Source organism: Cerasicoccus sp. TK19100 (assembly GCF_027257155.1).
GTDB lineage: Bacteria > Verrucomicrobiota > Verrucomicrobiia > Opitutales > Cerasicoccaceae > Cerasicoccus > Cerasicoccus fimbriatus.
This window is the reverse complement of sequence record NZ_JAPWDU010000011.1, coordinates 1-81854: the sequence shown is the minus strand read 5'-3', so window position 1 is coordinate 81854 and position 81854 is coordinate 1. Positions and strand designations below refer to the sequence as shown.

Annotated in this window: 64 protein-coding genes and 2 tRNA genes; 24 read left to right on the top strand and 42 right to left on the bottom strand. The window is 57.3% G+C overall.

Translation table 11 applies throughout. From position 1 onward, the window contains the following. The first annotated feature begins 877 nt into the window (after positions 1-877). Together O3S85_RS20960 and O3S85_RS20955 are read left to right on the top strand one after the other, a co-directional pair. Entirely contained in the window at positions 878-1891 is a 1014-nt protein-coding gene (locus tag O3S85_RS20960; RefSeq protein WP_269543169.1) for a hypothetical protein, read from the top strand. A 493-nt stretch (positions 1892-2384) separates the two neighbouring features. After that, a complete protein-coding gene (locus O3S85_RS20955; protein WP_269543166.1) occupies positions 2385-2693 on the top strand; it encodes a hypothetical protein in 309 nt (102 codons plus the stop codon). A 1026-nt stretch (positions 2694-3719) separates the two neighbouring features. Here O3S85_RS20955 and O3S85_RS20950 read toward each other — a convergent pair. From O3S85_RS20950 to O3S85_RS20940, 3 genes are all read right to left on the bottom strand, one after another. Beyond that, positions 3720-4526: a hypothetical protein gene (locus O3S85_RS20950; protein WP_269543165.1), complete on the bottom strand. Its 807-nt coding sequence runs from the start codon at positions 4524-4526 to the stop codon at positions 3720-3722. Between the two features lie 22 nt (positions 4527-4548). Next, positions 4549-5238 carry an FkbM family methyltransferase gene (locus O3S85_RS20945; protein ID WP_269543164.1) on the bottom strand — a complete coding sequence of 230 codons (690 nt, stop codon included), beginning with the start codon at positions 5236-5238 and terminating at the stop codon, positions 4549-4551. Positions 5239-6034: 796 nt separating this feature from the next. Beyond that, complete coding sequence (locus O3S85_RS20940; RefSeq protein WP_269543163.1) at positions 6035-6364, bottom strand: hypothetical protein; 330 nt, start codon at positions 6362-6364, stop codon at positions 6035-6037. Between the two features lie 303 nt (positions 6365-6667). Here O3S85_RS20940 and ppnP point away from each other — a divergent pair, with 303 nt between their 5' ends. Continuing rightward, entirely contained in the window at positions 6668-6988 is a 321-nt protein-coding gene (gene ppnP, locus O3S85_RS20935) for a pyrimidine/purine nucleoside phosphorylase (RefSeq protein ID WP_269543162.1), read from the top strand. 51 nt (positions 6989-7039) lie between these two features. Next, entirely contained in the window at positions 7040-7744 is a 705-nt protein-coding gene (locus tag O3S85_RS20930; protein ID WP_269543161.1) for a glycine-rich domain-containing protein, read from the top strand. Here O3S85_RS20930 and O3S85_RS20925 read toward each other — a convergent pair. The 5 genes from O3S85_RS20925 to O3S85_RS20905 form a co-directional block, all read right to left on the bottom strand. Next, entirely contained in the window at positions 7741-9915 is a 2175-nt protein-coding gene (locus O3S85_RS20925) for a hypothetical protein (RefSeq protein ID WP_269543159.1), read from the bottom strand. The two genes, O3S85_RS20930 and O3S85_RS20925, sit on opposite strands and share 4 nt — an antisense overlap. Positions 9916-10030: 115 nt before the next feature. Beyond that, positions 10031-10591, bottom strand: a complete 561-nt coding sequence (locus tag O3S85_RS20920) for a transglycosylase SLT domain-containing protein (RefSeq protein ID WP_269543158.1) — start codon at positions 10589-10591, stop codon at positions 10031-10033. A 360-nt stretch (positions 10592-10951) separates the two neighbouring features. Then, entirely contained in the window at positions 10952-12001 is a 1050-nt protein-coding gene (locus O3S85_RS20915; protein ID WP_269543157.1) for a hypothetical protein, read from the bottom strand. A gap of 127 nt (positions 12002-12128) precedes the next feature. Next, positions 12129-13526, bottom strand: coding sequence for a PDZ domain-containing protein (locus O3S85_RS20910; protein WP_269543156.1), 1398 nt, complete (start codon positions 13524-13526; stop codon positions 12129-12131). Between the two features lie 618 nt (positions 13527-14144). Further along, positions 14145-14999, bottom strand: coding sequence for a GNAT family N-acetyltransferase (locus O3S85_RS20905; RefSeq protein ID WP_343218967.1), 855 nt, complete (start codon positions 14997-14999; stop codon positions 14145-14147). 149 nt (positions 15000-15148) lie between these two features. On the opposite strand from O3S85_RS20905, the gene O3S85_RS20900 reads away from it, so the two are divergent. Further along, positions 15149-16762 carry a Na/Pi cotransporter family protein gene (locus O3S85_RS20900; RefSeq protein ID WP_269543154.1) on the top strand — a complete coding sequence of 538 codons (1614 nt, stop codon included), beginning with the start codon at positions 15149-15151 and terminating at the stop codon, positions 16760-16762. 268 nt (positions 16763-17030) lie between these two features. Here the strand turns inward: O3S85_RS20900 and O3S85_RS20895 are convergent, their stop codons facing one another. The 5 genes from O3S85_RS20895 to O3S85_RS20875 all read right to left on the bottom strand — a co-directional run bounded on the left by O3S85_RS20895 (position 17031) and on the right by O3S85_RS20875 (position 22165). Next, entirely contained in the window at positions 17031-18566 is a 1536-nt protein-coding gene (locus tag O3S85_RS20895) for a pyridoxal-phosphate dependent enzyme (protein WP_269543153.1), read from the bottom strand. A 52-nt stretch (positions 18567-18618) separates the two neighbouring features. After that, positions 18619-19566 (bottom strand): hypothetical protein, encoded by a 948-nt coding sequence (locus O3S85_RS20890; RefSeq protein ID WP_269543152.1) that lies wholly within the window; start codon positions 19564-19566, stop codon positions 18619-18621. Positions 19567-19575: 9 nt separating this feature from the next. Continuing rightward, positions 19576-21072, bottom strand: coding sequence for an MBOAT family O-acyltransferase (locus O3S85_RS20885; protein WP_269543151.1), 1497 nt, complete (start codon positions 21070-21072; stop codon positions 19576-19578). A gap of 73 nt (positions 21073-21145) precedes the next feature. Further along, a complete protein-coding gene (locus O3S85_RS20880; RefSeq protein ID WP_269543150.1) occupies positions 21146-21625 on the bottom strand; it encodes a hypothetical protein in 480 nt (159 codons plus the stop codon). A gap of 93 nt (positions 21626-21718) precedes the next feature. Continuing rightward, positions 21719-22165, bottom strand: coding sequence for a hypothetical protein (locus O3S85_RS20875; RefSeq protein ID WP_269543149.1), 447 nt, complete (start codon positions 22163-22165; stop codon positions 21719-21721). Between the two features lie 108 nt (positions 22166-22273). Between O3S85_RS20875 and O3S85_RS20870 the strand changes: the two genes are divergently transcribed. Further along, the gene (locus tag O3S85_RS20870) at positions 22274-22906 is read left to right on the top strand and encodes an MBL fold metallo-hydrolase (protein ID WP_269543148.1); all 633 of its coding nucleotides are present in this window, start codon (positions 22274-22276) and stop codon (positions 22904-22906) included. A gap of 244 nt (positions 22907-23150) precedes the next feature. Here O3S85_RS20870 and O3S85_RS20865 read toward each other — a convergent pair whose 3' ends face one another. Together O3S85_RS20865 and O3S85_RS20860 are read right to left on the bottom strand one after the other, a co-directional pair. Further along, positions 23151-25862 (bottom strand): heparinase II/III domain-containing protein, encoded by a 2712-nt coding sequence (locus tag O3S85_RS20865; protein ID WP_269543147.1) that lies wholly within the window; start codon positions 25860-25862, stop codon positions 23151-23153. A gap of 90 nt (positions 25863-25952) precedes the next feature. Beyond that, positions 25953-26483, bottom strand: coding sequence for a hypothetical protein (locus O3S85_RS20860; protein WP_269543146.1), 531 nt, complete (start codon positions 26481-26483; stop codon positions 25953-25955). 120 nt (positions 26484-26603) lie between these two features. Here O3S85_RS20860 and O3S85_RS20855 point away from each other — a divergent pair, with 120 nt between their 5' ends. Beyond that, positions 26604-27764, top strand: a complete 1161-nt coding sequence (locus tag O3S85_RS20855; RefSeq protein WP_269543145.1) for a serine hydrolase domain-containing protein — start codon at positions 26604-26606, stop codon at positions 27762-27764. 72 nt (positions 27765-27836) lie between these two features. Here O3S85_RS20855 and scpB read toward each other — a convergent pair whose 3' ends face one another. The 3 genes from scpB to O3S85_RS20840 all read right to left on the bottom strand — a co-directional run bounded on the left by scpB (position 27837) and on the right by O3S85_RS20840 (position 30198). After that, positions 27837-28706, bottom strand: a complete 870-nt coding sequence (gene scpB / locus O3S85_RS20850) for an SMC-Scp complex subunit ScpB (RefSeq protein WP_269543144.1) — start codon at positions 28704-28706, stop codon at positions 27837-27839. A 66-nt stretch (positions 28707-28772) separates the two neighbouring features. Next, positions 28773-28848 (bottom strand) — tRNA-Lys (locus O3S85_RS20845). Positions 28849-29067: 219 nt separating this feature from the next. Then, a complete protein-coding gene (locus O3S85_RS20840; protein ID WP_269543143.1) occupies positions 29068-30198 on the bottom strand; it encodes a zinc-dependent alcohol dehydrogenase family protein in 1131 nt (376 codons plus the stop codon). Between the two features lie 224 nt (positions 30199-30422). Between O3S85_RS20840 and O3S85_RS20835 the strand changes: the two genes are divergently transcribed. Beyond that, on the top strand, positions 30423-33335 hold the full coding sequence (locus O3S85_RS20835; RefSeq protein WP_269543142.1) for a right-handed parallel beta-helix repeat-containing protein: 2913 nt from the start codon (positions 30423-30425) through the stop codon (positions 33333-33335). On the opposite strand, the gene O3S85_RS20830 is transcribed toward O3S85_RS20835, so the two are convergent. The 11 genes from O3S85_RS20830 to O3S85_RS20780 form a co-directional block, all read right to left on the bottom strand. Then, the gene (locus O3S85_RS20830) at positions 33332-33943 is read right to left on the bottom strand and encodes a rhomboid family protein (RefSeq protein ID WP_269543141.1); all 612 of its coding nucleotides are present in this window, start codon (positions 33941-33943) and stop codon (positions 33332-33334) included. The genes O3S85_RS20835 and O3S85_RS20830 overlap by 4 nt on opposite strands. A gap of 82 nt (positions 33944-34025) precedes the next feature. Next, on the bottom strand, positions 34026-35969 hold the full coding sequence (locus tag O3S85_RS20825) for a VIT and vWA domain-containing protein (RefSeq protein ID WP_269543140.1): 1944 nt from the start codon (positions 35967-35969) through the stop codon (positions 34026-34028). Positions 35970-36232: 263 nt separating this feature from the next. Next, positions 36233-36307: transfer RNA gene (locus tag O3S85_RS20820), tRNA-Arg, on the bottom strand. Between the two features lie 388 nt (positions 36308-36695). Beyond that, positions 36696-40091 carry a LamG-like jellyroll fold domain-containing protein gene (locus O3S85_RS20815; protein WP_269543139.1) on the bottom strand — a complete coding sequence of 1132 codons (3396 nt, stop codon included), beginning with the start codon at positions 40089-40091 and terminating at the stop codon, positions 36696-36698. 118 nt (positions 40092-40209) lie between these two features. Further along, on the bottom strand, positions 40210-41070 hold the full coding sequence (locus O3S85_RS20810; RefSeq protein WP_269543138.1) for a helix-turn-helix domain-containing protein: 861 nt from the start codon (positions 41068-41070) through the stop codon (positions 40210-40212). A gap of 84 nt (positions 41071-41154) precedes the next feature. Continuing rightward, positions 41155-41838, bottom strand: coding sequence for a hypothetical protein (locus tag O3S85_RS20805; protein WP_269543137.1), 684 nt, complete (start codon positions 41836-41838; stop codon positions 41155-41157). 234 nt (positions 41839-42072) lie between these two features. Beyond that, on the bottom strand, positions 42073-42474 hold the full coding sequence (locus tag O3S85_RS20800) for a hypothetical protein (protein WP_269543136.1): 402 nt from the start codon (positions 42472-42474) through the stop codon (positions 42073-42075). 82 nt (positions 42475-42556) lie between these two features. Beyond that, positions 42557-42892: a divalent-cation tolerance protein CutA gene (gene cutA / locus O3S85_RS20795; protein ID WP_269543135.1), complete on the bottom strand. Its 336-nt coding sequence runs from the start codon at positions 42890-42892 to the stop codon at positions 42557-42559. Positions 42893-42987: 95 nt separating this feature from the next. Next, complete coding sequence (locus O3S85_RS20790; protein WP_269543134.1) at positions 42988-43770, bottom strand: hypothetical protein; 783 nt, start codon at positions 43768-43770, stop codon at positions 42988-42990. 117 nt (positions 43771-43887) lie between these two features. Continuing rightward, a complete protein-coding gene (gene trxB / locus O3S85_RS20785; RefSeq protein WP_269543133.1) occupies positions 43888-44835 on the bottom strand; it encodes a thioredoxin-disulfide reductase in 948 nt (315 codons plus the stop codon). A gap of 120 nt (positions 44836-44955) precedes the next feature. After that, entirely contained in the window at positions 44956-45582 is a 627-nt protein-coding gene (locus tag O3S85_RS20780; RefSeq protein WP_269543132.1) for a peroxiredoxin, read from the bottom strand. A 171-nt stretch (positions 45583-45753) separates the two neighbouring features. On the opposite strand from O3S85_RS20780, the gene O3S85_RS20775 reads away from it, so the two are divergent. The 3 genes from O3S85_RS20775 (at position 45754) to O3S85_RS20765 (ending at position 48375) form a co-directional block, all read left to right on the top strand. Next, positions 45754-46764: a LysR family transcriptional regulator gene (locus O3S85_RS20775; protein ID WP_269543131.1), complete on the top strand. Its 1011-nt coding sequence runs from the start codon at positions 45754-45756 to the stop codon at positions 46762-46764. Positions 46765-47215: 451 nt separating this feature from the next. Beyond that, positions 47216-48088 carry a TatD family hydrolase gene (locus tag O3S85_RS20770; RefSeq protein WP_269543130.1) on the top strand — a complete coding sequence of 291 codons (873 nt, stop codon included), beginning with the start codon at positions 47216-47218 and terminating at the stop codon, positions 48086-48088. Positions 48089-48135: 47 nt separating this feature from the next. Next, positions 48136-48375: a (2Fe-2S) ferredoxin domain-containing protein gene (locus O3S85_RS20765; RefSeq protein ID WP_269543129.1), complete on the top strand. Its 240-nt coding sequence runs from the start codon at positions 48136-48138 to the stop codon at positions 48373-48375. 3 nt (positions 48376-48378) lie between these two features. Here the strand turns inward: O3S85_RS20765 and O3S85_RS20760 are convergent, their stop codons facing one another. Together O3S85_RS20760 and O3S85_RS20755 are read right to left on the bottom strand one after the other, a co-directional pair. Then, positions 48379-49458 carry a nitrilase-related carbon-nitrogen hydrolase gene (locus O3S85_RS20760; protein WP_269543128.1) on the bottom strand — a complete coding sequence of 360 codons (1080 nt, stop codon included), beginning with the start codon at positions 49456-49458 and terminating at the stop codon, positions 48379-48381. 366 nt (positions 49459-49824) lie between these two features. Continuing rightward, a complete protein-coding gene (locus O3S85_RS20755) occupies positions 49825-51381 on the bottom strand; it encodes a glycine--tRNA ligase (RefSeq protein ID WP_269543127.1) in 1557 nt (518 codons plus the stop codon). Positions 51382-51686: 305 nt separating this feature from the next. Between O3S85_RS20755 and O3S85_RS20750 the strand changes: the two genes are divergently transcribed. Together O3S85_RS20750 and O3S85_RS20745 are read left to right on the top strand one after the other, a co-directional pair. After that, positions 51687-51968: a hypothetical protein gene (locus tag O3S85_RS20750; protein ID WP_269543125.1), complete on the top strand. Its 282-nt coding sequence runs from the start codon at positions 51687-51689 to the stop codon at positions 51966-51968. Positions 51969-51995: 27 nt separating this feature from the next. Further along, positions 51996-53738 carry a fatty acid CoA ligase family protein gene (locus O3S85_RS20745; RefSeq protein WP_269543123.1) on the top strand — a complete coding sequence of 581 codons (1743 nt, stop codon included), beginning with the start codon at positions 51996-51998 and terminating at the stop codon, positions 53736-53738. Between the two features lie 38 nt (positions 53739-53776). Here the strand turns inward: O3S85_RS20745 and O3S85_RS20740 are convergent, their stop codons facing one another. Next, on the bottom strand, positions 53777-54607 hold the full coding sequence (locus O3S85_RS20740; protein ID WP_269543122.1) for a TatD family hydrolase: 831 nt from the start codon (positions 54605-54607) through the stop codon (positions 53777-53779). Then, positions 54604-55044: a VanZ family protein gene (locus tag O3S85_RS20735; RefSeq protein WP_269543121.1), complete on the bottom strand. Its 441-nt coding sequence runs from the start codon at positions 55042-55044 to the stop codon at positions 54604-54606. The genes O3S85_RS20740 and O3S85_RS20735 overlap by 4 nt, the downstream gene beginning before the upstream one ends. 103 nt (positions 55045-55147) lie before the next feature. On the opposite strand from O3S85_RS20735, the gene O3S85_RS20730 reads away from it, so the two are divergent. The 3 genes from O3S85_RS20730 (at position 55148) to O3S85_RS20720 (ending at position 59426) form a co-directional block, all read left to right on the top strand. Continuing rightward, complete coding sequence (locus tag O3S85_RS20730) at positions 55148-56830, top strand: hypothetical protein (RefSeq protein ID WP_269543120.1); 1683 nt, start codon at positions 55148-55150, stop codon at positions 56828-56830. Positions 56831-56895: 65 nt separating this feature from the next. Then, complete coding sequence (locus O3S85_RS20725; protein WP_269543119.1) at positions 56896-57633, top strand: esterase/lipase family protein; 738 nt, start codon at positions 56896-56898, stop codon at positions 57631-57633. A 158-nt stretch (positions 57634-57791) separates the two neighbouring features. Then, complete coding sequence (locus O3S85_RS20720) at positions 57792-59426, top strand: ABC1 kinase family protein (RefSeq protein ID WP_269543118.1); 1635 nt, start codon at positions 57792-57794, stop codon at positions 59424-59426. A 98-nt stretch (positions 59427-59524) separates the two neighbouring features. Here O3S85_RS20720 and O3S85_RS20715 read toward each other — a convergent pair whose 3' ends face one another. The 5 genes from O3S85_RS20715 to O3S85_RS20695 all read right to left on the bottom strand — a co-directional run bounded on the left by O3S85_RS20715 (position 59525) and on the right by O3S85_RS20695 (position 63796). Next, positions 59525-60124, bottom strand: coding sequence for an REP-associated tyrosine transposase (locus tag O3S85_RS20715; protein WP_269543117.1), 600 nt, complete (start codon positions 60122-60124; stop codon positions 59525-59527). 134 nt (positions 60125-60258) lie between these two features. Then, entirely contained in the window at positions 60259-61632 is a 1374-nt protein-coding gene (locus O3S85_RS20710) for a M20/M25/M40 family metallo-hydrolase (protein WP_269543116.1), read from the bottom strand. 36 nt (positions 61633-61668) lie between these two features. Next, the gene (locus O3S85_RS20705; RefSeq protein WP_269543115.1) at positions 61669-62361 is read right to left on the bottom strand and encodes a YoaK family protein; all 693 of its coding nucleotides are present in this window, start codon (positions 62359-62361) and stop codon (positions 61669-61671) included. A 55-nt stretch (positions 62362-62416) separates the two neighbouring features. Next, complete coding sequence (locus O3S85_RS20700) at positions 62417-63196, bottom strand: M48 family metallopeptidase (protein ID WP_269543114.1); 780 nt, start codon at positions 63194-63196, stop codon at positions 62417-62419. 258 nt (positions 63197-63454) lie between these two features. After that, positions 63455-63796, bottom strand: coding sequence for a response regulator (locus O3S85_RS20695; protein WP_269543112.1), 342 nt, complete (start codon positions 63794-63796; stop codon positions 63455-63457). 151 nt (positions 63797-63947) lie between these two features. Here O3S85_RS20695 and O3S85_RS20690 point away from each other — a divergent pair, with 151 nt between their 5' ends. After that, on the top strand, positions 63948-64247 hold the full coding sequence (locus O3S85_RS20690) for a hypothetical protein (protein ID WP_269543110.1): 300 nt from the start codon (positions 63948-63950) through the stop codon (positions 64245-64247). 27 nt (positions 64248-64274) lie between these two features. Here O3S85_RS20690 and argH read toward each other — a convergent pair whose 3' ends face one another. Then, complete coding sequence (gene argH, locus O3S85_RS20685; protein WP_269543108.1) at positions 64275-65678, bottom strand: argininosuccinate lyase; 1404 nt, start codon at positions 65676-65678, stop codon at positions 64275-64277. A gap of 135 nt (positions 65679-65813) precedes the next feature. On the opposite strand from argH, the gene O3S85_RS20680 reads away from it, so the two are divergent. From O3S85_RS20680 to ligA, 6 genes are all read left to right on the top strand, one after another. Further along, entirely contained in the window at positions 65814-66725 is a 912-nt protein-coding gene (locus tag O3S85_RS20680) for a TraB/GumN family protein (RefSeq protein WP_269543107.1), read from the top strand. Between the two features lie 149 nt (positions 66726-66874). After that, on the top strand, positions 66875-68224 hold the full coding sequence (trkA, locus tag O3S85_RS20675) for a Trk system potassium transporter TrkA (protein WP_269543105.1): 1350 nt from the start codon (positions 66875-66877) through the stop codon (positions 68222-68224). After that, the gene (locus tag O3S85_RS20670; protein ID WP_269543103.1) at positions 68221-69696 is read left to right on the top strand and encodes a TrkH family potassium uptake protein; all 1476 of its coding nucleotides are present in this window, start codon (positions 68221-68223) and stop codon (positions 69694-69696) included. Before trkA ends, O3S85_RS20670 begins: the two co-directional genes overlap by 4 nt. A gap of 76 nt (positions 69697-69772) precedes the next feature. Further along, positions 69773-70027 (top strand): hypothetical protein, encoded by a 255-nt coding sequence (locus O3S85_RS20665; RefSeq protein WP_269543101.1) that lies wholly within the window; start codon positions 69773-69775, stop codon positions 70025-70027. A gap of 10 nt (positions 70028-70037) precedes the next feature. After that, the gene (locus tag O3S85_RS20660; RefSeq protein ID WP_269543099.1) at positions 70038-70685 is read left to right on the top strand and encodes a hypothetical protein; all 648 of its coding nucleotides are present in this window, start codon (positions 70038-70040) and stop codon (positions 70683-70685) included. Between the two features lie 67 nt (positions 70686-70752). Then, on the top strand, positions 70753-72762 hold the full coding sequence (gene ligA, locus O3S85_RS20655; RefSeq protein WP_269543098.1) for an NAD-dependent DNA ligase LigA: 2010 nt from the start codon (positions 70753-70755) through the stop codon (positions 72760-72762). Between the two features lies 1 nt (position 72763). On the opposite strand, the gene O3S85_RS20650 is transcribed toward ligA, so the two are convergent. After that, on the bottom strand, positions 72764-78628 hold the full coding sequence (locus O3S85_RS20650; protein ID WP_269543096.1) for an alpha-2-macroglobulin family protein: 5865 nt from the start codon (positions 78626-78628) through the stop codon (positions 72764-72766). An 84-nt stretch (positions 78629-78712) separates the two neighbouring features. Here O3S85_RS20650 and O3S85_RS20645 point away from each other — a divergent pair, with 84 nt between their 5' ends. Next, entirely contained in the window at positions 78713-79036 is a 324-nt protein-coding gene (locus O3S85_RS20645; protein WP_269543094.1) for a DUF971 domain-containing protein, read from the top strand. A 95-nt stretch (positions 79037-79131) separates the two neighbouring features. On the opposite strand, the gene O3S85_RS20640 is transcribed toward O3S85_RS20645, so the two are convergent. Further along, positions 79132-79782 (bottom strand): response regulator, encoded by a 651-nt coding sequence (locus tag O3S85_RS20640; protein WP_269543092.1) that lies wholly within the window; start codon positions 79780-79782, stop codon positions 79132-79134. A 66-nt stretch (positions 79783-79848) separates the two neighbouring features. Continuing rightward, entirely contained in the window at positions 79849-81198 is a 1350-nt protein-coding gene (locus O3S85_RS20635; RefSeq protein ID WP_269543091.1) for an MFS transporter, read from the bottom strand. Between the last annotated feature and the right edge of the window lie 656 nt (positions 81199-81854).

Below are 81854 nucleotides of genomic sequence, written 5' to 3'. Positions count from 1 at the left end.
AACGACGCAAACTACTTGGCCTTCATCTACCTCGCATGCTCTATCCTGTGGTTAAGCTGAATGTCCGTTGGCCCTAGGATTCGTATCGAGTGGGGGATCGGCTTTTTCTTCGTTTCTGTAATTTTAAGTGTTGTTGCAGCGATTAGGCTAAAGGCATTGGTGCCGCATGTTATGAATCGCTAGAATACGCTTATAGACCTTTTTGCATCTTACTGATTACCAATGCCTCATTGCAGCCCCTGGATGACTTCTATTTGGGCGAGGGCTCAACGTCTTCTGTTGCGGTCGATACATCGAGGACAATCGAACTCTGGAAGCATGAAATCAACAGGGCAATAATCGCCTGAGGCATGAGTATCCTTGGGCGGGTTGATGAACTGAATGTAGCACAGGCAAGCTGGGAGGCATTTTACGTCACCCAATTAAAAGCAATGAGGGTAGTGAACGACAAGGAGGGGAGTATTTACAGCCTGGCATACGCTGAAGAACACCTGAAGCTGGTGAGTGACTACGCGAAGGGACTGGTTAGGAGGGGGCGGTATTGATTCTGTGGGTGAAGGTGTCTCCACTGGGGACATTTTATGTGATGGGTAGTTGGTTGGCTTTGTGAGTTGTTGATTGCGGACTCCCAATCGCTACGCTTTGATTCACTTCCCACTTCTTTTTCATCTCCAGAAAAGTGAATAAACTTTGAGGGCTTTTTAGTCGGTATTTGTTGCGTAAGTGGCTGAAGAGTAGTTATATGTATAATTTTGTTTAAATTAGCAAAGTGTAAATTGTGTGGATATCGCTACTGTTTCTGTTAGTTTTGGGCCTAAATACACCCTTTAATTTACACTTTGCCACTGCCTGTCAGGGCAGTTTTTAGCCCTAGCCTATGCCCGCATCCGGAACCTCAAAACGCTTAGCCAAGCTTCCAGCTCTTTCTGTTCGTTACAGAGGGAAGCTAGGCTGGGCGGTTGCCGATGGAGATCGTGATCGCTTGTTGGAGCTCTGCAAATTGTTGCCGGGGCGAAGCAGTTCGCTCATTTCTGTCCTCTGGCCTTTATATGTGCTTGGACGTGAGAAGAATCGGGAGTTGCGTGGTTCCCATGATGAACTGCAGGCCAAGTTGGGCTCTAAGCTGAGCCGCAAGACATTTATTACCACCCTTGCGACGCTCAAGGAGCACGGGTTGATTCACGTCGATGTCCAGTGTGAGAAAGGGCAGCCTAAAAAGTTCACTCGCATTGGTGTGCGTGAGTCGCTATATATTATGATGTTCAACACTAGGACGCATGCTAAGTATTTATTTAAGTATCCAATCGAGGATTTGTATGCTGCTGTGCGGGTTGTAAATGCGGGTGAGGAAGAGTTGTCCCTTGGATCGTTGGGGCGACATACGGACGCGCAGCATCGTGCGATTCGAGAAATCCTAGAACTGGTCAGTAAGCATGGGCTGAGCTATGGACACTTCGCTGTCCTACGCATCATGTGTGAGAAGTTTCTTGAGTTGCGGGAGGCGACGGGTTGGAACCCCAAGTTTCCCTTTTATCATGCCTTGGTGGAGGGGGAGAGGCGGTATTGGCCGAATGTTTTAAAGGTGTTTAAGGATCATGGCGGCGTTCAATTTTTAACGACTTGGGCCTATTGCGCTTATGTTGGGCAGGCCGAATTGTTCGGAAACAGCTATAATGTGAATATCAATGATCCGGATGGCTGGTCAACTATTACAGGCTTTGTTGAAGTGGAGTGTGGCCACAAAAGAGGTGATGTGCTGCTTGACCTAAGTGAGATTGGCACTGGAAACGGCGGCAGGGGTGCGTTGCGCGATTTGTTCCTGACTGGCTACGATGCGGTTCAGTCTCGTGGTGACTTTAAAAAGTATTTGCACGATTTATTCAGTTGGTAGGGGCTCTGCTGCAACTATCTGCAGGTGTGGTTGCTGCAGCTTGAGTGCGGAGGGCTGTTTAGGTGCAGTCTGTACTTTAACTTTTTCGTTTACTTGGCATTGTAAGAACAGGTGGTGCACCTGTGCCTTTTGGGGTAGCGTTCTTTGACAGTTGATTGCGGTATTTGTAAGCATTGAAGCAGTAACAGGTTGGTGTTAAAGCAGAGGACACCATATTCGGGCTGACTGTAGAGATGAAAAAGGCTTAGGCCAATGACTCTGTTAAGTTCTAAAAGAAAGAACACACCGTGCTAAAAACACAAAATAACGCAGAAGTGCGGGGTACAAATACTCAAAAGCTGATTGATTCAGCTATTAACGAAATGAACCGTCTCAAAGGATTGGGGTTCGAAGACTGTGACGGACGTCATGTGAATCTAAACTCCGACGGAAGTCTCTTCGACTTCTATCTTACTGATGGCGATTATACAAAATTGGTGGCACTTCGTGAGAAATGGCTACCAACAACCAATACCGATACACTAAAAAACTCTTGCTGGCTTTATTATCCAAAGAGTTCGCCTGTCTCACACCTGATAACAAGCAGTTCAAGCTATCAGTTGCTGTGCAGGATGGTGTAGATGATGAAGCCTGTTTTGAGCTATCGCTGTGCTATAAAAGTCCCTTGCAGGGCTGGACAGATGATCAACTAAGGGGGCTGAGTGAAAGGGAAGGAGGAATGTTATTTCTAGATAGGATGGCAGACGGTGCTTTAACGCGGATGCTAGTCGACTTGAATGTAGCGGGAATCCTTCTCTGCTAAAGGCACTTCAAAAATCATAAAGGAAGAAAACTAAATCTTACTTCGTAATCAACTGATGAGTATCGCAGCAGGTGCAACGCCCCATTTCTCTGAGCCCACGGCGTCACCATGCGCCGTTGGCTTTTTAATTTCCCCGCGCCCATCAGATATTGTGTTCACCGCTCTCCAATAATTCCAGCGTAGCTAGATTGGCCAGCACGCCCAACATCCAGCATTGCCATTCTGATGATTCGTCAAAGTGCTTGGTGTAGGCGAGTCAATGCACTCGGTGATTGTGGTTTTGTGCCTTATGCATTCCATGAAAGCGCACGGCCACAGTCTTGGCCGTGGAGCCAGTGTATTAGCTGGAATCGCTCAGATTTTCTAGTAACATTCTAGTAGCATGGGCTCCGAATCCTTATGAATAAAAGAGTGAGATGAGCTTCCCAAGCTTGAGATGAGGGTTCGATTCCCTCCGCCCGCACCATGTGTAATTGTTCATTGTGGAGACCGGCGCATCAAGTTCCGTGGAAAGGTCGCCAAGAGGAAGTTTGATGGCGAGTCCCTTGTCCATTGCTAGAATGTCTGCCTGATACGCTTTCAAACCTTGAAGAATATATGGGTAATACGTCGCCGGTCTTCTTCTTCTTTTCCCATCTGCCGCCTTATCATCCCCAACTATAATTAGACTCTCATTGAAAGTCCCAATCCTTTTTAGGAATGGGATAAGACTAGAACTGCGTCAAGAACACGTCATAGGTACTTGGTGTGACACTTGCGGTGCTCCAGTCCCTGCTGAAAAAGTTGCGGTTCTTCATTAACCCGCTTTTTGGGCTTCATCGTTTGACCATGTTATTGGGATTTGCAGTTCTTTACTGCTCGATGGCGTGGCCGACCTTGAAGAGCATGTCACTGATAAGCAAACCGATGAGGTGTTTTTCAGGGGCGACTAATAGCTTGGTATTCATTAACCTCGCTTGCTCTATTGCGCGGCTAAGTGACTGTCCGTTGGCCCTAGTGATAGTGGCTAAAATAGCTCTCTAAATGTCAGCAAGCATCTGGCTTTGGTTGGCCCAAAAAAAACTTCTTGGTGGATCGGTGCAACTTGCCTACATAATGGCGAAGAATCGGAATATATTTATATGTCAGTAAAAACAACAGATAACGATCATAGTGATACATCTGCTTTTTGTTTTCCATAAAATGCAATATGCTATGCCTGTATTGCGGTACTGCGGCGGCGACTCCACCCAACCGCTTGGTAATAAAACTGGACACGCCAACATCTTCCCCGATGCAGCCCTCTTGACGAGAGAGTCCACGGTCCCTCAGGCAGGCATTTATTGTATTCAGCAAGTCGTCGCAATAAGAGTCGTCAATTTCAGCTAATTGCCGCGCAAAACTGGCTGTTATGAAGTATGCCCCGCCCTGCATGAACTCAAAGGGTAAAAACTGTGTAACGGGTTCGCCGTATATCGCTGCTTCGTGGTCCTGAATGAAGTTTATAAACTTATTGGAAATGAAAATAACGTCAGAATCCACTTTGGCGACAATGTCTTCATCCGCGCACTCTCCGGCAACCTCATGTAGGCAGCGGATTTCAGAATTGATTGTTTGTTTTCCGTAGCCGGATGTGTGGTATGGAGCCACCCGCATTTCTATGCCCAGGTAGTTGCTGACTAAATAGTCTTTTTGAGCTTTCTTAAGCACATTATCAGGATCCTGATATATATAAACCCGACCAGACGCAATAGCGCGCGTTCGACTTAGGCTGATCAGTGAACGTTTGAGAATTTCGAAATGTGGCTCGCAGGTAAAATATACAAATGAAATCGATTTACGTTTAGATGGCATGTCCGAACCTTTGACTTTACTGCTAGCTCTTGGATGACTTGAGGATTGCTATTTTCTTTTCGCCCGAATGAAGGATGTTGTAAGTCGATTCTGAAAATAGCGAATCGAAGGCCTCCGTGGCGGACCCGAGCTCGGTGTCGTCATGCAGTTCAACGGATACGCAACGCACGCGAGATATCCAAGGCGTTGCGTTTTGAAAGACGCTTACTTCGGCCCCCTCGATATCGAGTTTGAGGATGTCAATGGCGTCTGCGTCTGTCTCTTTGAGTAAACTTTCCAGGGTGATGCATTGGATCGAACCTTCTGCTGAATCGCTGGCGACGGCTCGCTTGGCCCACATGTCGCCCCCTCTGTAATTGCTCTGGGTAAATTTCATCCGGCTCGGCTCGCCCCAAACGCCAGCCTGTATTGCGCGCACTCGATCCCCGTAAGGCTCAGTGTTTTTTTTCAAGATGGCGAAATTACCGGGGTCCGGCTCCACTGCGATAATAGCGGCGTTCGGAAACATGTGGCAGAAGAGTATCGCAGTATAGCCAACGTTGGCACCAACGTCCACGATTAGCTTGACGTCCTGCATCTGACGCAGTGGATGGAATTCGCGCGAGAGAAAAACCGTTTGGAACACGCGAAAGTCTGATGTGCCATATCGCGCATAAACTGGAGTCTTGATGTCCTGGCCTGGATAAACGCGGAAGGTTTTCCCTTCCGCCATGGGCTTCAATCGAAGCAGTGATCGGACATAATTCATCAACGCAAAGCTAATGCCGAACACCCTTCTCTCAGCCCTAAGCGTATGCAGCGACCCGTAATCTCCGGCTGGAACCCCTTCGCTACCCCTATTCATTGCATGTAATACATTTTGTGTGAATCTTCCGTAGATGCGGATTTTCCTTTGATGACGCCCGTAGCATGCAGCATTGGCTGGAGATGTAAACGTCAAAGGTCGGGCACATTCTTTCACGTGGAGGCTAACGCGATTCCGAACTGATGCGCCGCTTAGCGTCCCAACAAAAACAACAGGCCCGGGACTATTTCAGTGGACATTCGAAGAGATGACCGCTGTTGATCGCTTGCCGGGTAAGTCACTGATCGGGCTGGCCGTTGTACTCATGTCACGACCCTTTTCGCGTGGAGGCTATTTCAATGATTAAGCATACCATCATCAACGGCAATTTCACGTTTACGCCCCCCCCCCGAAAAAGTCACCGGAGAGAGGTTGGAAATTGCCTATGCCGATCAGGGCTATTGTGCGAAGGCGGCGCTGGCCGCTCAACGACAGGGTATCGAACTCATCGTGGTCAAATATGCCTAGGCAAAACAAGGCTTTGTGTAGTTGCCTAGAAAATGGGTAGGGGAGCGTTCCTTGGTTTAGGCTAGTCCTTTCCGTCGGCTCGGTAGGGATTGTGAGCGCTTAGCGTTTATACCCCCAAGCTGGCACGCATGCAAATGGTTGACTTGTATGATTGTTACATAGACCGAAAACCAAGAATAACGAAAAGAAGAATGATCTAGTTAGAATACGAAATCATTGGTATATCGCCCTGTGGAGAGATAAGTAGTGCTCCATTGGTAATTTTTATATCACCGTCCACATGTAAGGTCGCTTCAGGAGAATCTGTGCCAAGCCCAACGTTTCCGGAGTCGTAATAAACATTGGCACCGGATTGAGAAAAATAACCGTCACCGGATGCCCCCTTCAAATTGCCCTCAGACTGCCATGATCCGCTTACCTTTGTGAAGAAATCTCCATCGGATGAGTCGAGGTAGAAATCACCGTCGTTGCCAAGACCGCCTGTAGGATCGCCAGAGGCAGTATGCCCAACATCCAGTATTGCCATTCTGATGATTCGTCAAAGTGCTTTGTGTAGGTTAGTCGATACGTTCGGTGATTGTGGTTTTGTGCCTTATACATTTCATGAAAGTGCACAGCCACAGTCTTGGTGGTTGAGCCAGTGTATCAGGCTGGAATCGCTCAGATTTTCTAGTAACATTCTAGTAGTATGGGCCCGGAAGCCTTATAAATAAAAGGGAGAGATGAGCTTCCCAAGCTTGAGATGAGGGTTCGATTCCTTCCGCCCGCACCAGATTTATGGCTGAAAATTGGCATTGCCAACCGCGTCGGGTTCGTCGAATTTGCGGGCATGTTTGAAACTTTCGACAATGTCCAGATCGTCAAAAAAGCCAATGTTTACTTCGATGGTAAGGTCACCAGCCGCACCGTCGTGTTTGCCGATGGCACGAAGAAGACGCTCGGCTTTATGCAGGCCGGTGACTACGAGTTTGGCACCGAGGCACCCGAGCTGATGGAAGTGCTTGGCGGCGAAATGGAAGTCAAGCTGGCTGGCTCCGACGAGTGGAAGACCTACGCCGCAGGTGAGTCCTACGAAGTGCCGGGTAATTCCAAGTTTGCGCTCAAGATCAAGGACGGCGGCGCGGACTACTGCTGCTCTTACCTCAGCTAGTCGCCCGAATAGGATCGCCAGGCCGCATGTTTGGATTTAGCAAACACCGGCATGGATCCGCTTTGGGAGCAGCTGCAGAAATTCAGGGTCTCCGCACCCAGTGACGAGCTGGGTTTCGTTGACCGGTTGGCGCAGGATAATGCCTGGCGTTCACGCTATGCACGGCGAGTGTATGGCGAGTATTTGAAATTCGTCTATCTCATGGCCACTAGTGAGGCTTCGCTGACGCCGTCGGATGCGATTGATCAGGCGTGGCATTTGCACCTTTGCTACTCGGAGTCTTATTGGAACGATCTCTGTGGCGGCCTGATCAAGCAAGCGTTGCATCATGGGCCGACGAAAGGTGGCAGCGCGGAGGCGACTCGCTACAGCGAGCAGTATCAAGCGACCTTGGATGCGTATCGGCAGAGATTTGGGGAGCCGCCGGAAGATATCTGGCCGCCAGTCGAAGAGCGTTTTAATTTAAATAACCAGTTTCGCCGTATCAACCTGCGCGGCAAGGTGGTGATCCGGATGTGGCAGTTGGTGATAGTTTTCTGCCTGACTATCGGTGTGGTGGCGATGGACTTCGCCGCGTTTATTGACGGGCTGTTCGACCAGTCGGCGGCCCATTTTTTTGTGGTCGTTTTTCTGTTGATGCTCTTCTTGGCGATCCTGCTCCTGACGGACCGCCATCCGAGTGGGCGCAGTTGTTCCGGTGACGGTGGCTGTGGGACGGATGGCGGCTGCGGGGGCTGTGGTGGCTGTGGCGATTAATGCTTTGTAATGCAAAGTTCGGCTTGTCCCGGGGTGAGCAAAACTTCTTTGGCGACGCCGAACGTGTGTAGCTTAATGGTCGCCGGCTCATCTCCAAAGTTTGCGGCAAAGACATAACGTTTCCCATCTTGGCCCACGATTGCGACGGCGCGTATGTCGGCCAGGTCGGTGTCGATTGTGGTCGCGGTGACGGCTTGTGTTGTCCGGGTATCAACGGATGACAACACGGCCCAACCGGCGTCGAGTATCATCTCGCCGGCCTCGAATTTTTGCGGGCCGATGATGAGCGGCCAGCAAAGTTGCTCGACGTGCAATGACTGCAAGGGACCTGCGCGGCGCTCGGAGGAGCGATGGACTTGTAGGCTATCAGCACCGTAGATGCCGACCACGCCAACGCGGTTTTCGATGTTTGCCCAGCGGCTTTGCAGGTCGAGTGTCGTGTCGCCGGCCGGAGGTGCGGACAGGGTGTGCTCGCCATTGGTGCAGTTTACTTTGCGTTGCAAAGTATTGTAGAGATCGTTGGGCAGATTGAGGTGCAGGCCTTTGATGCTGGCCACGTATCCCCGCCGCGGGCCCATGCGACAGTGGTGCAGGCCAACCATGGTGTGGCCGTCGGGCAGCGCGGCGTAGGCACCCTGGTGGATGGCGGAGTCGGTGGCGTGGAAGCTCTCGGCCATCGTGATGTCCACGCCTTCCATGACGGCACCCGTGGTGACAAAGCCGCCCTCAATTTTCTGGACTGAATGCCGGAGGATGCGGCGGTGCATTTTTGTTTTCTCCGCGCCGCCGGGCTTGGGGTGGTGGCAGAACTCGACACGCCCGCCGAGGTTAAACTCCCACTCGGCAAGGTGGCCGTCGCCGGGTGGTTGGCACAGGCCTTGAGCCAGGTGAAATGCGCGCCAGGAAAACGACGCAAGCCGCTTCGGGCTGCGGTGAAAAACGGCCCCGTATTCGGGCTCGATCCAGCCACCGGCTACGGACTCTTCAAAGCTTTGCTCTGGCGCGGTTGGCTGGCTGATCGCTTCGCGATAGGTAATTAGCTGGGCGATAGCGCAGGCGCGGTCGGACTCCAGGCGCGTGTAGTAGAGTGGGCTTTCGTGGCGCAAGCTCGTGAGGCGCTTGCTGTAGAAGGAGCCGTCGGCGTTGTGGCTGGCCTCGGTTTGGATGAGCTCCAGCTGTCGCTCAATCAGGTCCTCGGCGTGGGCGTCATTTAAATAATCCGCGGCAAAGGCGAGGGCGGGCAGGAGGTATTCCTGGCAGTAGGCGTAGCGCACGCGGGTGTCGCCGCCGATGCGCGCCAACCGTCCATCGGCGAAAATAAAACGGCGCAGCACGCGCCAAAGGTCGTGAATATGCAGGTCGAGACTTTCGGGGCGCGGGAGGCCGCTTTGCTTTAAGTCGAAGTGGAGCATCGCGACATTGCTCACGCAGATGACCATGTAGCCGACGTTGAAATAGCCATGGTGGTCGAGTGAGTAGTTTGGGAAAAAACTGGGGCCAATGTGGCGCTCGCTCAGTGGTTTGCCCGCGATGATGGTGTCGTCATTGGCGTCGGTTTCGATGCTGACGCCGTTGAGCAAAAAGCAGTGCGCGCGTTCGCGCCAGTCGTCGGCATGGGGGTGGTCGGGATACATCTCTGCCGTGCGCCAGAGCAGGGCACCATTCCAGATGTTGGACTCCGGGTCGTTGCCGCCTTCGTGGTTCCACTTGGTCGCGCTGATGCCGCGGTGCAGGCCGCGTTGGTAATCCGTTAGCAGCCAGTCGGCCTCGCTGGTGAGCACGCGTCCCAGGGCAGCGTGGTCGGCATCGGTGAAGTGGGGCGACAGCAGGCGCATGGCGAACATCATGCGCTCAATGCCGAGCGCGCTAATCCACGTATGGCCCCAAGGCGCGCCACAGAGGCAGACGGTATCGCCGGAAATATGGCTCGCCAAATTGAAGCGAAGCGCCGACAACGCGCGGGCCAGTGCCCACTCGCGGTCAAGGCCGGGTAGGACAGCTTGGGTCGTCGCCAGCACGGCGAGCGCGGCGAGGTATTTCTGCTGGGTTTGCACGCCCCAGCCGTTGTAGCCCGTGCCGTATACGCCGTAGTTGGGGTGGTTTGGAATCGTGGACCAGTCGGCCTCGGCGGCCTTGGCCCAGTGGTGGAGGAGTGTTAACGCGTCTGCCATTGCTCAAGTAAACGGCAATCATCCGCCGCCCGATGCATTGCGTAAATGGCGAAGATGCATGACTAGTAATGTAGGCCGCAATTTCCCCTTTCCAACCTGAGGGGAAGGCGGCGGATTAGCCTTCGCTCGTGGGCTCTGGCGGCGGTGTTACGGGGGACTCGTTGCCGGCAAAAAGCTGCTGGTAAATTTTATTATGCGGCTTCTGCATGCGGCTGACGCGGAAGTCTTTTCCCTTTAAGGCATACGGTCCGTAGCGGTAGCTGGCCGCGAGCTTTGGGTAGCTGAAGCTGTCGTTTTGCTCCAGGAATTCCTTGAGGTGGTTCAGGTAAGCGACGCCGACTTCGACGTTGACCTTCGGGTTGTAGGCCTGCGAGTAGGGGCGGTCGCTGACCTCTTTCCATGCGACCTGACTGAGCTGCATTACCCCCTTCGCATAGCCGCTGTCGGCGCGTGGGTTGAGCGTGCTTTCGGCGACGCAGATCGCGTAAACAAACTCCGGTTTGAGTCCGCCTTCGTTGGCCGCCTGCTCGATATCAAGCCAGAGTTGGTATTTGCCCTCGGGCCCGAGGATTTGCTGATGGTTCGTCCGCGCGAGCCAGAAGAACACAGCAAAAGTGACGATGGCAAAAATCGACAGGACAAGCTCGGAGCGCTGGAGGTCGCGGATATTGGGCATGGTGGCAGGCTAGCTTGCTATTTGCATGTGAACGAGCAAAAAGCAATTTAGCGGTCAGTTTAACCGCAGAGAACGCCGAGGTCGCGGAGAACGCCGAGGTCGCGGAGCTTCATTGAGCTGCGAGCGGTTTTTATCAGATCTAGTAAGGCGTTGGATGAGTTTGGAGTGCGGCAGCCCTCTGCCGCTTTAGGATGTAACTATGCGCGCAATCATTGAAGCTGAGCGCAGGTGATGTTGCGGATCGTTTGGCCTATCGTGATCGCAAAATGCTAAAGCGCCAGAGGGCTGGCGCACTCCAAACTTCGGACTCAGATACCGACTCCATATGCGTTTACTCCGATGCTGACTCCGAAGGATTTTTTACCCAGCGTGCTCGTCGTATTTGCGGCGGAGCTGCCAGATCTTGGCGGCGTCTTCGAAGAGGATTTTGCAGACGTCGGGTGTGATGGACTGCTTGGGGTCGTCGCCGATGCCGTGGCTTGGATCAATGTGCGCTTCGACGACGACGCCGTCCGCGCCGTATGCCATCGCGGCGAGTGCGGCACCGGGCACGTAGCGGGCGCGGCCCACGGAGTGCGACGGGTCCACGACGACCGCTGCCCACGTCTTCTCCTTGAGCAACTGTGTGATGGATTCGTCCGGGTGGTTGCGGTAGCCGTTCATGGAGGGCAGCGTGCCGCGCGGGCAAAGGAGGATGTTGGGGTTGCCAGCGGCGGCGATGTATTCCGCGGCGGCGAGAAACTCGTCCACCGGTGCCATGGGGCGGCCGCGCTTAAGCAGCACGGCTGTCCTCGTACCGGCAGTGGCAGCGCCGATCTTGCGCAGCAGCGGGTAGTTGAGCGCGTTGCGCGCACCGATCTGAATCATGTCCACCTGGGCTTCGACAACCAACTGTAGCTGGTCGTTGTCCATGACCTCGGTGTTGACGGGCAGGCCGGTGCGGGCGCGTGCTTCGAGCAAAATCTCCAGTGCCTTCTGGTCGCCCTGGTAGGAGTAGGGCATGGTGCGGGGCTTCCACACGCCGCCACGCAGCATGTGGGCACCGGCTTCTTTAAGGGCGGCGGCGGTTTCGTAAAAGAGGTTGGGCTGCTTGGGGTCGATCGTGCAGTGGCCGGCTATGAAGAGCGGTTGGCGGCCGACGCTGACACCGTTGATGAGCAACTCGCCATGGGCCAGCTCGGAGTGGATGTCCATCAGGCGGTAAGGTGAGTCGATCATGTCGACGCGGTCGACGTAATCCAGGCCGAGGAGGCGGTTGATCATCGTCTCGTGCCGCTCGTCGCCCAGGATGGCGTAGATGCTTCTCTCTGCGCCGACGATGGGCTGGATCGTGCAGCCGAACTCAGTGACAATGGACGTTACCTCGGCCAGTTGAGCCGCGGTCAGCTTCGGTTCGTTGGGGATGATCATGGTGGGAAATGCAAAATTATGAATTCAAAATGCAAAAAAGCTCAGGTGCATGCAGGGGTTACGATACCAAGAGAGTTAGTGCATCATCCAATTTTTTGAATTTTGCATTTATCATTATGCCTTTACCTCACTTCAGCTTGGCGCGGAGCACTTTGGTTTCGTTGTTGCGCTCGACGAGGAGGAGGAGCTCCTCGCGGGTGGCGTCGCCGTTGGCGGATTCGAGGGCGGCGATCGCGGCGGCGTAGGTGTCCACTGGTTGGCCGTCGACTTCCTTAATCCAGTCGCCGGGCTGAATCTCGGCGGATTGGACCGGGCTGTTCGGCTTAACGAAGTCTACGATGGCGGCGTCGATATCGGCGCGCAGCTCGCGCTTGGAAAGGGCGTCGGCCAGCGTGAACTGACGCGCGGAGAGGCCGAGGTTATCAAAGTATTCGCGCTCGGCTTCCTTGAGGTTCATCGGCTGGGTGGCGATGACCACGGCGATCTCCTTACCGTCGTTACCACTGATGACGTCGAGCTTCACGGTTTCGCCGATCTTGGTTTCGAGGATTTCCTTTTCGAACCACTGGGCGGTAATGAAGTCCGGGGAGAACTTGGGCAGCTTCTCGCCGTTGATGCCAATCACGATGTCGCGGGACTGGAGGCCGGCCTTGGCGGCGGGGCTGTCCTGAATGACATCACTGACGCTGAGCGCACCTTGATCGGTGAGGCCCATGATCTCGGCCACCTCGCGGTCGAGCGCTTGCATGCCCGTTACGCCGAGCCAGGGGCGCTGCTCGCCGGTGGGGGCGTCGGGGATCATCGGACCGTATTTGTTGACGACACCCGCGGTCATAAAGGCGTTGGATTCGCGGATCATTTGCACGGCGGCGTTAAACTTACGGCCGTTCATGTAGATGATTTTTTCGTCGGTGGTGGGCGGCCCCATCCAGCCAACGAACTCACCCGCGGCGTTGAAGGCAGCGGAGCCGGGGGAGCCGATCGGGCGGTCACTGAAGCCGAGTAGCCAGGGCAGCTCTTTGGTCGCGCTGGTGCGGGCGCTGAGAAAATACGGGGTGTAGTTCCAGCTGTCGCCCATCACGGCGATGCCCCAAACGAAGTTACCGGTCTTGACCTCGGCCGAGCCAAATTTGCTAACGGGGGTAATCTCGCTACGGGCGGCTTCCTCGACCTGCAGGTAGTGCCAGGTGCTGATGTAATTTTGCCCAAGGTAAGTTGCGCTCCAGCCGTCGCCGTCTTCACCGAGCAGCTTGATCTTGAAATCCTTAAAGCGCTCCGGCGGGACCCAACCGGGGATGGAGCCATCGAGCATCAGGATGGTGCCGTTGTCATCGAAGACGAGGCCCATTGCGGTCATCGGCGTGCGGTCGATATCGTTCTGGATGAAATACTCGACTGCCACGACGCTGTTGCGGCGTTCTTCGAACATTTGCTCGAAATCGTTGGGAATGCTTTCGGCGCTGGCAACGAGGCCTGCCAAGGCGGTAAGGGCGAGCAAGAGACTGGTGCGTAATGGAAAACTCATGGCCGCGCAGTCAAGCGATTCGCTCGCCCCAGCGCAACCCGTAAAACAAAGCCGGCCGGTCCACTATTGCGAACCGGCCGGTCATCAGGGGTGATGAGGAGAACAAGCTATCGGGTAAAAACGTAACCTCACCGAGACACCCTTGGCAAGAAAAAGTTTAGCTAATTTTTGAAATTAATAATTTTAATGCTAGGTCGGCGGTGGTTAAGTTTTGGGTGCTAGTTGCGCATCAGTGAAGTTTTTTGCGGTTCCGCCCTAGGGCCAACGGACAATCGTTCTGAGCGCCAAGGGCGCGGACCCATACTAGCCTAGGGTCAGCAAGGAGCGTAGCGACGAAGCGCAGCCCTGGGAATAATGATCCACTCATTATTGGAGTGCTGAAAGCACGGCTTCATCTTGCAGCCGCCCCTTCAGGGCTCAGGTGACTGATTTGCGCACAACACCTAGGGCTGCGCTCCAGTCGCCCTGCGACTTACGCTGACCCTAGGCTAGTATGGGGCCGCACCTTTGGTGCTCATCTTATTGGCTCATCGCAATTCGGCTTGAGAGCGATTCACTCTTTTGAATGTCGGTTGGCCCTGGGGGCACATTTACTGAAAGTTGAATGGCCGTTCCTGCCTACCCCAGCTCAAACGTCGTGACGCCGTAAATGTTGTCCCAGGGGAGCGCGGGCACCGAGCCATAATACATACGGGCGCAGCCGAAGACTTCCTGCATGCCGTTGGCCTTGGCAAGGGCGAGGGCGGCGGGGTTGTTCTCGGGGGTGTCGAGGAAGAGAGGCTCGCCGCAGGCGCGGTCGCTCAGGGCGGCAAACAGGTCGGCGGCGGTGGCTGCGTCGTCCGCAAAGAGCGGGCCGATTTTGTAGCCGGTCTGGCAGGCGCGGACGACGCCATAACCGGTCAGCGCGCCATCCTTCACCGCGCCAAGGGCGAGGCCTTCGGCGGGCTCGATCCAGCGGCGAAGAAACTTTTCCCGGGCAAAGCCGAAGTGCTTCTGGTCGTAGGCGGCCACTTCGCTAAACGGCGCGGCGGAGAGCTCCACGAGGTTGCTGGCCGGTTGCGCGGATTTGCCTACGCCTTGCATGCGCAGGTTACGGTGGGTGAATTGAAAACCGCCCTTGGCATACCATGCCTGCATGTCGAAGACGCCGTCCATGCCGATGGCGGCACCGGGCTTGAGGCGGGCCTTGAGCGTGTCGCGTCGCCAGAACCAGAACTTGGTGCCGAGGCCCTGGTTGCGCAGGTCGGGGCGCATAATGAAGAAACCCATGAAGCCAAAATCGCTGTAGCTGACGATGGATCCCGTGCCGACGATTTCCCCGTCGAGACAGGCGGCGACGTAGCCCTCGGGGTCGGTTTCCCAGAAAATATCGGCATCGTGCTTACCGGGGTTCCAGCCTTCGCGGGCGGCCCAGTCCACGGCGAGCGCGAACTCATCGCGGGTCATGGTGCGGAATTCCAATCGATCAGCCAAGGCGTGCTCGTGCATGGCAGCCAGATTGAGCGCTAATGGTGGGCAAGCAACATTTTTCACGTTGCTGTCACATTCGAGAGTCACATTCCATTGACGCCGCGCGGCTGACTTGGACCCTAGTGGACCAGTGGCTGCAACCAACTGACTACATGACGGCGCAATTTCTAAACATCCTGGCGGGCCTGGGCCTGTTCTTTGTCGGCATCAAAATGCTGGGCAAGAATCTGCGGGCAATGGCCAGTGGTCCATTTCGCAAGCTCGCGCGCAAGATGAGCGCCAATGCCTGCGTGGCCGCTTTTTGGGGTGGGGTCTCGGGCTTTGCAACGCAAAGTGGGCGCACGACATCGCTCATCCTTGCGAGTCTGGTGCAGGGGCGCATCGTGGATGTTCGCTCAGCAATGCCGCTGGTGCTCTGGGCAAACTTCGGCTGCACGCTCATCGTATTTGCCGCAGTGTTTCCCATCGATTATCTAGTGCTGTTCGCGCTGGGCATTACGGGGATTTGCACGGCCTTTGAAAAACCGGTTAAGTGGAAGAACGTGATGGCGGCCATCTTCGGGCTCTCGCTGATGCTGTTTGGCCTGCATGAGATTTCGCAGGCCGCCAAGGAGTTTACCCACTACAGTTGGTTTGAGCATTCGATGGAGTTGATGAACAAATCGTTCATCATGGCGTTCCTGATTGGCCTCGTGCTCACGGTGATCTGCCAGTCGCACATGGCGATCATCCTGATTACGCTCGCGATGACGGCCAGTGGCTTTTTCGACTTCGAGCACGCGATCATGGTGGTCTACGGCACGCATGTCGGCTCCAGTGTGATCACGTATCTTACGGGGGCGCACTTTAAGGGGAGGGCCGCGCAGGTTGTCTGGGGACAGGTGTTGTATAACCTCGTGGCGGTGGCGATTTTTCTGTCGCTGTTTATCTTTGAAATGGTTGGCAAGACGGAGCTGCTGCACTCCTGGGTGCGCGAATGGTCGGACAAGCCGGACATGCAGGTGGCCCTGGTGACGCTGCTGATGAACGTAGTGACGCCGGTTGCGCTGACACTCGTGGCGGGTCGCTTTACCGCGCTTTGTGAGAAGTCTTCGCCGCCAACTCAGACGGAACATCTTTCGCAGCCGGAGTATCTGCAGGAGGACAGTAAAGACAGCCCAATGGCGGGCCTGATGCTTTGCGAGAAAGAGCAGCTGCGCCTGTTGCAGCGTTTGCCAAACTACCTGGCGACCTTGCGCGAGGGAGAGGCCTCGCTCGGGGTAAGCCCCGCGGCTTATCATCAGGCCTACAGTGAAATCTCGCGGCAGATCCTGCACTTTCAAAGCGCGATGATCACGCATTCGCTCTCGGCTGAGCACACGGAGTGGTTGATCAATTTGCAGAATCGCCAAGACCTGCTAAACACGATTGAGGGCGCTTGCTACAGCCTTTGCAAAGAGCTGGGCGAGCAGCAAGCTTCGCCGGAGATTCATCAGCTCAGCCAACAAATCATCGAGGCGCTCGACACCATGATCCTCACGGCGATCGCTGCGCTGGAAGAATACGATGCGAGCGAGTGCGTGCTGCTGGAAACGATGACGGCCGAGCGTGGCGAATCGATGGAGCAAATCCGCCGTCGCTACCTGGCCTCGGCAGATCAGGTGTCCGCCGGGATGCGCAACCAAGTGATGCACATCACGAACGTGTTCGAGCGCGCGAGTTGGGCCCTCGGCCGCTTTGGCAAATTGATCGCCAATAGCGACCGCATGGAAGCAAAAGAGTCCTGAGCAATGTCGCCCCTTTCGTTTTGCTGGTTGCGGGACTGAAGTGGTTTTCTGTGCCAGCGCGTTGGGTTTATTGGAAAAGCCCCATGGGGAGATTCAAAAAAGCCACTACTGTTGTTGGTACGACACAGCAGGCTATGTTGCCTCAACAACAGTAGTGTTGTTTCCACAACACAGCATGCTTCTTTTTAGAAACACAGCATAGGGCTTTTTGAAAAAGAAGCAGTAGTCTTTTCCAAAACACATGGTTGGGACGGTTGCTGACACCAAACTAGATCATGCGGGAGACGACTTGGTCGGGCACGGGGCGGCACTGGCGGTAGCCCTTGCCGCTGGCGGGCAGCCAGGCAAGGAAGTCTGCGCGCTGGGCCTCGTCGGTAAACTCGAGGCCGATCAGGGCGCGGCCAATGCGCTCACCCGTGTAGCGGTAGTTGAAGTAGCAGAAGTTGGCGCGTCCGCGAATGGTGTCTGACAAAAAATCGTGGAGCGCGCCGGGGCGCTCGTAGAACTCCAGCTTGAGAAAGAGCGGGTGCGAGAGCAATGCCTTGTGGCAGGGAATGGCGCGAAACTCGATGTCTTCACCGGCGGCGGTTTCCCACTGGTAGCCGCCATTGCCGAGGCGCTGCTTGATCGCGTCGAATTGGGTGGCGTCGCAGTTGATGCCGAAGATGGGCCACGCCTCACGGGAGTCGGTCTTGCCGTAGAGGAAGTCGTGGATGCTGACGCCGGCCAGGACTTCGTCGAGCAGCTTGAGCATCGTGCCGGGCACCTCGGGGATGTTGATGCGCAGGAAGTGGCGCGGCGCGGTGGCCGAGCCGGTGTTGTCCGCGATCAGCGCGAGCTTGCTGAAGTCGAGATTTGCCCCGCAAAGGACAGTCAGCACGCGTTTGCCGGCGAGTGAAGCTTTGCATTGCAAAGCTCCCGCCAGGCCCAGGGCTCCGGCAGGTTCGGGGATGGCGCGCAGGCCGTCCCACATGACGCGAATGGCCTCCGATACTTCCTGGTTGGTCACGGTGACGATGTCGTCCAGGAGTTCGCGGCAAACTTCAAAGGGCAGATCACCCGCTTGGCGCACGGCGGAGCCGTCGCAGAAGATGTCGATATTGTCCAGGCGCACGGGCTTGTCCGCAGCAATGGCTGCCTTCATCGAAGCCTGGTCAACGCCCTCGACGCCGATCAGTTTGATATCCGGCCAAAACATGCGCAGCCAGCAGCCGACACCTGCGGCCATGCCGCCGCCGCCGATTTGCAAAAAGGCGACATCGAACGGACCCTGGCCGGACATGACCACCTCGTCCGCCAGCGAGCCTTGGCCCGCCATGACGTGCAGGTCATCATAGGCGTGGATGATGGTTGCCTTACTTTGTGATGCAAAGTCTTGGGCGGCCTGAACGGCCTCATCGTAGGCGTCGCCGACGAGATGAATCTTTACCATGTCGCCGCCGAGTCGCTTGACGGCGTTTTGCTTAACTGCAGGCGTGGTGCCGGGCATGAAAATATCGGCGCGCACGCCAAGCTTACCCGCGGCCAGCGCGACGCCTTGGGCGTGGTTGCCCGCGGATGCGGTGACGACGCCAGCGGCGGATTCCTCCGGCGTCATGATGGCCATGCGGTTAAAGGCCCCGCGCCACTTGTAGGCCTTAATCGGGGAGACGTCCTCGCGCTTGACCCAGATCTCGCCATCGAAGCCGGGCAGGGGCAGTTGCTCCAGGGGCGTGGGCGAGCCGGCCCGGTAAACACGCTGCCGGGCAAAGAGAATTTCCTGCCGCAAACGGCGCAGCAGAGGCAAGGATTCGTCGTTATCCATAGCGCCACATTGCGCGGGCTTCGGCGGCAGCGCAAGCGCGCGATGCTCTAGGTTAATCAATCTTACGCGGCGCGGTGCGAAGCGGGAGGACGGATTCGTTGATCATGCGCACGCCGACTTCCGGCTTATAATGCGTCGGGTCGGTCGCGAGGAAATTTTCGGACGCGGAATATTCGCTGTCCATCAGGTCGATCGTGTTGGGGAAAATATCGCGCACCTGCTGTTTCCACTCCGCCAGTTGCTCGGCGGCCGGGGTGCCTTCCATGAGTTCCAGGCTGTGCTCGTGGACGGGGGCAATGACGGCCACGACCCATGCGCCGCGTCCGCGCAGGTCTTCCACGAGGCGTCGCAGGTAGGTCATGCGTTCGGGCATGAGCTCGAAGTTTTCATAGCTTTCGCGATGGGTATCAAACTCGCGTTGCAGGAGGGCTTCGTTGGGGATGCTGCGCGCGGTAATCCAGCGATGCATGATGAAGGAGCCGTCATCGGCGAAGGTCGGTGCCTCACCTTTGGCGCTGCGGCGAATGGTTTTGATGGACTCGTCCAGTGCCTGCATGCCGAAGAGCTTGGCGAGCTTCTCCGTGACGCTAGGCGGCGTAAAGGGATCGTCAACCAGCGGACTCTTGTCGGAGAAGCTTGTTTGGTCCAGAAGGATCACGGCGACATCCACATCCTTCACGAAGCGGTCGGTGAAGAAAAAGAGTTCTTCCGGCAGTGCTCCGCCGAAAGTCGCGCTAAAAAAGTTGTGCCCTTGCAGTTGGTCGGCGGGGATCATGGCCGCGCGGCTATTGCCCATGATGATCGCGTCGTAGTCACCGCGGTCATAGTAGAAGGACTTCGATTCGCGGTCGGCACTGGAGAAGTTTCCCAGTTGGTTATTGCCGAAGATCATGTAGGGATCGACGAAGTAATTGATGCCGCCGACGGTCAACGCACCACCGAGCACCAGGATGGCGAGGATGGTCAGGTATTTGCCAAAGTTGTCCGGCTTATCGCTCATGGTGGTCGGCTAAAATTGATAGTAGAGGAACTCGCTCTTGTTCGAAAGCGACAGGAACGCGATGAGGAACACCACGCCGGTGATGACTGCCCAGAGGACGTTGGGCTTCCACGCGATGCGGCTGGGTTTGACCTCCACGGCACCGTCGCCCTCGGGTGGTTGGAAGTAGTTGGCCATAAGCTGTGGCAGGTTGGGGCTAAACCAGCAGAAGGCCAGCAGGGCCGCCATGAAGATGAAAATCTGCGGCTTGAACAGGCGCATGTGAAGCTCACCCGAGGCCAGGCCAAACATCGCCTCATACATCGTCATGGCCGTGGAGAAATTTTCCGCGCGGAAGAGCACCCAGGCCATCATGACGCAGAAGAAGGTGAAGCCGATGGCCGCAATTTTTCCCGGCTGGAACTTTGCATTAGAAAGTTGCTTTGCGGGAGAAAGCTTTTTGCGCAGTTCCTTGAAGTGGTGGTTAATCAACAAATACGCGCCGTGCAACACGCCCCAGATCACGAAGGTCCAGCCCGCGCCATGCCAGAGGCCACCGAGGAACATCGTGATCATGATGTTGGTATCGCGCATGGCCAAGCCCTTGCGATTGCCACCGAGCGTGATGTAAATATAATCGCGTAAAAAGCGGGACAGCGTCATGTGCCAGCGGCGCCAGAAATCGATGATATTCTTGGCCTTGTAAGGGGAGAAGAAGTTGAGCGGCAGGCGAATACCAAACAGCAGGGCCAGGCCGATGGCCATATCCGTATAGCCGGAGAAGTCGAAGTAGATTTGCAACGTGTAGGCGAGGGCACCCGCCCAGGCCTCCCAAGAGTAGAGCGGCAAGCCGTTGGCGGCGGCGGAAAAAACCTCGGTTGCTTGCCCGCCAATCTCGTCGGCGATGACCACTTTTTTAAATAGGCCGAAGGCAAAGAAGGTTAGCCCGACGGCGATATTTTCCCAACGAAGCCGGTAGGTGCGCTCTTCTTCGAACTGAGGCATCATCTCTTTGTGGTGGACGATAGGGCCGGCAATTAATTGCGGAAAGAACACCACGAAGAGCAGGTATTCGCGAAAGTCGTAAAGGTGGGAATTTTCTTCGTAAAGATCGACGAGATAGGCAATCTGCTGGAACGTGAAGAAGGAGATCGCCAGCGGCAGGATGACCTTATCAAGCGTCCAACCGACCTCCAGCAGACTGTTGATATTGTCGACGAAGAAATTGGCGTATTTGAAGTAGCCGAGGAGCGCCAAATTGGCAAACACTCCGACGAGGAGCAGGGGCAGATTGGGATTCCGGGAGCGGGTGAAGTTCCAGATCGCGGCCCCAATGGCGTAGTTAAACAGCGCGGAGCCAAGGATCAGCCCGAGGTAGATCGGATTCCACCAGCCGTAGTAAAATAGCGACGCCGCAATCAGCCAACTTTGCGCGATTTCGCGACTCAGCCAGCGTGCCAGTAAGTAATAGCCGATTACCGTTAACGGTAAAAAAACGGCGATGAATTCGTAGGAGTTAAATAGCATGAATAGCCGAAGCCATTAATGGAAAAAGAATGGTCTATGGCTTTATCGTAACATGCCAATAATAATTAACCCTTTAACTCCGCGCTGGCTCATCGACCCAGACGACCGACCAGCCGGATTGCTGATCAACAAAGATAATCGGTGTCGCGCCCTCGATGTCGGTCTCGACGGATTCAACGATATTGGGCGTCACTCCGGTGGTGGGGAGCTCGTGGCGAGGCAGCAAAACCGTAATTGACGCCAATAAAAATACGACCGCCGCCGCGCCCGCTGTCCAGTAGCTGCTCCAAGCGAGCTCGCGCTTGGCCCGTCCTTTAAATTGCGCGCCCTCATTGGCTAGCTTGAGGCGGAGCGCCTGCCAATCGGCCTCAATGGCGACCTCGTTCAGCACGGGGGGCAGGGTTTCCCAGCGCTCCTGCTGCGCCGCGAGCTCCGCCAGCCAGTCCGCCGCGGTAGGATTACTGCGGATCAGCTCGCCGGCTGCGTCTTCTTCGGCGGGCGTGCATTCCGCATCGTAGAAGCGCATCAGCAGTTGCGCGTCGGCGTCGTTCATGAGTGTTACGTTAGTTGGCTGCAGGGAAAAAAGGCGAGGCGAAAGGATATTTCCCTTCGCCCGCCTTGGGGTATTGTCAGTTGGGTGCTTAAACTATCCGCGACACTTGCCGCAATTTTTGCCGATCCAGATGCGCTCGCAGACTGTTTTGAAATATCCTCCCGTGCGGGTGCGGATCTTGGCCCCGCAGGAGTCATACGTCCACGTGTAGGAGACGGGCACATACACGCGGCGCTTCACGGTTTTCCAGTGGCCGCAGTTGCCGCGACAGCGGTTGTGACCCTTGTCACGCCAGCCGCTGTTTTGGTAATGGCCCTCTCGCCAACCGGTGTCGCACTGTTTGCGGTTTTCGTAGCGCACGTGGACCGTTTCGCGGTGATGATCGTGCAAGGATTCACTGAGGATGACGCCGCCAATGAATCCGCCGAGTGCGGCGAGGGCTTCGTCGTTGTGCTGATGGCCGCCACGGGCTTGGGCGGAGATAGCGCCAACGCTCAGGATCAGCGCGCAGAGGATGCTGGTTTTCAGGATGCTTTTCATAATGGTTTGGGTTTGTGTTGCGCTGGTTAAACGATCGTTTGGCGGCGGATATTCGATTTTTTGGCGAAAAAAATTTCCCGTTGCCGAAATCTGCGGTAGGGGTCGGGCATGCAAATCGATGTTTTCGAACTTCCGCCCATCGGCACCAACGCCTACCTGCTCACCGACCACGACCGCGGTGAAGCCGTCCTGATCGACGCTCCGCTGACCGCCTGGGAGACGATCGCGCCGCGGCTTGATGGAGACGGGCTGACGCTGACCGCCGTCCTCCTGACGCATGGCCACTTCGACCACGTGCTCGGTGCGGCGGAGTTTAACCGCCAGGGCGTGCCGGTTTATGCCCATGCGGACGATCGCGAGATGCTGGCCCATCTACCCCAGCAGATGCAGATGTTTGGCCTACCGGGCCAAGTTGAGGCACCCGGGGTGGATCACTGGATCGATGTCAGCCAGCCCCTTGAGCTTCTTGGCCGCCGGATTGAGGTGCGCCACACGCCCGGCCACTGCCCGGGCAATGTGACCTTCTATTTCGCCGATGAGGGCGCAGCCTTCGTGGGCGATGTAATTTTTGCCGGAGGTTTCGGGCGGACGGATTTACCTGGCGGCAGCGCTGATCTGCTTCGGCAAACTTTTGTTGATCAGATATATACGCTACCGGACGAGACCGTGATTTACCCCGGCCATGGTCCGCTAACGACCGTTGGCACCGAGAAAAAGACGAATCCATTAGTCAGGATTTGATTAGAGCCAGTCGGGGTAGATGATATTCGGATATACCCTAGAGTGACTATCGTGTCTTGCGTAGATAAAGATTTTTTTTATGTATAGAGGCTTACGTCTATAATAGACGCTACTAATACTAATACGCGTTACTGCATGAATGTCAGGGGGAGTGAAAGCTCCCCCTGGCAGTTACCCCGGCCTGATTCCAGCGATCTTCGTAAGAATTAGGCGGGGAGAGCCATCAAGTCAGCTTCGGGAACGCTCAGATCCGTGTTACCTTCAAGCGGATAAACTGGCCAGGAGTCAGATCCACGGAGACGGGGACGCGGCCGTCAGTAGGCGGGCCTTCTGCGTAATTCGCATCACCGGTCCACTCGCCACCTGCAGATTTTGCCAGCACGGTGGACCAGTCGCCGGTCAGGCTGGTGGATACCTGGATTTCGTAAAGAACGTCCATGAGCGGGGATGCGGGCACCTCAAAATCGAGCGTAATCATGTTGCTGCTCGTGCTGATCGACGGGCGTCGGTTTTCCGATTGTGCCGGGCTCATGCCCAGGGCGTATTCTAATAAATTGGCCAGGCCGTCATGGTCGGCATCGCCTCCTTCGCTGGTGGGGCCACTGGCGATCTCGTTTTCCACCCACAGAAGGAAGCCGCTGGTTAAATCCACCTGAAATGCCGCACTGTCCGCCGTGCCATAGGCTGTAGTGATGCGGACCCAGTAAGTCGTTGGCGCAGAGAGCGGGCCGGTGGTCAGCGTGGGCGAATCGCCGCCAACGGGTGTGCTGGTGTCGCCGACGTTGCCTTGATACCATTGGTAGATCGCCGGGCCGAGGCCACCGCGACCAACGGTCAGTATGGCCGACTCGTTGACGCCCACCGGGTCGCCTGCCGGCTCTTCGTGGACGGTGGGTGCCTGTTCCAAGGCAATGGTGGACGGGGTTTCGTTGTCGGGCGCAAAAGTCCAAGCCCACGTATCATTGACGCCGTTGCCGGTTACGGAAATCGTGGCCCCGGTTGCGGTTTGGTTGCTGATGTTGACGGTGAGGCTGCCGTGGTCCCACAGATCGTAAACGCTCGCAATTTGCAGGTTTTGCGTGGCGGCGGCGGTTAGCTGGAGCTGCTGAAAGCCGAGGACGGTGTTGCGGTTGTCGGCGGTGGAAGTCACCTTTGCGACGGAAAGGGACTCGGTGGCGTCGACGTCGAACTGGCAACTGACATTGCCCTTGACGAGCGTGAACTCGAGGTTCGGCTCACTGCGGGTCGTGACGCTGCCCGACTGGATGAGCCAGTCGATTTCGCGGTCTTGGTTGGCACGAATGTCATCGAGCACGAGCACATAGTCGCCCGTCTTCCAAATGAATGAGCGGCGGTAGCGCGAGAGCGCGCCGCGATACCAGCCCTGGGCCTCGCCTTCGGTAATGACGACGTCGCCATTATCCTCCTCCCACGTGATGTGAGCCAGGGTAGTCATGTCCTGGCCGCCGGTGCCGGGTTGGCTGTATTGCAGGCCCTCGTTGCGGCCCTGTGGGCGTTGGCCGACACCGTCGACGAGGATCGTGTTGTGGTTGGAGGAGCGTTTATTGTAGGAGTAGCGGTCGGTCTCGGCGACCCATTCATCGTCTTTAAACAGGACAAAACTGTTCGCATTGGGATCGTCGTGGGCGACGTTTATATAGCCGCCATTAATGACGTCGTTGCGGTAGTCGTTGAGGCGATAGCCGCCGAGCACGGCGCACATAAACATCGCTGCCGCATCGCCCTTGTCCCAGCCCTCGCGCATGTAGGTGAGGCCGAGATCTTCAAAATGCTGCACCAAAGGCAGGTCATGATAATCGCCGCCGGGCTGGCTGGTGCCCCGCCAAATGATACCCATCCAGCCGAATTCATAAGAGCCGTAGTTGACGCTATTTAGGTGGTCGATCGCGGCCAGTAGGTCGTCCTCGCCGTGGCGCGCGGCGGAGATCATATTGTATTGGCCGTATCCGCCGAGGCTGTCCCCGCCGTCGCCATACATGAAGAAATGCCTAAAGCCCGGCGCGAAATTATTCACGTGAAAGCGCGCCGCGTTTTGGTAAAACGGAATATCGAGGTAGCTTGTGCCGAAGCAGTTATCAGCGGCTTCGAGCGCGAGGGTTAGGTGTGCGCCACCAAAGACCATGTAGCTCGGTGATTCGTGGGAGGTGCCGTCGTCGGGTAGGTATTCGGCGACGAAAGCCAGCTCGTTAAACACTTCGCGCAGCATCCATTCCTCCTCGGGGTTGCCTTCGTAGGCGGCCAGCATGCACAGGGCGAGCCCGGCGTTGCGGTGCCAGCGGTGGTTATTCTGCGGGTCTACCTGCCAGTAGCCACCCTGTCCGCCCAGGTGGCCGAGGTGGTACATCGCGCGGGCGTGGTAAAAAATCTTCTGGCGAAATTCTTCGAGAAAGCTCGGGTCCGCCACGCTCAGGTAGTCATGCATGATGTCGTAGCAGATGGCGGCACCGACCATCATGTTGGCCGCGGCCATGCCGGAGTTTTTTTCGCCGCCGTTTTCCCAGTCGGTGTAGCCGTTGAGCCACTCCATGTAGGCCACGGTGCGATCTCGGGAGGTCGTATTGCCGGTCAGCGCGTAGTGCATGGCCACGGTGGGCATCCGCCAAAGCCCCTGCCGCTGCGCCTCGGTCGCGTCGTATCGGAAGTTCGAACTGCTGGGCACTTGTGATGCACCCAGATAGCCCAGCAACTTGTTGTAGTGGGTGAACAGCGGCTCGGCGGTGACATCGATCTGCAACTGCGCTAGCTCGGCCTCGGTGAAAAGCAGGCGCGGATGCTCGCCCAACAATGCGTCGTTGAAGGGCGCGTAGTTGGCTGGGTCGATTGTAGGATCAGTGGTCGGCACGGATTGCGCGGACAGGCTGGCGACAAGTGCGCTAAGCGTCGCGACGCCCAACACGCACCGCAAAGTCGTCTTTAGCAGCAGAGGGAAGCTCATGGGGGTAATGGTGAATTTTCCTTAATATATCACATTAGATTCCGGGAGTTAACCCCTGTAAAGCGCAATGTAGGGCTTTGGCCTATTGAGTTAGGGCATTTGCTTTTCGTTCACCGTTTCGGCGCTGGCGGACGTCTCGTAGTAGGCATTGATCTCGGCCAACTGCGGGTAGCGTGCGAGGTCGAACTTGCCGCGGTGCAGATCGGTGGCCTCCGCTGGTAGCAGAAACGCGCCTGGGGCCGGAGTCAGCACGCCGCCCGGCTCGACAAGGATGATCTCCCCACGCTGCTTGATTGGGACGTAGTGCTTTTGCAGGGTGTCCATGTCTTGAAAGCGGACGTAGCCGCTAAAGGTCGGGTTGCCATTTTCGTCCTGCCCCCACTTCTCAAAAAAGTCGGTGAGGTGGTAGTTGTCGGCGGTGACGAGGACCGCGAAGGTCAGTTGCCCATCGGCCATGGCCATGAGGTAGGCCAGGCCGCCGTTGTCTTTGTCATAACGGGTTTGCTGGCCGATGCTTTCCTCGGTGAAGACGCTCCTCCGAAACTTCGTGATGCCCATGAAGGCCACGAAGATAACGATGCTCAGCACGATGACGGCGTCGGTGGAAAGGCGTTTGCGCATGTTCGTGACTCTTGGAATGACAGCCTCTCGCGGCAAATGTTTTTAGCGGTGCCGGATCGGGTTTAGCGCTTGACGATCCTTCTCTGCGCGGGGGAATGTGTTGGGCAACACCCCCACGACATGTCTGAACCGAAAAGCGCTATCCCTGAAACTCTGGGTCTTTGCTCCCAGCGTCTGCAACGCGCGGACGCCCACATCGCCCGCCATATCGCCGATGGCAAACTGGTGGGCGCGGTCACGCTGGTGACTCGTCGCGACCAGCTTTGCCACTTCAATATTCAGGGCTATGCCGACCGCGAGCAGCAAATCCCCATGCGCGACGACACGCTGTTTCGCATTTATTCGATGACGAAGATCATCACCTCGGTTGCCGCGCTGATTGTGTATGAGGAGGGCCTGATCGACCTCAACGATCCCGTTAGTAAATACATTCCAGCCTTCGCCGACCAGAAAGTGAAGCTGAAAAATGGCGACCTCGTCGATGCTGATCGCCCGACTACGATCTACGATCTGCTACGCCACACCGGTGGCCTGCCAAACGATTACAATCTTGAGGAGTTGATTGGCTCTGACCGCACACTGGCCAGCTTTGCGGAAGAGATCGGTGCCCGTCCGCTGATCGCACACCCGGGTGAAAAGTGGATCTACGGTTACCAGACCGACGTCTTGGCGCGCATTGTGGAGATTGTCAGCGAGCAGACCTTTGACCGCTTCCTGCACGATCGCATTTTCGAACCCCTCGAAATGACCGACACTGCTTTCGACGTGCCCGAGGAAAAGCGCGAGCGCCTAGCCACCTGTTACCGCTACGCCAAGGACGGCTCGTTGACGCCGATCAATGGCAACGAGCCGGATAGCCTTTTTGTGCGACCCAAGAAATTCTTCAGCGCGGCCGGCGGCCTGATCTCCAGCACGCGGGATTACCTGCGTTTTGCGACGATGCTTCTGCGCAAGGGCGAGCTCGATGGTGTGCGTTTGCTTGGCCGAAAGAGCGTGGAGCTGATGACGCTTGATCATCTGCCCGAGGGGCATCCGGATCTGCAAATCGGCACGCAGTGTTTCCGCTTTGGCCTAGGCGTTTCGGTCGTGACGGATGTCGCGCGTTCACGCTGCCTCAGTTCGCTGGGCGACTTTGGCTGGGGCGGTGCGGCGGGCACGCAAGTCTGGATGAACCCGGAAGAGGAAATGGTCGTGATGATTATGATCCAGATTCGCGCCGAGGTGCCCACCGGCGTGATGGATGTCTATAAGCGCCTCGTTTACCAGGCGATCGTGGATTAGCTTGGGCCCCGGCTATGCCGACCGCACCAGCGATGGCAGCGACTCAATAGGACTAGTGTCGGGCGGCCCGGCTCAGAGGCTTTGATTACCTTCCGCGTGCTTGTCTGCTTCGCTTTCGTCTTCCTCGTTTTCGACGTCGACGTTGGCTTCGTCCGCAATTGGGGCAGGGTCCGGCTCGGCATCGAAGCTGCCGTCGTCCACGGGCAGTTCAGGCTGGGAGTCTTCGGCGGGCAGACCGACGTCCTGATCAGTAATTTCCTGGTCGCCCTGCGTTGCCTGGCGAATCCATTCCGTGATCTGGTTTGGCGACAGCACGTCGCTAGCAGGCAGTTCTTCAATCGACTGGATGCCGATGAACTCGAGAAATTTATCCGTCGTGCCGTATTGAATCGGGCGGCCGGGCAGATCGGCGCGACCGGTTACCACGACCAGCTCGTGCTCCAGCAGGCGGTTGATCGCACCGTCGGCCGAGACGCCGCGAATCGCCTCCAGCTCGGCGCGGGTAACGGGTTGGCGGTAGGCGACGATGGCCATGGTCTCCATGGCAGCTTGGGAGAGCCGCATCGGGCGGGCTTCATTGCGCAGGAGGCGCACCCAGTCGGCAAACTCGGGCGACGTCGTGATACGGTAGCCCGCTGGGCCCTGGATGACGCGGTAAACTTCGCGCTTTTCGATCAGCTCGGCGGAAATGGCGTCCATCGCGTCACGAATTTGCGTGGCGGTAAGGAGCGTCGGCACCTGCTCCATGATGTCGTTCAGCTCGCTCTGCTCGGGCTCAAACGGTGGGCGGGAGCCGGGCGGCGGCGAGGGTGGCTGCTCTTCGGGGTCGTCCGAGGCCTGCTGGTGGTAGCGGGTTATGACCGCTTGAATGTCGCGAATGGACAGCGGTTCGGAGGTCGACAGTAACAGCGCGCGCAGGATTTTCTTTAGATTGAAGACCATGGGTGAAACGCGCATTCAGACGCAAACGGCGTCGAAGTTCAAGCCCAAGCCTGCGGGGAGGAAAAGTGGTGGGCCGACTGGGACTTGAACCCAGAACCAATTGCTTAAAAGGCAACTGCTCTACCGATTGAGCTATCGGCCCAAGCTGTGTTTCGTAACACTGGAACCAGTGTAAAGTTGACTAAAAAGGGCCCGATTGCGCGCGAGCGCAAGTCAAAATTTCCCAATCCGGGCAATCTTTGAAATCCTCTATCAGGCGGTTGTGCTGCAGGCCTTTAAGACGAGAATTGCGGATGGAAATTACTGCCCGGCGAATTTTTTTGGGATTCGCGGGGAAGTTGAGCCCCCGTTGTTCGGTCATTCATTCGAAGACAATCACCTGCCGCACTTCCTTGCCGTGGTGCAGGTCGTCGAAGGCCGCATTGATGTCGTCCAGTCGAATACGCTTCGATTGTAGCTGATTGACGGGCAAGATGCCATTCTGATACATCGCGATGAAGCGGGGCACGTCGCGCTTGGGCACTGCCGAGCCCATGTAGGAGCCCATTAGAATCCGTTCCTCAGCAACCAGCGACAGTGCGGAAATGCTCAGCTGCTGGCTGGGGTGGGGCAGGCCGATGGACACCGTTTTCCCGCCTCGCGCCGTGGCAGCGTAGGCGTTTTCCAACACCTTGACGCTGCCGACTGCCTCCAGCGCGACCGCGGCCCCGCCTTTGGTAATCTCACGCACGGCCTCAATGGCGTTGTCGGCCAGCGCGTTGACGACGTGCGTCGCGCCGGCCTGCCTCGCTAGCTCCAGCTTGGCGTCCAGGGGGTCCACCGCGACAATCGGGTACGCGCCGACTGCCCGGGCACCCATCACGGCGCTTAGGCCCACCCCGCCAAGACCGAATACGGCAACGCTTTTGCCTGGCTCGGCCTTCGCGGTGTTGACCACGGCACCAACGCCGGTCAGCACCGCACAGCCGAACATCGCTGCGATCTCCAGGGGCAGCTCCGGGTCGATCTTCACTAGGGATTCCGGTACGGCGACAGTGTATTCGCTAAAGCCGGATACGCCGAGGTGGTGGTTCAGGCGTTCGCCGTCGCCGTTGGTAAATTTGCGCGCGCCGTTGAGCAGTGTCCCGGCACCGTTGGCCGCCGCGCCGTCTTCACACAATACGGCGCGACCTGAGCCGCAGTGCGCGCAGCAGCCGCAGGCCGGAAAGTAGGAGAACACCACGTGGTCGCCCGGGGCAAAGCCCTTCACGTTTGCGCCGACTTCCTGCACGACGCCGCTGGCCTCGTGCCCCATTACCATAGGCATCACGCGCGGGCGCGAGCCATTGATCACCGACAGGTCGGAGTGGCAAAGGCTCGCTGCGGCGACCTTGACCAACACCTCGCCAGCGTCAGGGGCTTCAAGCTCGAGCGTTTCAATTTTGAGGGGTAGCGAGTCCCGGTAGGGCATCGCGTGTTCCATGGAGTGGAGAACAGCGGCGCGGGTTTTCATGCCGTTTAGCATGTGTCCCATGTGCGCCTGCGGGCAAACTAATAAGCAGCAGATTCTAACGGCATAGGCGCTTTCATTTATCCACTCGCTGGAATTTACATTAATCTGATCTGCGTGGTTGACATTCACCTAACATATAACAAACAAGTTATGTAATCCGGTTGTCCGATTGGTCAGCCGTTCTGTTATCCCCCCCTTCTCCCAATCCCAACCCCTACCGAACTATGCTTCGATTTACCTCCCTGCCTGGGCGCATGTCCGGGCTCTGCGCAGCACTGGCGGCGCTTTGCGCGAGCACTGCCTCAGCCGACGTGATCGCGCTCGATCTTACTGTTGGCTTTAACTACGATGCCTACATCTCTGAGGCCGAGGCCGATCACGCCTTCCTCTACGACCCGCCTGGCGACTGGAATCTCGGCGGCCGTCTGGTCCACCAAGTCTTCGATGAGCACTCCCCGGGCACGGGCAGCAGCCGAACCTACGCCTGGGACGACCAGACGACCTCCGGGTTGCCCGCTAGTGGTGCGCTGACCACCGGCTACGGCACATTTCAACTGAGCACAGAGCTCGATGCCGAGCCTGTGGGCGGCTTCGTCCAGCCTTCCGTCGGCGTGACGCCCAGCCAGCCGATCGCGTCCAACGCGGTCCGCGTTTATCGTCCGCACACCGGCAGTACGGGCAACCCGCTGGCCATTGCCTCAATGGACTTGCCCGTTGCGCAACAAGGTTTTTACGACAGCTGCAATTTCCTCGTCTCCGGCAACGACCGCAAAGTTTACATTTACGCGGACTACGATGACGGCGCGGGCGGCGTTGACTCTGAGCTGATTTACGAGTCCCCCGGCACACCAAAGACCACCAGCGAGAGCGGCTTCCCCGAGCCCAACAGCGGCGGTACGCCGGACAACCCTGACATCGTTGCCGCGCTGACCATGAGCGAATACTGGAGCCAGACGAGCAACTACTCGCTCATCCGCCCGGGCACGGCGACCATGTGGACTTTTGAAGATCCCCTCCCGCTCGATGACACCAAAGAGCTGATTGGCTTCACCATCGCCATTCACGACAGCGACAACTGGCAAACTCGCGAGGCGGTCATCTACGCCGCGGCGGCGAACTCCGTGGAAACGGCAATCTATGTCGATGCCAACAGCGGCGATGACACGACGGGCGACGGCTCCAGCGGCAACCCTTACGAGACGCTGCAACATGTTCTCGACAATGTCGTGACCGGTGGTGAAACCGTGGCCTTGCGCGACGGCTCCTATGGCGACATTTTCCTAAACGAAGGTGGCGACATTTTTAGCGACTGGGTAACGATTAAAGCCGCTCCCGGCGCTTCGCCCGAGTTGGATAACTTCACGGTTGCCGGGCCTGCGGGTCCATCCGACCAGACGGGTGGTTACAACGCCTACATTCGCCTCGAAGGCCTCATCTTGCGTGACGGCTGGCAATGCGATGGCGGCAAGCATTGGGGACTTTACAACTGTCTCGTCGAGCGCTTTGGTCCGTGGACCGGAAGTGTGGCCAATATTGAAAAGACCGCCGTCAGTTTCCGCAACGGTACGGACATCACTATCGAAGGCTGCGAGATTACCAACACCGGCACGGCGATCTCCGGTCGCGGCCACGATATCCTGGTGCGCGGTAACTACATCCACGACGGCACGCATGATGGCATCCGCGTGATCGGCTGGTGGAATGCGCTCGTCGAAGACAACATCATCTGTCGCTTCGATGACGGCGTCACCGATGCTCAGGAGCCCACTTGGTCTCGGCACTGTGACCTCATTCACATCTTCATCCCCGGCCCCGGTAATCCTGGCATGGAGAACAACGGCGTGACCTTCCGCTACAACGTGCTCTTCGATTCCGAGGCGCAGGGCGTGCAGTTCAATAACTACTACGCCTCCGGTTTGCGGAACAAAAACATCACCTTCGAATACAACGTTTTCGGCCCGACGCAGGCTAACCTTTTCAACAATGCCGACGGCGTGGACAACCTCATCTTCCGCCACAACACGGTGGCCTACATTCCCAGCGGGCGCACCTTTGGCTTGCACGGTACCCAGTGGCCGATGGATAACCATAGCGTCCGCATCGGCGCTTCGACCGGCGTGGAAATTTACAATAACAACCTCGCCCGCATCAGCATCGACGCGAATGCACAAGTGGACTTGTTCGACTGGAATATCCTGCAAGAAACGCCCAACCCGCTGCCATCCGGCGTCGATGACAAGCGTGCCTTTGGCCGCTTTACGCAAATCGGTGTAGACTACGAACTCGTCAATGCGGCGGATTTTGATGGGGCTTTGCAGTCAACCAGTCCGTCCATCAACGCTGGCACACTGGCCTTCGCGCCGAGCGCTTTGCCGGGTGAAGATTTGGCCGGCACCTTGATCGACCTGCGCCCTGACATCGGTGCCTGGGAAGAGCCGGGCAATTCACCTTCCGCCGAGCCAACGCCAACCATTGTCAACGACACGAAAACCATCTTTGTCGATGACTTCGAGGACGGCCATTACAACGACGTTGACGACTGGCTGAACACCACCGCGACGCAGGGCCTCAGTTGGTATCGCCCAAGTGGTTACGACACGTTCAAACCCTACGTGCAAATGAGCACCCACCTGAGCCGCCAGGCGCTCTATGAGCCCAACGGCGTCAGTGGGCAGACCAAGAACGCGTGGCTTATCTCCGAGCAAGGCGACGACTGGCAGGAATACGACCTACAGTTCACCGCTTTCAACGCCTACATCACAATTGGCTCCGGTGTCACCGTGCTGACCATCGATGAGGACAACTGCTACTGGATCGACATCAGTCGCGACAACGGTCGGCTGATCCGCCGACTCGGCGGCGTGGAAACCGTCCTCGCGACGGATTCCGATATTGAGCTCCCGCACAGTGGCTCGCGCGACTACTTGGTCTCCGTGCGTCAGAGCGGCAGCGGCATCACGATCGAGGTCGATGCGGATATCGATAGCTCCGTTGACTTCTCCTACACCGACACGGACTCCACGGCCTTGTCGACCTTTACCGCAGGCGGTATCGGCATCCACACGGAGAACACCAACGTCCATCAAAAGGTCCACTACGACGACTTCCGCGTCGACGTAGTTACCTTCGCACCTTAACCACCGTCACCACACTGCTTTGCAATGCAAAGTCCCCGCTGCGGCGGGGACTTTTTCATGCGGACCAATGGCGTCGGCAGCAACGCTAACGCAGCGCCAATCGTGCCTCCAATTAAGTGGGCGAGGGGGACGGTTGTCACGCCGGGCCCGAGGTCACCAGCGAAGAGCGCGCCGTGGGTCATGGCTTCAAACAGCGTTTTGCCCGCCAGTCCGAGTAGTAGTGTGATTGCGGCGACGCGAATAGAGCGCGCTTGCTTTGCATCGCAAAGTATCTTCAGGGATACGAAGACAACCAGCAGCGTATCGATGCCACTGAGCCCGCGATAACTCGTCAACTCCGGTGCCCAGTGGGCGACGCCGAGCGCGATCACCGGTGCGGCAATGAAGAATGTGGCCAGGAGCCGTAGCCCAAAGACACGCGTCGCGATAAGGCCAAACACGGCAAACATCACCGCGTCCCAAAGCAGATGGCCTGAGGTCCAGTGTGTGAGGTGGGCGGTCCACAGTGAAGAGATGGCGTCATCGCCACGCGTCCATTGGAGGGCCTCGGTTAGCGTGGGCGAAGCGTAGATGAGAACCGCGATCAGCGTGAGGATTATGGCTGGCATGGTCGGTATCAGTTAGCGATTTTCTGAGTGCAAAGGAGCCCGGAAGGCCGCTCTTTCGACGCGACCCCCCGGGCATGTCTGGCTACTTTTCTTTGCGACGATTGGCCGCGTAAAACCAACCGGCGAACGCCACCAAGAGCGCAGCGACCGGGCCCTCGAAGGCACCGCCTCCACCGCCGCCGCCGATTCGTGGCGTGGGCAAGGTGAACATGGGGCTCTCGCTGTCGGCGCGAACAACCTTAGCCGGTGAGGCTTGGCGCTGGGCTTGGGCGGCGTGCTCCGCCTGCATGCGCTGCTGGTTTTTGCGATCGATGCCGTGCTTGGCAAAGGTCGCGTCATCGAGCACGAGCATCGACGTTTCGTCAGTCACGATTTGGTACTGCACGCCGATGTCTTGAATCATCGTGGATGCTTCGCTTGCGGGAAGTTTGCCCAGGTTTTTCTGGCGCTCGAAGTCTTGCACGCGCGTCATTGCCCAGATGCGTTCCAGCTCGGGATAAGTCTCGTCGGTTTGCGGGAAGTTTACCGTGGTGCGATACGTTTTCTCGCCTTCGGATTTTCTGGCGGTCAGTTTGATTTCAGCCTGGCCGTCTCCCTCGTAGCGGCCGAGCAGGACGAGCTGCTGTCCGCGGTAGAGCTTGCGGTGTGCGTTGCGGGAAACGTCGCTGGTGCGCACGCCGCTGATCTTGAAGTCGACATCGAGCAGGGCCTCGGTGGTGATGCGATCTTTGGCGAGCAGGATTTTCCCGAAGATGTCGTCAGCGTTGGAGATGGAGTCATACTGGCCGTCGGTCGCCTCGCAAATGGTGCGCATGAGTGGCCAGTTGGCGCTGTTGCCCAGGAGAAAACCGAAGAAGCGGATGTCCTGTTGGCGCATGAGCGCATCAAACTTGGCTGGCTCCACGATGCCCTGATTGGCCACCGCGTCGGTCACGAGGATGAAGTTCGTGGCGCGGTCGTCATCGAGATTGCGCATGCCTGCCTGGACACCGGCGTAGAGATTGGTGCTGCCGCCCGGCTGGAGCGTTTTAACTTGGGCAATGTATTGCTGGACGTTTTCCGTGGTGGCGGGGACCCAGTCGCGAGTGAGGTTGCGGCTGCTGTCGCTGAAGGTCACGATGCGGAATCGGTCGCGGTCGCTGAGCTTGCCCAAGGCGCGCTCCACGCCATCGGCGAGCATGGCGATCTTGCCTTGCATGGAGCCGGAAGTGTCGAGCACGAAGCAGTAGTCGGCACCGTTGCTCAGCGGTTGCAGGTCCACGCCGGGCGTGACGATCATCATAAACGTGCCTTCTGCGGCACCCGGCGCACGGTGAGTGAGAAGGTCTACACGCCCCGGCAAGTCTTCGGGCAAGCGATAATAAATAACGAGGTCCTGATTCAGCGTCGTTCCCTGGTCAGTGGAATACTGCCACTGGTAGTGGCCGTTGCCGTGGTCGATGAACTGGTTATTAAAGCCCGGTGCGCGAAGGTCTTCCAATGGGTAGGCGGAGCGGATTTCCACGGTGGCGGCAAAGCTACCGGTTACCTTCTCATTACGGGTCCAGAAGGACTCGGCCAGCTCATCGGTGCCGCCTTCCTCAAGCGGGTAAAGGTAGCGGCCGACGTTGTGGTCCATCGTCACCGGCTGATAGTAGACGAACTCCATGCGTGCCTCGGCGTTGGCTCGGACGGGGGAGACGCGAAATTCAAAGCGCTGGTAGCTCTGCTTTTCGGCTTTGCCCGCGTTGTTGCCGGCATTTTTCTCCTCTTCGTAAATGCGGTCTGCCTCCAGCTTGGGAATGACTTCGCCTTCCAGTGTGGTTTCGCCGGAGCGCATGCGCATCTCCGCCAGCGAGGCATCCTCGGGAACCGGGAAAGCGTAGATGGCCTCCAGATCGACCGGGTTGGGGTTGTAGAAAGTCTGGGTAACCAGTGTCTGGGCAAACCCGTTGTTGATGACTACCTGCACTTCGTGCGAGCGGATCTCCAAGGGTTGATGTTGACTGTTAACCGGTGTTAATACCCCTGCGGCCTGTGCAACCATGGCACTGCACACAGCGGAAAGTATGACAAGGAATCTGCGGAATGTTTTCATAGGAACCGTGAAGCTCCATTGTCCATGCCAATGTGTAGTATGTTGATCCTAAGTGATTGTGCTGCAATAGCTAATGCTTTTTTATCCGCGTTTTGTTTTTGCGGCAAATTGACATTATATGTATGCTTCCTGAATCAGTTGGCATAAATTGTCAGCTAGCTACTAGTTGAAATGAAGAAGCAAAGCTTACGAAGTCGCGGCCCGAGAAAAAATGGTGCCCCCACCGAGACTCGAACTCGGATTAACGGTTTAGGAAACCGCGGTTCTATCCATTGAACTATGGGGACAAACCTATCTATATCAGCTGGTTATATAAATACTTCGATGGCGAAAATTGGCTATGGCAACCTGAAAGTGCAGCCCGATTGATTTCAGGGCGTGCCTGAGCTCAGAAAATCGGGTTAATTCATTTTCCTAAAGATTGCTGAATGCCTGCATCGTCACGAAATATCGGGCATTTACTATGCGTTGGTTAAAAATCACGGCAAGCAAATCCGCAGGTCCCTGAAAGCCAAAGATCGGAGGCTGGCGGCCCGTCGTTTGCGTGACTCCGAAAGGATGTAGAGCAGCTGGATTTCAGCGATGGCCGGTCGAAAGTGAAATTCAGCGAATGGACCGATACCTGGTGCGAAATGATTAGCGCCAAGTTATTCCACTATTCGGCCATTGGGCATGCTATTGCTCGAGCACTTCCACCGTCATGAATCCCCTGGTAATTTCACCGGAGAGCGGAGCCAGGCGAAACGTGCGGTATTCGTACTCGGGCACCAGCGAAGGCAGGCCATTGGTTATAGCCGGGCTAACTTCCATCACCGGAAGATCGTAGGGCGGCGACAAATCCGTGTCGCCATGGATTCGATAAGTTATGCCGTCGACGAGTATTTCCGGGCTGACGCCATCGCCGAGGTAGATGCCGTCGGCGCGAACCGGAAACGTCATCGACAGAGTGGGACCATTCTCCGATGGCAGAATCTGCTCACTGAATTGGCGAAACGCTACGTGTCGGCCGGCGGCGGGATCGCCGTTGAATGCATAATCATAGATATTCGCTACGCCATCGTTATCGGTGTCTTCAATGAGGGAATATGCATTGTGCGGGATGATGTTTTCAATTTCGGCGGCGCTGAGCGCCCGGTTTTCAATCCGCACTTGGTCGATGAGTCCTTCGAATGACTCTGTGTTTGTTGGGGACGCGGCGCCAATCACCAGAGCCCCATTGCCCGCCTCAATGCCAGAAGCGTTGAAACTCTCTGTGTCGCTCAATTGCCCATCAATGTAAAAGCGCGCGGTTCCGACAGATCCTTCAAACGTGATGGTGACCGCGATATGGCGCCACTGCCCAACGGGAATCGTAGACTCGGAACTGATGCCGATAACTGACGCTCCGGCACCCAAGATCAGTTGCGGCTGATTAGCGCCAGAAAGCCGTAAACGATAGCCGTCGTTAAAACTTTTGGCGATGATGTTCTGTGACTGCCCGGAAGTCGTGGTTTTGATATAGGCGGCAAGAGTCATGTCACCAGTGATCCGCAAAACAGGCGCGTCATCGATTACCAGATGCTGGTCATCGCCGTTGAGCGCGAGAGCGTGGCTGCCAACCGGGGCATCGGTGCTCAGTGAAGCGCCGCCAGATGCTTGCGTGGGGTGACCCCAGCCGGAATGATCCAGCATGTCGCCATTGAATGTCCAGTAGCCCACGGCGCGAGGCGCTTGAACACGAACGGGGATTTGGGCGTAGGAAGTTTCCTCCCCGTCACTGACAGACAAGAGGATTCGATAATCCCCAATGTCGGCAAGTTGAGGAGTCATCTCGAAGTCAGCACGTCCGTTGTGGTGGTCAGTAAATTGAATGAATTCAGGCAGGATTCCCGCTGACATGGTCATGAGTTCCCCGTCGCGGTCTTCCGCGCTGACGCGTAGCTGCAGCGACGCGCCAACGTTTACGATCAAACTGCTCATTGGTTCGATGGTCGGCGGGGTATTGCCATCCACCGGGTCGGTTGGCAGTGAGTGGTTCGTGTATATCGTTTGAATATCCTGACTGCTCAGTGAGTAATCAAAGATCATCGCATTGTCGATCAGCCCAGTGAATGATTCGATGGCGGCATTGCCGCTACCGATATACAGATCGCCATTACCTGCTTCAATGCCACTCAGACTCAAGGGGATGGTCGAGTCGTGAACTCCATTGATGTAAAACCGCACTTCAGCGCTGCTACCGTTAAAGGAAACTGTGCAAGCTACATGTTGCCAAGCGCCATAGGTGACCGAGGATAGTGACGTTGCTCCGACTACCTGCCCCGGACCGCTGTCAGGAATGCCCAATATTAATTGCAACTTCCCGTTATTGGTGACGCGAAGCCGGTAGCCGTCGTTGAAAGATTTCGCGAGAATGTTTTGATGCATTCCCGTGCTTGTCGGCTTGATGTGCGCTGCCAGGGTTAGGTCACCCGTAATTTGCAGGCTGGTATGATTGGGAATCACGGCAAAGTCACCTGAGCCATCGAGCTCCAAGGCGTGTGTGCCGGAAATTCTGTCTGTCGTATAAGACGCATTGCCCTGCAGCGAGCTATTCAAATTATTGCCTGAACTATCCAGGGAATTGTTATCGAAGTCCCAACGCGCGATACCAACAATCGGCTGGATCTCTGTGACAAAGAATTCGCTGGCACCCGCTTCTGCAGGGGTATTTCGAGTAACGCCATGGATGTCGGTTGGATGTATTGGTAAGGTTGTCGATGCGCGGTCTATTGCCCAACTGGTGTTGCGCAAGGCACCATCAAAAGCCAATGGATTGACGAATTGTTCTTCCGGCGTGGCGATGTTGGACTGATCGCCGACATAGATGTTTTCTGATGGCGCATTGAAGATGACATTATTGGCGAATACGTCGGCAGTGTCAGTAGGCATCGCACCGTAGGGCAGGATGTTATTGTAGACCTGCAAATCGGTGGTTTGGTCCGTGACCCGAAGGCCATGATTATCGGAGATCAGTGTGCGGTGAGTTTCGTTATTCGGGCTGACATAGCTCGTGCCGCCGGGAATATATAAAAAGCTGTTGTTGCGGATCGTGAGGCCATCAACTGGCTCGGCGTCATTGAAAACGAATACTGAATTAACCGGGCCAAAGATGTTGTTTTCAAAAGTGATGTTGGCGTTGTGCACTTCGGGGAAACGGAAGTAGTTGTTGAACTGCACGCTTTGCGCCTCGATGTCATGTATAATATTGCCGCGCACGATCAGGTTTACGTTCGGTATGAGCGAGTCGGCCGAGCCTCCTCCGGCGATAAAGATATGAATGGCGTCGCAATGCTTGCTCCATGAGGCCTGATTGTCATCGACGCCATCGTCGAGCCCATGGATATGGTTGCCCTCGATAAGGGAATCCTCCAGTCCAGTTGCCCGAATGCCGTCGTGGGTAATGTCGTGAATATGATTGTAGAGAATTTGGATGTTGCGCCCCTGCGCGCTTACACCGGTTCCGGTTCTGGTAATCTCGCTATTGGAGAGGGTGATGTGGCTGCCGTAGCGAACGTAGAATGCAGTCTTCTCGATGTTGTTCTCAGAACCAGTCCAGGGGCCATGCACTTCCAGGCGGCATTGATCAATTTCAACATAGCGCGCGCTCGTAATCGAGACTGCCTGGTCTCGGCTTGTGCCGACGATGTCGCACCCAATAACGCGCAGGTATGCATTGAAGGATCCCGTGCGGTCAGGCCCTGGATTCGAAGAATGGAAGCTTATGTGATCCAACTCGGGTCTATGTCCTTCGGCGGCCTGAATCGTCACCCAGTCGTTAAAGATGTCCGCACTTTGATTATGGTATTCCAATGCTCCATAATTGCCGTCGTAGAGGAATACCTGGTCGCCACTGGAGAGCTGGAGGTAAACAGGAGATAGAGAGGCGTATGGCGCTGCTGCGCTGCCATCCCCGCTAGCGTCGCTGCCATTGATGGCGTCAACATGATAGGTCGCTGCATGCAATTGGCTCAGGGCCAGTGGATATAGCGTCAGAGATGCAATGAGGACTGATTTCCACAACTGACAGTAAGGGGTGTGGGATAAAGGCATGATCATGGGAGTTCAAGTGATTCATCAAAATAGTATCCCCATGCCGCCATTTTTATCCGTGGCAATTGCGCCAATAGTTTTCACTATTCAGCCCGAGGGAATGAGCGTGAAAATTAGTTTACGCCGAGCAGGCTAGAGCCTGTCTGAATTTGGAAGGGGTCGCTCCGAAATGATTGTAAAAACACGTGGAGAAATACCCGGTGTGATTAAATCCGCATCGTTGTGCCACTTCTTCGCAGCTAAGGTCTTCGTGGTGCAGCAGCATGCTGGCGCGCTGTACGCGCGCCCGGAGAATGTATTGGGTCGGACTCATCTCATAAACGCTTCGAAACTTACGATAGAAGTTGCGTTCAGACATGCTGGCCCGTTGCGCCAATTCCGGGACGGTGTGCGGTAAATGTATGTTGGCGTCCATCCAACTGATGGTTGCGTTGAACTTATTCTTTTCCTGAGGAGTCGTCGTTTCCTTGGTGATGTAGCGCAGGATCAACGAAAGAATCAGCGTCAGGTATGCCTCCATCACGATGAAGCCAGCGAAGTTGTCGGGGTCGCCAATTTCATCATCGATGCAGTCAATCCAGTTTAACACTTTCTCGAGATGCTTGTCATCCAAGCAACGTTCGCCGCAAAGACTATGCCTTTTGTTATTGAATAGAACTGCGTAACCTGGAAGTTCGACCAAGTCGCGCTCCATTCGCAGAATTGCCTCGGTGTTGATCAGAATGTTGATCAGGTTGAGGCAGTTGGGCTCTTCGTAGGCGTGGTAGGACTCTTCGTCGATAAAGAGCACATGTCCGCGACCGATGCGGAAACGCTTGCCGTTGTAATTATGGATGCATTCACCCGATAGTATGATGACGAGCTCGCGAAACTCATGCCGATGTGGAGGCATCGGGCACTGCCGAATTTCCCGGCTGACCGCGATGCTTGCGCCTGCTTTGCGAAAGTAACGCTGTTGCTCGATCAATATGTCGCGCATGCCGATAAATTTATGGGGATCGCTTGGTGACTGCAAGTCATTAGCTGACCATCAACGGACGAGCAATGCACCCGGGAAGCGTTTTTACATCCGGCGGCGATAGGCCATCCACCCAAGCAAGGCCGCGCCAATCAACAGGCTGGTTTGGCCGGGCTCAGGAATCGAATTTGCCGTCAACGTCACGTAGTCGATTTCAAAATTGCCTTGGATGACACCGCCACCGATATCATTGCCCTGGATGGGATCTAGCCGCGGGCCACCGCTGATGCTGCCGCTGGTGTATTCGGAAAGGTCGTAGGTAAAGATATTCCACTCGTCGCTTTCCGTTACCTGGGTCACGGGGACCAGGTCGCCATCACCCGTGTCGCCATCGATGAACTCCAGAGTGCCCCAGGGTGTCGTGCCCAGCATTGCAAAAGAGCCTACATTGTTGAAGGCGACCGGTGTAACGCCATCATCGCCAATTTGACGAATACGGATAACCAACTGATCCCAGCCAGTACTGCCGACGGGCAGGGCAATCACTTCATTGGGAAAGAATATTTTGGGATCCGCCTGGTTTTGAAGGTTATCGCTGGTCAGAACGGTTTCCGAACCGCTGACAGCCGGACCGACATGGAGGTTCGCCACGGTGAACGCATTGGCCGTCCAGCCTTCATTATCGCCGGGTGTATTGAATTGCCAGTCTTCGACAATGACAGTGGCGCTGGCAAAGGACGCGGTTCCAAAGGCTAAGGCGAGGGCTTGGTATTTTTTGAATGATTTCATTTTAGGGGTGATGGGGTTTGATGTTCCCATCATCCTAGCACAGAGCGCCCTTTAGTTATATTCACTTTTCGGCCAGATAAAGCCATATATCTGCCAAGCTCTTCGATCACCTCTCGATAAGGAAATGCGGGCATTGCCTACATCTGGAGTCGCTCTTGCTTTTTTTTTATTTCTTGGTCTCGGAAGCGCTCGACCTCGGATGCAGTGACGCTGGCAAAGAGTGCTCGCTGTGGCTTACAGGGATGTGTCCGGGTGCGTGTAGCGTGGCTCGCGGGAGGCCGGATGCGGCGGAAGGGCGAGGTCTGCGGAGGTGGCCGGGCCTAGGATGTCTAGAATGTAAGGCGTGCAAGTGCCCTTGGTAATGCGCTTTTCGATCACCTTAAACTGCGCGCCGGTTGCGTAGTCAAAGTCGGGCAAATCCTGGCGTGAGTAGGGCGTTATGTTGCCATCGATGAGGAAGCGCACTTGATCGGCATCAGCATCGGAAACGGTGGCTATGCCGGGTTTTTCGTCATAGCTGCAGGGGCCGCCAACCAATTGGGCAGGAGGCGGGGGCGTGCTTGTTTCTTTGGTTTTGCAGGCGGTTAGTAGGGCGGCAGCGGCCGCAATGGTGGCAAAAGTAAGGATGTGGCGCATGGGTGAACTATGGCCAGCGTGGTGCCTGGGGTCAAGGTTTGGCCAAAGACGGATTCACCTGGGAAGAGGGCGGTGAAATAGTTTATGCCAAGTCTTCGCGCCCGCTCTCGTGGACCCAGGCAACGTAATCCGCCGAGCCTGAGTCGGCCAGCGTAACAATCCACTGCGGTGTGTCATACGGGTGCAGCGCGACGAGAGCCGCGTGGACCTCCTTTTCGCGCGCGGCGGAAAACTTCAGCACGAGCCGGTATTCTTCGTCTTGGCAAATGTCGCCTTGCCAGCGGTAAATCGACGTCACCGGCCCGGTGATCTGCGCACAGGCCACGAGGCGCTGCTCGACGAGCGAGCGTCCGATGTCTTCAGCGAGTTGGCGGCTGGGCGTGGTGCTCCAGCCAATGGCGATGGGTTCGTTACGCATGTGATGAAGTTAATTCACCGTGGTGGCTGCGTCCATGGGTAAGCCACAAAAAAGCGCCAGCAACGACCGGCGCTTTGGGGGCTATGGCTGTTGTGTTACTCGCCAAATACACCCATCGAAATATCTCCTGATGGTTTTCTAAGCCTTATGGAATCGACAACCGTTTCTGTGCCATAGACTTGTGGTACATTTGACACCTCCTCGGATACGATATTACCTTGTTCATCATAGACAGTGAATAATGAGTCCACTAAATATTCAGATCTTGGCCCGGTATAGCCGTTGTTCGTTATTTCGGGAGAAATTTCATCAATGACGCCAAAGGATTCGCCCTTTATTATAGATTGTGTTTGGCTATTATATTCATGTCTCAGCTCTAGGAACTCTGCCGAGTTTGAGATGGTGTAATCATTAATTACAACGGTTGGTGTACGGTAAAGGTATGTATAGCCGCCTCTCAACCAAACGACTATCCCTGCGCCATCGCGGTCTGCAGTATGATTTGCCAAGCGATTTGTCGCTGCAAAATCTCCTACAAACTGATTTCTATGGGATATGATAAAACTTTCAGCAAATGTTGGTCCATGGCCGTAGCGGTTTGGATGAAATTTAAAATGCGCAATCAAGCTGCCAGCCCACAGTGAATCCTCGTGCACATTACTGCGGAAAATGGTAATCGAGTGAAGTGGTTCATCATTAGTTGCATGCTTTTCCAATTCAAAATATACGGGGTAGAATTTCTCAGTGCTGTCTGCTCCAGTTAAATCAATGGTACCGGTAACCCAGTCATCCATTGAACCAGCATGCAGTGGCTGGAAGAGGAACTGAATAAAAGCGATCGCGAGGTAGGCGAGAATTTTGCCGTTTAAGTGGTTCATGATGTGAAATGTATCCAGTTATGCTATTCTAGGTCAATGTTGATGTTGCCATTAAGATAGCCACAAAAAAGCGCCAGCAACGACCGGCGCTTCGAAAAGATTTTGTGATGGTGTGGTTTACGCTTCGGCGAGCTCGGGTTGTTCGGCGAGCCAGCGTTCGGCCTCGATCGCGGCGCGGCAGCCCATGCCGGCTGCGGTGATGGCCTGGCGGTAAACGTGGTCCGAGCAGTCGCCAGCGACGTAAAGGCCCTCGACTTCGGTGCGGACGCCGCTCTCGTGATTGGAGACGATGTAGCCTTCTTCGTCGAGCTTGAGAATGCCTGCAGCGAAGCTGGTGTTCGGGATGTGGCCAATAGCGATAAAGAAGCCCTTGGCGTCGATCTCGGAGACTTCACCGGTCTTGATGTTTTTGACGCGGACGCCCTTCATCATGCCGGAATCGTCGGCCAACACTTCTTCGGCAACGGTGTCCCAGTGCGCCTGAATCTTTTCGTTGGCGAGGGTGCGGTCGGCCATGACTTTGGAGGCACGCAGCTCATCGCGGCGATGTAGCAAGTGAACCTTTGACGCAAAACGGGTCAAAAAGAGCGCTTCTTCGCAAGCGGTGTCGCCGCCGCCGACTACGACGACGTCCATGTTGCGGTAGAAGGCGCCGTCGCACGTGGCGCACGTGGTAACGCCTTTGCCGCCCCACATTTCCTGTTCGCCGGGAATGTTTAGCAGACGCGGACGCGCGCCGGTGGCGATGATGACCGTGCGGGCCTTGTAAACCTTGCCACTCTCGGCGGTGAGGACCTTAACGCCGTCTTCGATTTCGATCGTCTTGATGAGGTCCTGCGCGAAACGGGCACCAAAGCGGGTGGCCTGCTTGCGCATGCTGTCCATGAGCATGAAGCCATCAATGCCTTCCGGAAAGCCGGGGAAATTCTCCACCTCGGAGGTGGTCGTCAACTGGCCGCCGGGCTGGGAGCCTTCCAGGAGCAAAGGCTCCAGATTGGCGCGCGCGGTGTAAATTGCGGAAGTTAGGCCGGCGCAGCCGGTGCCCAGGATGATTACGTTTTCCATGATGTGTTAAAGCTAAGAATGAATGCGGATTTTGCCAGCGCAGGCGACAGTTGGTCGGCCAATGCCGGGAATCAAAGCCGGGGCGGCATTTATCCGCCCCGGCCGGGTTTAAATCAAGCTTTACTTGCTGAGGAAAGACGACACGCCTTCGTGGGACGGCGTCATGGCCTCGGCACCCTTTTCCCAGTTGATTGGGCAAACTTCGCCGTGCTGCTCGAAGTGCTGCAACGCGTCGACCATGCGCAGGGCTTCCTTGATGGAGCGGCCGAGTGGCAGATCGTTAACCACTTGGTGGCGGACGACGCCTTCCTTGTCGATCAGGAACAGGCCGCGGTAGGCCACGAGCTCGCCGGAGGCGACGAGGTTACCCTCGACGTCGATGTCATACTCGCCGGTAAGGACGTCGTAGGCGGAGGCGATGGTCTTGTTGGTGTCGGCCACGAGCGGGTATTTGACACCCTGAATGCCGCCGTCCTTGCGGGGGGTGTTGACCCAGGCCCAGTGGCTGAACTCGGTGTCCGTCGACACGCCGACGACTTCGGTGTCGCGGCCGTGGAACTCAGACAGGTATTCCTGGAAGGCGATGATCTCGGTCGGGCAGACGAAGGTGAAGTCCTTCGGGTAGAAGAACAGAACCACGTATTTCTTACCGAGGAGCTGGTCCAGCGTGTAGCTGTCGACGATCTGGCCGTTAACAACTGCCTTTGCGTTAAAATTAGGTGCTTTCTTACCGACTAATACGGGCATGATACAGATAGTTTGATTGCTTATTTCTCGTAGTCGCGGGAGCCAGGCAAAGCCCAGCCCAGCCCCTGACTGCGGACACTTATAACCGAGAAACCGCTATTCGTGAAATATCTTGTTCCTATAGTTTTAATAGGGTTTGCCTATGCCTGATGTGCCACTAGGTTTGGCCGCATGGAAATGCATCAATTGCGATACTTTACGGCCGTGGCGCGGACGGGGAATTTTACCCGCGCCGCCGAGCAGTGCCACATCGCGCAGCCCTCGCTCTCGCAGCAGATTCGCAAGCTGGAGGACGAGCTGGATGAGAAATTGATCATGCGGCTGCCGGGCGGCAAATCGCGCCTGACGCCCGCGGGGGAAATCCTGCTCTCCCGCGCCAACCGCATCCTGGCCGAGGCCCAAAGCGCGGTGGAAGAATTGCGCGACCGGCAAAAAGTCGTTCGCGGGGCCGTCCGCCTGGGAGCGATCCCGACCGTGGCACCGTTCCTGATTCCCGATGCGCTGCTGGCGTTTAATGAGCAGCATCCGGAGGTCGAGCTGGTGGTCCACGAGGCGACCACGGAGCAACTGTTGACCCAACTCGAGCGCAACGAGCTGGACTTTGTCATCGTCAGCCCGCCGCTCGCTGGCGGCCCCTGGCAGACGGAAAGCCTTGGCAGCGAGTCGCTCTACCTGGTGACGCCCGAGGGCAACCACCACATCAAAAAGCGCGCGCCGACGCTCGATGATCTGCGCGAGGAGGAGTTTATCCTGATGCGCGAGGGACACTGCCTGACCGGGCAGGTCATGAAGTTTTGCAAGATGGCAGAGTTCCGTCCACGGGTGCGTTTCCTGAGCGCGCAGGTAGAGACGCTCAAGGCGCTAATCCGCTCGGGCGCAGGGGTGTCACTACTGCCCGAGATGGCCTTGGGCGATGTCTCCAAAGAAAGCAGGCTGCACGTGATCGCGTTTAAAAACCCGGCACCGCAGCGTGAGATCGTCTTCGCCTCGCTCCCGGATTTCCCCCTGCCGCTTGCGGCGCGCGAGTTTCAGGGTTATTTAAAGAAAGCCTTCGAGCAACGCACCCAAACCATGAGCGACAAATCCGACAAAAAGCCCGAGAAGAAGCCCAAGAAACCCAGCGAAAAACTCGCCGCCACCGGCAAGCCCGCCCTGCGCGGCAAGCGCAAGAATCGGAATTAAACGCGGGCCAGCGAGGCGTTTGGGCATGCGTGGATTTTTAACTACGAATAGCGCGAATGAGCGCTGATCCAGGAGGCGCAGATGTCTCTCACGGAGGCACGGAGAGCACGAAGGTAAAGGCGTGCGATTTAGAGAGTCAGGTAGCGCAGGCGCGTCTCGCGCCGCACCCCATGCTGACGGTCTTTTATCGATCTGCCCTCTGTAGGGATCGCGCTTGCGACGCCGTATTAGGTGGCGCGGCTTGAGCGGGTGCGGCGTCGCGCAAGCGCGAGCCCTACATTAAGAACGTAATTTGGATAACCACTCAGCTGGGGTGCAGCGTGAGACGCGTCTGCCTGGTAAGTTCGCCTTTTGGTCTATTTTTGAATTCGCTTTCATTAACTTCCCGGTCTTTCCGATCTTCCTGTTTAAAGAAACACGTTTTGTTGGCCTTTGCGCTCTCCGTGTCTCCGTGAGAAAAAACCGCGTCCTGCCTCTCCGCGAAATCATCATTGTCCCGCAGCCGCGCCGTCCCTTCAATGCCGCCATGGATTTAATCGACAGCCATTGTCACTTTGAGAAGTTTCACCAGCGCGGCCAGGTGGGTGCCATCATTGCGCGGGCAGCAGAGCTCGGCGTGAACCGCTTTATCAACATCGGCACCTCGATGGACGACTGGGCGCTGTATCGCGACCTCGCGCGCAAACATCTGGGCAAGCTTTTCTGGACCGCCGGGCTGCACCCCTGCCATGTCGAGGAGGACTGGCGCGACCACGTGACCGCGCTCTCGACCTACTGGACGGATGACCCCGCGCCCGTCGCCTTGGGTGAGATCGGCCTCGATAATTTCCACCTGCCCAAGTATCCCGACGAAGCCGCCGAGGTAAAAAAACGCCAGGCTGATGCCTTCCGTGCGCAGCTCGACATGGCCTTCCAGTTTGATGCGCCCATCGTGGTCCACTCGCGCAACGCCTTCGACGAAACCATGGCTATTCTCGAGGAGAAACAGTTCCCCGGCGAGAAGGTGGTGTTCCACTGCTTCGCCGAGGGGCCCGAGGAAATGAAGCGCCTGTATGCCTACGGTGGCCGCGCGTCCTTCACGGGCATTGTGACCTACAAGAGCGCGGAAAACGTTCGCCAGGCCGTGATCGAGCAAGGCATTGAGCGCATCATGGTCGAGACCGACGCGCCTTACCTCGCGCCGGTTCCCCACCGCGGTAAGGAATGCGAGCCCGGCTACACGCGTTACACCGCCGAGAAATGTGCGGAGCTGTTGGGGCTTTCGTTGGAAGATTTCGCCACCCGGGCAACGGCCAATACCGAGGCGTTTTTCGGGCTGAAATAATTGCCGCCGTCACTGGACGCAGCGGCCGAATGCATTAAGTTCGCCGCTTGGAAACGCTTTTCATTTGCCGAAAATGCTCGAAGCCCAAGGCGGACACGGTCTTGGGCAAGGCCCGCAGCGGCAAGAAGCTGTATCAGAAGCTCGCCGCACGCGAGGATTTGCCGTTTCGCGTGCGCCCTTGTAAGTGCCTCGGCCAATGTAAAAAAGGCCCCAATGGACTCTGCCTCCCGGGTAAAATCCGCCTCAATCACTTATCGGTCAAAGCGGTGAAAGCGATGCGTGAGTAAGCCTTACTCGTAGCGAAACTCGCCACCAAACAAATCCATGTCCTCCGTTATCGGCCCTGTCGAAGTGTCGATGAACTTCGCTTCTTTACTCAGAAGCTGCCCGTAGAGCTCGGGGCGGCGGTCTTTCAAATAATGATAGGCCGGGGCGGGGTGAGTGCGGCCGTAGTAGGCGGGCACGCAGTCGCAGACGAGGAGCGTGTCCTGCTCGTTGTGTGCGGCCACGAGGATCTCCCCATGCGGCGAGCAGACCATGGAATTGCCGCGGTAGTGCCAGCTGTCGCCGTCGCGCGTTTCGTAGCCGCAGCGGTTGACGTAGGCGAAAAACAGGTTGTTGGAATACGCATGGGCGGGGAATTGCACCTTGGCCACATCGGGGTAGGGGACGCTGCTCATGCGGCCGTCGGGCAGGCGGTAATAGGTGTCCGCCGCCGTCGGGCCGACGATTAACTTCGCGCCCTTGAGCGCCAGAATGCGCATCAGCTCGGGGAACTCGCACTCGTAGCAATTGACCACGCCCACGGGAAAGCCCGCGATCTTGTGGACGGGATAATCGCTGTCGCCGATGTCCCAATTGTCGCGCTCCTGCTGGCCGTAAAGATGGCACTTCTTATAACTGTCGAGCAGCGCGCCATGCTCGTCGATCACGGCGATGCTGTCGTAATAATACGCGCGGTCTTCGCGGTCGACGCGTTCGCCGTAGCTGACGATCACGCCCATCTTGTGCTGCTTGGCGATCTCCCGAATGCGCGTAATGCTCGGGCCGTCACAGGTCTCGGCGGTGGCGTGCGCGGTCTCTGGGTTGTGCGTGTAGCCCTGCAAATAAAGCTCGGGAAAGGAGATCACCTGCGCGTGATAATGCTTGGCCTTCTCGACAGCCATTTCGAGGCGCGCGAGGTTTTGCTCGGTCGCGCCATCGCCGCATGCGCCCTGTGCCTGATAGATCGCCAAGCGAATGCCGGCGCCCTTGGGGGGCAACTCGTCGTAGATCGACGTGCGCACTTGCAGCTTGCGGTAGGAAGCCTCGACGGTCGCGCCGAAATGCGGCGTCCCGTCATTCACGAGAAAAGAAGATGCGTCAGCCATGCCGGGGACTATGGCTGCGGGGGAGTGGGCCGTCGAGTGTTTCTGATTAATTTAGCCACGGATTAACGCGGATGAAACACGGATGCCAGCGAGGCGTGGGTGTTTCTCACGAAGGCACGGAGGGCACAAAGGCCAGCGAGGCGTATTTTTAACAGGAAGAGCGGGAAGGACGGGAAGCTTGTTGAGCAGCATTTAAGAGAATTCAAAACAATCTACGAGGGAGTGGCCTTTGTGCTCTCCGTGCCTTCGTGAGAGACAAACCATCCTGCCTCTCAGCATCCGCGTGAAATCCGCGTTCATCCGTGGCTAATAAAAAACGCCCGGCTGGAATACCGGGCGTTTTCGAAAATCTAATATCGCTGCGACTTACTCGCCCTCGATCTTCTTTTCGAGATAGGCAAACAGATCGGCTTCGCTGACGCGGACTTGTTCCGTGGTGTCGCGGTCGCGGAGGGTCACGGTGCCGTCCTTTTCGATGGTGTCGAAGTCGACGGTGATGCCGAACGGCGTGCCGATTTCGTCCTGGCGGCGGTAGCGCTTGCCGATGGCGCCAGACTCGTCCCAGAAAACCGGCCAGCGGCGCTGGAGTTTCTTGTAAAGCGCGCGGGCGGCTTCGACGAGTTCGGGCTTGTTCTTGAGCAGCGGGAAGACGGCGGCCTTGTAGGGCGCGATGCGCGGGTGGAACTTCATCACGACGCGCTTCTCGGGCTTGCCCTTGTCGTTGGGGACCTCGTCTTCGGTGTAGGCGGCGGTCAGCACAGCCAGCAGCGTGCGGTCGACGCCGAGGGACGGCTCGATGACGTGCGGGATGTATTTGAACGGCTCCTGGCCAGCTTGCTTGCGGGCCTCGTCGAAGTATTCCATGGACTTCTTGGAGAACTCCTGGTGCTGCGTCAGGTCGAAGCAGCCGCGGCAGGCGATGCCCCACAGCTCTTGCTCACCGTGCGGGAAATGGAAGCTGAGGTCCGTCGTGCCCTTGGAATAGTGCGAGAGCTTTTCCTGGGGGTGGACGTCTTCGCCGATCTGGTCACGCGGAATGCCGATGGAGACGAGCCAGTCGATGCAGGCGTCGATCCAGTCGCGGTGCATCTGCTGCCAATCGGCGTCGGGCGCGATGAAGTATTCGATCTCCATCTGCTCGAACTCGCGGGAGCGGAAAATGAAGTTGCGCGGCGTAATCTCATTGCGGAACGCCTTACCGATCTGGGCAATGCCAAACGGGATCTTCACACGGGCCGTGTCGACGACGTTGTTGAAATTGTTAAAGATGCCCTGGGCCGTCTCGGGACGCAGGTAGCTGACGGCAGAGCTGTCCGCCAACGGGCCGACCTTGGTCTCGAACATCAGGTTGAAGTCGCGCGGCTCGGTGAGCGTGCCAGCGGCGGAGGCGTCCGGCCCGAGGGTGGCGGCGCGCTGCTCGGCGGTGGCTTCGGTGAACTCGGTGCGCTCGGCGAGGGCGTCGAGGTCGATCTCGGCCTGTTTATCGCCCTTGGCATCGCGAACCTTCTTGGCGCGCTTGAGAATGTCGTCCGTGGCGGTGTCTTCCATGAACGCCACATAGCCGCCGAGCTCGCCGTTGAGCTTAACCGGGGCAATAAAGAGCTGGTCGGCGCGGTAACGGAGCTTGGACTCCTTGCAGTCGACCATTGGGTCGGAGAAGCCGCCGATGTGGCCGCTGGCCTCCCAAGTGCGCGGGTGCATGATGATGGAGCTGTCCAGCCCGACGATGTCATCACGGCGGTGCACGAAGTCCTGCCACCAGGTTTGCTTGATGTTGTTGCGCAGCTCGACGCCAAGGGGACCGTAGTCGAAGAAGCCTTGGTAGCCGCCGTAAATATCGGACGACTGGAAAATAAAGCCGCGACGCTTGCACAGGCTGACAAGCGTTTCCATGCTGGGAGTCTGGTGGGTTTCCGTGGACATAAGAGACAGGTTTGAAAGGGTTTTCCGCCCCTGGGGCAAAGAAATTCCGGTTTTCGGCGCATTTTTCGGTTGGGATTGGCTGTCGTGCGCGGTTGGCTTCAGCCATCCGCCTTCCAGAATCGGCCTACGTGTCGGCCTCTAAAGAGACCGACCTACGCTTTTCATTGCCTACCTTTTTAGCCCGCAAAAGGACATTTTTTTCAAAAAATCGTTGCCCTCGTGCAAAAATACCGGTTGAGCAATGCCTTACGAAGTGATACTTTGCTCTTGCCTAACCAATTGTTAAACGCGTTTTATACTGATTTATGAAATCTACTTCCAAGCTTGTCCTTGCTTCTTTCGCTCTTGGCGCCGCTGCCCTGTTTTCTGGCTGCGCTGACTCCGTGCCTAGCGATGCGCATGCGCTCTACCAGCGTAATAACCAAGGCTTCAATTTCCTGGGTCTCGTTGATTACTCCCCGGAATCCTACGATCACGTTGCGGAATACTCCGCCTCCGTGCACAGCGATGAGCTGCTTGATCGTAAGAACATCACCGGCGACAATCTTTCCCTCTTCTGGGGTTCGTTCGTTTACGCGGACTACTAAGCCGCCCGTTTGGGCCTGAGCTTTTACATGGGCGAGGTCGACAACTGCGATTCGCCCGTCAGCAATGTGGCGCGTTTTCTGCCAGAGGCAGCGGCGCGCCAGCCTGATTTCCCCGCCCTCCGGCTTCCCCGCCGCCGTGGCGGGGCGCTTGCGTACGATACCCTGACATTCGCGGAGCTGGAAACCGCCGCTTGCGCCTCCGCGCAGATTTTCACCGAAAAGGGCATCCGCCGCGGCAGCCGCGTGCTGCTGATGGTGAAGCCCGGGCGCGACCTGATCCTGGCGGTCTTTGCGCTCTTTAAGATCGGTGCCGCCCCGGTGGTGATCGATCCGGGCATGGGCCGCAAACACTTCCTGGCCTGCGTCCGCCGCACCCGGCCCGACGCCATGGTCGGCATCCCGTTGGCGCAGTTCCTCAGCCGGGTATTCCGCAAGGATTTTTCCACGGTCCAGGCTCGGGTAACCGTTGGAAATCAAGGCTTTGCCAAACAAATTGCGGCGCTGGGCAAGGCAACCTTTGCCCCAGCGCAAACGACGGCTGACGAGCTGGCGGCCATCCTGTTTACCAGTGGTTCCACGGGCCCGCCCAAGGGCGTGCGCTACGAGCACGGCATGTTTGAGGCGCAGGTGCGGATGATCCGCGCGCACTACGGCATCGAGCCTGGCGGGGTGGACTTGCCGATGTTGCCGGTCTTCGCGCTGTTTAATCCCGCCCTCGGGATGACCACCGTCGTCCCCGAGATGAACCCGAGCAAGCCGGCTGCCGTCGACCCCGCCAAGATCGTCCAGGCCATTCAGCAAAACGAGGTGACGAACAGCTTTGGCTCGCCGGTGCTGTGGAACAAGATCGCGACGCATTGCGAGGCCCACGGAATCACCTTGCCGACGATCCGCTGCATTCTCATGGCGGGTGCCGCCGCGCCGCCCTCGCTGATCCGGCGGCTTAAGGCGCTGCTGCCCAATGGCGAAATCCACACCCCCTATGGTGCGACTGAGGTGCTGCCGGTGGCCTCGATCAGCGGTTCGCAAATACTTCAGAAAACCCAAAGCCTCACCGAGCAGGGACGGGGTGTCTGCGTTGGCCAGCTGCTGCCCGAAGTTTCCGCGCAGATCATCCGCATCGTCGATGGGCCAATCCCAACGATGGCCGAGGTCGAACCACTGCCTGCTGGTGAAATCGGCGAAATTGTCGTCACCGGGCCGAGTGTGACGAAGGCCTATGACGCATTGGCCGAAGCGACCGCGAAAGCGAAGATCCAGCAACAATCGGAATTTTTGAATGCGGAATGCGGAGTGCGAAGTGCGGAATTAACAGATGGATTAGATGATTCCGCACTTCGCACTCCGCATTCCGCAATTGTCTGGCATCGCATGGGCGATCTGGGCTATTTCGATGCGGAGGGGCGTCTGTGGTTCTGCGGGCGCATGGCCGAGCGGGTGGAAACACCGCAGGGGCTGATGTTTACCGAGTGCGTCGAGGCGATTTTTAATCAGCACCCGCGGGTGTTTCGCAGCGCGTTGGTGGGGCTTGGGAAGCGGCCTGAGCAGACGCCGTGCATCGTCATCGAGCCCCAGCCCGGGGAATGGCCTGGCGACGCCCGCGCGCAAAAAGCCTTTACCGATGAGCTGTTGCAATTGGCCGCAGGCAACGAGCTGACCCGTGGCATCGGGGAAATCCGCTTCAAGCAGCGCTTCCCCGTCGATGTCCGCCACAACGCCAAGATTCACCGCCTCGATCTGGCGCGGGAGTTCGGCCCCGAGCGCTCCTGAGTGGGCTGTCGGGCATGTTGGTTGGTCTCAGCGTAAACTTAGCTTTCGCCGAAAAGCCGGGTGAAGTTTTCCGCAACCTGACTGCGGATCGTGGCTGGGTCGCCATTAAGGATGCTGGTGGCGGCGGCGTAGCTGGCGGCGATGTTGGCCGGGTGGTGCGGGGGCTCGCCGTTGGGGGCGTGGGAGAAGGGGACTTTGCCCGGCAGAGAGTGGGTCTGCCACGGCTCGGGGGGAAGCATGTCGGGCGCGTCAGTTTCGAGGAGGAGTCGGTCGGGCGGGGTGGCGCGGAGGGACTCGCGGTGCTTGGCCTTGCGCTCGTGCATGACGTAGGCAGAGAAGCTAAAATAGCCGCCGAGATCCGCGAACTCGCGAATCATTTCCGGGGAGCCGCCATAGCCGTGCAGGTGAAAACCGCGGGCGGGGCGGGGGCCGTTTTTCAGCGCTTCGAGCATCGGGCCCCAGGCCTGGAGGCAGTGCAGGGAAATAGCGCGATTGTCCCGCTCTGCTAGTGCCAACTGCGCATGCAGGGCGTCGAGCTGGCGCGGCAAATCGTGGTCTTTTATCCAGCGGTCCAGCCCGGCTTCGCCAATGACGGCCCTGGGAAAGCGGGCGAGGAAATCTTCCAACTGGGCAAGCCAGTCCGGCGGCGCTGCGTTGACCTGCCAGGGGTGCAGGCCAAAGGCGGGGATGACGCGCGGATCGCTCTCGGCCAGCGCGGCGACGGCGGGCCAGTCACCCGGGTGGGTGCCGTTGACGACTACTTTGCCCAACGGCAACTGGGCCAGGTCGCGCTCGATTTTTTCCCGATGCGGCGTGAGCCGCGGGTCGTGCCAGTGGCAATGCGCATCGTATAGCGGCGCGTCGTTCATGGCTCCAGTCTCGGCTTTCGGGGAAAGACCGCCAACTCCAAAAAGCGCCGATAGCCTGCCCAGCCGCGATAGATATACACCGCGAGCACGCCGCCAAACACGTCGGCAATCCAGTCGGCGATGTCCATGAAGCGTCCGGGCGTGTGGCTCTGGTGCAGCTCGTCAGCGAGCCCGAACAGCGCGGTAATGACAATGGCCAGAATGGTCCGCAGGCCGCTTGGCCAGGTGGGGTTGGCGAGCCGGTAAATGGAGGTCGCCAGCAGGCCAAAGACGAGGGCGTGGATGACTTTGTCCATCGACACAAAGGTGAACGACGGCGTGGCCGGATTTCCCCCGGAGGCCACGGTGATCGCCAGCATCAGCCCCAGCGGTTGCCACCAGCGCAGGCGATGGTGCCAGAGGGCGAGGCGGCGTTGGCTGGCGGGGGTGGCGTGCATGGGGCCACTGAATAACCATGCGGACGGGCGGTGCGTCGAGTCGCAAATCACGCGAAGGTTTCCATTGATTGAGCACCCGCGCGGGCTTACGTTGCCCCTCAGTATGCAAAAAGTCATGGGCATCCTGTTGATCTTTGTCGCCTCGCTTTTGGGGCTCGGTGCCTGGATGCTGCCCGTGTATCTCGACGCCGTGGCACCCCGGGTGCTGCGCGCGGTGGGGGCCGAGGGCAAACCCGCGGCGGCCTCGGCAGACCTGCTTCTCGTCGAGGGGCAACAGGGACCGGCGTGGCGGATTAACCGGGCTTTGCAGCAGCTGCCCAACTCGGATGAAGCCTATGCGGCGAGCGAGGAATTTCTCAATGGCCAGATCGCGGCTTTCATGGCCGAGCACCCGGAGGATCGGCTCACGGGCAGTGTCGAGGCCTACGGATTGCAGGTGATGAAGATGGCTCCACGTCCGCCGGAGCTGGCGGCCGATGCCGGGCCGATGCCCTTTCAGCGCTTGCTTACGCAGCGGGATAACCGCGAGGCGGTGCTGGCGCTCTTGCAGGAGTCGCGCAACCAGAACGTGCAGCAGATTTTGCAAACGCGGGGTATGCACGGGGTGCGGCACTTTATGCCGGTGGCCTCGGCGGCGGGGGCTCCGTTGGACTCCGCGATCCTGACCACCGCGCTGCTCGTGCAGGCTGGTTTCATCGGGCCGGAGTTCGCGCGCGAGGTCGCCACCATGGCGCAACTGGCGATGAGCGGCGAGGGCGCGGCGGTGTCGCGGATGGAGGCGTTTTACATGTCGATGCTGGGGGCTGGTCAACGGCTGGACTGGGCCTCGCTCGGAGCCTGGGCCCGCCTGGCGCGCGACCCCGTTACCTTCATGCGTGCCACGACCTTGCTGCGCCGCAGCGGCGAGCGAGAGTCACTGGTGTTTGGCGTCGTGATGCTCAGCCAGCGGCCGGACTGGCTGGCGGATTACTATGAGGAATTTGGCGACGAGGCCTGGGCTGACCTGGAGGAGGTTTTTCCGTGGGGCAAGCAATCGCTGGTTTACCTGCTGGAAAATCAGCTGCCGCTCTACGATGGCCCGGCGGCCCAGGCATCGGGCGCGGAAATTTTGCCCCCAGACGTGGAGCAGGTGTTGGTCAGTTTTTGCGCAAACGTGCGGACCATGGCGATCGTGGTGAAAATACTCGGCCTGCTCTTAGCCGGGATGCTGATGGCGGCGGGGCTGAAGCTCTTGCTCACGAGCCGCGCGGAGGCGACGAGCAACTCGCCAGGTATGGCTTGGATGCAGAATGCGGTCGTCGGGGTAATCCTGCTGCTGCTGGTGATCAGTTTTCAGGAGCCGCAGCTCTTTGCGCAACCGGTGACGGAACCGGGCGCGTTGTTTTTAGAATTTGAATTACCCGCACAAGTCGCCACAGTGGAGGGCGAATCCATGCCGAACGCTTCTATCGATCAACAAACTGTCCTGGTCCTGCTCATCTTTTTTATGATGCAGCTGGTGATCTACATCGTGTGCCTGATGAAGCTTTCCACGCTGAAGCGGGCCCCTGTCCCAGCGCAGACGCGCATCACGCTGCTGGAGAACGAGGAGCCGCTGTTTGACCTCGGCCTTTACGTGGGGCTGTCGGGTACGGTGATTTCGCTGCTCATGCTGGCGATGGGCATTGTGCAGGCCAGTCTCGTGGCAGCGTATGCCTCGACCTTGTTTGGCATTATTTTCGTGGCGCTGCTGAAGATTCTCCACGTGCGTCCGCTCAAGCGAAAGCTGATTCTGGAGCGCAGTTAATCGCCTGGGCGCGCAAAAATACGAGCCGCGTTGGACAATTCAATGTGGGCCGTTATGATAAAATAATGCGCTGGTTTGTGTTTCTGTGGCTGCTACCGGTCGCGCTGTTTGCGGAAAAGCAGACAGTGGTGTTGTTGCATGGGCTGGCGGCGAGCTCCGGCACGATGGTCCACATTGAGTCGACGCTTGAGGCCGCCGGTTACCTGGTGGTGAACCTCGACTATCCGTCAATGAGTGAATCGCTCGAAACGATCTCAGCGAATATGCGCGCCAGGATTGTGGCGGAGACCGCTGAAGCCGAGCAGGTCCATTTTGTGACGCATTCGATGGGCGGCATCGTGCTGCGGATGATTCAGCGGGACGCGCCGCTGGACAACATTGGCCGCGTGGTAATGATCGCTCCACCGAATCACGGCAGTGACGCAGTGAATGTGCTGCAGGGCCTGCCGGGCTTCCTGTGGGCGATTGGGCCCTCGGGTGCGCGCCTGGCCGCTGGTGACAACGAATCCCTGGCTAGCCTCGGCCCTCCTAATTTCGAGCTGGGCGTGATTGCGGGCAGCAAGGGGCTGGATCCGTTTATCTCGTCGATGATTCCCGGCCCGGACGATGGCGTGGTCTCCATCGAAAGCACCAAGCTTGAGGGAATGGCGGACTTTACGGTCGTCCACGATTCGCACCCGGTGCTGGTTTTCAACGGCCAAGTGATGGACCAAATACTGGCCTTTCTGGAAAAGGGCGAATTTATCGATAAAAATTCATCGCCGCAGAATCCCTTCGCCGGGAATTGGACGCACCGGCGTTAGTGCTGGGGGCAGATTTTATTAGAATCGTCAGGCGTTCGGTAGCTCGGCGTCGGCTTCTGGAAGGTGGCTATAAATTGAAAGAATCAGCTGCGTAATTTTGCAAAATTAGCAATCTGAGGCCATACGTTTAGTATTACTGATTAATTGTGCTGAACTCTATGAATAACCTTCCTCACCGCCTTAAGACTTATGCTGAACTTGCAAAATTTTTTGCGTTTCACTTTGGCCCGATGGTCAACCACAGTCAAAATGCGGCAGAAGGCGTGGCGACGAGTGATATGGCGGAGGATGCGGAAAAATTCGCCAAACAATTGGAGGGCATGGGCTCAACCTTTGTGAAGTTTGGCCAGTTGCTGTCCACCCGCACTGATTTGCTGGCCAAGCCCTACATTGATGCGCTCCAACGCTTGCAGGACGACGTTGAGCCAGTGCCATTTGAAGATATCAGCGCCACTTTTGAAGAGGATTTCGGCATCACGCTGGACAAGGCATTCGCCGAAGTAAAGCGGGAGCCGGAGGCCGCCGCATCCCTTGGTCAAACACACCGCGCGACGACCCGTGAAGGGGTGGAGGTCATTGTCAAAATCCAGCGCCCCGGCGTGCGTCGAAAAGTCATTCAGGACTTGGATGTATTGGATTCGGTTGCCGCATTTGCCAGTGAACACTCGGAATCGGCGCGTAATTACCGGGTGTGCGACTTGGTTGATCATTTTCGAGACAGCATTGTTGGTGAGCTCAACTACCGGAAAGAAGTGATGAACCTGCAAACGCTGGCCAAGAACATTGAGCGCTTCCCCCGGTTGATGACGCCTGGCGTGCATTTGTCCCTCTGTTCTGAGCGAGTGATCACGATGGATTACATTCACGGGAGCAAAGTCACGGAAATATCCGGTGTCAGCCTGCTGGATGTCGATGGGGAGAAGCTGGTCGATGAACTGGTGGCCGCCTTTTTAAAGCAATATTTGACAGACGGATTTTTCCATGCGGATCCGCATCCAGGCAACTTATTGCTCACTCAGGATAACCGCATGGCCTTTATCGATCTGGGGATGGTTGGTCGCCTCAGTGAAACGATGAGCGATGCGCTTTATCAGGTCTTCTCCGGCATTGCCGAGAATAAGAGCGAGCGCGTGACCAATACGCTGCTGGATGTTGGTTATCAGGGCAACCATGAGGTTGCGCGGGCGGAACTGCAGTCAGACATTTCGTCACTCATTGCCAGGCAGCATGACGTAACGGTATCGGAGTTGCAGTTCGGAGCGGTGGTCATGAAAATTTTCCAGATTTGCGCCGATCATCATATCATCATTCCACGCGAATTTCTTTTGGTGGCTAAATCGCTCCTCAATCTGGATCGCATTGCGGTGATTCTGGCCCCGAAATTTAATCTCTCCAATGCCACGCGCACCCACCTGAAAGTGATTGCGGCCAAGCGCACCGTCAGCTCGCTCAAGCCGAGCGACTTGTTTGAAGCGGCGCTGGAGTTCAAGGAACTGGTGCAGCAGGCACCCCACCGGCTGAATAACTTACTCGATAACCTGGCCGACAACAAATTTCGCATCGATGCCGACGTGATTGATGAGACCGCGCTGATTCAAGGTTTTCAGAAAATTGCCAACCGCATCACGGTGGGCGTGATTACTGCAGCGCTCATCATTGGTGCCGCGTTGATGATGCGCATCGAAACGGAATTTCAGATATTCGGTTATCCGGGCTTTGCGATGTTGCTCATGATCGCCGCGATGTTTCTCGGAGTCACGACGATCATTGGCATTTGGCGCACTGACAAGTAGCGTGGTCAATAGAACGTAACCCCGAAGGATCGCGAACCTCTGTGTTCGCATACAATCCATCTAACTGAAACAATGCGAACACAGAGGTTCGCGTTCCTTCATGCTTCACGTATGTCCGCGGCACTGCTCCAAGGCCAGTCTTCGGCGCGTTGGCAGAGGCCCGCCTTGACTGGATTTTGGTGTATGTAATCTACGACGCGCTTATAGTGGGACTCGTCGCGGATATAGCGGTCCCAGTATTCGGGCTGCCAGAGTGGTCCATCGCCGAGTTTATCTCCGTGGCCGTTGTCGAAGAGCCAAGCTTTTATTTCGCGTGCACTAAAACTCTTCCAACTGGATACCGTTTTCTGCATCGACCAGTCGGGGTAGGGGCGAAAGAGGACATGGGCATGATTCGGCATGACGACAAAGGCGTGCAAGTCTAGGCGTTCTCCGTCAAAAAACTTGATGCAGTTCGCGACGATGTCAGCGAGTTGTCCATGCTTTAGCCAGCAGGAGCCATAACCTGCGTCCAAGTAGTCGTGGAGGCGTTGCAGTTTTTCGATGCCACGTTTATTCTCGGGGGCCAGTTTTATCGCTTCATCAATGCGGCGAATCGCTTTCAGTGGAATGCTGTCCGCCAAATGAAGTGTAACGTGCTGTATCTTCTCCGGGTTGTCTAGATGCGGTAGATAGCCTCTGGAGTGCCAGCCTTTCATGGGACATGTATCGGTGGGTGCTAGGCTGTGAAGAGGGAGGAGAAAGGAACGCGAACCTCTGTGTTCGCACTGTTTCAGTTAGATGGAGTGTAGGCGAACACAGAGGTTCGCGTTCCTTCATACTTTTCGTTCCCCTACTTCGCCAAATCTTCAAACAACCGCTCATAGAGCGCCGCGCCGCGTTCGATGATCTTGCAGTGCATGGATTCATCGGGGGCGTGGAGGTTATCCTCCTTGGTGAAGAGGCCGAGCATGAGCGAGTCGAGGCCAAGGGTTTCCTTGATGTCGCCGATGATCGGCACGCTGCCGCCTTCGCGGAGGTAAACCGGGGCCTGGCCCCAGATGTCGGGGATGGCCTTCTCGGCGATTTCGAATGCGCGGCTCTTGGTGGAGCCGTCGCGCGCGGTGCCGCCCTTGCCCGGCGGGATCACCTGGTAGGCCGGGCCGCCGGAGTGGATGTCGAGCTCGACCTTCACGCCCTTGGGGGCGCGCTCCATAATGGTATCGGCGAGTAGCTTTTGAATCTTGTCGGCGTCCTGGTTGGCCACGAGGCGACAGGTGATCTTGGCGAACGCCTTGGACGGGATGACGGTCTTTTCGCCCTCACCTTGGTAGCCGCCGCCGATGCCGTTAAACTCCAGTGTCGGGGCAAAGCGGGTGCCTTCGAAGCAGTTGAGGCCGGGCGGGCAGTGAAATTCGTCCACGCCGAGGAATTTGCGGTAGTCCTCCTCGGAGGTGGGGAGCTTGGCCAGCTCGTCGCGTTCCCAGTCTTGCGGCATGACGACGTCGTCATAGAAGCCCGGGACGTTGATCGTGCCGTCGGGATTGTGCAGGGACGCGCAAATTTCCATCAGCGCCTGGAGCGGGTTGAGAATGCAGCCGCCGTGGATGCCCGAGTGCAGGTCTTGCTTCGGACCGGTGACGTTGATCTGCATCGGTGCCAGGCCGCGCAGGGCGAGGGTAATCGCCATGGTGTCCGGGCTCGGGCAGCCGGTGTCGGACAGGATGACCATGTCGGCCTTGCTCAGTCGCTCTTTATAATTCTCCAGAAAGCCGGCAAAGCTCGGGCTGCCAATTTCTTCCTCGCCCTCGATCATCCAGGTAATGCGCAGCGGGAGGTCGGGATTCCGTTCGAGCACGCGGGAAAGTGCGGTTAGCTGAACGGCGATGGGGCCTTTGTTATCGGCGGCACCGCGGCCATAAATGCGGTCACCGCGCACCTCGGTCTCGAAGGGCGGCGTGGTCCACAGATTGAAAGGGTCGGCGGGCTGGACGTCGTAGTGGCCATATACGAGGATGTGCGGCCAGTCGTCATGATCGGCACCGCGCTCGGCAAGGATTATCGGGTGCAGCGGCGTATCAACCGTTTCCACGGTAAAGCCCAGCGCTTCCAGCTTGGCGGCAACGCTCTCGCGGGCACCTTTCATGCCCTCGGCGTATTGCGGATCGGTGGATACGCTGGGGTGGCTGACGAATTCGGAAATTAATTGAAGCGGGTCAAAGGCCATGGCGGCAGTATGTACAGAGTGGTCGTGGTTTGAAAACTATGAATCTTGCGAAATGTCATTTAGCGATCGGGAGTAGCGCTTGTAAATGCTCCAGCCGAGTCCACCGACGAAATAGCCGACTGCCGCATAGAGGATCCAGTCGGCCTGAGTATATACGATCAAGGCGGAGCTGGTGGTCGCGCCCAGGAAAAATGATATTGATAAGACCAACGGGATGGCGATTTTCCAGTTTTCGATATCATGGCCTCTCAGCTTCATGCCCAGGTGGATACCGAGGTCGGTGAATAGCCCGGTGAGGTGGGTGGTCCTCAAGACGACGCCACGATAGCGGCTGGCGAGTGCGTTTTGCGTTCCGCAGGCGAAGCTGCCCAGGGCGATCGCCACGATGGCGTGTTTCGCATAAAGGATGTGGGCGACGAAAAGCAGCACGCCCAGGCTAGTCAAAATCCGCCCATAAGGCATGTGGATCTCCAGTGTCGGATGATGGATGAGGTAGCCGGAACTCATGGCTCCCAGAATAAACCCGAGTGTGGCGATTAGCACCATCCACAGGTCGTTCATCGTGTCTTGCTGCAGGATGAAGATGCCCGATGCGATGCGTGAGATGTCTCCGGTCAGGTGACTTACGGAAGTGCCGTTGTAAATCAGGAAACCGGTGTTCAGAAAAGATGCGGCAAAGGCGAGTGCGCAACCCCCGACAATAACCTGACGATGTGATAGCTGATGCATCTTTGACACCGAAGCGGAATCTGCGCCAAAGAGAAGCGCAAAAGCATGGAGCGCCTTACTGTCCCGTTGCCTTGTAATACAGAGGCAGGACTTCGGGCATCATCTTTTCGATAGCTTTGATGCGGGTGCTTTCGCCGGGGTGAGTGGAGAGAAACTCCGGGGGGCGCTCGCCGCCTTGGGCAGCCATTTTTTGCCAGAAGGGGACGGCGCGGCGCGGGTCATAACCGGCGCTGGAAGAGTAAATTAAGCCAATGTGGTCTGCTTCGGATTCCATGGTGCGGCTGTAGGGCAGGATGAAGCCATACGTCGAGCCCGCGCCATAGCTGGCCATGACGACCTGACTCAAATCGCGGTCCACGCCGCCTATGCCGAGGCCAATCGAGAGCGCGGTGCCGGCCATTTGGTTGGCCATTTGGTGGGAGACTTTTTCCTGGCCGTGGTCGGCGGAGACGTGGGCAATTTCGTGGCCCATGACGACGGCCATGTCGTCATCACTGTCGAAAAGCGGGAAAATGCCGGTGTAGAAGCCGACCTTGCCACCGGGCATGGCGAAGGCGTTGACTTGATCGCTCTCGAAGAGCACGAACTCCCACTGGTCGGAGGGGAGCAGGTCTGCGCCGTTGGCCCGCGCGGAGTCGACGATCTTTTTGCCGACGCGCTGGAGCTGGGCGTTCATCTGAGGGTCGTTGGAGATCGGCATTTCAGACTTCATCTGCTCGAACTGCTGGACGGCCATGCTGGACACCTCGGTATCGCCGACGAGGCTTAGCTGGCTGCGGCCGGTTTCGTCCACGGTTTGGCAACCGGTCAGGAATGCGGCTACGGCTAGTATCAATGAAAGTAGGGAGAGTCGCGAATTGAGCAGATTCATCATGCTCCCAAAATAACGGAAGAAATGGTATTCCGTCAATCGGCGGTCTTAAAAAATACGCTGTCTCGGCGATTCGTTAAAAAGCAAAGAGGGGGCACCCTGGACCCCCTCTTTGTGCGGATGCTATTCTATCTCGTAATCAAGGAACGTTGAGAACAGATGGTTGGATCATGACAAAAGGGTTGGCGAGCCGCTGCATCGGTCGGCGGTAGCTGAGCGCGATTACACCGCGAGGCGGATTTTTTGGTTGAGCGCGCTGGCGATAAACGGGGACTCCAGGAAGTCGTCAACATGTTGGCTGATCTTGGCGGCGCTGGCGGAGCCGGCGTAGGCGACGATGCGCACCTCGATGCCGGCGTCGAACAGCAGTTGGCGCATATTTTGGCATTCGTTGGCGGGAATCGATGAGTTGACCAGCATGATGTCGACACGTTGTTCGGCGGCGATTTCCAGCGCTTCCTGGCAGTCCGCGGCGGCGACTTCGTCGTAGCCCATGAATGACAGTAGATTTTGTAGTGTTCGGCGGGAGGCTTTGTCTGGTTCGATGACGAGTATCTTTTGCATGACCCCCGCATCATACCACGGCCAATATTAATAAAGGATGAATGCGCGCTTAATTTCTCTGATGAAAGGCAGATTCTTTCCCGGCTTGGCATGCCGCTTTGGAACACTCAGGATATAACGCACGTCCATCACTCAAACTCATCTGTTTATCATGATTGCTTACCAGGATTTTGTGCCGGAGAAAATCGCGTCCGGCGGCTTCTTCAAAATGGCCAGCTATGAATCGCTCGATGAATGCCTGCGCCAGGCGAATCGCTGGATCGCGGCCAATGGCATCGAAGTCGTTAACGTTGAAACGGTCGTGCTGCCCAATATATATGCCCCGGGCGAGGAAGGCTCCAGTGACGTGGAGTTGCGCACATCGGGCGATATGTTTTCGAGTTGGTATCAATTCATCCGCGTCTGGCATGTCGACAAGGCCAGCTCACCGCCACCGCTGGGTCGCGCTTAGTGCTGCTTACTCGTGGTTAAAGGGCGCTCAGCTGAGCGCCTTCTTCCACTTGGCCAGCTGCTTTTTGACCTGCTTGGGGCCGGGCATGCCGGTTTTTTCGCGTTTGCGCAGGGCGGCAGGGACGTCGAAAACCTCGACCCAGTCGGCTTCAAATTTATCACTGACGCCTTGCACATCCTCCAGGGAAAGTTCGTTCAGTGGGCAGTCGTTTTTCTCGGCCAGTCCGACGAGGGCTCCGATCACGTGGTGCGCGTCGCGGAAGGCCACACCGCGCACGACGAGGTAGTCCACAAGATCGGTGGCGAGCAGGGCCGGATCGCTGACTGCGGCAGCGCACTTTTTCTCGTTGAAGGTGGCACCGTCGAAGGACCCTGCGAGCACGTCGAGGCAGATCAGCGTCTGGTCATAGGCGTCAAAGACCGGCGGCTTGTCTTCCTGTAAGTCGCGGTTGTAGGTGAGCGGCAGCCCCTTGGTCATCGCCATGAGCGCGGTCACGTGGCCTTGCAGGCGCGCGGCTTTTCCCCGAAGTAGCTCGAAGCTGTCGGGGTTTTTCTTTTGCGGCATCAGGGAGGAGCCGGTGGTAAAGCTGTCCGGCAGCTTGATGAAGCCGAACTCCGCGCTGTTCCACAAGATCATGTCTTCGGCGACGCGGGACCAGTGGACCCCGCACAGGGCGCAGGCGCTGGCGAATTCGATGAACAAATCGCGGTCGGCGACGGCGTCCATGCTATTGGGCGTGACGCGGGGCTTGCCCTTGTTATCGACGAAGCCCAGCTCAGTCGCGGTGAACTCACGGTCGACGGGCAGGGTGGTGCCGGCAATGGCACCGCTGCCGAGCGGGCACCAGTTGGCGCGGTCGGCGATGTCGGCAAAGCGCGCACGGTCGCGGCCAAACATCTCGATGTAGGCCAGCAAATGGTGCGCAACGGAGACGGGCTGTGCGCGCTGCAGGTGCGTGTAGCCGGGGATATAAATTTGCTGCGCGGATTCGGCGAGCTGGAGCAGGGCACTCATCGCGCGGCCAAGCGCGGCGTCGATCTCGGCGCAGGCGTGCTTGAAGAACAGCCGCATGTCGGTGGCTACCTGGTCATTACGCGAGCGGGCGGTGTGGAGCTTGGCGGCGGCGGGCACGCGCTGGGTCAGCGCCTGCTCGATGTTCATGTGGACGTCTTCGCTGGCGATGTCCCAGGTGAAGTTGCCGGCCTCGATGTCCTTCAGCACGGCGTCGAGCCCTTTCTGGATTTCGCGGCATTCCTTCTTGGTGAGGATGCCGACGTGGGCGAGCATGGCGGCGTGCGCCTTACTGCCCTGGACGTCAAAGGGTGCCAGGCGCGCGTCGAAGGACACGCTTTCGCTGAAGCGTTGCATGAGCTCGGCAGGTCCGCTGGAGAAGCGTCCGCCCCAGGTGGCTTGTTTTCCGGATTTCGCCATGGGTCTAGAAATTTTCAAAGGTCGGTTAACGATTGTCGGTGGTCAATGAGAGGGGGTGTTGCCGGGTTTTCCGAGTTAAATCGGTACTCGAATTGAAAATTGAAATTTGCCCGCTGACAATTGAGAATACGGCTTATGATTTTTTATAAACACGTGCGCGCCCTGATGACGGTGCTGGCAATGTCTGCCCTGAGCAGTGCCTTGGCTGACAACAGCATGGGCAGCTACCTGTTCTCGATCAGTAAGGAGGGCTATGCCACGAGCTACCTGTTTGGCACGATCCACCTGCCGGACAAACGAGTCACAGAGCTGCCCAAGAACGTGATCGATACTTATCGCAAGGTGGACGCCGTTTATACGGAAATCCCCATGGAGGCCGAGGAGATGCTTGGTGCCGCGCAGTCCATGATGTTGCCCAACGGCAACACGTTGAAGGATGTTTTGCCGCCTGAAACCCTGGCCGGCTTTGAGCGCGAGCTAAAGGCAATCAACCCGCAGTTTACCGCAGAGCCGTTTATGGCCCTGAAGATTTGGGCTGCGGCGTCCACGCTAATGATGCTGGAAACTCAGTTGAAGAATCCCGGCGTCAACGCCATGGACATGGCCCTCTATATGGGTGCGAAAAAGGGTGGCAAGCGCGTTGGCGGCATCGAATCCGCTGCGGAGCAGATGGCGCTCTTTGACGCCTTTTCTGATGAGGAGCAAATCGCGCTGATGGACTCCATGCTCGACTATATGCAGGAAATGCGCGAGCAGGGCGAGGGCTACACCGACGAGATGATCGACGCCTATCTCTCCGGCGACCTCAAGAAATTGGAGGAGATGATGGCTTCCTACGAAATGGAGGATGAGGCGCTACAGGCAAAGTTTGAGAAGCTCTTCATCGAGGATCGCAATGTGTTGATGGCCGTGCGGATCGAGCGAATCATGGCGCAAAACCTGGACCAGTCGGAGTTTTTCGCCGTCGGCGCTGCGCACCTCTATGGCCCCGGTGGCGTTCCCGCGCTGCTGCGCGACGCCGGTTTCGACATCCAGCGGGTGAAGTAATTTACCCTTCACTTTCGGCACCCAACTTGCGAATATTCTCCGCTAAATGTCATTCTGCATGCTAACTGCGCGGTCCCGCGCCCAAACCTTTTTGTGCTGCTTCCGCCCATCTCTGGGCTGATGCAATGCCAAGGGGAACGTTTGCTACTATGAAAATTCTGGTGGTTGGAGCCGGCGAGGTCGGTCGCTTTCTTTGCGAAAGGCTGAGTCAGGTCGGGCACGACGTAACCGTGATCGAAAGTGATCCGACGATTGCGCAGGAGGTGGATGAATCCTTGGACGTGCGGGTGGTCGAAGACCATGGCGCGTCGGCGGAGGTGCTAAAAAAATGTGGCGCGGGCGAATGCCATTTCTTTTTGGCCATGACGAGCGATGACCGCACGAACCTGATTGCCTGTTCGCTGGCCAAGGCGCTTGGTGCGAAGACGACCATTGCCCGCATTCACGACCAGACCTACAGCGATAATTCGATCGTCAATTACCAGATCCACTTCGGTATCGACTTTCTGCTCAACCCCGAGGCCCTGTCTGCGGTGGAGCTGGCGAAGTCGATACGCAACCCAAGCCGCGTCGCAGTGGAAAACTTTGCCCGTGGCGAGATTGAGGTGCAGCAGTTGCGCATTAGCCCGAAGTCCAAGCTCAATGGCAAGGCGCTGAAGGATGTTCGCCTGCCGGCCGGAGTCCGCATTGGCCTGATTCAGGACGGCGATAGCTCCGAGGTGCCGACTGCCGAGAGCACCCTGCAAATGGGGCAATGCGTAACCCTGGTCGGCCCGCCCGAGCAGCTGGGCCAAACCAAAGACCTGCTTTCGCCGGAGAAGAAAATCGACCTCTTGCGCATCGTGCTTTTTGGCGGCTCGGAAACGGCAATTGCGTTGATCCGGCTGCTGAAGAATCCGCGTTTTAAGATCCGCCTGATCGAGCAGGATGTGAAGTTGTGCCAGAAGCTCGCCGAGCGTTTTCCACATGTGACGGTGATCCACGGCACGGCGACTTCGTTGCGCCTGATGGAAGAAGAGCAGGTCGGCGCGGCGGATTACTTTGTGGCCTGCACCAAAGACGACGAGGATAACATCATGACGTGTCTGCAGGCGCGGCAACTCGGTGCCAGCCACGTGCAGTTGGTCATCAACAAGCCGGACTACGAGGACATCCTCGATCAACTGCGCCAGACGCTGGGTGTCGAGCTGGCGGTGGCCCCGCGCCAGGCGACGGTGGCCGAGATCATGCGCTACATTTCCACGGAGCCGTTTACCGAGCTGGCCAGTCTGCCCGAAGGCCCGGCCAAGATTTTGGAGATTCGCGTATCTCCGGAGAGTCCGGTGATTAACAAGGCGATCCGCGAAATCTCCTTCCCCAAGGGCGCGGTGATCGTGGTGCTGTTGCACAAATTTCAGGCCAAGGTGCCGGGCGCGGATGATAAGCTGTTGTCCGGTGACCGAGTCGTGGTGGTCGTTCGCGAAGATCGCGAAAGAGAACTTCTTAAGCTGCTGACGTGAACTATCCGATCATTGCCAAGCTGCTAAGCGTCATCATGTCCACGATTGCGCTGGCCTTTCTCGCGAGCTATGTTGTGGGTGAGGTTTTCTATGGCGAGCTGGACGATTTGGCGCGCGAAGAGTGGCTGATCAGCATTGCGATAGCATCGACGCTGGCTCTCGTGCTGGCATTTTTGGGCCGCAATGCGACTACGAAAATGTTTCGCAAGGAGGCTCTGGCTACGATCGGCCTGGGTTGGATATTAGCCAGTATCGTCGGCGCTATTCCCTACTATTTAATCCTTCCAGACACGAGCTTTGCCGATGGCGTTTTTGAGTCGGCATCTGGCTTAACGACAACTGGAGCCAGCGTATTCGGCGACTTGGATGTGTTCCCACGGGGGCTGCTATTCTGGCGTTGCCTGAGCCAATGGATCGGTGGTTTGGGCGTCGTCGTGTTCTTCGTGGCAATCCTCTCCTTTCTTGGCGCTGGCGCGAAAATTTTGTATTCCAATGAATCCAGCGGTGCCTCGACGGACATCGAATCCGGGCGCATCCAGCAGGGCGTGTTGCAGATCCTCTATCTTTATCTGTCGCTTTCTGTCGCTTGCGCGTTGATCCTCAAGGCGCTGGGAATGACTTGGTATGACTCGGTCTGCCACATGTTCACCACGTTGTCGACAGGTGGGTTTGGCGTCTATAACTCCAGCGTTGGTGCCTTTCCGAGTCCGGCGATTCAGTGGACCATCATCATCTTCATGGCATTGGGTGGCACCAGCTTTTTTGTGCTACTGCGCGTAATGCAGGGGCGTCTTCGCGCACTTACGACCAATACCGAAGTGATCGCCTACTATGCGATCATCCTGATTGTTACTTCCCTGCTCACGATGATGCTGATCACCGAGTTGGGGCAAACGGATAACTGGGAAGCCTCGCTGCGTGCGGCGGCGTTTCAGACAGTATCGATCATCACGACGACTGGCTTTTCCACGGTTGACTTTCAACAGTGGTTGCCGGTCGGGCACATGCTTTTGCTTTGCCTGATGGTCTTTGGTGGATGCTCGGGCTCCACTGCTGGCGGTGCCAAGGTGGTGCGCATTGTGGTGGCGTTCAAGGTTTGCCGACTCCAAATCGAAAAAGCCTACCGGACGCGTGTCGTCCGTCCGCTACACATCAACGGTAAGGTGCTCGATAAAGAGGACCAAGACAATATCGTTACTTGGCTGCTCATGCTTTTCCTGGTGCTGGCAGCGGGCATCATGATCGTCGCGATGCTGGAGCACACCTTGGGTTTTACGGCTCAGGTTACATCGGTCTTCGCGTGCCTCTTTAACATTGGTCCCGGTTTGGCGGAAGTCGGTCCCACTCAAAATTACGGCTTCCTGCGTGAGCCAACGAAGCTCGTGCTCAGCCTGCTCATGATCATGGGCCGCCTGGAGTTGTATGCCGTGCTCGTGCTTTTCTCACCCGCGCTCTGGCGCCGCTTCTCCTAAACTTTTAACAACCACGCTCATTTACCACACCACCGACAGATACGGCCTGACCGAGCTAAACCCCACGCCTGCGCGCTTGCGGGAGATCTTACGCTCGCTCAAAGACGACGAGGCCGATGCCGCTGCGCCGGAAGTCTGGCTCACGCATTTGGAGACCGGTTGGACGCTGTCGGTGTTTCCCAATGGCATGCTGCAACTCGAAGCGGATGACAAGAAGCAGCCACTGCGCGAAATGAGAAACGTGGACTTCGAGCACATTTTGGAGCTATGGGGAATCCTGGCCGAAGGTGATGCCAAGCGACTGCTTCGGGCCAATTGGCAGGAGCGCTGAAAGCTGGACAATGAACTTGCCGAAACAGCCATTGCTCGTGATCGACGCCGCATCGCCCCAGTGCTTTGTAGGCTTGTGGCGTGATAGCGAATGGTTGGCAACCGCGACGCCCGAGAGCCCGGCGCTGGAAGGTATCTTTGCTGGTATTGATAAGATACTTTGCGATGCAAAGCTTTCGTTGGCGGACCTAGGCGGCTTTGTTCACAACGAAGGTCCGGGCTCAATTCTGGGTATCCGTCTGTCCGCCATGGCGATTCGCACCTGGAAGTCGCTGCCTGTATGGCGGGATATGCCGGTGTGGTCGTTCGGGAGCTTGCACTGGGTTGCCGCGGCTTATCAGGCCGAGCATGGTGCGGCGGCAAATGTCATTTCAGAATTCCGACACGGGCGCTGGAACCTGCTCACGGCGGGTGCCAGGGAAGTCGTAGCCGTCGAAGATGAGGTGTTGGCGTCGGTGCCCGAGCCGCTGCTTTACTATCGTCAGCGTAAAACCTGGAAGCCAGCGCCGACGCACGCGATTGAGTATCGCCCAAGTCTGATGGAACATCCGGAGCTACTGGAGGCACCAGGACTGCTGCGACCGGTGGCTGCGCCGGATGTGTTTGTTGCGGAAGAAGCAGTCTTTCAAAAGTGGACGGCGGAACGCCATCGCAGCTAGGTAAATTTTGATATTTTTGCGAGCGATGGGCTTGCCGATTGCCGCTCGGACGCCATGCTTTTTCGGCATGAGCAACCCATCTGCCCAGACCCACATTGAAGAACTCCGCGAGATCATCCGCCGCCACGATGAGCTATATTACCGCGAGGGTGCTTCCGAAATCTCCGACCGCGAATATGATGCGCTCAAGGAAGAGCTGGCGCAAATGGAGAGCGAAGCGGGGCTGGACGCGGAGGACTCGCCGACCAAGACCGTTGGCGACGATCGCACGGAGGGCTTTCGCAAGGTGAAGCATCGCCGGCCGATGCTCTCGCTCGATAACACCTATAACGAAGAGGAGCTCCGCGCGTTTCATGTGCGCCTCGCTAAAATGTTCGACGAAGGTGCCGAGCTGGAGTTTGTCGTGGAGCCCAAGATCGATGGTGTCGCCGTGAGTTTGACTTACGAGAAGGGTCAGCTTGTGCAGGCCGTGACTCGTGGTAACGGCGCCGAGGGCGACGACATCACGCGGAACCTGCTGGAGGCGGTCCCCGATTTGCCGCGCGAGTTAAAAGACGCCCCGGAGCTGATCGAGATTCGCGGCGAAATTTATATGATGGCCGAGGAGTTCCTGCGCATCAACCAGGAGCGCGAGGAAAGCGGACTCCCCATGTTTGCGAATCCGCGCAACTTGACCGCAGGCACGATTAAGCAACTGGGCGGCGTCAGTGGACGTCGTTTGTCCATCGTGCTATACGGTGTTGGCTACTGTGAGCCCAACCACTTTGCCATGCAAAGCGATTTGCATGAGGCGATCCGTGGCTGGCGTTTGCCCACGGTTGAAAAGTATTGGCGGGTGAACCGAATCGACGATGTCTGGGCAGCAGTTGAAGAACTCGATAAATTGCGCCACGAGTTTGCTTATGCAACTGACGGTGCCGTGGTGAAGCTCAATAGCTTTGCGATGCAAAGTGAAGCGGGTATGACCAGTAAGGCTCCGCGTTGGGCGATTGCCTATAAGTTCGAAGCCGAGCAGGCGGAGACATTGCTGGAAAAGATCGATGTGCAGATCGGCCGGACCGGCGCGGTTACCCCGGTCGCGCACTTGGCACCCGTTCAACTGGCGGGCACGACCGTCTCCCGCGCGACGCTCCACAATGAGGATGAAATTAAGCGGAAGGACATCCGCCCGGGTGATACCGTGGTCGTTCAAAAGGCCGGGGAGATTATTCCGCAGGTGCTGAGCGTGGTCATGGACAAACGCCCGGCGGACAGTATGCCCTTCGAGTTCGCGCGCTTCCTGGAAGAGCGTGGTATCAAGGCGGAGCGCGTGCCCGGGCAGGCTGCCTGGCGCTTGACTGGACAGGATGACCCGATCCAGCAGCGCCGCCGGTTGACGCACTATGCGTCGAAGCAGTGCCTGGATATTGAAAATCTCGGCGAGGCCGTGGTGGACCAATTGGTCACGGCGGAATTAGTCGCGGACCCCGCCGACTTATACGCGCTGCGTAAAGACCAACTGCTGGAGCTGGAGCGCTTTGGTGAGAAGTCGGCGGAGAATTTAATTAACGCCATTGAGCAAAGCAAGCAGGCCGAGCTTTGGCGCTTATTGCACGCGCTCGGTATTTCGCATGTGGGCAAGCAGAGCGCGAAGGATATCACCCAACATTTTGGAACGCTAGACGCCATCATGGAAGCCGATCCGGAAACGCTGGAGGCGGTCGACGGCGTGGGCGGGATCATGGCAAAGGCCATTGTGGACTTCTTTGCCGATGAGAAAAACCGTGCGTTGATTTTGCGTTTGCGCGAGGCCGGTTTGAACTTCGCCCTGGCAGACTCCGAGAAGCCCGCCGAGGCTGTGGAAGGTGGTGTGCTCAATGGCAAGACGGTGGTGCTCACTGGGACGCTCCCTACGCTGACGCGAGATCAGGCAACCGCGCTCATCGAGAAAGCCGGCGGTAAGACCAGCAGCTCGGTCAGCAAGAAAACAGACTACGTGCTCGCGGGTGACGCCGCCGGGAGTAAGCTGGCCAAGGCGGAAAAGCTTGGCGTGGCGGTGCTCGATGAAGCCGCGTTCCGCGAGCTCGTTGGCGAGTAGCTTACTTGTCGTCCACGGTTACCTTGAACTCGGCGCTGTTGCCTTTGATCTCCGGCACATACATTGCCTCGGCGATCACGGGCAGGGCGCTGAATTTCCCCGGCGTTTCGGCGCGGAGCTCGTAGCGGATTTCCCATAAGCCTTGCGGTAAGCTGCTGACGAAGCTGGCGATTTGGCGATCGCGCAGCTCTTGGTAAACCCATTGTTGGCGGCCGGTGTAGCGGTCGGCTTGGTCGAGTTTGCCGGGGCGGAGTTCCTTGGCGTAGAGCGCGGCGCCGCTTTGCAGGGCAACTGCTTCGAAGCCGGCAGGCTTGAGGTCTTCGATCAGGATATACTCCAGGTTGTTCTTCGCCTCGATGGTAATGATGGCTTCGATGCGGTCGCCCGTAGTTGCAGCCTCGCCGCTCGCAAGCAAACTGCTGTTGGTTGCGTAGCCATCGAGGAGTGTTTTTACCGGATAGGTGCGCTTGTATTCGCGGCGAACAAAGATTTCGCTGCCTGCGGCTTTGATCGGATCTTCCAGCGTAAAGAAGTTGAAGCGCGTGGCGAAATACAAAGGTGAGTCACCAGCTTTGCGTTGCAAAGTAAGCTTGTTGGCCTCACCGGCCTTTAGCTTTTCAACCGGCACTTCGATACTCCGTGGTGCAGTGAGCACATTGTCGGGGCTTACGTTGATTTCGCCAATGGCTTCGCCGTTGAGCATTGCGGTGTATTGGCCGGTAGCGTTGAGTTCGCCGCTCGTATTTAGCCATTGGTTGAGCGCGAGCACAACGATGGCGGTGTCCCGAGTGTTGCTCCACTGAGCGCCGCGACGGTTCTTAACGAGCCAGTTCATAGTTGGTTCGATCAATTCGCTGTCGGGTTTTATTTCCGTGAGTGCGGCGAGGACAAAGGCGGTCGACTCCACACCGCCGCGCGACCAGCGATAGTAAACGCCATCTTCGCCCCAGTGCGCCGTGGGCAATGCGGTTGGGTCGCTCTGCGGTGCATTGCCGCCCAGCAGGACTGAGCCTTGCGGGTCGTTGTCGAGCTTCACGCCGTTGGCCAGATTATCGGCGAGGATGTCGGCCTCGTCATTGAAGCCGAGGTGCTTGGCGGAGATCGCGGTGAGCGCGCGGGTGAAGGAAACCATCTGATCACGGTTCTTCCACAAGTTGGCAAAAGCCCTGGCTTCGTTGCGCGCGGGTTTGGCGTCGCTGATGCCTCGGTTGGCGCTGGCCAGTGCGTGGAGCAGCCAGGCCTGCATATCGTATTGATTCTCGAAATCGACCAAACGAAGGTTCAGGTAATCGCGGCCACGCTTGAGCATTTCCGCATCGATTTCACGACCGGCTTGCTGGGCCAGTGTTAGGCCCCAGACGACGTAGGCGGACATGTAGGCGTCGCTGTCGCCACCCTTCCACCAGCCCCAGCCGCCGTCGGTATTCTGGAAATCCGTGAGCCGGGTTAGCCCTGCGGCCACCATCTTATCCAAGTCCACAAGGTTGCCGTCTTGCTTGGGCTTGCTCTGTTGGACGATTTTATCAGGTGTGTCGGTTTCAATGCCGCCAAAGTTTTGCTGCATGACATCGCTGGCGGACAGGCCCAGGTCGTTCAATGTTTTAGCAACGATTACCGCCGGGAGGAACCGGCTCATCGTTTGCTCCGTGCAACCGTAGGGATACTGCGCGAGGTAGGGCAGGGCATCGAGCATTGTGGTGGCGATGCTGGGCGTGAGGTGCAGGGTAAAGCTCGCGCCTTCGGCTTTGAACTCCGGAATGTCGAGGGTGAGCTCGAGGTTGTCCGTGGTCATCTTTCCACTTTGGGCGAGGAACTTATTAATGCCGTGCTCATAGATGGGGACGGTTAGTTCCATGGCGTCGCCGTGGCTCGTAGATTTCGCGGTGAGCGTGAACTTGGTGTTGCCCGGCGATGCGACGTCGACGACCCAGTTTACTTGCGCCGAGCCGTTGGCGGGTGCCTCGATACTTTGCGTTGCAGAGTTGACCAGTGTCGCGCCTCCTTCGATCGCAAGCTCGGCCTGAACGCTCATGGCGTCGCTCGTGTTGTTATTGATGACGCCCGTGATTGTTACCTGGTCGCCAGTTACGAGGAAGCGAGGCGTTTGCAAACGGGCAATCAGCGGCAGGCGTGTTTTGGCTGAAGTGTCGCCCTCGCCAAAGCTGGCCGGGAGCCCGGTCGCGCGGGCTTCGATATTCCAACTGGTCAGGTTGTCTGGCCAGGTGAAGTCCACCGTGGCCTGGCCGCTTGCGTCGGTTTGAATGGCAGGCTTCCAGAAGACGGTGGAGCGGAAATCTGTGCGAACCACCACTTGAGGCTCGTCTGCCGCCGCGCCACCAGCCGCACCACTCATCATGGGCGCAGATTTGGCGACGAGGTTTGATTCGCGCATGGCAAGGTCACTCTCCATAGCCGCTGGAGCGGCAAACGCACCCATTGCGGCACCCGGTGTCTGAATCTCATCGAAGGCGGAATCTTTATACTCCGCAACGTCCTCAGGCTTCTTGATGTCAGCCAAGCCCCGCTGCCAGAATGAACTGGTAGTGTTAACGAGGATGGGGCGTTCCTGGCCGTAAAAGAATTCCCGTGGGTCGGGTGCCAGAGTCGGCTGGATCGCTAGCACGGCTTCATCAAACACGGACAGCGCGACCTCTGCTTGAACGGGGCGTCCGTCGGCGTTGCGCGTGGTGATGATGGTGGTAGCCTTTTCGCCAGGGCGGTAGGTCTCCGCATTGGTTACGACCGAGACATCGAGGAAGTGTTTGCTGGGCGGAATGGAAATTGGCTGGCTGTCTTCGTGGAAGCGCAGGTTGCTAATTTGGTTTGCCTGAAGTTTTACGTTGGGAATCCAGGCTTCGCTGACATCGAGTTCCAGCAGCTTCACGTTGCCCTCCAAATAGATGACGCGCGCGTCCATCAGCTCCATGCCCTGGACGCTAAACAGCACCCAGCGGCCAGTGTCTTGCGTGGAGATCATCACCGGCGCGCGCTTGCCTTCGCGGAATGCAGCTTCGTCGGTGACGATGTTTAGCTGGCCATGATAGCCGATACTTTGCGATGCAGAGTCCGCGGCCCAGATGGCGGCATCGGCCTTGATCGGTGCACTGCGCTCGGGTTTGCTGACCCAATACACGCGGTAGTAGCCGGTCTTCTCCACGGGGAAGGTGAAAGTGGCTTCGCCCTCGCGGTTGGTGGTTAACGTAGTCACCTTCAGCTCTTCGATGTCGTAGCCTTCGCGGATCATGGTCCACTCGCTGGGATCGAGGGCGGAGGAGAACAGGCCAGGGCCTTTTTCGAGTCGGCGGCGGTATTCCTCGCCAGAGATTTCTTCGCCATCCGGACCACGCCAAACTTGCATCCACTCTTCACGGGTTAGGCGGACGCGCCCCTCGACTTCGACCGGATCGTCGTTGGCGTTGAGCGCTTTAATGGTCACTGTGGCTTTTTCGCCGGGTTGGTAGAGCATGCGCTCGGGCTGGACGTAAATGAAATACGGGGCGCGGGTGGCGCGGATCTCGGCGGAGCCGGAGACTTCGCGGCGTGATTCGTCGACCACGTGCGCGGTGATCTTGTAAACCAGATCGTTGGACGAATTAGCCTTGGTGGGTAAATTAAGCACCGCGCGGCCTTCGGCGTCGGTCTTGAGCCTCTCGTTGATGACGGTTTTGCCCGAGTGGTATCGTTGAGGCATGGTGCGCAGCCAAGGATAGGGCGTCGGCGGAAGCCAATAGTGGTAATACGGGCTCTCCTCGACGACTACGCGGACCTCTGCATTGGCCACGGCACCACCGAAATAATAATCGGCCTTGATTTCAACCTTCACCTCGTCGCCGAGGCGATAGGCGGTGTTGGCCTGGCCATCTTCGCTGGCGGTGCTGACGGATACCTTGAACTCCGGCAGCTTGTATTCCTCCAAGCGGAAAAAGGCGTCACCGCCGATGTAGCCATTCTCTTCGTCGGGGAGACTGAAGACGACGTGATACATGCCGAGCTTCCAGTCTGCCTGGGCGGTAAACTCACCCCAGATGCTGCCGTAATCATTCGGGTTCATGGTGCCTTCGGCGACTGTCTCGCCCTGTGGTCCAGTAACTTTGTATTGCAAAGCTTGGCCGGTCGGCGGTGTGCGCCAATTGCTCTGGGTTGAGCGGACGCGGGCAGTGGCTTTCCAGTTAATCGTGTCTCCCGGGCGATACGCGGGGCGGTCGGTGAAGGCATAAACTTTCCAAAGGTTGGCATTGGTGGGGCCGCCCATGATGCCGTAGTGGCTCACGTCGTTATTGCTGGTGGCGATGCTGATTTGGTCTTTGGACTCGGTGATGACGATGGCCGACTCGTAGTCAGCAAAGTCCTTACCCAAGTTTTGAAACGACTCCTGATTGAAGCGCGCAATGCCGTCATCGTCAGTGGTTGCGGTAGTACTGACCCAGCCCATGTTCGTGGTGTGGTTTTGCCACTGGTAGTCGCCAAGCCAAAGCTTGACGGAGGCATCGGCAATGGGCTTGCCGCTCTGGGCATCGGTGACCCACGCCAGTACGCTGTTGCCATCGCGCAAAACGGTGACGACTTGATTGCTCACCAAGAGGAGAGCCTGGCTGGTCAGGCCGTCGCCCTGGGCCTGGATCACATAAGCACCGGCTGGCAGGCTTTTGTCCAACTTGATCGAATCGGATTGGCGCGCGTAGGGTTTGCCCTCCGTTTGGCGCGTCAGCCGCAGGGTGGGGGTCAGCCCGGAGACGTCGTATTCATCGAAGGCGTAGGGGCTGGCGTTGCTGTTGTCCTCTTTGGGTTGATAAGTCTCCGGCAGATCAACGGCGTAGATGTGAATTTCTACTTGGTCAATGTTGCGCCAGTTGATGAAGAATTCATTCGCCGAACCGGGCAGGAAATTGGTGTGCACAAAGACGTTTAAATCCTTGTTGGTAATGTTTTCGATCTGGTTTTGAGCGGCGTCCCAGTTCGGGGCTTCACCCTTGCGGTAACGATTCACGTATTCGCGATAAAGTTTCAAGGCAAGGGCGTCATCCCCGGCGCGGCGAAAACGGCCATTTTCGTCCCAGTAACTGCCGCCAGAGCGTTGTGCCCATTGCGCGTAGTTGAAAAGCGCGTCATCGGCCCATTCGCTCTTGGGGTCGGTAATGGCGGCCTCGAAGGCGGGCTGCGCCTTGAGCGTATCGGCATTGTTCTGGCGCGCGTAGCTCGTGGCGAGCAGGTAATTGGCGTGTGATTTATCCGCCGGGCTTTGGGCGATGGAGGTCGCGTTTTGCAGCACATTGACGGGCATCCAGTTGCCATACTGATAGCCATAGCGCCACTGGTAGGGCTGCTGTGAGGGTGGCTTGGCTGCTTTGAACACAATGGCCAGATAGCGTTCGCGAGCGAGATCGATATCCGTGCTGGCGGCCCACCAACTGAGCGCCTGCTGGTAATGCTGCCAGGCCTGCGACCAGTTGCGCACTTGCTGGGGAAGCCAGTAAGAATCCCCGAGAGACTCCTGGACATCGGCCCAGAGCTGCGGTGCGCGCGCGCCTTTGGCGTCCTTCTGAAGCTTGGCGGCAAGTTCGGATAAGGCCTCGCGTGAGTCGTCGAAGACTTGGCGGTCGCTTTGATTCGTTGCTGCGAGGTTGCGCCACTGGCTGTCGGCGAGGCGGTAGGTTAGCTGGTCGCGGTCGATTCCGGCTGGCAGGGTTTCCTGCTGCGCCAGGCGTTCGTAGAGCTGCGCCGCCCGATGGTAGGAGTGGTCGGTGTAGGCTTGGTCCGCTTGCTGAAGTAGTGCTGAGGCGTCCTCAACCGTGTCGGCGGCGTGAAGCCAGTTGGCCATCAGCAGGAGGGCGGCGCAAAAAAGTCGGCAAAATGGTATTGGGGACATGGCGGGAAGCATATTGATTTTCTGAAACGCTTCGACATCTTTGTTCCTTCAAAGGTTTCTTTTTAATTTTCTTTATCACCTTTCATGCAAGCACCTCCCGAAGACCTGCAGCTCATTGGCGCGGAATTAGCCGTGCGCTGGGCCGATGGCCGCGAAGACTACTTCAGCGGCGAATATTTACGCGCCAACAGCCCGAGCGCCGAGAACGTCGGCGAGAAAGATATATTCGGCAATCAATATGGCGGCAATGGACCACGCGAATTTCCCGGCGTGAAAATCGAAGGCTGGGACTACCAAGGCAACTACGCCGTGCGCTTCGACTTCAGTGATGGTCATCGCACGGGTATCTTCTCGTGGGAATACCTGCGGAAGTTGGGGGACTTGCAGAGGAAAAAGGAAAAAGATTAAAGGAAAAAGTTGGGTGGCTGTAATCTTCTCACCAACATTTCGACGGTTGTGCCGTCCTAAAACTTTTTCCTTTTTCCCTTAATCTTTTTCCTCCCCTAATCCACATTCTGTGGCGTATTGACGAGGCCGAAGGCGATGGCTGAGCGGGTGAGGCCGGCGACGTCGTGCACGTCGAGCTTCTTCATCAAATTGGCGCGGTGGGTGTCTGCGGTCTTGACGGAGATGTCCAGCTTGGCCGCGATCTCTTTGCTCGTGCAGCTTTCGGCGATGAGCTGGAGGATCTGGCGCTCGCGCGGGGTGAGCTCGTCGAGCGAGTCGCTTTGATTCGGATTGACCATGATTTCGCGCATGATGTCCACAATGCGCAGGCCGAAATGTGTTTGCCCGGCGACGATTTTTTCCACTGCGACCTCAAGGTCGGACAGGTTGGCGTCTTTTTCGACAAAGCCATCGATGCCGGCTTCGAGCAGCTTTTTGACGGTGCTCTTGCTGGGGAAGGCGGAGAAGACGAGCACGCGGGGTTTGTGGTCGCCCTTGCGCACCTGGCGCAGGAGCTCAATGCCATTGAGGTTGGGCAGCATGATGTCGAGCACCATGATGTCGGGCATCGTTTTTGTGATTTCATCGACGGCTACTTGGCCGTCACCGGTGGAGCCGGCGACCTCGATGTCTGGATAAGATTCGAGTAAGCGGATGATTAAATCGCGCAGGATAGTTTGGTCCTCAACAACGTAGACTCGCTTCATGGCGATCATTAGAAAGTCACCTACTGGTATTTGCAAATGAAATTAGCACGGAATAGCCCTAGTTTTCTATCGTCGGCGCTGTAGGCGATTATGGGTGAACCACGCCAGGAACAGCATTAAGCCAATGAACAGCAAGGGCATCGCCATAAGCAGTTGAGCGAACACGGCATCACCAGCGCTTTCAGTTTTACCATCTGTTGATAGATCGCTGGCGGCGGTGGTCTCGTCGAAGCCGCTGGTCAGCGCGTAAAACGCCAGCCCGGCCAGCCCGTAGGCGATATTGTTGGCCAGGCTGCGAAAGCTCAGCACCGTCGCGCGCCGACGGCTATCGGTGACCGCTTCGTTGAGGTATTGGCTCAGGAAGAAGTTGAGCAAAAACATCGACACGCCAATGCCCATGGCCGGGATTACGCCCCAGTAGCGGATTAGCATCGCCTGGCCAATCATGCTCAGCAGGATGATCGCCGCCAACAGGCTAAAGTTGCGCAGCGCGCTTTGCTTTTCGACGAGCTTGCGGGCAAGGATCGGGATGAACAGTCCCATGAGCCCGCCGATCGCGCCCATGACGCCGAGCATGGCCTCGGGCAAGCCGATGAGGCGGTAGTATTCGCTGTTAATCGTCAGCCCGACGCGCACCAGGCTGTCAAAGCAGACGCTGGTCACGATCAGCACGAGAACGATGTTGGTCGTTAAAATCCATTTGCCGGTCTTGCCGACCAGCGAGAAGGCGGCGCGGGCGTTGGCGGGCGCTTCGTCTTCCTCGCTCTCGACAGGGGGCTCGGTCAAGCGCCACGCCGCGAGCAGCGCGATGAACGACGTGCCCAGCGTCAGATACAGCGGGAAGCGCAGCGTCGTTTCCTTGGTCAGCTCACCCGGGAGGCCGATCAATTGCAGCGCGCCGTTAAGGAATTCGTGGTCGTAAACCGCAGCCCCGAGCAGCATCGCGGCGAGGAAGCCCAGTGACTGCAGGCGCATCAGCAAATCGAGCACGTTGGGCCATTCCTTTTCGCGACCGAGTGCCTTAAGCGAATCATAGGCTAGCGCCTCGTCGGCCCCGCTGGCAAAGGCTTCCGCTGCGCCGCTGATCAGGCGGTTCAGCGCAAACGCACCCAGCAGCAGCCAGTGAATATCCATTGGCACGAAGGCGATAATGGCAAGCTCGACGACCATACACACGCCCGCCAGTCGCACGAGATTGCTGCGGCCAAAGGTGTCCGCGAACGCGCCCGAGGGTACTTCGAGCAACACGATTGATGCTGCCCACACGGCATTGAGCAAAAAGAAATCCTCTAGCGACAACCCGATATCCAAAAACAGTACCGTAAAAACCGGGTAGTAAAAGCGCGCATTAAAGAACACCCGGAACGCAATGAACCAGCGAATGTTGGAAATCTTGAGGACGCTTTCGGCGGGCATTTTGAGGATGGGTGAAGGCCGGTAGTTAGGTTGCAACAGTGGTAGCCGTAAATCGACTTCGTGCAAATGGCAAAGCGCATTGTTTCCGCGAGGCAACATGGCGGCTAAAGCCCGAACCCCACCTCAGTGAATGAGTGGGATGCTGAGGGGTTGGAGTTCCGCCTTCAGGCGGCCATGCCTGCGGGCGTATATCTCGCGTGGGGCCAACACGCATCGACCGAAGGGGCAACGCCCGGCTATCGTTTTGAAAAACAATACCCCAAGTGTCTGGCCAACATAACCGGATGTGTGCGATCCACACCTAGGGATGTGTTACCTCAACACATGTGGTTGTGTTGCTCCAACGTATGGGGATCTGTTGAGCCAACACATGGTAATGCTTTTCCCAAAACGATTAGTATGCTTTTTGCAAAACGATGGTAATGCTTTGGGGAAAACGATGGGTGTGCTTTGGGGAAAGGCATCGGCTAAAAGGGGTGGGAAAAGCCAAGCTTGGTGGAAAACCTCGCGTTTGCTTGCTGAAAGCCCGACCTCTTGAAGCCGTGCTTTCAGCACTCCAATAATGAGTGGATCATTAGCCCTTGTGTATTGTCAGCGAAGTTTTCGTCATAAATTGCTTGTACAATTTTTGTCCTTATTCATACTGGTTGAATGGG

Excerpts from the sequence above, each read along its gene's own strand:
- O3S85_RS20960 (WP_269543169.1), top strand. The coding sequence starts at position 878 with ATGCCCGCATCCGGAACCTCAAAACGCTTAGCCAAGCTTCCAGCTCTT.
- O3S85_RS20955 (WP_269543166.1), top strand. The coding sequence starts at position 2,385 with ATGGCTACCAACAACCAATACCGATACACTAAAAAACTCTTGCTGGCT.
- O3S85_RS20950 (WP_269543165.1), bottom strand. The coding sequence starts at position 4,526 with ATGCCATCTAAACGTAAATCGATTTCATTTGTATATTTTACCTGCGAG.
- O3S85_RS20945 (WP_269543164.1), bottom strand. The coding sequence starts at position 5,238 with ATGGCGGAAGGGAAAACCTTCCGCGTTTATCCAGGCCAGGACATCAAG.
- O3S85_RS20940 (WP_269543163.1), bottom strand. The coding sequence starts at position 6,364 with ATGGCAATACTGGATGTTGGGCATACTGCCTCTGGCGATCCTACAGGC.
- ppnP (WP_269543162.1), top strand. The coding sequence starts at position 6,668 with ATGTTTGAAACTTTCGACAATGTCCAGATCGTCAAAAAAGCCAATGTT.
- O3S85_RS20930 (WP_269543161.1), top strand. The coding sequence starts at position 7,040 with ATGGATCCGCTTTGGGAGCAGCTGCAGAAATTCAGGGTCTCCGCACCC.
- O3S85_RS20925 (WP_269543159.1), bottom strand. The coding sequence starts at position 9,915 with ATGGCAGACGCGTTAACACTCCTCCACCACTGGGCCAAGGCCGCCGAG.
- O3S85_RS20920 (WP_269543158.1), bottom strand. The coding sequence starts at position 10,591 with ATGCCCAATATCCGCGACCTCCAGCGCTCCGAGCTTGTCCTGTCGATT.
- O3S85_RS20915 (WP_269543157.1), bottom strand. The coding sequence starts at position 12,001 with ATGATCATCCCCAACGAACCGAAGCTGACCGCGGCTCAACTGGCCGAG.
- O3S85_RS20910 (WP_269543156.1), bottom strand. The coding sequence starts at position 13,526 with ATGAGTTTTCCATTACGCACCAGTCTCTTGCTCGCCCTTACCGCCTTG.
- O3S85_RS20900 (WP_269543154.1), top strand. The coding sequence starts at position 15,149 with ATGACGGCGCAATTTCTAAACATCCTGGCGGGCCTGGGCCTGTTCTTT.
- O3S85_RS20895 (WP_269543153.1), bottom strand. The coding sequence starts at position 18,566 with ATGGATAACGACGAATCCTTGCCTCTGCTGCGCCGTTTGCGGCAGGAA.
- O3S85_RS20890 (WP_269543152.1), bottom strand. The coding sequence starts at position 19,566 with ATGAGCGATAAGCCGGACAACTTTGGCAAATACCTGACCATCCTCGCC.
- O3S85_RS20885 (WP_269543151.1), bottom strand. The coding sequence starts at position 21,072 with ATGCTATTTAACTCCTACGAATTCATCGCCGTTTTTTTACCGTTAACG.
- O3S85_RS20880 (WP_269543150.1), bottom strand. The coding sequence starts at position 21,625 with ATGAACGACGCCGACGCGCAACTGCTGATGCGCTTCTACGATGCGGAA.
- O3S85_RS20875 (WP_269543149.1), bottom strand. The coding sequence starts at position 22,165 with ATGAAAAGCATCCTGAAAACCAGCATCCTCTGCGCGCTGATCCTGAGC.
- O3S85_RS20870 (WP_269543148.1), top strand. The coding sequence starts at position 22,274 with ATGCAAATCGATGTTTTCGAACTTCCGCCCATCGGCACCAACGCCTAC.
- O3S85_RS20865 (WP_269543147.1), bottom strand. The coding sequence starts at position 25,862 with ATGAGCTTCCCTCTGCTGCTAAAGACGACTTTGCGGTGCGTGTTGGGC.
- O3S85_RS20860 (WP_269543146.1), bottom strand. The coding sequence starts at position 26,483 with ATGCGCAAACGCCTTTCCACCGACGCCGTCATCGTGCTGAGCATCGTT.
- O3S85_RS20855 (WP_269543145.1), top strand. The coding sequence starts at position 26,604 with ATGTCTGAACCGAAAAGCGCTATCCCTGAAACTCTGGGTCTTTGCTCC.
- scpB (WP_269543144.1), bottom strand. The coding sequence starts at position 28,706 with ATGGTCTTCAATCTAAAGAAAATCCTGCGCGCGCTGTTACTGTCGACC.
- O3S85_RS20840 (WP_269543143.1), bottom strand. The coding sequence starts at position 30,198 with ATGAAAACCCGCGCCGCTGTTCTCCACTCCATGGAACACGCGATGCCC.
- O3S85_RS20835 (WP_269543142.1), top strand. The coding sequence starts at position 30,423 with ATGCTTCGATTTACCTCCCTGCCTGGGCGCATGTCCGGGCTCTGCGCA.
- O3S85_RS20830 (WP_269543141.1), bottom strand. The coding sequence starts at position 33,943 with ATGCCAGCCATAATCCTCACGCTGATCGCGGTTCTCATCTACGCTTCG.
- O3S85_RS20825 (WP_269543140.1), bottom strand. The coding sequence starts at position 35,969 with ATGGTTGCACAGGCCGCAGGGGTATTAACACCGGTTAACAGTCAACAT.
- O3S85_RS20815 (WP_269543139.1), bottom strand. The coding sequence starts at position 40,091 with ATGCCTTTATCCCACACCCCTTACTGTCAGTTGTGGAAATCAGTCCTC.
- O3S85_RS20810 (WP_269543138.1), bottom strand. The coding sequence starts at position 41,070 with ATGCGCGACATATTGATCGAGCAACAGCGTTACTTTCGCAAAGCAGGC.
- O3S85_RS20805 (WP_269543137.1), bottom strand. The coding sequence starts at position 41,838 with ATGAAATCATTCAAAAAATACCAAGCCCTCGCCTTAGCCTTTGGAACC.
- O3S85_RS20800 (WP_269543136.1), bottom strand. The coding sequence starts at position 42,474 with ATGCGCCACATCCTTACTTTTGCCACCATTGCGGCCGCTGCCGCCCTA.
- cutA (WP_269543135.1), bottom strand. The coding sequence starts at position 42,892 with ATGCGTAACGAACCCATCGCCATTGGCTGGAGCACCACGCCCAGCCGC.
- O3S85_RS20790 (WP_269543134.1), bottom strand. The coding sequence starts at position 43,770 with ATGAACCACTTAAACGGCAAAATTCTCGCCTACCTCGCGATCGCTTTT.
- trxB (WP_269543133.1), bottom strand. The coding sequence starts at position 44,835 with ATGGAAAACGTAATCATCCTGGGCACCGGCTGCGCCGGCCTAACTTCC.
- O3S85_RS20780 (WP_269543132.1), bottom strand. The coding sequence starts at position 45,582 with ATGCCCGTATTAGTCGGTAAGAAAGCACCTAATTTTAACGCAAAGGCA.
- O3S85_RS20775 (WP_269543131.1), top strand. The coding sequence starts at position 45,754 with ATGGAAATGCATCAATTGCGATACTTTACGGCCGTGGCGCGGACGGGG.
- O3S85_RS20760 (WP_269543128.1), bottom strand. The coding sequence starts at position 49,458 with ATGGCTGACGCATCTTCTTTTCTCGTGAATGACGGGACGCCGCATTTC.
- O3S85_RS20755 (WP_269543127.1), bottom strand. The coding sequence starts at position 51,381 with ATGTCCACGGAAACCCACCAGACTCCCAGCATGGAAACGCTTGTCAGC.
- O3S85_RS20750 (WP_269543125.1), top strand. The coding sequence starts at position 51,687 with ATGAAATCTACTTCCAAGCTTGTCCTTGCTTCTTTCGCTCTTGGCGCC.
- O3S85_RS20745 (WP_269543123.1), top strand. The coding sequence starts at position 51,996 with ATGGGCGAGGTCGACAACTGCGATTCGCCCGTCAGCAATGTGGCGCGT.
- O3S85_RS20740 (WP_269543122.1), bottom strand. The coding sequence starts at position 54,607 with ATGAACGACGCGCCGCTATACGATGCGCATTGCCACTGGCACGACCCG.
- O3S85_RS20735 (WP_269543121.1), bottom strand. The coding sequence starts at position 55,044 with ATGCACGCCACCCCCGCCAGCCAACGCCGCCTCGCCCTCTGGCACCAT.
- O3S85_RS20730 (WP_269543120.1), top strand. The coding sequence starts at position 55,148 with ATGCAAAAAGTCATGGGCATCCTGTTGATCTTTGTCGCCTCGCTTTTG.
- O3S85_RS20725 (WP_269543119.1), top strand. The coding sequence starts at position 56,896 with ATGCGCTGGTTTGTGTTTCTGTGGCTGCTACCGGTCGCGCTGTTTGCG.
- O3S85_RS20720 (WP_269543118.1), top strand. The coding sequence starts at position 57,792 with ATGAATAACCTTCCTCACCGCCTTAAGACTTATGCTGAACTTGCAAAA.
- O3S85_RS20715 (WP_269543117.1), bottom strand. The coding sequence starts at position 60,124 with ATGAAAGGCTGGCACTCCAGAGGCTATCTACCGCATCTAGACAACCCG.
- O3S85_RS20710 (WP_269543116.1), bottom strand. The coding sequence starts at position 61,632 with ATGGCCTTTGACCCGCTTCAATTAATTTCCGAATTCGTCAGCCACCCC.
- O3S85_RS20705 (WP_269543115.1), bottom strand. The coding sequence starts at position 62,361 with ATGCATCAGCTATCACATCGTCAGGTTATTGTCGGGGGTTGCGCACTC.
- O3S85_RS20695 (WP_269543112.1), bottom strand. The coding sequence starts at position 63,796 with ATGCAAAAGATACTCGTCATCGAACCAGACAAAGCCTCCCGCCGAACA.
- O3S85_RS20690 (WP_269543110.1), top strand. The coding sequence starts at position 63,948 with ATGATTGCTTACCAGGATTTTGTGCCGGAGAAAATCGCGTCCGGCGGC.
- argH (WP_269543108.1), bottom strand. The coding sequence starts at position 65,678 with ATGGCGAAATCCGGAAAACAAGCCACCTGGGGCGGACGCTTCTCCAGC.
- O3S85_RS20680 (WP_269543107.1), top strand. The coding sequence starts at position 65,814 with ATGATTTTTTATAAACACGTGCGCGCCCTGATGACGGTGCTGGCAATG.
- trkA (WP_269543105.1), top strand. The coding sequence starts at position 66,875 with ATGAAAATTCTGGTGGTTGGAGCCGGCGAGGTCGGTCGCTTTCTTTGC.
- O3S85_RS20660 (WP_269543099.1), top strand. The coding sequence starts at position 70,038 with ATGAACTTGCCGAAACAGCCATTGCTCGTGATCGACGCCGCATCGCCC.
- ligA (WP_269543098.1), top strand. The coding sequence starts at position 70,753 with ATGAGCAACCCATCTGCCCAGACCCACATTGAAGAACTCCGCGAGATC.
- O3S85_RS20650 (WP_269543096.1), bottom strand. The coding sequence starts at position 78,628 with ATGTCCCCAATACCATTTTGCCGACTTTTTTGCGCCGCCCTCCTGCTG.
- O3S85_RS20645 (WP_269543094.1), top strand. The coding sequence starts at position 78,713 with ATGCAAGCACCTCCCGAAGACCTGCAGCTCATTGGCGCGGAATTAGCC.
- O3S85_RS20640 (WP_269543092.1), bottom strand. The coding sequence starts at position 79,782 with ATGAAGCGAGTCTACGTTGTTGAGGACCAAACTATCCTGCGCGATTTA.
- O3S85_RS20635 (WP_269543091.1), bottom strand. The coding sequence starts at position 81,198 with ATGCCCGCCGAAAGCGTCCTCAAGATTTCCAACATTCGCTGGTTCATT.